The 114,267-nt window shown below is 52.9% G+C and carries 120 protein-coding genes, 2 tRNA genes and 2 pseudogenes (1 of these 124 only partly in view); 76 read left to right on the top strand and 48 right to left on the bottom strand.

The genetic code is table 11. The features are described 5' to 3' along the window. From RDY34_RS06780 to RDY34_RS06770, 3 genes are all read left to right on the top strand, one after another. On the top strand, positions 1-78 hold the final stretch of the coding sequence (locus tag RDY34_RS06780) for a zonular occludens toxin domain-containing protein (protein WP_308184505.1). It extends 978 nt beyond the left edge of the window; only the last 78 of its 1,056 coding nucleotides appear in the window; its start codon lies beyond the left edge, outside the window; it ends in the stop codon at positions 76-78. 860 nt (positions 79-938) lie between these two features. Further along, a complete protein-coding gene (locus tag RDY34_RS06775; RefSeq protein WP_002246006.1) occupies positions 939-1,904 on the top strand; it encodes an IS110 family RNA-guided transposase in 966 nt (321 codons plus the stop codon). A gap of 278 nt (positions 1,905-2,182) precedes the next feature. Further along, positions 2,183-3,064, top strand: coding sequence for a YicC/YloC family endoribonuclease (locus tag RDY34_RS06770; protein ID WP_308074824.1), 882 nt, complete (start codon positions 2,183-2,185; stop codon positions 3,062-3,064). A gap of 89 nt (positions 3,065-3,153) precedes the next feature. On the opposite strand, the gene RDY34_RS06765 is transcribed toward RDY34_RS06770, so the two are convergent. The 5 genes from RDY34_RS06765 to pgeF all read right to left on the bottom strand — a co-directional run bounded on the left by RDY34_RS06765 (position 3,154) and on the right by pgeF (position 6,595). Next, complete coding sequence (locus tag RDY34_RS06765; protein ID WP_167435443.1) at positions 3,154-3,669, bottom strand: RDD family protein; 516 nt, start codon at positions 3,667-3,669, stop codon at positions 3,154-3,156. Between the two features lie 75 nt (positions 3,670-3,744). Next, on the bottom strand, positions 3,745-4,164 hold the full coding sequence (locus RDY34_RS06760) for a hypothetical protein (RefSeq protein ID WP_118791890.1): 420 nt from the start codon (positions 4,162-4,164) through the stop codon (positions 3,745-3,747). A 120-nt stretch (positions 4,165-4,284) separates the two neighbouring features. Beyond that, positions 4,285-5,283 carry a DNA polymerase III subunit delta gene (gene holA, locus RDY34_RS06755; protein ID WP_308027863.1) on the bottom strand — a complete coding sequence of 333 codons (999 nt, stop codon included), beginning with the start codon at positions 5,281-5,283 and terminating at the stop codon, positions 4,285-4,287. A 1-nt stretch (position 5,284) separates the two neighbouring features. After that, entirely contained in the window at positions 5,285-5,764 is a 480-nt protein-coding gene (locus tag RDY34_RS06750; RefSeq protein ID WP_118791892.1) for an LPS-assembly lipoprotein LptE, read from the bottom strand. 51 nt (positions 5,765-5,815) lie between these two features. Continuing rightward, entirely contained in the window at positions 5,816-6,595 is a 780-nt protein-coding gene (gene pgeF / locus RDY34_RS06745; protein WP_308074823.1) for a peptidoglycan editing factor PgeF, read from the bottom strand. A 152-nt stretch (positions 6,596-6,747) separates the two neighbouring features. Here pgeF and RDY34_RS06740 point away from each other — a divergent pair, with 152 nt between their 5' ends. After that, the gene (locus tag RDY34_RS06740; RefSeq protein WP_304670945.1) at positions 6,748-6,960 is read left to right on the top strand and encodes a hypothetical protein; all 213 of its coding nucleotides are present in this window, start codon (positions 6,748-6,750) and stop codon (positions 6,958-6,960) included. Between the two features lie 76 nt (positions 6,961-7,036). Continuing rightward, a complete protein-coding gene (locus RDY34_RS06735; RefSeq protein ID WP_003713782.1) occupies positions 7,037-7,984 on the top strand; it encodes a bile acid:sodium symporter family protein in 948 nt (315 codons plus the stop codon). Between the two features lie 152 nt (positions 7,985-8,136). On the opposite strand, the gene rluD is transcribed toward RDY34_RS06735, so the two are convergent. Further along, positions 8,137-9,261, bottom strand: coding sequence for a 23S rRNA pseudouridine(1911/1915/1917) synthase RluD (rluD, locus tag RDY34_RS06730; RefSeq protein ID WP_308073411.1), 1,125 nt, complete (start codon positions 9,259-9,261; stop codon positions 8,137-8,139). Between rluD and RDY34_RS06725 the strand changes: the two genes are divergently transcribed. Next, entirely contained in the window at positions 9,260-10,063 is an 804-nt protein-coding gene (locus RDY34_RS06725; RefSeq protein WP_308073413.1) for an outer membrane protein assembly factor BamD, read from the top strand. The genes rluD and RDY34_RS06725 overlap by 2 nt on opposite strands. Before the next feature lie 69 nt (positions 10,064-10,132). Here the strand turns inward: RDY34_RS06725 and RDY34_RS06720 are convergent, their stop codons facing one another. From RDY34_RS06720 to RDY34_RS06700, 5 genes are all read right to left on the bottom strand, one after another. Further along, a complete protein-coding gene (locus RDY34_RS06720) occupies positions 10,133-12,352 on the bottom strand; it encodes a DNA internalization-related competence protein ComEC/Rec2 (RefSeq protein WP_308074827.1) in 2,220 nt (739 codons plus the stop codon). 330 nt (positions 12,353-12,682) lie between these two features. Then, a complete protein-coding gene (locus tag RDY34_RS06715; RefSeq protein WP_003753224.1) occupies positions 12,683-13,024 on the bottom strand; it encodes a hypothetical protein in 342 nt (113 codons plus the stop codon). Between the two features lie 92 nt (positions 13,025-13,116). Continuing rightward, complete coding sequence (gene trpB / locus RDY34_RS06710; RefSeq protein WP_003753226.1) at positions 13,117-14,319, bottom strand: tryptophan synthase subunit beta; 1,203 nt, start codon at positions 14,317-14,319, stop codon at positions 13,117-13,119. An 84-nt stretch (positions 14,320-14,403) separates the two neighbouring features. Further along, positions 14,404-15,039: a hypothetical protein gene (locus RDY34_RS06705; RefSeq protein WP_025456854.1), complete on the bottom strand. Its 636-nt coding sequence runs from the start codon at positions 15,037-15,039 to the stop codon at positions 14,404-14,406. A gap of 29 nt (positions 15,040-15,068) precedes the next feature. Further along, a complete protein-coding gene (locus RDY34_RS06700) occupies positions 15,069-15,971 on the bottom strand; it encodes a DMT family transporter (protein WP_308073414.1) in 903 nt (300 codons plus the stop codon). 238 nt (positions 15,972-16,209) lie between these two features. Between RDY34_RS06700 and rsmA the strand changes: the two genes are divergently transcribed. The 12 genes and pseudogenes from rsmA (at position 16,210) to RDY34_RS06640 (ending at position 25,286) form a co-directional block, all read left to right on the top strand. Further along, positions 16,210-16,989 carry a 16S rRNA (adenine(1518)-N(6)/adenine(1519)-N(6))-dimethyltransferase RsmA gene (gene rsmA, locus RDY34_RS06695; RefSeq protein WP_308074822.1) on the top strand — a complete coding sequence of 260 codons (780 nt, stop codon included), beginning with the start codon at positions 16,210-16,212 and terminating at the stop codon, positions 16,987-16,989. Continuing rightward, a pseudogene (locus RDY34_RS06690) lies at positions 16,964-17,209 on the top strand (GTP pyrophosphokinase); the annotation flags it as partial. The gene rsmA and the pseudogene RDY34_RS06690, both read left to right, overlap by 26 nt. Before the next feature lie 111 nt (positions 17,210-17,320). After that, the gene (locus RDY34_RS06685) at positions 17,321-17,776 is read left to right on the top strand and encodes a hypothetical protein (protein WP_308074821.1); all 456 of its coding nucleotides are present in this window, start codon (positions 17,321-17,323) and stop codon (positions 17,774-17,776) included. A gap of 41 nt (positions 17,777-17,817) precedes the next feature. Continuing rightward, positions 17,818-18,546: an amino acid ABC transporter ATP-binding protein gene (locus RDY34_RS06680; RefSeq protein ID WP_002240396.1), complete on the top strand. Its 729-nt coding sequence runs from the start codon at positions 17,818-17,820 to the stop codon at positions 18,544-18,546. Between the two features lie 72 nt (positions 18,547-18,618). Beyond that, a complete protein-coding gene (locus tag RDY34_RS06675) occupies positions 18,619-18,978 on the top strand; it encodes a hypothetical protein (RefSeq protein ID WP_003753242.1) in 360 nt (119 codons plus the stop codon). 4 nt (positions 18,979-18,982) lie between these two features. Then, positions 18,983-19,429 (top strand): protein YgfX, encoded by a 447-nt coding sequence (locus RDY34_RS06670; RefSeq protein ID WP_308074820.1) that lies wholly within the window; start codon positions 18,983-18,985, stop codon positions 19,427-19,429. A gap of 29 nt (positions 19,430-19,458) precedes the next feature. Beyond that, positions 19,459-20,733, top strand: coding sequence for a bifunctional tetrahydrofolate synthase/dihydrofolate synthase (gene folC / locus RDY34_RS06665; RefSeq protein WP_308074819.1), 1,275 nt, complete (start codon positions 19,459-19,461; stop codon positions 20,731-20,733). A gap of 12 nt (positions 20,734-20,745) precedes the next feature. Continuing rightward, positions 20,746-21,768, top strand: a complete 1,023-nt coding sequence (ftsN, locus tag RDY34_RS06660; protein WP_003753249.1) for a cell division protein FtsN — start codon at positions 20,746-20,748, stop codon at positions 21,766-21,768. Further along, positions 21,761-22,258, top strand: a complete 498-nt coding sequence (locus tag RDY34_RS06655) for a CvpA family protein (protein WP_003753251.1) — start codon at positions 21,761-21,763, stop codon at positions 22,256-22,258. The genes ftsN and RDY34_RS06655 overlap by 8 nt, the downstream gene beginning before the upstream one ends. Before the next feature lie 207 nt (positions 22,259-22,465). Next, positions 22,466-24,010, top strand: coding sequence for an amidophosphoribosyltransferase (purF, locus tag RDY34_RS06650; RefSeq protein WP_308073418.1), 1,545 nt, complete (start codon positions 22,466-22,468; stop codon positions 24,008-24,010). 99 nt (positions 24,011-24,109) lie between these two features. Beyond that, the gene (gene greB, locus RDY34_RS06645; RefSeq protein ID WP_002214159.1) at positions 24,110-24,601 is read left to right on the top strand and encodes a transcription elongation factor GreB; all 492 of its coding nucleotides are present in this window, start codon (positions 24,110-24,112) and stop codon (positions 24,599-24,601) included. A 58-nt stretch (positions 24,602-24,659) separates the two neighbouring features. Then, positions 24,660-25,286 carry a phosphoribosylanthranilate isomerase gene (locus tag RDY34_RS06640; protein ID WP_308184504.1) on the top strand — a complete coding sequence of 209 codons (627 nt, stop codon included), beginning with the start codon at positions 24,660-24,662 and terminating at the stop codon, positions 25,284-25,286. 1,707 nt (positions 25,287-26,993) lie between these two features. Here the strand turns inward: RDY34_RS06640 and RDY34_RS06635 are convergent. From RDY34_RS06635 to rnc, 6 genes are all read right to left on the bottom strand, one after another. Continuing rightward, on the bottom strand, positions 26,994-27,149 hold the full coding sequence (locus RDY34_RS06635) for a hypothetical protein (protein ID WP_308184503.1): 156 nt from the start codon (positions 27,147-27,149) through the stop codon (positions 26,994-26,996). A gap of 5 nt (positions 27,150-27,154) precedes the next feature. Beyond that, complete coding sequence (gene lbpA, locus RDY34_RS06630) at positions 27,155-29,992, bottom strand: lactoferrin/transferrin-binding protein LbpA (RefSeq protein WP_308184502.1); 2,838 nt, start codon at positions 29,990-29,992, stop codon at positions 27,155-27,157. Next, entirely contained in the window at positions 29,989-32,175 is a 2,187-nt protein-coding gene (locus tag RDY34_RS06625; RefSeq protein ID WP_308184501.1) for a transferrin-binding protein-like solute binding protein, read from the bottom strand. Before RDY34_RS06625 ends, lbpA begins: the two co-directional genes overlap by 4 nt. A gap of 133 nt (positions 32,176-32,308) precedes the next feature. Beyond that, positions 32,309-33,421, bottom strand: coding sequence for a porin (locus tag RDY34_RS06620; protein ID WP_308184500.1), 1,113 nt, complete (start codon positions 33,419-33,421; stop codon positions 32,309-32,311). Positions 33,422-33,703: 282 nt separating this feature from the next. Next, on the bottom strand, positions 33,704-34,627 hold the full coding sequence (gene era / locus RDY34_RS06615; RefSeq protein ID WP_029609263.1) for a GTPase Era: 924 nt from the start codon (positions 34,625-34,627) through the stop codon (positions 33,704-33,706). Positions 34,628-34,673: 46 nt separating this feature from the next. Continuing rightward, entirely contained in the window at positions 34,674-35,393 is a 720-nt protein-coding gene (gene rnc / locus RDY34_RS06610; protein ID WP_308184499.1) for a ribonuclease III, read from the bottom strand. A gap of 166 nt (positions 35,394-35,559) precedes the next feature. Here rnc and RDY34_RS06605 point away from each other — a divergent pair, with 166 nt between their 5' ends. From RDY34_RS06605 to nusB, 3 genes are all read left to right on the top strand, one after another. Continuing rightward, positions 35,560-35,883, top strand: a complete 324-nt coding sequence (locus RDY34_RS06605; protein WP_308184498.1) for a DUF2185 domain-containing protein — start codon at positions 35,560-35,562, stop codon at positions 35,881-35,883. Between the two features lie 46 nt (positions 35,884-35,929). Beyond that, a complete protein-coding gene (ribH, locus tag RDY34_RS06600) occupies positions 35,930-36,406 on the top strand; it encodes a 6,7-dimethyl-8-ribityllumazine synthase (RefSeq protein WP_304678144.1) in 477 nt (158 codons plus the stop codon). A gap of 77 nt (positions 36,407-36,483) precedes the next feature. Next, complete coding sequence (gene nusB, locus RDY34_RS06595; RefSeq protein ID WP_118779092.1) at positions 36,484-36,909, top strand: transcription antitermination factor NusB; 426 nt, start codon at positions 36,484-36,486, stop codon at positions 36,907-36,909. A 353-nt stretch (positions 36,910-37,262) separates the two neighbouring features. On the opposite strand, the gene pyrC is transcribed toward nusB, so the two are convergent. Genes pyrC through RDY34_RS06580 form a run of 3 tightly spaced genes read right to left on the bottom strand, consistent with a single transcriptional unit; the run spans position 37,263 to position 39,187 of the window. Further along, the gene (pyrC, locus tag RDY34_RS06590) at positions 37,263-38,297 is read right to left on the bottom strand and encodes a dihydroorotase (protein WP_308184497.1); all 1,035 of its coding nucleotides are present in this window, start codon (positions 38,295-38,297) and stop codon (positions 37,263-37,265) included. Positions 38,298-38,356: 59 nt separating this feature from the next. Then, a complete protein-coding gene (locus RDY34_RS06585; protein ID WP_308075278.1) occupies positions 38,357-38,962 on the bottom strand; it encodes an NMCC_0638 family (lipo)protein in 606 nt (201 codons plus the stop codon). After that, a complete protein-coding gene (locus RDY34_RS06580) occupies positions 38,963-39,187 on the bottom strand; it encodes a sulfurtransferase TusA family protein (protein ID WP_002219598.1) in 225 nt (74 codons plus the stop codon). Positions 39,188-39,295: 108 nt separating this feature from the next. Here RDY34_RS06580 and RDY34_RS06575 point away from each other — a divergent pair, with 108 nt between their 5' ends. Next, complete coding sequence (locus RDY34_RS06575; RefSeq protein ID WP_304666781.1) at positions 39,296-39,907, top strand: CNP1-like family protein; 612 nt, start codon at positions 39,296-39,298, stop codon at positions 39,905-39,907. A 59-nt stretch (positions 39,908-39,966) separates the two neighbouring features. Here RDY34_RS06575 and accD read toward each other — a convergent pair whose 3' ends face one another. From accD to mltG, 13 genes are all read right to left on the bottom strand, one after another. Further along, positions 39,967-40,839, bottom strand: a complete 873-nt coding sequence (accD, locus tag RDY34_RS06570) for an acetyl-CoA carboxylase, carboxyltransferase subunit beta (protein ID WP_308020549.1) — start codon at positions 40,837-40,839, stop codon at positions 39,967-39,969. A 37-nt stretch (positions 40,840-40,876) separates the two neighbouring features. Continuing rightward, a complete protein-coding gene (trpA, locus tag RDY34_RS06565) occupies positions 40,877-41,662 on the bottom strand; it encodes a tryptophan synthase subunit alpha (RefSeq protein WP_308074740.1) in 786 nt (261 codons plus the stop codon). Positions 41,663-41,970: 308 nt separating this feature from the next. Further along, positions 41,971-42,063: transfer RNA gene (locus RDY34_RS06560), tRNA-Ser, on the bottom strand. 156 nt (positions 42,064-42,219) lie between these two features. Beyond that, positions 42,220-42,735, bottom strand: a complete 516-nt coding sequence (locus tag RDY34_RS06555; RefSeq protein ID WP_308073427.1) for a 3-deoxy-manno-octulosonate cytidylyltransferase — start codon at positions 42,733-42,735, stop codon at positions 42,220-42,222. 22 nt (positions 42,736-42,757) lie between these two features. Next, a complete protein-coding gene (gene kdsB / locus RDY34_RS06550; RefSeq protein ID WP_003709663.1) occupies positions 42,758-43,519 on the bottom strand; it encodes a 3-deoxy-manno-octulosonate cytidylyltransferase in 762 nt (253 codons plus the stop codon). Continuing rightward, entirely contained in the window at positions 43,516-43,698 is a 183-nt protein-coding gene (locus tag RDY34_RS06545; protein ID WP_002221286.1) for a Trm112 family protein, read from the bottom strand. Before RDY34_RS06545 ends, kdsB begins: the two co-directional genes overlap by 4 nt. Before the next feature lie 221 nt (positions 43,699-43,919). Continuing rightward, complete coding sequence (locus tag RDY34_RS06540; protein ID WP_308073428.1) at positions 43,920-44,495, bottom strand: DUF2059 domain-containing protein; 576 nt, start codon at positions 44,493-44,495, stop codon at positions 43,920-43,922. 111 nt (positions 44,496-44,606) lie between these two features. Continuing rightward, positions 44,607-45,134: a hypothetical protein gene (locus RDY34_RS06535; RefSeq protein WP_301005466.1), complete on the bottom strand. Its 528-nt coding sequence runs from the start codon at positions 45,132-45,134 to the stop codon at positions 44,607-44,609. A 63-nt stretch (positions 45,135-45,197) separates the two neighbouring features. Further along, positions 45,198-46,229 (bottom strand): tetraacyldisaccharide 4'-kinase, encoded by a 1,032-nt coding sequence (lpxK, locus tag RDY34_RS06530; protein ID WP_308184496.1) that lies wholly within the window; start codon positions 46,227-46,229, stop codon positions 45,198-45,200. A gap of 107 nt (positions 46,230-46,336) precedes the next feature. Next, complete coding sequence (locus RDY34_RS06525) at positions 46,337-46,540, bottom strand: hypothetical protein (protein WP_228775729.1); 204 nt, start codon at positions 46,538-46,540, stop codon at positions 46,337-46,339. A gap of 81 nt (positions 46,541-46,621) precedes the next feature. Beyond that, positions 46,622-47,902 (bottom strand): malic enzyme-like NAD(P)-binding protein, encoded by a 1,281-nt coding sequence (locus RDY34_RS06520; RefSeq protein ID WP_308184495.1) that lies wholly within the window; start codon positions 47,900-47,902, stop codon positions 46,622-46,624. A gap of 221 nt (positions 47,903-48,123) precedes the next feature. Continuing rightward, on the bottom strand, positions 48,124-48,744 hold the full coding sequence (tmk, locus tag RDY34_RS06515) for a dTMP kinase (protein ID WP_304677073.1): 621 nt from the start codon (positions 48,742-48,744) through the stop codon (positions 48,124-48,126). A gap of 59 nt (positions 48,745-48,803) precedes the next feature. After that, the gene (gene mltG / locus RDY34_RS06510; RefSeq protein ID WP_308184494.1) at positions 48,804-49,799 is read right to left on the bottom strand and encodes an endolytic transglycosylase MltG; all 996 of its coding nucleotides are present in this window, start codon (positions 49,797-49,799) and stop codon (positions 48,804-48,806) included. 84 nt (positions 49,800-49,883) lie between these two features. Between mltG and ampD the strand changes: the two genes are divergently transcribed. The 10 genes from ampD to RDY34_RS06460 all read left to right on the top strand — a co-directional run bounded on the left by ampD (position 49,884) and on the right by RDY34_RS06460 (position 60,208). Next, a complete protein-coding gene (ampD, locus tag RDY34_RS06505) occupies positions 49,884-50,456 on the top strand; it encodes a 1,6-anhydro-N-acetylmuramyl-L-alanine amidase AmpD (RefSeq protein ID WP_308074744.1) in 573 nt (190 codons plus the stop codon). 193 nt (positions 50,457-50,649) lie between these two features. Beyond that, the gene (locus tag RDY34_RS06500; protein ID WP_308074745.1) at positions 50,650-51,936 is read left to right on the top strand and encodes a cell division protein ZipA C-terminal FtsZ-binding domain-containing protein; all 1,287 of its coding nucleotides are present in this window, start codon (positions 50,650-50,652) and stop codon (positions 51,934-51,936) included. A 110-nt stretch (positions 51,937-52,046) separates the two neighbouring features. Next, positions 52,047-54,530 carry an NAD-dependent DNA ligase LigA gene (gene ligA / locus RDY34_RS06495; RefSeq protein WP_308074746.1) on the top strand — a complete coding sequence of 828 codons (2,484 nt, stop codon included), beginning with the start codon at positions 52,047-52,049 and terminating at the stop codon, positions 54,528-54,530. A gap of 56 nt (positions 54,531-54,586) precedes the next feature. After that, positions 54,587-55,762 (top strand): radical SAM family heme chaperone HemW, encoded by a 1,176-nt coding sequence (hemW, locus tag RDY34_RS06490; protein ID WP_221409810.1) that lies wholly within the window; start codon positions 54,587-54,589, stop codon positions 55,760-55,762. Positions 55,763-56,252: 490 nt separating this feature from the next. Then, entirely contained in the window at positions 56,253-56,777 is a 525-nt protein-coding gene (gene nspA / locus RDY34_RS06485; protein WP_118787283.1) for an outer membrane beta-barrel protein NspA, read from the top strand. Between the two features lie 136 nt (positions 56,778-56,913). Next, the gene (locus tag RDY34_RS06480) at positions 56,914-57,303 is read left to right on the top strand and encodes a RidA family protein (protein ID WP_308075277.1); all 390 of its coding nucleotides are present in this window, start codon (positions 56,914-56,916) and stop codon (positions 57,301-57,303) included. A 76-nt stretch (positions 57,304-57,379) separates the two neighbouring features. After that, positions 57,380-58,210 carry a symmetrical bis(5'-nucleosyl)-tetraphosphatase gene (locus RDY34_RS06475; protein ID WP_308074747.1) on the top strand — a complete coding sequence of 277 codons (831 nt, stop codon included), beginning with the start codon at positions 57,380-57,382 and terminating at the stop codon, positions 58,208-58,210. Between the two features lie 14 nt (positions 58,211-58,224). Next, complete coding sequence (locus RDY34_RS06470) at positions 58,225-59,682, top strand: TrkH family potassium uptake protein (protein ID WP_308073438.1); 1,458 nt, start codon at positions 58,225-58,227, stop codon at positions 59,680-59,682. Between the two features lie 3 nt (positions 59,683-59,685). Continuing rightward, a complete protein-coding gene (locus RDY34_RS06465; protein ID WP_308073439.1) occupies positions 59,686-59,811 on the top strand; it encodes a hypothetical protein in 126 nt (41 codons plus the stop codon). After that, the gene (locus RDY34_RS06460) at positions 59,795-60,208 is read left to right on the top strand and encodes a hypothetical protein (protein ID WP_308184493.1); all 414 of its coding nucleotides are present in this window, start codon (positions 59,795-59,797) and stop codon (positions 60,206-60,208) included. Before RDY34_RS06465 ends, RDY34_RS06460 begins: the two co-directional genes overlap by 17 nt. A gap of 205 nt (positions 60,209-60,413) precedes the next feature. Here RDY34_RS06460 and RDY34_RS06455 read toward each other — a convergent pair. Then, positions 60,414-60,490, bottom strand: a tRNA-Pro gene (locus tag RDY34_RS06455). A gap of 385 nt (positions 60,491-60,875) precedes the next feature. Here RDY34_RS06455 and nudB point away from each other — a divergent pair. The 18 genes and pseudogenes from nudB to RDY34_RS06370 all read left to right on the top strand — a co-directional run bounded on the left by nudB (position 60,876) and on the right by RDY34_RS06370 (position 76,209). Then, entirely contained in the window at positions 60,876-61,328 is a 453-nt protein-coding gene (nudB, locus tag RDY34_RS06450; protein WP_003675653.1) for a dihydroneopterin triphosphate diphosphatase, read from the top strand. A gap of 129 nt (positions 61,329-61,457) precedes the next feature. Further along, positions 61,458-61,991 carry an inorganic diphosphatase gene (locus RDY34_RS06445; protein ID WP_002222820.1) on the top strand — a complete coding sequence of 178 codons (534 nt, stop codon included), beginning with the start codon at positions 61,458-61,460 and terminating at the stop codon, positions 61,989-61,991. A 112-nt stretch (positions 61,992-62,103) separates the two neighbouring features. Then, positions 62,104-62,337 (top strand): NGO_0222 family membrane protein, encoded by a 234-nt coding sequence (locus RDY34_RS06440; RefSeq protein WP_308073442.1) that lies wholly within the window; start codon positions 62,104-62,106, stop codon positions 62,335-62,337. After that, entirely contained in the window at positions 62,330-62,929 is a 600-nt protein-coding gene (gene rdgB, locus RDY34_RS06435; RefSeq protein WP_308073443.1) for an RdgB/HAM1 family non-canonical purine NTP pyrophosphatase, read from the top strand. Before RDY34_RS06440 ends, rdgB begins: the two co-directional genes overlap by 8 nt. 27 nt (positions 62,930-62,956) lie before the next feature. Next, positions 62,957-63,826 carry a UTP--glucose-1-phosphate uridylyltransferase GalU gene (gene galU, locus RDY34_RS06430; RefSeq protein WP_107818568.1) on the top strand — a complete coding sequence of 290 codons (870 nt, stop codon included), beginning with the start codon at positions 62,957-62,959 and terminating at the stop codon, positions 63,824-63,826. 18 nt (positions 63,827-63,844) lie between these two features. Next, a complete protein-coding gene (gene argH / locus RDY34_RS06425) occupies positions 63,845-65,221 on the top strand; it encodes an argininosuccinate lyase (RefSeq protein ID WP_308073445.1) in 1,377 nt (458 codons plus the stop codon). A 56-nt stretch (positions 65,222-65,277) separates the two neighbouring features. Then, the gene (locus RDY34_RS06420) at positions 65,278-65,748 is read left to right on the top strand and encodes a DMP19 family protein (protein WP_025457394.1); all 471 of its coding nucleotides are present in this window, start codon (positions 65,278-65,280) and stop codon (positions 65,746-65,748) included. Between the two features lie 251 nt (positions 65,749-65,999). Beyond that, positions 66,000-66,995: an iron ABC transporter substrate-binding protein gene (locus RDY34_RS06415; RefSeq protein ID WP_003754021.1), complete on the top strand. Its 996-nt coding sequence runs from the start codon at positions 66,000-66,002 to the stop codon at positions 66,993-66,995. Between the two features lie 64 nt (positions 66,996-67,059). Then, entirely contained in the window at positions 67,060-68,577 is a 1,518-nt protein-coding gene (locus tag RDY34_RS06410) for an ABC transporter permease (protein WP_308074748.1), read from the top strand. Positions 68,578-68,598: 21 nt separating this feature from the next. Further along, complete coding sequence (locus tag RDY34_RS06405; protein WP_003754017.1) at positions 68,599-69,663, top strand: ABC transporter ATP-binding protein; 1,065 nt, start codon at positions 68,599-68,601, stop codon at positions 69,661-69,663. A 240-nt stretch (positions 69,664-69,903) separates the two neighbouring features. Then, positions 69,904-71,406: a phosphate acetyltransferase gene (gene pta / locus RDY34_RS06400; protein WP_308074749.1), complete on the top strand. Its 1,503-nt coding sequence runs from the start codon at positions 69,904-69,906 to the stop codon at positions 71,404-71,406. 130 nt (positions 71,407-71,536) lie between these two features. Then, positions 71,537-72,175: an imidazole glycerol phosphate synthase subunit HisH gene (gene hisH / locus RDY34_RS06395; RefSeq protein ID WP_308074750.1), complete on the top strand. Its 639-nt coding sequence runs from the start codon at positions 71,537-71,539 to the stop codon at positions 72,173-72,175. A gap of 32 nt (positions 72,176-72,207) precedes the next feature. Then, entirely contained in the window at positions 72,208-72,945 is a 738-nt protein-coding gene (gene hisA / locus RDY34_RS06390) for a 1-(5-phosphoribosyl)-5-[(5-phosphoribosylamino)methylideneamino]imidazole-4-carboxamide isomerase (RefSeq protein ID WP_025457401.1), read from the top strand. Between the two features lie 12 nt (positions 72,946-72,957). After that, on the top strand, positions 72,958-73,725 hold the full coding sequence (gene hisF, locus RDY34_RS06385) for an imidazole glycerol phosphate synthase subunit HisF (protein WP_014575228.1): 768 nt from the start codon (positions 72,958-72,960) through the stop codon (positions 73,723-73,725). A 30-nt stretch (positions 73,726-73,755) separates the two neighbouring features. Next, the gene (hisI, locus tag RDY34_RS06380) at positions 73,756-74,151 is read left to right on the top strand and encodes a phosphoribosyl-AMP cyclohydrolase (RefSeq protein ID WP_002214257.1); all 396 of its coding nucleotides are present in this window, start codon (positions 73,756-73,758) and stop codon (positions 74,149-74,151) included. Between the two features lie 106 nt (positions 74,152-74,257). Next, on the top strand, positions 74,258-75,853 hold the full coding sequence (locus RDY34_RS06375; RefSeq protein WP_308074751.1) for a peptide chain release factor 3: 1,596 nt from the start codon (positions 74,258-74,260) through the stop codon (positions 75,851-75,853). Positions 75,854-75,972: 119 nt separating this feature from the next. Beyond that, positions 75,973-76,059, top strand: a pseudogene (locus tag RDY34_RS10700) (peptide chain release factor); the annotation flags it as partial. A gap of 18 nt (positions 76,060-76,077) precedes the next feature. Next, positions 76,078-76,209, top strand: coding sequence for a hypothetical protein (locus RDY34_RS06370; protein ID WP_025462082.1), 132 nt, complete (start codon positions 76,078-76,080; stop codon positions 76,207-76,209). A gap of 16 nt (positions 76,210-76,225) precedes the next feature. Here RDY34_RS06370 and RDY34_RS06365 read toward each other — a convergent pair whose 3' ends face one another. The 4 genes from RDY34_RS06365 to lolA form a co-directional block, all read right to left on the bottom strand. Next, positions 76,226-76,756 (bottom strand): gamma carbonic anhydrase family protein, encoded by a 531-nt coding sequence (locus tag RDY34_RS06365; protein ID WP_308074752.1) that lies wholly within the window; start codon positions 76,754-76,756, stop codon positions 76,226-76,228. Positions 76,757-76,796: 40 nt separating this feature from the next. Continuing rightward, positions 76,797-77,843: a glycosyltransferase gene (locus RDY34_RS06360; protein ID WP_308184492.1), complete on the bottom strand. Its 1,047-nt coding sequence runs from the start codon at positions 77,841-77,843 to the stop codon at positions 76,797-76,799. A 131-nt stretch (positions 77,844-77,974) separates the two neighbouring features. Beyond that, positions 77,975-79,114, bottom strand: coding sequence for a polyamine ABC transporter substrate-binding protein (locus RDY34_RS06355; RefSeq protein ID WP_096107862.1), 1,140 nt, complete (start codon positions 79,112-79,114; stop codon positions 77,975-77,977). 272 nt (positions 79,115-79,386) lie between these two features. Beyond that, positions 79,387-80,010, bottom strand: a complete 624-nt coding sequence (lolA, locus tag RDY34_RS06350; protein WP_002232177.1) for an outer membrane lipoprotein periplasmic chaperone LolA — start codon at positions 80,008-80,010, stop codon at positions 79,387-79,389. Positions 80,011-80,327: 317 nt separating this feature from the next. Between lolA and RDY34_RS06345 the strand changes: the two genes are divergently transcribed. Genes RDY34_RS06345 through RDY34_RS06335 form a run of 3 tightly spaced genes read left to right on the top strand, consistent with a single transcriptional unit; the run spans position 80,328 to position 82,879 of the window. Beyond that, the gene (locus tag RDY34_RS06345) at positions 80,328-81,155 is read left to right on the top strand and encodes a ferritin-like domain-containing protein (RefSeq protein WP_308074362.1); all 828 of its coding nucleotides are present in this window, start codon (positions 80,328-80,330) and stop codon (positions 81,153-81,155) included. A gap of 45 nt (positions 81,156-81,200) precedes the next feature. Continuing rightward, entirely contained in the window at positions 81,201-82,163 is a 963-nt protein-coding gene (locus RDY34_RS06340; RefSeq protein WP_308073455.1) for a cation diffusion facilitator family transporter, read from the top strand. Between the two features lie 53 nt (positions 82,164-82,216). Beyond that, positions 82,217-82,879 carry an HAD family hydrolase gene (locus RDY34_RS06335; protein ID WP_308073457.1) on the top strand — a complete coding sequence of 221 codons (663 nt, stop codon included), beginning with the start codon at positions 82,217-82,219 and terminating at the stop codon, positions 82,877-82,879. Between the two features lie 63 nt (positions 82,880-82,942). On the opposite strand, the gene ppsR is transcribed toward RDY34_RS06335, so the two are convergent. Then, positions 82,943-83,764: a posphoenolpyruvate synthetase regulatory kinase/phosphorylase PpsR gene (gene ppsR, locus RDY34_RS06330; protein ID WP_308073458.1), complete on the bottom strand. Its 822-nt coding sequence runs from the start codon at positions 83,762-83,764 to the stop codon at positions 82,943-82,945. A gap of 411 nt (positions 83,765-84,175) precedes the next feature. Here ppsR and ppsA point away from each other — a divergent pair, with 411 nt between their 5' ends. Beyond that, entirely contained in the window at positions 84,176-86,560 is a 2,385-nt protein-coding gene (gene ppsA / locus RDY34_RS06325; RefSeq protein WP_308073460.1) for a phosphoenolpyruvate synthase, read from the top strand. 219 nt (positions 86,561-86,779) lie between these two features. Continuing rightward, complete coding sequence (gene rho, locus RDY34_RS06320) at positions 86,780-88,039, top strand: transcription termination factor Rho (RefSeq protein WP_003753988.1); 1,260 nt, start codon at positions 86,780-86,782, stop codon at positions 88,037-88,039. Between the two features lie 89 nt (positions 88,040-88,128). On the opposite strand, the gene RDY34_RS06315 is transcribed toward rho, so the two are convergent. From RDY34_RS06315 to yajC, 9 genes are all read right to left on the bottom strand, one after another. Next, positions 88,129-89,424: an NAD(P)/FAD-dependent oxidoreductase gene (locus RDY34_RS06315; RefSeq protein WP_308074416.1), complete on the bottom strand. Its 1,296-nt coding sequence runs from the start codon at positions 89,422-89,424 to the stop codon at positions 88,129-88,131. A 125-nt stretch (positions 89,425-89,549) separates the two neighbouring features. Further along, complete coding sequence (locus tag RDY34_RS06310; protein ID WP_304670607.1) at positions 89,550-90,437, bottom strand: ABC transporter permease subunit; 888 nt, start codon at positions 90,435-90,437, stop codon at positions 89,550-89,552. Further along, positions 90,437-91,402, bottom strand: coding sequence for an ABC transporter permease subunit (locus RDY34_RS06305; RefSeq protein WP_304670606.1), 966 nt, complete (start codon positions 91,400-91,402; stop codon positions 90,437-90,439). The genes RDY34_RS06310 and RDY34_RS06305 overlap by 1 nt, the downstream gene beginning before the upstream one ends. Positions 91,403-91,417: 15 nt before the next feature. Then, complete coding sequence (locus tag RDY34_RS06300) at positions 91,418-92,542, bottom strand: ABC transporter ATP-binding protein (RefSeq protein WP_304670605.1); 1,125 nt, start codon at positions 92,540-92,542, stop codon at positions 91,418-91,420. 276 nt (positions 92,543-92,818) lie between these two features. Further along, the gene (gene rpsO / locus RDY34_RS06295; RefSeq protein ID WP_002217790.1) at positions 92,819-93,088 is read right to left on the bottom strand and encodes a 30S ribosomal protein S15; all 270 of its coding nucleotides are present in this window, start codon (positions 93,086-93,088) and stop codon (positions 92,819-92,821) included. Positions 93,089-93,166: 78 nt separating this feature from the next. Then, on the bottom strand, positions 93,167-93,301 hold the full coding sequence (locus tag RDY34_RS06290) for a hypothetical protein (protein WP_003753973.1): 135 nt from the start codon (positions 93,299-93,301) through the stop codon (positions 93,167-93,169). Next, positions 93,291-94,226, bottom strand: a complete 936-nt coding sequence (gene secF / locus RDY34_RS06285) for a protein translocase subunit SecF (RefSeq protein WP_003753972.1) — start codon at positions 94,224-94,226, stop codon at positions 93,291-93,293. Before secF ends, RDY34_RS06290 begins: the two co-directional genes overlap by 11 nt. 3 nt (positions 94,227-94,229) lie before the next feature. Beyond that, complete coding sequence (gene secD / locus RDY34_RS06280; protein WP_308073468.1) at positions 94,230-96,083, bottom strand: protein translocase subunit SecD; 1,854 nt, start codon at positions 96,081-96,083, stop codon at positions 94,230-94,232. A 75-nt stretch (positions 96,084-96,158) separates the two neighbouring features. Then, the gene (gene yajC, locus RDY34_RS06275; protein ID WP_003753968.1) at positions 96,159-96,425 is read right to left on the bottom strand and encodes a preprotein translocase subunit YajC; all 267 of its coding nucleotides are present in this window, start codon (positions 96,423-96,425) and stop codon (positions 96,159-96,161) included. A gap of 129 nt (positions 96,426-96,554) precedes the next feature. Between yajC and RDY34_RS06270 the strand changes: the two genes are divergently transcribed. The 21 genes from RDY34_RS06270 to RDY34_RS06170 all read left to right on the top strand — a co-directional run bounded on the left by RDY34_RS06270 (position 96,555) and on the right by RDY34_RS06170 (position 114,075). Beyond that, positions 96,555-97,673, top strand: coding sequence for a histone deacetylase family protein (locus tag RDY34_RS06270; RefSeq protein WP_025456897.1), 1,119 nt, complete (start codon positions 96,555-96,557; stop codon positions 97,671-97,673). A 204-nt stretch (positions 97,674-97,877) separates the two neighbouring features. Further along, positions 97,878-98,942, top strand: coding sequence for a 2,3-butanediol dehydrogenase (locus RDY34_RS06265; RefSeq protein WP_025456896.1), 1,065 nt, complete (start codon positions 97,878-97,880; stop codon positions 98,940-98,942). 140 nt (positions 98,943-99,082) lie between these two features. Next, positions 99,083-99,406 (top strand): phosphoribosyl-ATP diphosphatase, encoded by a 324-nt coding sequence (locus RDY34_RS06260; protein WP_003753958.1) that lies wholly within the window; start codon positions 99,083-99,085, stop codon positions 99,404-99,406. A gap of 71 nt (positions 99,407-99,477) precedes the next feature. Beyond that, positions 99,478-99,801: a histidine triad nucleotide-binding protein gene (locus tag RDY34_RS06255; RefSeq protein ID WP_003753957.1), complete on the top strand. Its 324-nt coding sequence runs from the start codon at positions 99,478-99,480 to the stop codon at positions 99,799-99,801. A 46-nt stretch (positions 99,802-99,847) separates the two neighbouring features. Beyond that, positions 99,848-100,051, top strand: coding sequence for a Sec-independent protein translocase subunit TatA (tatA, locus tag RDY34_RS06250; RefSeq protein WP_003753955.1), 204 nt, complete (start codon positions 99,848-99,850; stop codon positions 100,049-100,051). Between the two features lie 3 nt (positions 100,052-100,054). Further along, on the top strand, positions 100,055-100,741 hold the full coding sequence (gene tatB, locus RDY34_RS06245; protein ID WP_301818630.1) for a Sec-independent protein translocase protein TatB: 687 nt from the start codon (positions 100,055-100,057) through the stop codon (positions 100,739-100,741). A gap of 14 nt (positions 100,742-100,755) precedes the next feature. After that, positions 100,756-101,526 carry a twin-arginine translocase subunit TatC gene (gene tatC, locus RDY34_RS06240; RefSeq protein ID WP_308074363.1) on the top strand — a complete coding sequence of 257 codons (771 nt, stop codon included), beginning with the start codon at positions 100,756-100,758 and terminating at the stop codon, positions 101,524-101,526. A 52-nt stretch (positions 101,527-101,578) separates the two neighbouring features. After that, positions 101,579-102,184: a Maf family nucleotide pyrophosphatase gene (locus tag RDY34_RS06235; protein ID WP_025457905.1), complete on the top strand. Its 606-nt coding sequence runs from the start codon at positions 101,579-101,581 to the stop codon at positions 102,182-102,184. Between the two features lie 15 nt (positions 102,185-102,199). Then, the gene (locus RDY34_RS06230) at positions 102,200-102,553 is read left to right on the top strand and encodes a DUF2069 domain-containing protein (RefSeq protein WP_308074364.1); all 354 of its coding nucleotides are present in this window, start codon (positions 102,200-102,202) and stop codon (positions 102,551-102,553) included. Continuing rightward, complete coding sequence (locus RDY34_RS06225; protein ID WP_308074365.1) at positions 102,543-104,357, top strand: Wzy polymerase domain-containing protein; 1,815 nt, start codon at positions 102,543-102,545, stop codon at positions 104,355-104,357. Before RDY34_RS06230 ends, RDY34_RS06225 begins: the two co-directional genes overlap by 11 nt. A gap of 189 nt (positions 104,358-104,546) precedes the next feature. Beyond that, complete coding sequence (misR, locus tag RDY34_RS06220) at positions 104,547-105,224, top strand: two-component system response regulator MisR (protein WP_061699231.1); 678 nt, start codon at positions 104,547-104,549, stop codon at positions 105,222-105,224. 13 nt (positions 105,225-105,237) lie between these two features. After that, positions 105,238-106,644, top strand: coding sequence for a two-component system sensor histidine kinase MisS (gene misS, locus RDY34_RS06215; protein WP_196428403.1), 1,407 nt, complete (start codon positions 105,238-105,240; stop codon positions 106,642-106,644). Between the two features lie 117 nt (positions 106,645-106,761). Continuing rightward, complete coding sequence (locus RDY34_RS06210) at positions 106,762-109,188, top strand: bifunctional acetate--CoA ligase family protein/GNAT family N-acetyltransferase (RefSeq protein WP_308074366.1); 2,427 nt, start codon at positions 106,762-106,764, stop codon at positions 109,186-109,188. Between the two features lie 44 nt (positions 109,189-109,232). Further along, the gene (rpsP, locus tag RDY34_RS06205; protein WP_096107917.1) at positions 109,233-109,478 is read left to right on the top strand and encodes a 30S ribosomal protein S16; all 246 of its coding nucleotides are present in this window, start codon (positions 109,233-109,235) and stop codon (positions 109,476-109,478) included. A gap of 15 nt (positions 109,479-109,493) precedes the next feature. Next, positions 109,494-110,003, top strand: coding sequence for a ribosome maturation factor RimM (rimM, locus tag RDY34_RS06200; protein WP_308073474.1), 510 nt, complete (start codon positions 109,494-109,496; stop codon positions 110,001-110,003). After that, a complete protein-coding gene (gene trmD / locus RDY34_RS06195) occupies positions 110,003-110,752 on the top strand; it encodes a tRNA (guanosine(37)-N1)-methyltransferase TrmD (protein WP_308073475.1) in 750 nt (249 codons plus the stop codon). Before rimM ends, trmD begins: the two co-directional genes overlap by 1 nt. Before the next feature lie 15 nt (positions 110,753-110,767). Continuing rightward, entirely contained in the window at positions 110,768-111,133 is a 366-nt protein-coding gene (rplS, locus tag RDY34_RS06190) for a 50S ribosomal protein L19 (RefSeq protein ID WP_002217809.1), read from the top strand. A gap of 18 nt (positions 111,134-111,151) precedes the next feature. Then, the gene (locus tag RDY34_RS06185; RefSeq protein WP_154101519.1) at positions 111,152-111,457 is read left to right on the top strand and encodes a hypothetical protein; all 306 of its coding nucleotides are present in this window, start codon (positions 111,152-111,154) and stop codon (positions 111,455-111,457) included. Next, positions 111,454-112,179, top strand: a complete 726-nt coding sequence (locus tag RDY34_RS06180) for a metal ABC transporter ATP-binding protein (RefSeq protein ID WP_308073478.1) — start codon at positions 111,454-111,456, stop codon at positions 112,177-112,179. The genes RDY34_RS06185 and RDY34_RS06180 overlap by 4 nt, the downstream gene beginning before the upstream one ends. A 23-nt stretch (positions 112,180-112,202) precedes the next feature. Then, a complete protein-coding gene (locus RDY34_RS06175; protein ID WP_308073479.1) occupies positions 112,203-113,078 on the top strand; it encodes a metal ABC transporter permease in 876 nt (291 codons plus the stop codon). 76 nt (positions 113,079-113,154) lie between these two features. Further along, a complete protein-coding gene (locus RDY34_RS06170) occupies positions 113,155-114,075 on the top strand; it encodes a metal ABC transporter solute-binding protein, Zn/Mn family (RefSeq protein ID WP_308073480.1) in 921 nt (306 codons plus the stop codon). Positions 114,076-114,267: the final 192 nt, after the last annotated feature.

Genomic DNA, 114,267 nt, shown 5'->3' with positions numbered 1-114,267 from the left:
AACGGCCTACCCTTTAATCCATACAAAGAACAGGACAACAGCGCAAACAACGCGCAAAAAGCCCCTACAACGTACTAAGCGGGCGCGAAGTTCGAGCCGCAAAGCGGCGCGGTTGTCGGCGCAGCGAATTAAGAAAGGCCGCTGCATGGCGGCCTTCTAATCGTGGGTTATTGACTAAACAGCATGAACACGGCTAGAATAAACCGCGTATCTACCGATACAGTCAAATGCAGTTTTCCGAGGCTAACGGTAATTCGCATTTTAAAATTTCCTGTAAAGTTTAAAACTTGGCAGGAATGCAAAAATCCCCTAGTTCGCGCTCGGGGATTTTGCTTATCCCCACCGCTCTACAAATTGTCATATCATCAAATCTAAGTCATATCAATCTACCTTTCCGCGCTTGCCGCGCCTGTTTGAGTTTCAGAAACCTTTCCCAGCCCTTCAGGACGGAGGAGCTAGGGCGGGGGAAAATATCTAGCGGAATTGTTTTTTTTTACTGCTTTCAGTCCGGTTTTCGCTGAGGTATGGGGGTGCGTTTGACAGAGAACGGCCGATAAAAAGGTGCAAGGGGGAAGTTTTGTAAAGATTTGGAGTGCTTTTTTCCAAATCTTTATGAATACCCCCTTTCACCTTTTTATCGGTTGTTCTCCAATCGCACACAAACCCCATGCCTGCGAAAACCGGACTGAAAGCAGTAAAAAAACACAATGCAGCGGGTCGCAACAGCAATTTTTAAATAAACCAGCAAATACAAAAAATTAATTCATACGATTCTGATATACTTCAAACGTCTTGGAATAGCTAACCGACGACAAAGCCGCCGAACCTGATTACTTCCTAATCGCAAGATTGAAAGAAAGATAAGGACGGCGGTTTTCTTATGTTTGAAATTGAGAAACATCAAAGGCATTAAAGCCTGAATCGTAAGGAAAATTAACATGAGAAACGCAGTAGGATTAGACATATCCGCAAAAACATTTGATGTCGTTACCATAATCAACGGCGAAACCGATTACAGAAAATTCAGCAACGATGAACAAGGCTGCAAAAACCTGAAAGAATGGATATCGGCAAAAAGAGAAAAAGACATATACGTATGCATGGAAGCAACAGGAAACTACTACGAACAGGCCGCAGACTGCTTGGCCGAAGAATACCACGTATCAGTAATAAACCCGCTAAAAATCAAAGCCTATGCACAAAAGCGATTCAGCAGAGTCAAAAACGACAAACAAGACGCAAAACTAATCGCAGAGTTTTGCCAAACAGCATTAATAGAAGAGCTGCCAAAGAGAGAAAAACCGACTGAACAGCAATACAGCTTGAAAAGACTGCTATCACTTCAAAGCCAACTTTTAGAACAACAGACATCGCAAAAAAATAGAATCAAAGCAGCAAAAGATTCATTTGTACAGAAAATACATGAAAAACAGCTAAAAGAACTTGAAAACCATCTAAATGCAGTAAAAAAGAAAATCGACCAAACAATCAAATCAGACAAAAAAATGAAAGAGCTGACAAAACGGTTAGAGACAATACCGTCAGTAGGCAAAACAACAGCCATATCGCTAATGAGCTACCTTATTAACAGCACATTCGAAAACGCAAAGCAGTTTACAGCCTATGCCGGATTAAATCCGCATCAAAACATATCAGGGACAAGCGTCAACAAAAAAAGCAAAATGACCAAATACGGAAACCGAAGAATACGCGGATCCCTGTTCATGGCCGCATTAGTCGCATTCAAAAACAACTACTTTCCAGCATTCACAAACAGGCTGAAAAAAGCCAAAAAGCCCAAAATGCTGATCATCGGCGCATTGATGAGAAAAATTTTAGTCGTTGCATTTAATCTTTATAAAACAGAAACCGACTTCGATAAAACACGTTATCAGACGGCTTAGCTAACCGAACTGATAAAAACAGCAAAAGCGGATTGTAAAAAATCCGCTTGGATTTTTGTATTCCGAAAAAATGTAAAACTAAATAGCCAATAAAAACAACAAGATAATAAATTTACAATTTATTTTGTTTGAATAATAAAGAAACATCTTTCTTGCAGCGACAAGAGCCCATGGTGCCCATATAGCGCGCCAAATCTTTAATTTTTCACATCCTGAAGTACTTAGTCCCATACAGATGTGATATATTGATTATATTTTAACGGACTTCGGAGGAGAAAATGAGCAAAACCATCCACATCCACAGTATGACCGGATTTGCCAATACGGCAGAAGAATGCGGCAGCAAACGCATCAATCTCGACCTGCGTGCGGTCAACCACCGTTTTCTAGATATTCAAATCAGGATGCCGGATGATTTGCGCCATTTAGAAAGCGGCATCCGCGAGCAGATTTCATCCCATCTGGCACGCGGCAAAGTCGAATGCAAAATCCAAATTCAAGATACGGAAAACAGAAACCAATCTTTGGAACTAAATCACGACTTGGTCGGACAACTTGCAGAAATCAACCAAACCCTCCGTAAACATCATGACCTGGCAAAATTGGGGGTTGCCGATATTTTACGTTTTCCAGGCGTATTGGCAAGCCAAAGGGAAAATACGGAAGAATTGGCAAAAAGCATTACCGAACTGACCGAAAAAGCGTTAAAAGACTTCACTGCCGCACGCAAGCGGGAAGGTAAGAAATTAGGCGAACACCTGCTGCAACGCCTCGAGTCTATGGAAGAAATCATCGGGGCATTGAGCGAAATCTTCCCCGCCCTGGTGGAAGCGCATAAAGAAAAAATCCGCACCCGCCTTGCCGAAGCCGTCGGCAGCATCGACAACGACAGGTTGCAACAAGAATTTGCCCTGTTTGTCCAAAAATCCGATGTCGATGAAGAATTCAGCCGCCTGCGTACGCATATCGGCGAAGTACGCCGCATCGTTACCGAACACAAAGGCAGCAGCGGAAAACGCTTGGATTTCCTGATGCAGGAATTAAACCGTGAGGCCAACACCTTGGGCAGCAAATCTATTGCTGCCGAATGCACCCAAGCCTCGGTCGAGCTAAAAGTCCTGATCGAACAGATGCGCGAACAGGTGCAGAATATCGAATAGCCCTGCCTTTTTCTCCAAACATGACAATGCCGTCTGAAACTTTTTTCAGACGGCATTCTTTATCGGCTGAAACCTCTGTTGCAAGCAATTCAAGATTGTTCTTTCACATCCACCAACCTCGTTCCTGCAAGAAAATCATACAGAAACTGCCGATCGGGATTCAGCAGGGCGAACCCCCACGGCAAAATCAGCCAAACCAATGCCGCGCCGGCCGCGCCCTTGGGCGGAATGCCGAGGAAGTGGCGTAATCCGGCATAGGCCAGCATAGGGATGAATACGATAAATATGCATGCCCAAATAAAGCGCAGGCGCAGCAAGTGTAGAGACGGCTGCATACCGTTAACATCGCACAAGCCGATTTTCCATGTCCTCATCGCCAAGGTCTGTCCCTGCCCGTGCCAGTTGGCACGGAAATACACCCACCACGAACCCATTATCAGGATACTGGTTACCAAGGCGGAAAGCAGGGTAGAAACAGGATTGAGGAAAATGGCGGCAATGCCGGCAATCAATGCCGCCAGACAGGTTGCCGCACCTGCCAGCAGCATTTCGTACAGTATGGCGGCAAAGCGGCGTTTGAGCGGGGCGGTTTTCAGTGTCATCATCTTTTCAGTCGGAATATGCCGTCTGAAACGCCAACAGGCTTCAGACGGCATTTGTGCAAAGATGCCTTGCGGCGGTTAACGGTGCGGACGCTTCTGGCCGCGCGACTGTTTTGCCGCCATTTGATTGATTTCCTGACGGGTCGGACGTTTTTTGAACATGGCGTGCGCCTCGTCCACCGAACATTTTTGCGACAGGCAGATCAGGGTAATCGCATCTTTCTGGTGTTGTCCGCCGCTGTGGTACATACGGCGCAGGTTGGCCTCATTGACTTTGCCTTTTTCCGGATCGATGTCGAATTTTTTCAGGCGTTCGATAAACTGGCGTTGCTGTCGGCGGGATGTCCAAACAAAGCCGCCCGCAGCGGCGGCGACGATGACGGCGGCAATCAGGATGGCGAGCGGCCAGGAATCGACAATCAATACGATAATGAGGCTTAAAACGGCGGTGGTCAGTAAAATCAGGCCGCCCAAGCGCAGTTTGGTCTTATTGTCCATAGGGTTGATGTTCCTTTATTGAGGTGGTCGTGCCGTCTGAAATGTTTTCGGACGGATTGGTGAATACTTTTCAGGATTAACGGTATTTTACAGTATTTTCGGATTTTGGGGATTACCGCTTTATTCCGCCAGCGACACGACAAGCCGTTTGAATACCGTCCATGCGTCGCCGTCTTTCGCGCCTTTGATGATTCGGTCGATTTGGGCGCAGGTTTTGAGCGCGTCAAGCAGGCGGACGACGGAAATCCGCTTGACCGCAAGCGGCGCGAGCGTCTGCTTGTCGCCCCAAAGTCTGAGACTGTTGCGTACGGATTGGACACTCTGCCCCTGTTTCAGGGCAGCGGCAAGCCGAATCAGCGTCCGCACGTCTTCGGCAACCGCCCACAGAAGCAGTACCGGTTCTTCGCCTTCCTCCTGCAATCCGTCCAACAACCTGCATACGCGCAGGACATCGCCCTTCATCCACGCGCCTGCCAGTTGGAACGCGTCGAAGCGGGCGACGTTGGCAACGGCGGTTTGCGCCTCATCGATATTGACGGTATGCCCTTTCGGATACAGCAGCGCGAGCTTGTCGATTTCCTGACGTGCCGCCAACAGATTGCCTTCCACGCGCTCGGCAAACAGTGCCAATGCGTCTGCCTCGATAGCCAAACCGATTTTGTCCAGCCGTCCGCGTATCCATTGGGGCAAAGCCGCCGCACCGACCAGCTTGGCTTCCCACACTTCCCCCTTTGCCGCCAATGCGGCAAACCATTTGGACTGGAGCTGGGTTTTCTCCAGTTTGGGCAGCAAAACCAGCGTTACCGTATCTTCCGGCAGTCGGGTGGCAAAGTCCTGCAACGCCTCGCCGCCGTTTTTGCCGGGTTTTCCGTTGGGGATATGCAGTTCCAACAGCTTCAAATCGGCAAACAGACCCGCACTGCCTGCGGTTTGCAGCAGTTCGTTCCAATCGAAAGACGCGTCGGCGGTATAGGACTCGCGGTTGAGATAACCCTGCTTCTTCGCTGCCGCCCTCAATGCGTCCAATGCCTCGATACGCAACAGTTCTTCCTCGCCGTGGATGACGTACAGAGGTTTCAAAGGCGCGTCCGTGTCGATGCGTCCGATATGTGCCGCCACGTCATTCCGCCTTCAGAAAGGTCAGGCGGCGGACAATCTGTTCGGCAACATCCTGCCGCATTTCCGCCCACAGGGTTTCTTCTTCTTCCTGTTTGCCCAAAATTTCGTTGTCGGCATAAGCAAGGACGCGGCGGACGGACACGGTCATCGGTTTGCCGACCGGCTCGCCGCGTTTCAATACCTGCGCTTCAACCGTCAAGATTAAAAGATATTCGTTGATGACTGCCGCACGGGTAACGGTATAGGTTTCCTTGTTTTGGGAAACGCTGTCTATACGCAGGGTCATCTGCGCGCCGGCAGCATCGTCTACCCTGCCCGAAGCCTGATACAGCGCGGTTTCCAAAGGGAACTGCAATGCCTGTCCGCCTTCGATGTGCCAGCTCCGGTAGGTCAGCGGCGGAGAAATGCCGTCTGCACCTTTCAGGTGGAAACCGCACGCGCCCAGCATCAGCACTGCGGCAGTAAGAAACAGTTTGTTCATGGCTTGCCTTTCTCAAAAGCACAAAGTCGGTAGATTATATCAGCGGCGTGTTCAGACGGCATTGCCGTCCAGCCAAATCAGGCTCGCCATACGCCCTGTCGCTCCGTCGCGGCGGTAGGAAAAGAAAGTATCCCGTTCCAAAACCGTACAATGCGTGCCGCCGTACACGCCGCCCACGCCTTCGCGCTTCAGAATCAGGCGGGCGAGCGCGTAAAAGTCGGCAAGGAATTTGCCGCCGCCTATGCCTTCAAATGCGGCGGCGGCTTCGGGCATGGGCGTGCAGAACGCATCAAACACATCCTGCCCGACTTCAAACGCATCCGCACTGATGGCGGGGCCGAGATACGCCATGATTTCGACAGGCGGAACCTTCATCGCGGCAATGGTGTTTTGCAATACGCCGCCCGCCAAACCGCGCCAGCCTGCGTGTGCGGCGGCAACCGCCGTACCCGCCCTGTCGCAAAATAGAACAGGCAGACAATCTGCGGTCATCACGGCACAGACGGCTTTACCCGTGTCGTCCACGGAAGCGTCCGCATCGGGTGTACCGCCCAACGCTTCGGCAGCATTGACGACAATGGTGCTGTGGATTTGATTGAGGTAGGCAACGGGCAATCCGACCTGCTGTTGCACGATTTCGCGGTTGCGGCGCACGGCTTCGGGATTGTCGCCGACGTGCGTACCGAGGTTCAAACTCTGATACGCACCTTGGCTCACGCCGCCGTTGCGCGTGGTAATCAGAGTTTTCACATTGGCGGGCGCAGGCCAATCAGCAATCAGGAAATCTTTGTCCTGCGGGACGAGGTTTAGGGTTTCTGTGATGGTTTTCATTGGATATTGGAATAGGTGTGTGGCGGAAAGGGTTGATTAACTGCCTTCGGGGCAAATGGATGCTTGTTTTTTCGTCATTCCCGCACAGGCGGGAATTCGGAGATTCGGGATTGTTTTCAAACGTTCGGGTTCGGATTCTTGCCGGTGCAGGAATGATGCCCTTATATACTTTCTCCGAGCTTTATATGTTTCAACAGGGGATGGCACATCAAGCACCGCACTGCGTGTTGCCCGAACGAGACTACCCTCCGATTAGATTCTATCGCCATAAACAGACGGGTTTCAACCGGATGCAGTCCGTTTCCGACACCTCTCGGGCGATGCCGTCTGAAAACCAATCTCCACTTTCAGACGGCATTGTTTAGGCACGGTCATTTTGCAAATTAAGGTTAAGGCGTGTATGCTTGCCTTCCCTTAAAAACAAACACGCAACGCATTATTATGAATATCCTCAGCAAAATCAGCAGCTTTATCGGAAAAACATTTTCCCTCTGGGCCGCGCTCTTTGCCGCCGCCGCTTTTTTCGCGCCCGACACCTTCAAATGGGCGGGGCCTTATATTCCTTGGCTGTTGGGCATTATTATGTTCGGTATGGGTTTGACGCTCAAACCTTCCGACTTCGATATTTTGTTTAAACATCCCAAAGCCGTCATCATCGGCGTAATCGCACAATTCGCCATTATGCCGGCAACCGCCTGGCTGCTGTCCAAACTGTTGAACCTGCCTGCCGAAATCGCGGTCGGCGTGATTTTGGTCGGCTGCTGCCCGGGCGGTACGGCTTCCAATGTGATGACCTATCTGGCGCGCGGCAATGTGGCTTTGTCGGTTGCCGTTACGTCTGTTTCCACCCTGATTTCCCCATTGCTGACTCCTGCCATCTTCCTGATGCTTGCCGGTGAAATGCTGGAAATCCAAGCGGCCGGTATGTTGATGTCCATCGTCAAAATGGTTTTGCTCCCCATTGTTTTGGGTTTGATTGTCCATAAGGTTTTGGGCAATAAAACCGAAAAGCTGACCGATGCGCTGCCGCTGGTTTCCGTTGCCGCCATCGTGCTGATTATCGGCGCGGTTGTCGGGGCAAGCAAAGGCAAGATTATGGAAAGCGGCCTGCTGATTTTTGCGGTTGTCGTACTCCACAACGGCATCGGCTACCTGCTCGGCTTCTTTGCCGCCAAATGGACCGGCCTGCCTTATGATGCACAAAAAACGCTGGCCATCGAAGTCGGTATGCAAAACTCGGGTCTGGCCGCCGCGCTTGCCGCCGCACACTTTGCCGCCGCGCCGGTCGTTGCCGTTCCGGGCGCATTGTTCAGCGTGTGGCACAATATCTCCGGCTCGCTGCTGGCAACTTATTGGGCGGCAAAAGCCGGTAAACATAAAAAACCCTAAACGCCTTTCATCATAATGCCGTCTGAACGGGGCAAACGAAACCGGCGGTTTCTGCCCGACCCCTTCAGACGGCCTTTGTTTGAAATCGGCAAGGACGATTACTCGGCTGCTCCGATTCGGCTGCCTGCGTTCGCCCCGCCTTTCAAGCCGCCTCACTCCCTTACATAAACCACTTCGACATCATAGTCGTCTTCGTTCCAATCATCGTCGTCATCCGCGCCGAATTTGTCCTGCCATTCCTCTTCATTGCTCAAAGACGAATCCAAACCGACTTCAAGACGGAGAACGGACAACAAATGATATATGTCGTCCGGAATCGGTGCCTCAAACGAAACGGTTTCGCCGCTTTCCGGATGAGTGAAACTTAAGCGGTAGGCGTGCAATGCCTGACGCGCGCCCAGACTTTTAACGGCTTCTTTCACCGTGTCGCCGCACGGGTGGCGCAGGTTGCCGTACACGGGATCGCCGGCAAGCGGATGGTTGGCCTCGCGCATATGCACGCGGATTTGGTGCGTCCTGCCTGTTTCGAGCGAGCATTCGATATAGCTGTGGGCAAGATAGCGTTCCAACACTTTGACGTGGGTAACGGCTGGTTTGCCGCCGAATTTGACGACTGCCATTTTCAGGCGGTTGTGCGGATCGCGTCCGATTTGGGTTTCGATTTTACCGTCAAAGGGGACGATGCCGTTGGCGACGGCACGGTAGATGCGTTTGACCGTGCGTTCCTGAAGCTGCCGCACAAGGGAATTTTGCGCCGGCAGGGTTTTGGCAACCACCATCAGCCCGCTGGTTTCCTTGTCGAGGCGGTGGACGATGCCCGCGCGCGGAATTTGGGACAGCTCGGGGCAATGCGCCAACAGACCGTTGAGCAGCGTCCCCGTCCAGTTGCCCGCCGCCGGATGCACCACCAGTCCGGCCGGTTTGTTGACGACGATGACGGTATCGTCTTCGTAAACAATATCCAAATCCATAGGCTCCGGCATGAATGCCAGATTCTCCTCACTCGGGCGGACGGTTACACGGATTTGCTCACCGCCTATCATTTTGTCTTTGGGTTGCGAAGGTTTATCGTTTACAATAACCGCGCCTTCTCTAATCCATGATGTCAACCGGCTGCGCGAATAGTCTGGCAGAAGTTTTGCCAATACCGCATCCAACCGCCCGCCGGCAAGCTCGAGCGGAACAGTCAGACAAATACAGTTTTCGGTTTCCGGGGCTGACACAAAGTCTGAATCATCGCTATAATCGGATTCATTATCAAAGGAAGTATTCTGCATGAAAAAATTTCTTTTAACGGTTTCATTAGGTTTGGCACTGAGTGCCTGTGCCACCAAAGGTACGGTAGATAAAGATGCCCAGATTACCCAAGACTGGAGTGTGGAAAAACTCTATGCCGAAGCCCAGGACGAGCTGAACAGCAGCAATTATACGCGAGCTGTCAAATTATACGAAATCTTGGAATCGCGCTTCCCTACCAGCCGCCACGCCCAGCAATCCCAACTGGATACGGCATACGCCTACTATAAAGATGATGAGAAGGATAAGGCGCTGGCCGCCATTGACCGCTTCCGCCGACTTCACCCTCAACACCCGAATATGGATTACGCGCTGTATCTGCGCGGTTTGGTACTGTTCAACGAAGACCAGTCCTTCTTGAACAAACTGGCCTCGCAAGACTGGTCCGACCGCGACCCGAAAGCCAACCGCGAAGCGTACCAGGCGTTTGCGGAACTCGTCCAACGCTTCCCCGACAGCAAATACGCCGCCGATGCGTCCGCGCGTATGATCAAACTGGTCGATGCCTTGGGCGGCAATGAAATGGCGGTTGCCCGTTATTATATGAAACGCGGCGCATACATCGCCGCCGCCAACCGTGCCCAAAAAATCATCGGCAGCTACCAGAATACGCGCTATGTCGAAGAATCGCTCGCCATCTTGGAACTCGCCTACCAAAAACTCGGCAAACCGCAGCTTGCCGCCGACACACGCCGCGTGTTGGAAACCAATTTCCCGAAAAGCCCGTTTTTGACACACACTTGGCAGCCCGACGATATGCCCTGGTGGCGTTACTGGCACTAAGCCCATCTTCGTAATGCCGTCTGAAGCCCTTTCAGACGGCATTTTCCGTTCCGGCGCAAGCCTTTTCGTTCACTCAAACGGTTTTTTCTGCCAATAGAATTTATACCCTCTCAAACGTTGAGCCTTCACGCCGCCGCGTCCCAAGCCGAATTGCAGCGCGCCCGACAAATCGGTACGCAGCAGTTTGATGCCGTGTGCGCGGACACGGTTTTGCACCGCTTGGGTCGGATGTTTGTAGGCGTTGGCATAACCGCTTGAAGCAACGGCATATTCGGGCGAGACAGCATTGAGGAACACGCCCGACGAGGACGTATTGCTGCCGTGATGCCCCAACACCAAAACCTGGCTGTACAGGTTTGAGCCGTATTTTTTAACCAACTCCGCCTCGCCTTTCGTATCCAAATCGCCGGTTACCAGCAAAGCCGCACCGCCAGCCACAACACGCAAAACACAACTTTTCCCATTATCATCGATGTTTTTGCGTTCAGACGGCCTCAAAAACTCGAAATCTACGCCGTCCCATTGCCAACGCTGTTCCGCACAATGCCGCGCCACCTCATAAAATTCCGGCTGTCCGGCATAAATCCCGCCGTTCGGTATCTTGCCGACTGCCTGAAAACCGCCGTCGTGGTCGCTGTCGTGATGCGACAGAACCAGCTTGTCCAAACGGCGGACACCCGCCGCATTCAGGCTCGGCACAATCCCCGTCTGTGCCGCCGATGCAGTTCCGGTGTCAAACAAAAGATGATGATTTGCCGTCTGAACCGACACCGACAAGCCCTGCCCCGCATCCCAAACCGTAACCGCAGCCTCATTTTCCGGCACGCCGGGCGGACGGTAAAACACAAACCCTGCCAACAGCAACACCGCCCACGGACGCAAACCCAAGCCGCGCGGCAACAGCAACAGCAAAGCGGCACACACCGCCAACACCAACAGCGGCAAAGGTGCGGAAGCAACGGCAAACTCGGGCGACACATCGGCAAGCCACACCAAAAACCGCAAAGTGTATTCCGCCAAAAACGCCCCCAACTGTTGCAAAGGCGCAAACGGCACGACCGAACCCAGCAACGCCAGCGGCGTCAATACCCAAGAAAACCACGGAATCGCCACCGCATTGACCAAAGGGCTGACCAAAGGCAGCGAGGCAAATAGATAACCGAGCAAAACCAGCGACAACACCGAAGCCGCCCACTGCCCGCGCAAAGCGGTTTGCTGTTTCCCCTCGTGCAAACGCCCTGCACACGCCCATATCAGGGCCGCCACCAAACCGAAAGACAGCCAAGTCCCCACTCCCAAGACCGCCAAAGGGTCGAACAGCAGCACCGCCGCCAACGCCTGCCACCACGTCGCCCACGCCGACAATCTTCCCCTGCGCCACGCCCACGCAAACGCCGCCAACATCAAAACACTGCGCTGCGTCGGCACGGAAAAACCGGCAAGCAGCGCGTAAAACAGCGCGCCTGCACACCCCGCCGCCAAAACCCACACGCGCGGCCGGGCGGGAAGGCGCGGGGAACAGGCAAGCAGCCGCTTCGCCAGCCACGCAAACAGCACCGCCACCATCGTAACGTGCAAACCCGAAATACTGACCAGATGCGTCAGTCCCAACGGCCGGAACGCCTGCCACAATTCGGGGCGCAATGCCGACTGTTCGCCCACGCTCAACGCGCGCATCAGCCCGATGCCGTCTGAAAGCCCGCCGTCCGCATCCGCCTGCCGCCAATTTCGGCTGATGCGGCTGCGCCAAACCGCAATCCCCCAACCGCTTCCGTCATGCAGCAAAACCCTGTCCGCACCGACCGTCCCCGCGCCGCCTATCCCGTTGGATAATGCCCACGCCTCACGGTTCAAACCGCGCAGGTTCAACTCCCCGACGACGGGGTGCACACGTGCCGTTATCCGCCATCTGCTCCCGACCGCCCATTCGCGCCGTTTGTAGTCCGACAGCAGCAAATCGAACGTCCGACCACCGCTGTCCACAGCCTTTGCAGCAAACTGCACGCGCCGCCCGTCCGACCTCGGCATATCCGCCACTTCCACCATCAACGGCACGCCTGAAACCGCCTCCGACCGCCATTGCGAAGACAGTGCCGCTTCCGTTCTGAATACGCTGTAAGCCGCACCCGCCAACACGCACAGCATCAGACCGGCAAACGCAAACCGCCTTGCAAACACAGCAAAAACCGCAAAAGCCGCCAGCCAAAACAGCCAATGCGGCACGGACGGCAGCGCGAACGAAGCCGCCGCGCCGACGACCCAACACGGCAAAAACCAACGACGGAACACGTCTCCCCACCCCAGATATTTCAAAAATAAACGGATAATAAAGCAAATCCGAAAAATCGTCATAGTCGAGGACGCAGTCCCATACTACCTCGCCCTTGCTGTCTAGAGCTTGTATGGGCGTACCCAGATAGTCCTGCACGATGGTGTAGCTGTCCTCCTCGGCAAGCTTTGCCACAGGGGTGTAGCTACCACCGTCATACACCCACGTTCCGAGGTTTTGCACTAGCTCTGCTTGTCAAAAGATACTCCGCCTAACTTATTAACAACTCGGCGTGGGGCGTTTTCTTTTTCATATTCCCATTCGTGTAAAAGAACGTTGCCGTCCCAATATTATTGATTTTTCTTTTTCCAATTTTCATAGCGAATTTGTAAATTTTCTCGCCATTCTTCACTTGGACATTTATCTATAAGTTTTTGATATTCTTCCTCTGATGCACTTAAAATACAAGTTTCAAAAAGATGCAATAACCCCCAATGCATATCATAGAAAAAACCATCTGGAAAAAGAGATACTAATACCTCTGCTTCTTCAAGTGTAATAGGTTTTTCTATACTTGATATAAGCTCATCATATTGTTCTATCAATTCATCTATTTTTTCATCATTGTCATCTGCATCCGATTCTGTTGGCATTCTACCAATTGCTTTCAACTTCAAAATTTGTTCTCTCATTATTTACAAGCTTCTTTAATTTTACAAGGAAAGTTCGTAAAAATACCGTCTGAACTCAGGCTTCAGACGGCATTTTTATCAGACGGACGAGATTACAGTTTAATACCTTTGAGCTTCGCCACGGTATTGATGTCTTTGTCGCCACGACCGGAGAGGTTGACCAGAATCACCTGGTCTTTACCCATTTTCGGCGCGTTTTTCACCACCCAAGCAACGGCATGGCTGGATTCCAGCGCAGGAATAATGCCCTCGAAGCGGCAGAGCAAATCAAAGGCTTCAAGTGCTTCATCATCTTTGGCAGCGGTGTATTCGACGCGCTTGATGTCGTGCAGGTGGCTGTGTTCCGGACCGATGCCGGGGTAATCCAAGCCTGCGGAAACAGAGTGCGTCCCCAAAACCTGGCCGTTTTCGTCCTGCATCAGATAGCTGCGGAAGCCGTGTAATACGCCGATAGGGGCTTTGCTGGTAATCGGTGCGGCGTGGTCAGGGGTATCCACACCCAAACCGCCTGCTTCTACGCCGACCAAACGTACGTTTTCTTCTTCAATATAGGGATAGAACAAACCGATGGCGTTGGAGCCGCCGCCCACGCAGGCAACGGCAACGTCGGGCTGTCTGCCGATGGCTTCCTGCATCTGCGCTTTAGCTTCGTTGCCGATAACGCATTGGAAATCGCGCACCATTTCGGGATACGGCACGGGACCAGCGGCGGTACCGATGATGTAGAACGTGTCGTCCACGCGAGCGACCCATTCGCGCATCGCTTCGTTCATCGCGTCTTTCAGCGTGCGGCTACCGCTTTCTACACCGACCACGTTTGCGCCCAACAATTTCATGCGGAACACGTTGGGCATTTGGCGTTGGATGTCGTCCGCACCCATATACACGTCGCAAGTCATACCGAAGCGTGCAGCGACGGTGGCGGAGGCCACGCCGTGCTGACCCGCGCCGGTTTCCGCGATGACGCGTTTTTTGCCCATGCGGCGGGCGAGCAATGCCTGACCGATGGTGTTGTTGACTTTGTGCGCGCCGGTGTGATTCAAATCTTCACGCTTCAGCCAGATTTGTGCGCCGCCCAGATGCTCGGACAATCGCGCGGCATGGTAAACGGGGCTGGGTCTGCCGACGTAGTGTTTCAAATCATGGCGGAACGCTTCCCAAAATGAAGGATCTTCTTTCGCTGCTTTATAGGCTTCTGCCAATTCTTGCAAAGCCGGAATCAGGGTTTCGGAAACATACAGGCCGCCGTGTTCGCCGAAAAAGCCCTTCTCGTCGGGCGCATGGTAGTTTTTCATCGGATTTCTTCCTTGTGCTTCAAATTTTCAGACGGCCTCTCCATTTTCTGCAAACATGCCGTCTGAACGGAAAATTGTCGGCAATTATAACTGTTTTTCACACAAACCCGCCATTTCGAAAAACGCCCGATACGCCGCCGCCTTTTTCGCCAAACTCAAAGGATAAGCGCGCGAAGTCGAAGGCAGGCGGGTCAGAGTCAAATCCCGTCCGGCAAACGGAAACGGCACGGTTTCGCCCGTTTTCGGCATTTTGATGCCGTCGCCCTGAATATCGAGCAGGATTTCCGTCGCCTTGCCGCCTGTCGTACAAATATGGCGGCACTCGGGCATCTGCGCCAACACTGCCGCCAAATCGACGGTTTCAACTACCTTTAAAAACTTGTCGGACGCATTGCCGTGCTGACGTACCGCCTTCAACACGGTCGGGCAGGACGCAATCCCCCGTTCGTGCAAAAACGTTTTGATTTTCTCCGCGTCAAACGCTTTTTCAGAGTGCGCAGCCTCCCCGTGGGACGGCACTTTGAAATAATCCGCATCGCCGAAAAACACCAGCCCGTAAACGCGCCACATATCGTTTTGGAAATTCGGATAATGAAACTGCATCGCACGTTTGTCTTCCTTGGGCGGAAACGTCCCCATCATCATGACCGATGCCCCGTTCGGCAAAACGGGATCGAACGGATAACTTTCAATTTCCAACCCGACCGCATTATTTTCCATTTTCACCCCATATACCCGGCCGCCCGGCTTCAGGCGGCATTTTGTCCCAAATGTATCAAAATCATGCCGCCGGCTGCCGCCGCACAACCCGCCGCCAAAGAAATATGCAGCGGCTCCCCCAAAAACCAGACCGAACACAACATACCGAAAATCGGTACCAATGTTACATAAACAGACGCACCGCCCGCCCCCAATACTTTCACGCCTTCAAAATACCACGCATACGCCAAAACAGTCGCACCGACCGCCAACCACAGCAATGCAAGCCAGCCGCGCCCATCCATGACCGCTACCGCCCCAAGCGGCAAACCTTCCGCAAACCATGCCACGGCGGACAACATCAGCGCACCGGACATCGACGTAACCGCGGCAACCGTCAGCGCATCAATCCCGCGCAAAACCTTGCGCCCTATCAACGTATAAGCTGACCAGCAAACCACACATCCGAAAATCAGCCATTCCCCGGGCTTCAACCCGTCCGCCAGCACCGCTGCCGGATTACCCTGCGTAACCGCAGTTACCGCGCCGCCGACGGTCAGCAACATACCCGTCAGGATTTTCATATTCAAATATTCCCCGAACAACCATACCGCCAACAGCAGCGTCAACACCGGGTTCACGCTCATGACGACCGCGGCTTTGCCGGCAGGCATCTGCTGCAGGCCCAACATGAAGAATACGGCATACCCGCACACGCCGAACAAAGCGGCAACCGCCAAACCCAGCCATTGCCGCGACGACAAAACCGACAAAGCCGCAAACCTGCTGCGCGCAAACAACCAACCCGACAACAAAACCGAAGCCAGCAGAAACCTGACCGCCCCGCCCGTCAACGGCGGCAGAGACTGCCCCAATATCCTGCCCATAGGCCAAGACGCACCCCATAATACCGCCATACCCAAGAGCTTCACATGAATCAGATAAGTCCTCATACAGTACCCAACCGTAAAAATACCAAACCAACAGATAAGACCGAACAAAACAGCATTATCAAGCCCCGCCGTTTTCGGTTACAATGTCCACATCAAACCGATATTGTAAACATATTCACATTTAAATGCCGAACAAGATGTCCATACGGCTTGCCGGATTCCCCCGAAACAGAAGGGACACCTTCCCAAAAATCCGGCCCGTATCCTCAAAACCGGTTGCACCGGTCAAGGAAACCCGATGAAAGAACACAAAGCCCGCAAGCGTTTCGGGCAGAACTTTTTACAAGACACGCGGATCATCAGCGATATTGTCAACGCCGTGCACCCGCAGGCGGATGATATCGTGATTGAAATCGGCCCGGGTTTGGCGGCGATTACCGAACCTTTGGCAAAAAAACTGAACCGCCTGCACGTTATCGAAATCGACCGCGACATCGTATGCCGTCTGAAAACGCTGCCGTTTGCGGATAAACTGGTAATTCACGAAGGCGACGTGTTGCAGTTTGATTTCAACAGTATCGCAGGCAAAAAGAAAATCGTCGGCAACCTGCCGTACAACATTTCCACGCCGCTTTTGTTCAAGCTGGCGGAGGTGGCGGACGATGTCGTCGATATGCACTTTATGCTGCAAAAAGAAGTGGTTGAGCGTATGGTTGCCGCGCCGAAAAGCAACGACTACGGGCGTTTGGGCGTGATGCTGCAATATTTTTTCGATATGGAGCTGCTGATTGACGTACCGCCCGAATCGTTCGATCCTGCACCGAAAGTGGATTCAGCAGTGGTGCGCATGATTCCGGTGAAACACCGCATCGGCAAAGCGGACGATTTCGAGCATTTCGCCAAACTTGTGAAACTCGCCTTCCACCAACGTCGCAAAACCATACGCAACAATCTGAAAGAGCTTGCAGGCGACGATGATTTGCAGGCAGTCGGCATCAATCCGCAAGACCGCGCCGAACATATCGCGCCAGAGAAATACGTGGCGTTGAGCAATTATTTGGCAGGCAAGGCCGTCTGAAACAGTTGTCGGAATTTTGAAAAAACTTGACGGCTGGAAAACAGAATACGGCTTGAAAAACTGGTATTTGCGCGATGTCGGCGGCTATATCGGCATACACATTTATTTTAAAAACAGCAGCAATTTCTACTATCCGTGGGAATTGCAGGTTTGGGATGAAAAAGATGCCAAAGCCAATATTGAAAACCATATGGCGTACAAACGGAATTTTGTGCGTTGAATTACCGGCAAGCCGCATTGAAACCGTTTATAACTGTTTAATAAGAGAATAAACCATAAAATACACAACCGTATTCCTGACTTTTCCTTTAACCGCCCGAGTGAACAAACCATGAAATACACAGCCGCACTCCTGACTTTTCTTTTAACTGCCTGCATGAACCCGAACGATGCGTTTTTCCAAAACCGGCGTTATCAAATGCTAGAGGCACAATTGAACGGTTCAAATGCCATTTTCCATTACGGTTATTCCCAAAATCCCGATCATGATTTATTGGTCGACCAAGTCCGCGTGCCGGACGCGTACAGGGCTTCATTTGAGCGGGATTGGATAGCGAAGGAGCAAGGCTACCGCAAAAACGACTGCGTACTGGAAAAAGCGGAAAGCGGGGGTGTGACGTACTACACCTGCGATGCAGAAAAAGGATTCAACGGCACACGTTTCATCATCTATGTCGTGAATATAAAAAACGACAAAGGCTACGTCAAAGTTTACCGGAGCATGAATAAGCCGAATCAGGAAGAGTTAACCAAATTGGTTGCCGATTTGAATAAGTTTTACCCTTAATCAGTCAGACGGATTCAGACTGCCTGAAAAGAATGGACACTATGATCAAATTCAAAAACGTACACAAACATTTCAAAGACCTGCACGTCATCAACGGCGTGAACTTAGAAATCAAAAAAGGCGAAGTGGTCGTCGTCTGTGGGCCTTCGGGCAGCGGCAAATCCACACTCATCCGCACCGTCAACCAGCTTGAAAGCATCGAAAGCGGCGAGATTTGGGTGGACGGTGTCAACGTTGCCGACCCCAAAACCGATTTGAACAAAATCCGCGAAGAAGTCGGCTTCGTATTCCAAGGCTTCAACCTCTACCCCCACCTGACCGTATTGGAAAACATCACCCTCGCACCGATGAAGGTTAAAGGTCAAAATGCGGAACAGGCGGAGAAAAAAGCGATGGAACTTTTGGAACGCGTCGGACTGGCGCACAAAAAAGACGCTTTTCCGTCCCAACTTTCCGGCGGCCAGCAGCAGCGCGTGGCGATTGCGCGCGGACTCGCGATGGAACCGCGCGTGATGCTGTTTGACGAGCCGACTTCCGCGCTCGACCCCGAAATGGTCGGCGAAGTGTTGAAAGTGATGAAAGACTTGGCGGAAAGCGGTATGACGATGATGTGCGTAACCCACGAAATGGGATTTGCCCGCGAAGTTGCCGACCGGGTACTTTTTGTCGATAAAGGGCAAATCCTCGAAGACGAAACGCCCGAAGCGTTTTTTACCAACCCAAAACACGAACGCGCCAAGCAGTTCCTGCAGCAGGTCATGACCCACTGATGCTATGCCGTCTGAAAACCGAACGTTCAGACGGCATAGCCCGACACCGCAAGATGATTGAGAAAGAAAACCATGTATTTTGTTGACCGCACCGCCGTCGTCCTCAAGCCGACCGCGCGCTTTTTGGAATGGCTCAAAAGCACCGACGAAAATATGCCCGACCTAACCATAGAGCAGCTTCGTGCCAACTGTTCCGTCTTCCTCGTTCCGCAGTTCGACGAACCGGAAGCCGTCGTTTCCTACTTCGACGAACGCTACCGCCAGATTTTTGAAGCGGAGCTGGCAGGTTGGGACATCGATAAAGACAAATGGCCGCAAGACATGAGCCTGAAAGCGTTTTGGGAATTTTTCGATACCGAAATCCACGATATGGTGTTGGACATGGAAGAAGCGGATTTGAACATCACGCCCGTGTTCGACAATATGATGTAACGCCATGCGCGCCTTTCAGACGGCATTAAAACCGTCCCGCATCCTGAACATCCTGACTGTATCGCTCCACGCCGCTTCCCTTGCCGTCTGCCTGACTTGGTTTTACGGCCGAATGATGTGGTTCGGTTTTGCGGCTTTGGTGGCAAGTTACGCATACTCGCTCAGGATAACGAACCTGAAACACCGCCATGCCGTAACCTCCGTCATTATCGACCGCGACGGACAAGCGGAAATCGTATCCGGCAAAGAAAAAACAGCAAAGGCGGCAACACTTGCGGGCAGCAGTATGGTTACGCCTTATGCCTTATTCTTACAATGGGACACCGGCGGCAAAACCGTCAGCCAATGCATCATGCCCGACATGACGGACAAAGAATCCTACCGGCGACTGAAAGTCTGGGTGCTTTGGCGGCAGCCGAAAAAAACCGCCGAAACCGATACATCAGACTGATTTCAGACGGCATTTAAAACGGAACACACATGAAAACATTACAAGACTGGCTCTCGCATTTGGAAACCGCCCACAGCGGCGGCTTAATCGACATGGGCTTGGAACGCACGAGCGAAGTGAAAAAGCGCATGAACCTGACACCGCAATGCCCCGTCGTCGTTGTCGCGGGAACAAACGGTAAAGGTTCGGTCTGTGCCTACCTGACACAGATTTACAAACAGGCAGGCTTCAAAGTCGGTACGCTGACCAGCCCGCATTTATTGCGTTACAACGAACGCATCGCCGTCAACGCCGAACCCGTTTCGGACGATACAATCACCGCTTCCTTCGAACGCATCGAAACCGCGCGCGGTGAAATATCACTAACTTATTTTGAATTCAATGCCTTGGCGGCTGTCGACATCTTCATGCGCGAACAGGTTGACGTGATGATATTGGAAGTCGGCTTGGGCGGACGCTTGGACGCGGTCAACGTGTTCGACTGCGATTGCGCGGTAGTTACCAGCGTGGATTTGGACCATCAGGCGTTTTTGGGCGATACGGTCGAGCAGGTCGGCTTTGAAAAAGCAGGCGTGTTCCGCAGCGGCAAACCCGCCATCTGCGGTCAAAACCCCGCACCCGAATCGTTGCTTTCACACGCCGAATCCATAGGCGCGAAACTGCTGATGGTGCAGCGCGATTTCGAGTTTCACGCGATGGAAAACATCCAATGGAACTACCGCTTCCGGCCGCAGCATTCAGACGGTCCCGCACGCAACCGCAATGCCCTGCCTTTCCCCGCATTGCGCGGCGCATACCAACTTTCCAATGCCGCCTGCGCGCTGACCGTGTTGGAATGTTTGAACGACAAATTGCCGGTGGACATCGGCGCCATCAAGCGCGGTTTGTTGCTGGTTGAAAACCCCGGCCGCTTCCAAGTCCTGCCCGGCCGTCCGCTGACCGTGTTGGATGTCGGACACAATCCCCACGCCGCCCGCGCCCTGCGCCGCAGCCTGATGAATCTGGCGTTTGCGCAAAAGCGCACCGCCGTGTTCAGTATGCTGTCCGACAAAGACATAGACGGCGTGTTGGAAATTGTCAAAGACCAGTTTGACGAATGGTATATCGCACCTTTGGACGTGCCGCGCGGAATGACGCTCGATAGCCTGCAAGACAAACTGCACGAACACGGCATCGAAAACATACAGACATTCGCCGCCGTCCGCGAAGCCTACCGGGCGGCAGCCTCAAAAGCGGGCGAAAACGACAGAATCGTCGTATTCGGCTCATTTCATACCGTTGCCGACGTGATGTCGGTACTGTAAAAGGAAACTTCTATGTCCGAAAACAAACAAAACGAAGTCCTGACCGGTTACGAACAGCTCAAACGGCGCAACCGCCGCCGCCTCGTAACGGCAAGCTGCCTGGTTGCCGCCTCCTGCATCCTGCTGGCAGCCGCGCTCAGTTCCGGTCCTGCCGAAAATGATCCTGCCGAACAGACTGCCGGCGAAACAAGCAGCGTAGAAAACAAAGCGGCAGGTGCGGCACAAACCCCTGCCTTGAAATCCGCCGCCGACAAACCGCAGGACTTGGCAGGCGAAGACAAGCCTTCTGCCGCCAACAGCGAAATCAGCGAGCCTGAAAACGTAGGCGCGCCGCTGGTGCTGATTAACGACCGCCTCGAAGACAGCAACATCAAAGGTTTGGAAGCATCCGAGAAACCGCAGCAGGCAGAAACTGCCCAAACCGCACCGAAGCAGGCAAAACAACGCGCTGCCGAAAAAGTGCCGGCAACTGCCGACAGTACAGATACGGTAGCGGTTGAAAAACCGAAACGCACTGCCGAAACAAAACCGCAAAAAGCGGAACGCACTGCCGAAGCCAAGCCCAAAGCCAAAGAAACCAAAACCGCCGAAAAAGTTGCCGACAAACCGAAAACTGCCGCCGAAAAAACCAAACCGGATACGGCAAAATCCGACAGCGCGGTAAAAGAAGCGAAAAAAGCCGACAAGGCTGAAGGCAAAAAAACAGCCGAAAAAGACCATTCGGACGGCAAAAAACACGAAATGGCACAAAAAACCGACAAAGCGGACAAGACCAAAACCGCCGAAAAAGAAAAATCCGAAAAATCCGGCAAAAAAGCCGCCATTCAGGCAGGTTATGCCGAAAAAGAACGCGCCTTGAGCCTCCAGCGCAAAATGAAGGCGGCGGGTATCGATTCGACCATTACCGAAATCATGACCGACAACGGCAAGGTTTACCGCGTCAAATCAAGCAACTATAAAAACGCGAGAGATGCCGAACGCGATTTGAACAAATTGCGCGTACACGGTATCGCCGGTCAGGTAACGAATGAATAACCTCCCCGTTGCCGACATACTCATCTTCGCCATCATCGCCGCCTGCATCGTCATTTCCACGATGCGCGGCGTGATTGCGGAGGCAGGTTCGATGGCGGCATGGGTGGTTTCCTTCTTTTTCGCCAAACTCTTTGCCGTCTCCTTCGCCGACCTCGCCTTTGCCTCGTTCCAACCCCGCCTGTTTGCATTGGCTCTGTCGTTCATTTCCCTGTTCGTCATTGCCTGTCTGATCCAGAAAATGCTCCGTTCGCTGCTGACCGGCGCAGTTTCGGCGGTCGGTTTGGGCTTTGCCAACCGCATTTTGGGCGGCGTATTCGGTGCATTGAAAGGAGTTTTGATTGTTACCCTGCTGATCATGCTTGCTTCAAAAACCGACCTGCCCGATACCGAAGAATGGCGGCAATCTTACACACTGCCGTTTTTCGTATCGCTTTCCGAAGCCGTGTTGAACCATAGCGACGGCACGGCGGAAACTCCGGAAGACGATTGATTGCCCTGCTGGCGTTTCAGACGGCATCCTCTTTTATGCCGTCTGAAATGTTTTTTCCTTTCCTCAGCCATATCACAGATTAAATCTTATCCTCCATAAACCCACCTATCTGTCCTTCACTCAAATATTGTCAACAATTCAGGCAAAAAACCGCCGTTTGCTTTATAATTCCGTTTTACCCTTAAACCTCGAATCGGAGAAGACGATATGTGCGGCGTATTAGGTTTGGTCAGTCATGAACCCGTGAACCAGCTTCTGTACGACGGCTTGCAGATGTTGCAGCACAGGGGACAGGATGCGGCGGGCATTGTAACGGCGGAAGGCGGCACCTTCCATATGCACAAAGGCAAAGGCATGGTGCGCGAAGTGTTCCGTACACGCAATATGCGCGATTTGGTCGGCAACGCCGGTATCGCCCACGTCCGTTATCCTACTGCGGGCAACGCGGGCAGCAGCGCGGAGGCACAGCCTTTCTACGTCAGCTCGCCTTTCGGCATCGTTTTGGCGCACAACGGCAACCTCACCAACACTGCCGAACTGTATGAAAACGTGTGCAACAAACACCTGCGCCACGTCAACACCAGCTCCGATTCCGAAGTTTTGCTCAACGTATTCGCGCACGAATTGCGCCGCGAAGTCTCTAAAAACGCCGACCCGCACCGGCTCAATGCCGACAATATTTTCAACGCCGTTGCCGAAGTCCACCGCCTGGTGCGCGGCGCATACGGCGTGGTTGCCATGATTGCGGGCTACGGTATGCTTGCCTTCCGCGACCCTTACGGCATCCGCCCGCTGGTATTGGGTTCGCAAACCGACAACGAAGGCAGGAAATCCTATGCCGTCGCCTCCGAATCCGTCGCCTTCAACGCGCTTGCCTACGATTTGGAACGCGACATCCGGCCGGGCGAAGCGGTATTTGTCGGCTTTGACGGCACAATCATCGCCCGACAATGCAGCGATAAGGCCAAACTCAGCCCCTGCCTTTTTGAATATGTTTATTTTGCCCGCCCCGACTCCGTAATCGACGGCGTATCGGTTTACCAATCGCGCTTGGATATGGGCGTGTCCTTGGCGGAAAAAATCAAACGCGAGCTGCCCGTGGACGACATCGATGTCGTGATGCCCATTCCCGACACCAGCCGCCCCAGCGCGATGGAACTTGCCGTCCACCTCGACAAACCCTACCGCGAGGGCTTGATTAAAAACCGCTATATCGGACGCACCTTTATTATGCCCGGCCAGGCGACGCGCAAAAAATCCGTGCGCCAAAAACTCAGCCCGATGGAAACCGAGTTTGCAGGCAAAAGCGTGTTGCTGGTGGACGACTCCATCGTGCGCGGGACGACCAGCCGCGAAATCGTCGAAATGGTACGCGCGGCTGGCGCGCGCAAAGTCTATATCGCCTCCGCCGCGCCCGAAGTGCGCTATCCCAACGTATACGGCATCGATATGCCTACGCGCGAAGAGTTGATTGCCAATGGGCGCAGCGCGGCGGAAATCGCCGCCGAAATCGGCGCAGACGGCATCGTGTTCCAAAATTTGAGCGATTTGGAAGCCGTCGTCAAAGCACTCAACCCGAAAATCGAATCCTTCGATTCGTCCTGTTTCAACGGCATTTATCAGACCGGCGACATCGATGATGCCTACCTCGACCGCCTGTCTGCCGAGAAATCCGGCTGCGGCGGCCTGAAAATCCACCCGAGTAGGATGGAACACAGCATCAGCATCAGCGATGCGGGCGACGAAGAATAAGGCTTCCCAAACCGCGATGCCGTCTGAAATCCGAACGCCGGGTTTTCAGACGGCATTTCCCATATCGGCATCACATTTCCCGTTTCATCCGCACACAATATGAGTACCGAAACCAAAAACTACATTACGCCCGCCGGATGGCAGGCATTGAAAGACGAGCTTTATCAACTGGTCAACAAAGAACGCCCCGAAATCGTCCAAATCGTCAATTGGGCGGCAGGCAACGGCGACCGCAGCGAAAACGGCGACTATCTTTACGGCAAACGCCGTATGCGCGAAATCGACCGCCGCATCCGTTTCCTGACCAAGCGTTTGGAGTCCGCCGTCGTCGTCGATCCCGAATTGCGCGAAGCGACCGACCAAGTATTTTTCGGCGCGACGGTCGGTCTGTTGCGCGGCGACGGACGCGAGCAAACCGTCAAAATCGTCGGCATCGATGAAATCGATACCGCGCAAAACAAAATTTCTTGGATTTCGCCGCTGGCTCGTTGTCTGATTAAAGCACGCGAAGGCGACGAAGTGGTTTTAAACACGCCGGAAGGCCGTGAGGAAATTGAAATCCTTTCTGTCGAATACATCAAAATCGACTGATCGGGAATGCCGTCTGAAACGGCACAAACGCGCCGTTTCCCAAATAAAGGAATACCGAATGAGGAAAATCCGCACCAAAATCTGCGGCATCACCACACCGGAAGACGCAGCAGCCGCCGCAGCGGCAGGTGCAGATGCCGTCGGGCTGGTCTTTTTCCAAGGCAGCAGCCGGGTCGTCGATATTGCCCGCGCCAAAAAAATCACCGCCGCACTGCCGCCGTTTGTCAGCATTGTCGCCCTTTTCGTCAACGAAAGCGCGCAAAACATCCGCCGCATCCTTGCCGAAGTGCCGATACACATCATCCAATTCCACGGCGACGAAGACGACGCATTCTGCCGTCAGTTCGACCGCCCCTATATTAAAGCCATTCGTGTTCAGACGGCATCAGACATCCGAAACGCCACCCACCGCTTCCCCGACGCTCAGGCACTGCTGTTCGATGCCTACCATTCTTCGGAATACGGCGGCACCGGACACTGCTTCAACTGGACGCTGCTGGCGGAATATTCGGGCAAACCGTGGGTGCTTGCCGGCGGGCTAACCCCTGAAAACGTCGGCGAAGCCATCCGCATCACCGGAGCTGAATCTGTCGACGTATCCGGCGGCGTAGAAGCGTCTAAAGGCAAAAAAGACCCCGCCAAAGTTGCCGCCTTTATCGCAACCGCCAACCACCTATCCCGTTAAAGCAACAAAAATTGCCGCCGGAATGACTTATAGTGGATTAACAAAAACCAGTACGGCGTTGCCTCGCCTTAGCTCAAAGAGAACGATTCTCTAAGGTGCTGAAGCACCAAGTGAATCGGTTCCGTACTATTTGTACTGTCTGCGGCTTCGTCGCCTTATCCTGATTTTTGTTAATCCACTATAATCTAAAAAATTTATGCTATTAAATCAGTAATTTCTGATGAATTTTGAAAACTTAATCCCGTCATTCCCGCGCAAGCGGGAATCCGGTTCGTTCGGTTTCGCTTGTTTTAAGTTTCGGGTAACTTCCACTTCGTCATTCCCGCGCAGGCGGGAATCCGGTTCATTCGGTTTCGCTTGTTTTAAGTTTCGGGTAACTTCCACTTCGTCATTCCCGCGCAGACGGGAATCCAGTGCGTTGAGCTTCAGCTATTTAGAATAAATTTTGAAACTCTAATCGCGTCATTCCCACGAAAGTGGGAATCCAGTTTTTTGAGTTTCAGTCATTCCCGATAAATTGCCTTAGCATTGAATGTCTAGATTCCCGCCTTCGCGGGAATGACGAATCCATCCATACGGAAACCTGCATCCCGTCATTCCCACGAAAGTGGGAATCCAGTTTTTTGAGTTTCAGTCATTTCCGATAAATTGCCTTAGCATTGAATGTCTAGATTCCCGCCTGCGCGGGAATGACGAATCCATCCATACGGAAACCTGCATCCCGTCATTCCCACGAAAGTGGGAATCCAGTTTTTTGAGTTTCAGTCATTTCCGATAAATTGCCTTAGCATTGAATGTCTAGATTCCCGCCTGCGCGGGAATGACGAATCCATCCGTACGGAAACCTGCACCACGTCATTCCCACGAAAGTGGGAATCCAGTTTCTTGAGTTTCAGTCATTTCCGATAAATTGCCTTAGCATTGAATGTCTAGATTCCCGCCTGCGCGGGAATGACGAATCCATCCATACGGAAACCTGCATCCCGTCATTCCCACGAAAGTGGGAATCCAGTTTTTTGAGTTTCAGTCATTTCCGATAAATTGCCTTAGCATTGAATGTCTAGATTCCCGCCTGCGCGGGAATGACGGCGGAGCGGTTTCTGTTTTTTCCGGTAAATACCCACAAGCTAAAATCCTGTTATTTTCACAAAAACAGAAAACCAAAACAGCAACCTGAAATTCGTCATTCCCGCGAAAGTGGGAATCCAGTTTTTTGAGTTTCAGTCATTCCCGATAAATTGCCTTAGCATTGAATGTCTAGATTCCCGCCTGCGCGGGAATGACGGCGGAGCGGTTTCTGTTTTTTCCGGTAAATACCCACAAGCTAAAATCCCGTTATTTTCACAAAAACAGAAAACCAAAACAGCAACCTGAAATTCTTCATTCCCGCGCAAGCGGGAATCCGGTTCGTTCGGTCTCGCTTGTTTTAAGTTTCGGGTAACTTCCACTTCGTCATTCCCGCGCAGGCGGGAATCCAGTGCGTTGAGTTTCAGCTATTTAGAATAAATTTTGAAACTCTAATCGCGTCATTCCCACGAAAGTGGGAATCTAGTTTTTTGAGTTTCAGTCATTCCCGAGAAATTGCCTTAGCATTGAATGTCTGGATTCCCGCCTTCGCGGGAATGACGAATCCATCCATACGGAAACCTGCACCACGTCATTCCCACGAAAGTGGGAATCCAGGACGCAAAATCTCAAGAAACCGTTTTACCTGATAAGTTTCCGCACCGACAGACCTAGATTCCCGCCTGCGCGGGAATGACGGCGGAAATCTTGTTTATATTGAATCAAAAAAACCTGCACCTTAATCAGTTGGCGGTTTAGTCCGACTTTTGGGGTGCAGATCAAGCTTTCAGACGGCATTTCCTTTAAAACTTCATTTCGAGCGCGAGGCTGAAGTTCCTGCCCGGTGCGGCATACCTTCCATAGTTGCTGTCTTCGCTGCGTCGGTTTGCCGTGCTTTCCGCAGTCTGGCGCAAGGATTCCCAAGTAACGTAGCGGTAGTTGCCGATATTGTAGATAGCCGCCCTCAAGGTCAGCCGTTTTTTCAGATTCAGATAAGCGGAAACATCTGCTGTTTTCCAAGAAGACGTAACCCTTCCTGCCGAATATCGTTTTTGATCGCCTGCCAGATAAGCAAGCTCATCAGGGTTTTTCCCTTTGGAATAGGTCAGCATAATGTTTGCGCCCCATTTCCCCTCGGGCTGGTCGTATCCGAACCCCAAAATATAACGCGACGGCTGTACCGCATCCAAAGCATAGCTGCGGAGGGACAAGTCCGGCCGGTTGGATACCGATTTCGGTTTGATGCGGTTGTACGCCAATGTGGTGTACAAACCTTCGGGCAGTTTGCCGTACACGCCGTTCCAGTCGATTTTTCCCAATATATTAATGCCTTGGAGCGACATATTTTGGGCATTGTAATAATCGCGTATATCAATCTCTGTCAATCGTCCTGTTGAATCCGGCAATTTGGTTTTTTGATCGGCAACGGCAATCATATCGGTATAGCGGTTGCGGAAGCTGCTGATTTCCAAAAAGCCGAAATCGCCCTTCCACTGCAAACCGATTTCGCGGTTGGCTGCCTTTTCCGATTTCAGGGCGGGACGCTGCCAGCCTTTCGGATAATCGTGATAAATGTCTATACCGAAAAGCTCTTGGAATGAAGGCGTTCTGAAGCCGCTGGAGGCACGGTAAGACACGGAAAAATGCCGGTTCGGTTTGAACACGATGCCGCTGTTCCACGAACGGTCAACATACCGCCCGCTGCGGACGAGTTCTTCCGACGTGGTAAAGTTTTGCCGGTCGTACCTGCCGCCCAAGCTGAAATCGAAATATTTGCCGATTGAAAAACGGTCGTTCAAAGAAATGTGGATATTGCTGCCGTTGATTTTTCTTGGCACGCATTTGCGGGAACGCAGGGTTTCGATGTAGCCGCAGACCGACCCTTCGACGACTTCGGGCTTACCCAAACGGTACTTATCTTGATTCTTTTCATCGAATCCCGTGGATTCCGAAATCCTTGCCGCATTGTGGGAAAGCTGTTCGGGGCGGGAAATCGCGTTGGAAGCATCGTAACCGAAGCCCAAAGTCAGATGGTGTTTCGTCCATTTATTTTTCAGCGATTTCTCAAACGAGGCATTCAAAACATTGTGCTGTTCGCGGTAGTGGAAACGGTCGCTGCTGTCGTAGGAATACGGTTTGTCTGCCGACGCGCGGCAGGATTTGTCCACGGCAGGATACACGGCGCAATTCAGCTTCAGCGTGTTGTTGTCGGTTGCCACGCCCTGTTTGTCAAACGACAACACCGCCTTATCCGCCCAGTTGTCAGAATACGCTTCGTTTTCATAACGGTACAGCAAACCCATACGGCGGCGGCGGTGATGTTCGTCAATAAATTTGGTGCGGGAATATTTCAAACCTATGCCCTTGACCCATTTTTCTTTGTTTTTGTCCCACTCTTCTATATTCGGCACAAAATACAAGCCGTCGCGGAAATCGTTGCCGTCGTACACCCCGCTCTTGTCGCTAAACTTTTTCGCCTCGTCCGTACTGTAATACTGTTTTTCCGTCATATCGCGGATGTCGTAACGCTGTTTGGTATCCTCAAACACACCGCCGACATAATGCCTGCCGCCGAAGCGGTAGCCCAGCTTGGCAAGCCAAGAGCCGCTGCGGTAATCCATCGGATCGGGCAATATCCTGCCGCCGCCCGTGTAAGCTTGGGCGGACAGGTTTTCGTGGCGCGCCTGCGCCTCCCGCACCATCGCTTCTTCTTCAGCACTTAAAGGCTGATTTTGTTCAATACGTTCTTTTACCCAGCGGTTGAGCTGGTTGTTCAAATATTTCCCATAGCCCGCCAATTTTGCCACGGGCTTGGATTCACTCTCGCCCTCTACTGAGAAAAATTGCCCTGTTTTATCTTTGCTTTGAATATCGTGTGTCTGGCGGAACGCGTCCAAACGGTTTATGCCGTATGCCACCCCGTCCGCAATATCGCCGTGCGGGCGCGTTTCCCGCCCTTGACGTTCGGTTCGGATTAACAGCCCTTCCCAACCGTCTTTACTGAAACCCGCGCCGAGCGACTTCATAAATTGGCGGTTTTTACTGCCGTAGGCAGTTTTTGCCTGTATTCCCCAACTTTTGCCGTCTGAAATCAGGTCTGCCGCTTCTTTGGTGCGGAAGGCGACCGCGCCGCCGAGTGCGCCGCTGCCGTGATCGGACGAACCGGCACCTTTGTCGATTTCCACCGTGCTGATGTTTTCATATTCGATTTCGTTGATTGCACCGCTGCCGCCGCGTCCGCCGTATCCACTCAACGATCCCTGCACGGTAAACGCCTGTATTTGGGCAACACCGTCAACCGAAACCGCCACACGGTTTTTATCCACGCCGCGTATCGAGTAGCCGCCGCTCGCGCCGTTGCCCTGTTCGACAACCGCCACGCCCGGATCGTAGCGCGTCAGGTCGCGGATACCGAGTACCTGTTCTTTGTTCAACGTTTCCGACGTTTTGACGATTTTGCCCAAACCGGTCGCCTCTTTCGATCGCCGTCCCACTTTGGCGGCACGGACGGTAATCTCCTTCAATGATTGACTTTGCGCCGCATCAGATGCCGCCGTTTCGGGGTTTGCCGCATATGATGGGAAAGCGGCTGCAATGGCCAAGGCGGTCAGGGTAAGCTGAAAACCGTGTTTCTTATTCATTTTTCCACCTCCTGCATATCTTTCTTCGCACCGAATACCACGCCGAATTGGGGTTTAACTTCAGGTTTTAACTGTTCGCCAACATCAGCTTCAGCTTCATTTTCAGTATCTTCAGTTATGTCAAGAGATTTCCCATCATTATTGAAAATAGTACCGCCCAATTCCGCCGCCTGCGGGCCGTAAAAGCCGCCTGTTACAAGAAGATTGTCGGCTTTGAAACTTTGAGGGTTGGTCGAACCATTTCCCGAAAGATTGATGCCGTTATCCCGAGTGCGCGCTGTCGCGTGGAAACCGTTGCCATCAATCACACCTTTTTCAATATAGAAAGCAGGTTCTACACCGTTTTTCTCCGTCAGCGTTCCGGAAATCGATTTCCCGCTGAAATCAACGGTAAATTTTGCATTTGCCGCTTTTTTATCCGCCTGATTGTCCCATTGAATGGGTTTGCTGATACGCGCTTCCCAAGTGCCGGTATAATGCGCCGTTCCGGTTTTTGGAATGTCGGCTTCTGCCGTGCGGATACCTTTCAGGAAAAGGTCGATGTCCCTGCCTTTAGGTGCTTCAGGGACGGGCAGGATGCCGTCTGAACCGCTGCCGCCTTCTTCCGGCGATTCTTCTTCGGGTTCTTCAGCTTCTTCACCTTCGTCTTCTTCGCCGCCTTCGTCTTCTACGGCTTCGTCTTCTGCGGCTTCGTCTTCCGCACCTCCTTCTTCATCGCCGATTTCGTCTTCGCCTTCTTCGCCGTTATCAACGCCTGTATCCTCTTCATCCTCCCCTTTATCTTCCGCCTTTGGTTTACTTGCCGGACGTTCGGTTTTTATCCGTCCGAGTTTCACATACGTCAGAAAATCGCAACAAGCACGGACGGTCATTTTCCTGCCGTCGGCAAGATCGATGATTTGTTCTTGGTTTACCAAAGGAATTTCACGCCCTTCGACAAGGAGTTTGTCGGGATGACCCAAATCGGGCATAGTGGAAACCGCAAACTGGCGGGCATTTTTATCAGTCGCCTCGTCAACGGAAATTTTTAGAGAATCCAAGATCTTGGTGTGTTTTTCAGACGGCAGGGCAGGATTTGTGCCTGATGCGTCTGTTTTTTGTTTGCCTGCAAATACGCCGAATACGCTGTTATCGTTGCTGATAAACCGTCCGGCAAGCTCTTCCCCCTTATCGCCGAAAAAACCGCCCTCAAGCCGCTGATCGGCATTAGCATGGAAAAACAAATGCTCCTTATTGGCATGGTTTGTCGCTAAATCAGGATTGACACTGGCACTGCCGGTAAAGCGGTTGCCGTCCAATGTTGCGGTAATGTTGTAAATGGTCAGCGGTTTTTTAGGTTCATTTGGATTATTTTTATTTTGCACATACTGATTTTTAATTAATTGACCCGTCAAAGTTTTCTTATCGAAATCAACCGTATATTCGGCAGGATGCCTTTCTCGGTCATCGGCAGTCGCAGCATAAGAAGTCGCTCCGACATTTTGACCGTAATAAGTGAGATAACCCAAATCTTCGCTAGGATCTCCTGCTTTTCCTGTTCGATGACGTATGGCATCGGTCATATATTGCCAGTTGCCGGAATATTGCACCGTTCCCGCGCTCGGTAAAGATTGGGAAGGATGTTCTCCGGAATAATATACAAAACCATCGTAGCCAAAACGATTAGAAAACTGCTTGTGATTTGAAGTCCACTCAATTTCATCTTTTCCGTTTTTAGTATATACATAACCGGCATCCACAAATTTATAACCATATTTTTTATTTTCCTTTTCCGATGTGATAATGTTTACCGTAGGATTTCGTTGATGAATTTGATCTTCAAGCTGCTGACGTTGATCTTTTTTGGAACCGTATAAAAACAGAACATCACCTTCTTTAAACGACAGCTTCTCTTCTGCTTGTTTGCTATTTGGAAAATCATTGCCATCCTTATCAGAAGTTGCGATATTCCGCCTCAACAACCGCATTGCCGCACCGACGGCGGGCCGGTTGACCGGCGTGGTTTCTATAGAAGGTTTGGCAGGAGGCGGAGTAGGAACGTCCGCAGAATCGGACGGTTTGGAATCTGACGGGGTTTGCGCGGTCGGCGTTGGTTTGGCAACAGGCTGCACGCCGAAATTGCCGCCACAGGCTGCCAGCATCAACGGCAGCAAGGCAATGCTGAAATAATTCAGTTTACGCATCTCTACTTCACTTATAAGTTGATAATAAGTGTCATTATACTTATATATGGATATAATATAAATTATTTTTTATTAAAAAATGCCGTCTGAAACCAAGTTCAGACGGCATTTAAAGCAATAATTTCAGAAGAAATCAAAATTTGTGAATCATACCCAGAGTTGCGGCAGTCCGTTCGACCTTACCTTTTTGATTGTCAGCAAAGCGTGTATTTCCGCCGACACGCAAATGGGCAACTTGCGCGCGCAAACCGGTGCGTTTGCTGAAATTGTAATCACCGCCCACGACAATCTGGTCAAACTTGTCGACATAAGTCGCACCCGTGCCCACACCTTTTGCCGCCCAGCCATGTGCATAAGAAACGCGCGGAACAACGTTACCCATTTTGTAACCTAAAGTTACCGCAGCATCGACCACTTTTACGGCTTCATTCTTTTCCGTATCCTTAGTGATGTCCGTACCTTTATAGGTATTGAACCCATCCGTAAAATAGCTCAAGTATTTATTGGCGGTTTCAAATCCCTTGGCATACTGCACACCCGCTCCGACAAACAGATTGTTGCCGTTGTAATAGCTTTCAACCTTGGCAATCTGAGCCGGTTTGGATGCTCCGTTTTGACTGTACGCGCCCTTATAGTGTCCGTAAGCGACATTGGTCGTAAAACCGGCATTTGAATAGCTCGCTCCGACGGTATAACGCTCTTTAGACGGTTTTTCATGTTTGTATTTGTCTTCGGCATCAAAATTATCGCGCGGCGAATAGCTGGCCGTTACCTTGAAACCGCTAAACGACGGGCTGTCGTAACGGACGGCGACCTTGCGCTCGCCGGTACGGGTAAATATCCCCAAACCTACCGCATTGTTTTTATACAGCCATGTGTCGATGGTATCCATCTCATTCAACACACTGCTTAAATGTCCGGCACGAAACTTACCGAATCCGCCCTCCAAACCGATAAACGAATCACGGGTGGCAAATTTCTGACTCTCCCCGCTGATGGCGGTTTTCTGTTCGATCTGCCAAACAGCCTTCAAGCCGTCGCCGAGATTCTCGCTGCCCTTAAAGCCGATACGTGAACCGTTGTCGTGAATCGATACGGAAGTCGCACTTTTTTCCGTGCCTTGCGTACCTTTAATCTTGACCTGCCCTGCCGTAATACCGCTTTTAACCTGACCATACAGCGTTACGTCGGCAACGGCAGCCACAGGCAAGGCAGCCAAACAAACTGCCAATACTGATTTTTTCATATTGTTACTCCTCTTCAATAAATTAAATTATGCCAATAGCCTGTTCATGCTAACTGGCTTTTGATGGTTATGCAACTCTAAAAGACTTAAAATCTCGCAGAATATTCTTGTAAAATCGGATATAACCCGACAGAAAGACCGCCAAATGACAACATACGGGCAAACCGCCGCCGAAACATCTCCATCAAACAAAATGCCGTCTGAAACACGTTCAGACGGCATTTTTGCATCGATCCCGACAGGATTTGAAGCCGTAGGGGAATCAGATTGTCCTTTAAGGGTTTACAAACCCAGCTCGCGCAGGAAGCGGATGTCGTCCGCCCAACCGGATTTGACTTTGACCCAGACTTTCAAAAACACTTTGGTATCAAACAGTTTTTCCATATCCAACCGCGCTTCGGTGGAAATTTTCTTCAAACGCTCCCCGCCTTTGCCGATTAAAATCGCCTTTTGGCTTTCCTTATCGACCAAAACCGCGATATAGATGCGGTTCAAACCGTCTTCCTCTTCAAACTGCTCCACTTCGACGTTCATCGCATAAGGCAATTCCTCGCCCAAATAGCGGAAGAGTTTTTCACGCACGATTTCCATCGCCAAAAAACGCGCCGATTTGTCCGTAACCATGTCTTCGGGATACATCGGCACGCTTTCGGGCAGATACGGCTTAATCAGCTCCAACAGGTTGGCAATCCGCAATCCGTGTTTCGCACTGACCGCCTCCGCCGCCGCAAATTCAAATTCGGCGCGCACTTGGGCAACAAACGCCTCCAGCGCGTAACGGTCTTTCGCCTTGTCCTTATCGATTTTGTTGACCACCAAAACCACAGGCGTGTGCTTGGGCAGTTGTTTCAACACGACGCGGTCGGCATCGGTAAAGCGCATCGCCTCCACGACGAAAACCACCACATCCACGCCTCCGAGTGCCTCGGTAACATTTTGATTCAGCCTGTCGTTGAGCGCGTTGCGGTGGTCGGTTTGAAAACCAGGCGTATCGACAAACACAAACTGCGCGGTATCGTCGGTATAAATCCCCGTTACGCGGTTGCGCGTCGTCTGCGCCTTTTTGCTGGTGATGCTGATTTTCTGACCGATCAGATGATTCATCAGCGTTGATTTGCCCACGTTCGGACGGCCGACAATCGCCACGAAGCCGCAACGGTATCCGTCGGCGGCGCGTTCCCCTGCAAGGAAGGTTTCAATATCCATATTCGCTTTCATATCCATATTTCAGACGGCATATTCACGCGCCGCCTCATTTCTTTTTCTTCTTCAGCGGCAGCTTCTCTTCCAGCCATTTCAAAGCCTCTTTCGCCGCCTCCTGTTCCGCCGCCTTGCGGCTCGTCCCTTTGGCACGGCACACGAAACCCAGTTCGCCCAAATCGCAGGAAACCACAAACATACTGTCGTTGGCATGGCCGATTTGCTCTTCGATACGGTATTTCGGCAAAGCAAAGCGGCGCGCCTGCAACGCCTCCTGCAAAGCAGTTTTGCCGTCTTTTGCCTGATTTTGGAAATCGGCACGCCGGACGCGATCGGCAAACAAATGGCGCACCACCTTTTCCGCCGTGTTGAAATCGGCATCGAAGCTGACGGCGGCAAACATCGCCTCCATCGCGTCCGCCAGTATCGAAGGCCGTCTGAAGCCGCCGCTTTTCAACTCGCCCGCCCCCAAGTACAGGCCGTCGCCGACATTCATTTCCGCCGCCATTTCCGCCAGCACGCCCTCATTGACCAGACTTGCCCTCAACCGCGACAACTCGCCCTCGGTCAACTTCGGAAACGCATCAAACAGCATCCGCGCCACCGTATAATTCAAAATCGAATCGCCGACAAACTCAAACCGCTCGTTGTGCTTCGCATGATGGCTCCTGTGCGTCAAAGCCTGCCGCAAAAGCGAAATATCGCGGAACGAGTAGCCCAGTTTCTTCTGTATCGCCGCGTGTGCCTGCTGTTTCAAAACATCGTCTTTCATTACCGTCTTCCGCAAAAAACAGCCCGAATGCGTTTCCATACTCCAAAAATACAGAAACACCTTAAGGCTGCAAACGGCGCACATTGTACCACCAAACCGCCGCCGTCTGCCGACAACGCAAGAATCGTGGTAAAATCCGTAAGTTTTCTCCCAACGTATTCCCGCAATGAACGCATTTGCACAAGCACTTTCCTCGGCACTCGACCGCTGCATCGCCACCAACACCATCGCCAAACAAAACCAGCCCGTCGGCTTCCTCTACCGCGAAGCCCCCGTTTTTGAAAACGACAGCGGCTGGCGTTTCTTCAGCGGCGACGAGACCGACGAATACACCGACGACCCCGACAACTTCAGCATCGTCAGCCTCGCCGACATCACCAAAACCAACCCCGAAACCGCCGCACTGCTTTCCCAACCCGAAGGCAGCGCATGGGAGCTTGCCGAAGACGGCACATTCCAAACCGTTGCCGACTGGCAACCTAAGGACTGACCCTTCAGACGGCATTCCGAAACCTCCGAATACCAAAGGACACCCAATGAACACCATCGCCCCCAACCTCGACGGCAAACACCTCCGCATCGGCATCGTACAGGCACGTTTCACCAACGAAATCGGCAGCGAAATGCTCAAAGTCTGCTGCCGCACCCTCCAAGAATTGGGCGTGGCAGACGAAAACATTACCGTCGCCACCGTACCCGGCGCACTTGAAATCCCCATCGCGCTGATGAACTTTGCCTCTTCCGAAAAATTTGACGCACTGATTGCCATCGGCGTCGTCATCCGTGGCGAAACCTACCATTTCGAGCTGGTTTCCAACGAATCCGGAGCAGGCGTCAGCCGCGTCACACTCGACTACAACATCCCGATTGCCAATGCCGTCCTGACCACGGAAAACGACGCACAGGCAATCGAACGGATTGAAGAAAAAGCCTCGGATGCCGCCAAAGTCGCCGTAGAATGCGCCAACCTCGTCAACCTGCTGCTCGAAGAACAGTTTGAAGACGAAGAATAACAAACAGGGCGTACACCAATACGCCCTTTCCGTTTCAGACGGCATACCGTGCCGCCCAACCGTTTCAAGGAAAAATCATGAAAACAGCCCGCCGCCGTTCCCGCGAGCTTGCCGTACAAGCCGTTTACCAATCCCTTATCAACCGAACCGCCGCACCCGAGATTGCTAAAAACATCCGCGAAATGCCCGACTTTGCCAAGGCAGACGAAGAATTGTTCAACAAACTTTTCTTCGGCACGCAAACCAATGCGGCAGAGTACATCCAAAAAATCCGCCCGCTGCTCGACAGGGACGAAAAAGACCTCAACCCCATCGAACGCGCCGTCCTGCTGACCGCCTGCCACGAGCTTTCCGCCATGCCCGAAACGCCCTACCCCGTCATTATCAACGAAGCCATCGAAGTTACCAAAACCTTCGGCGGTACGGACGGGCACAAATTTGTCAACGGCATCCTCGACAAACTCGCTGCCCAAATCCGCCCCGACGAGCCCAAACGCCGTTGATGCATCACAAATTTAAAGAAAGTTCTATGTCCTTATTTCTGCTTTCTTTGTTTCGTCATTCCCACGCAGGTGGGAATTTGGTTTTTTGAATTTTGGGTATTTCAAATAAATTCTGAAACTTCAATCTCGTCATTCCCGCGCAGGCGGGAATCCGGTTTTTTGAGTTTCTGCCATTTTTGATAAATTCTGGTCGCATCGAATTTCCGGATTCCTGCCTTCGTGGGAATGGCGAAATTTGAAAATTGTGGGAATTTATCGGAAATAACCGAAAAAACGCCGTTGACGTATCAAGCAGTCAGCAACACAAATGCCGTCTGAAAAACCTTTCAGACGGCATTTTGTTTCCAGCCCCATCAATACTGTACAGTCCAGCCGATTTCGCCGCCCGCGCGCATCGGGACAAGTTCGCCGTCGCCGTAAGGAACGCTTGCGGGGACGGTTTGGCTTTGTTTGACAAGGGTAATCGTGTCGGTGTTTTCGGGAATGCCGTAGAACCTTGCGCCGTTTTTCGAGGCAAAGGCTTCGAGTTTGTCCAACGCGCCTGCTTTTTCAAATACTTCGGCGTAAAGCTCGATGGCGGTCATCGCGCTGAACATACCGGCGCAGCCGCAGGCATTTTCTTTGGCGGATTTGGCGTGCGGCGCGGAATCTGTGCCGAGGAAGAATTTGTGCGCCTTCTCGCCGGTAACGGCGGCGACCAATGCCTGACGGTGGGTTTCGCGTTTGAGTACGGGCAGGCAGAAATGATGGGGGCGCACGCCGCCGACCAAGAGATCGTTGCGGTTGAGCAAGAGGTGTTGCGGGGTAACGGTGGCGGCTACGTTGTCGCCCGCTTCCAAAACAAGGCGGGCGGCTTCGGCGGTGGTGATGTGTTCGAACACGACTTTAAGATTCGGCACTCGCGCCAAAACGGGTTTCATCACGCGCTCGATAAAGGCGGCTTCGCGATCGAAAATATCGATTTCGGGGTCGGTTACTTCGCCGTGAACGAGGAACAGGATGTCCTGTTTTGCCATTTCTTCCAAAACGGGGATGAGTTTGAACAGGTCGGTTACGCCGGAATCGGAATTGGTCGTCGCGCCGGCGGGATAGAGTTTGAAAGCGACGATGCCGGCGGCTTTGGCTTCACGTACAAGTTCGGGCGTTGCTTGGTCGGTCAGGTAAAGCGTCATCAGCGGCTCAAACGCGCTGCCTTCGGGCAACGCCGCCATAATGCGCGCTTTGTAGGCAAGCGCGTCGGCAACGCTGACGATGGGAGGTTTAAGGTTGGGCATGATGACGGCGCGCCCCATTTGGCGGGCGGTATAAGGCACAACGGCTTTGAGCGCGTCGCCGTCGCGCAGGTGCAGGTGCATATCGTCGGGTCGGATAATGGTCAGGGTTTGCATGGTTTTCCTTTGTTTTATTTGAATGTTCAGACGGCATGCCGACTTTATGCCGTCTGAAGTTAGGGAAGAATTAGGGATTTCCCATTATGGGAACGGTGCGTTAGGTTCAAAACTGCCTGTACGGGTAAATCCGGGGAATCGGCGGTTTGTGCGGTCAATACGGTTTCTTCGGAGCTACCCGATTCCCGCCAGGCATAGCTGATTTGCCTGGTTTCAAACGGTGTCTGCACCGACTGTTCTGCCCTTAATTCCAAATTTTTATTTTGCGGCGGATGTCGGACAAGCCCTGAGAAACGTTCCAAAAGTGCGGCAGCGTCAGCATATTTGGCTTTAACGCTGCAACTGTTGTCACTCAGGCTCAGATAATAGACACCGCCATCCTGTTCAAGCATCCACAATGCCCGTGCATCGGGCTCTGCAACCTCTGGTCCCATGTGTAACGTTTCATCCTTGCCCACAAGGGTAAAACGACCGGCATCGGCAAACTTGGAAACCGGTTCAAAACCGCCCTGCGTCGATACGCAGGCATTCCGGAACAAATCGACGGCAATGCGCGCAAAGCTTTGTCGATCCTCGTCGGAAGGTTGATTTTTGGCACTGCATGCAGCAAAAATAAAAGTTACAAACAACATAATCGGGCGGATTATCCGCATTTCAGACGGCATTTATTTGTGCTTGACGACCAGCGTGAACACGCCGTCCTGCTCCGAAGCATCCAGCAGCACATGACCGGTTTGGCGGCAGAACGCCTCAAAATCCCCGGGCGCGCCGCCGTCGGTTGCCAGAACGGTCAACACGTCGCCCTGCTGCATTTGCGCCAAAGCCTTTTTCGCCCGCAAAATCGGCAGGGGACATTTCAATCCGGTTACGTCTAAAGTTTCGCTGTTCATCGTTTGTACCGTTTAAAAAATGGGAATCGGGGGGAGATTATACCCCAGTTGCTTGCAGCCCCCTTTGCCAACCCATAAAATAACGCCGTTTTCAATTTGGAGAAACTTATGCGCCGCACCGCCCTCCTGCTGCTCGCACTCGCCGCCGGCACGTCCCTCGCTGCCGGCTTCAGCCAAAAAGACACGCCGATCAACACCCGCTACCGCGAAACGCCCGAAGAAGCCGCCGCCCGCGAATTTAAAGAACATACCGCCAAACTGCCGCCGCTGCCCGATACGCACTCGGACGGCTGGTTCGACATTTATGTGGATGAAAATTACGGCAAACAGCCGAAAATCCTGCTCGACAGCCTGCAAATTATGCCCGCACCCGACGGCAGCATCCGCTACATTCTCAATATCCGCTCCGACAAAGGCTACGACAACCTGACTGCCGAAGGCATATTCTGCGCCCGCTCATCCATCCGTTTCGGCAACGACAAACTTTCCTCCTACAAAGTATTCGGATACGGCGATACGGTCAACCGCCGTTGGATACAGCCCCGAAACGCCGAATGGAAACCGATAGGCGGTACATTAAGCCGCAACGATGCACTGCGCACCGTCCTGTATCAGGCATTCTGCGAGGGCGGCGTACCCGCCGACACACAAGGTTTGGTACAACGCCTAAAAGAACGTGCCGGACGCTATGCCCCGTCGATGAAGCCGCACGACAAATAACCAGACACAAAAATGCCGTCTGAAACATTGGTTTCAGACGGCATTCGCATTATCAGGCATCATGCGGCGGCAACTTTGTCCTGACGGAGCAACAACGTAATCAAACTGCTGATTCGCTGCTTCATCTCACGCCGGTCGACAATCTGGTCGATTGCGCCTTTTTCCAGTAAAAACTCGGCACGCTGGAAGCCTTCCGGCAAGGTTTCCCGTACAGTCTGTTCAATAACGCGCGGTCCCGCAAAACCGATTAGGGCATTGGGTTCAGCCAATACGACATCGCCCAAGAAAGCAAAGCTGGCGGATACGCCGCCCATGGTCGGATCGGTCAATACCGATATAAACGGCAGGCGTTTTTCCGTCAATAAGTGCAGCGCGGCACTGGTTTTCGTCATCTGCATCAATGAGTTCACACCCTCCTGCATACGCGCGCCGCCGGAAGCCGCCACGCAGACAAACGGACAATTATCGGCAACCGCACGGCGGACGCCCTGTACGAAACGCTCGCCCACAACCGAACCCATCGAACCGCCGATAAAGCGGAATTCAAACGCGGCAACGACGACGGGCAAACCGTTCATCTTGCCTTTCATCACCACCAAAGCATCATCTTCCCCTGTCAGCTTGCGTGCCGCCCCCAAACGGTCGGGATATTTTTTACTGTCTTTAAATTTCAAAGGATCGGTCGGTTTGACATTACCCGCAACTTCCTCCCTGCCTTCCTCATCCAAAAGCAGGTTCAAACGCTGGCGCGCCGATAACGGATTGTGGTGATTGCATTTCGGACAAACCTGATTGTTCTGCTGCAACTCGGTAGAATAAACAGTTGCCGAACAAGACGGGCATTTGTGCCATAGACCCTCGGGAACATTGGAAGAACCGTCTTTTCCGCGATTCTTGATTTTGGGTGGCAGGATTTTATCTAACCAGCTCATGGACAACTCCTAAAATATTCAGGATGAGGAACCGCCGTCAGCGCACGGCATCCTTCAACTCTTTTATCAAAGCACCGACGGCGGCAGCCTCGTTGCCTGTATTGTTTTCGATTTCTTTCACAATCCGGCTGCCAACAATAACTGCGTCGGCAACCCGACCGATTTTGCGTGCACTTTCCGCATTGCTGATACCGAAACCGACACCGATGGGAATATCAATATACTGACGCAAATACTCTATTCTACTCGAAACTTCATCCGTATCCAAACTTGCCGCACCCGTTACCCCTTTGAGCGATACATAATAGACGAAACCACCTGCAAATTGTGCAATGGTCTTAATACGCCGTTCAGTCGTTGTAGGTGCAATCAGGAAAATACAGTCAACCCCGTTATCCTTCAGCTCGCGATAGAGCGGATCGATGGTTTCGACAGGGGAATCCACCGTCAACACCCCGTCCACACCCGCCTTTGCGGCCTCTTGTGCAAACTCCCGATAACCCATCTTATGTATGGGATTCAAATACCCCATCAAAACAACCGGCGTTTGAGTATCGGTTTCACGAAACCTTCTGACAACATCCAAGACATCGCGCAGAGAAACACCGTTTGCCAACGCCCGTTCCGCCGCACGCTGAATAACCGGCCCGTCCGCCATCGGATCGGAAAACGGTACGCCCAACTCTAAAATATCCGCACCGTTTGCAACCATACTGTGCATTATTGCCAAAGTCACCCCAATATCCGGGTCTCCAACCGTAATATAAGGAATCAATGCCTTTTCACCGTTTAAAGCGGCAAAAGCCTGCCGGATTCTGCTCATTTGTCTCTTCCATCCTATCGGCAAATATGCCGTAAAACACAATCGGTAAATTTTTCCCAGTATAGCATTTGCGGTACGGATAAGCGAATACGGAAAATGAAAACCGGGAAAGATTATGCCGTGCAGTTTTTTGTTTCTCAAAATTCCCCGCTCTTCCGAAACCTGCCCTTCAGGTCAGTCAAATCGGATTTTGCACGGGCGGGCACATTGCAAATCCAGGCGGCGCACGGCAGGCAACACCGCGTATCGGCACTTCCGCAACAAGGCGCGTAAAAAAAGACGCTGTAAAACACAGCGTCTTCTCATCTTGGCGGAGTAAGAGGGATTCGAACCCTCGATGCAGGTTGACCCCACATGCTTCCTTAGCAGGGAAGTGCCTTCAGCCTCTCAGCCATTACTCCTAAGGAAGCTGTAACTATAATCAACTTTCCCGATACCGTCAAGGAAAAACAGAAAGCAAATATTAATCTTTTGAAATAAAATAAGATTTACCCTGATTATACCCAATCAGGCACTTCTTTTCTTCCTGAATGGAAATATTCCTGACCGCCACATCCTTAAGCAAAATGCTTTTGTGCATCCTGTTTGATTTCCTGAAACCACGCGTCTTCAGGAAAACGTGCAAGTGCCGCATCCAATGTTGACAGCAGGTTTTGCGACAGGGCTTTGGTCAGGTATTCCTCCTCGTTGGCTTCTGCCGCTTTGTCGGGCTGTTGTGCCAAACCGTCGGCACGGGCTTTGTGTCCGTGTGCCAAATAGTTGAGGGCGGTAATTTTCTGCGCCCAAAGCTGCGGTATATCGGGATTGTCTTCAATCATGACGGAAAGGATGGATACGGCGGTCGCCAGCCTGCCGCCGTTCATTCTAAGGTCGAGGGAACGGTTGGGCGGCAGGGTGCTGAGTATTTCTGCCATTCTGAACCAAAATTCGCCGCTAGCTTCGTCGGGTGCGTTCAATTTGAGCATTTCATAGTGAACCTCCTGATCGTCGTTTTGCACGAGACCCCATACTTCGGCAAGGATTTTTTGTTCTTCCCGGCTCAAGTGTTGCCACTTTTCAATATGTTGCTGCATATCTTTTCCCTTTGAACCTGTTTTATACGGTCTGAAATACAGCGCGAACCCTGTCCAAATCTTCCTGCGTATCTACGCCGGCGGCGGGGGCTTCTTTGGCGGTTTCGACGGCGATGGGATAACCGTGCCACAGGACGCGCAGCTGTTCCAGCGATTCGATGGTTTCCAGCGGCGAAACGCTCATTTCGGCGTAGCGTTGCAGAAAACCGGCGCGGTAGGCGTAGATGCCGATATGGCGCAGGACGGCGGTTTCAGACGGCATTTCGCGTTTTCCTGCACGCATTGCATCGCGCGGATAGGGAATCGGGGCGCGGCTGAAGTAGATGGCGTTGCGGTTTTTGTCGAGGACGACTTTGACGACGTTGGGATTCATAAACTCGTCAAAATCGTGCAATTCGTGCGCCGCGGTCGCCATTTGCACGTTGTTTTCCACCAAGACTTCGGCGGTGCGGTCGATGAGTTCGGGTGCAATCAGCGGCTCGTCGCCCTGTACGTTGACAACCACCAGATGCTGCGGCAGCTTCAGCGCGGCGGCGGCTTCGGCAAGGCGCGTCGTGCCGCTTTCGTGCCGGTTTGAAGTCATAACGACTTCGACTCCGTGCGCCTGACAGGCCGTCTGAATATCAGGATGGTCGGTGGCGACGACGACGCGCGCGGCTTTACTTTTTGCCGCCTGTTCGGCAACGCGCACGACCATCGGTTTGCCGTGGATGTCCGCCAAGGCTTTTCCGGGCAGGCGCGATGAATCCAACCGTGCCGGAATCAATACGACAAATTCGGTCATGCTTTGAGTTCCTCTTCGCTCAACGCTCGTGCTTCGTTTTCCAGCATATAGGGGATGCCGTCTTTAATCGGATACGCCAGCTTGGCTTGACGGCTCCACAACTCTTGTTTGTCCTGATGATATTCCAGCCTGCCTTTGGTAACGGGACAAACGAGGATGTCTAAGAATTTTTTTTCCATAGGGTCTCTTTCGAGTTTATAGTGGATTAACAAAAATCAGGACAAGGCGACGAAGCCGCAGACAGTACAGATAGTACGGAACCGATTCACTTGGTGCTTCAGCACCTTAGAGAATCGTTCTCTTTGAGCTAAGGCGAGGCAACGCCGTACTGGTTTTTGTTAATCCACTATAATAGTTTAATCAATCGGATGCCCTCTGCAATATTTCAGGCGGCTATTATTTATTTCTGATGCCTTTTCCCAAGCTGTCCGGCTTGTTTACAGCCCGCATCGGGATTTTTACCGCCGCAGATGATGCGTCGCAACTCTTCCGTAAACTCGGGCAGATGATGTCGCGCGATTTTCCCTGACAATGCAGTCCAAGATACCGCTATTTCACTCATCGATTTCTTGATTAAGCGCGGATTTTTGGCAACGACGGACTGACCGACAGGCGAACCGTAAAAGGCAATCATGCCGTCAATTTCTTCTTGCGTATATATCTCACGGGCATTCTTCAATAAAGTATTGCGGACAGCCTGTTTCACTTCGGGCGTAATCAAATCTTTCAAAACATTCTCACGATAGCGGTTAAAGGCTTTTGCCGCCTGATCTTTTTTCTCTTTCGACATTTCGGCAAGGGCTTTGTCCGCATACGGTTTAAATCCGGCATTAAAGCCCTCAATCATATTTTTTTCTATATCTCGGTCAAAATTCTGCGTATCCAGCCAACGCTCCAGCGACGCGTCGCTGGGCGGGGCGGCAAAAGCATTGGTGCATACGAATGCGGCGGCAAGCAGTAAGGTTTTCAGTTTCATCAAAGACTCCTCCGGACTGGAAATTTCGTTTTTAAAACATCAATCACCGCGTGACACAAGACAACGCCTGATGCGCGGTCGAGTGTGGGCATATTTTCCACAATCAAACCATTATTTCTGCAACTCAATCAATTGGATACCGCATTGATGGGTTGACGGTGCAGGAACGGCTTCATAATCCTTGCCTGCTTCGGGTTTAAACGTCAAAGTACCGGCATCACAGCTGAGATACCGTTTATAAACTGTGTTTCCCTGTGCATTTTTCATGACATGGGCGGGCGCGTTAATCGTATTTTTCAAAGCAATTTCCACATTTGCCGGAACGATAAACTCTTTGAAAAATGCGTTTGAACCGATATTGTTGAATTGTGAAGGATTTTTACTGAATTCAGATTCAGGCATACCGATGCTTTCATTCCCTTTCAGATGGAAAAGGGATGCCATGCTCTGTCCCATACCGCCGCCTACGACGACTTTTTCCGCTTTGCCTTTGGGATCGATGGTTAAAACAGTGGGTCTGCCGTTTTGTCCGTACAGGCGGATGCGCGCATCGCTCGACGGATTATATGGCTTGTTTGCCGATGACAATTCGGTGCTGACACACGCCGAAACAGACAAGGCAACAGCACATAACATCATTATTTCTTTCATTTTTTTCTCCAAAAATCAAAATAAGGGTACTCAGGATAAAACACTTAGCTTTCAGACGGCATCTTGTTTTTTTTTCAAACGTGCCAACACAAACGCCGCCAAATCAGGTTCGATTATCGCACAAACCGGCAGCACCCAAACATTATCGGTGCAAATGCCGTCTGAAAATTTGACCGCATCTTTTTCAGTTACCAGCACCACATCGGCAGGCGGCAAATCCCGATTGGAAATATTGGCATGGTCGGGCAGAGCAACCGTTTGGTCAAGGCGGATGCCCATGTGTATCAGAGTATCGAAGAAACGCTGCGGTCTGGCGATACCGGCAACCGCTGCGACGCGCTTCCCTGACAATGTCGAAATATCCAGTTTTTCAGACGGACGGTTCAAACGGTAAACCGCACCCACCTCAATACGGCTGCCGAACAAATGTTCAGACGGCATAAAACCATCCGCCGCCCTGCCGCCGACCACCACCGCATCCACGCTTTCCAATCTCGACAAAGGTTCACGCAAATTGCCGTTGGGCAGCAAGTCCAAATCCGTACGCCCCGTATCCGCCGCCGGAAACACCACGATTTCCACATCCCGCTGCAGGGCGTAATGCTGCAAACCGTCGTCCGCCACAATCAGTCCGATGTCGGGATGCGCCGCCAGCAACGCCCTGCCTGCCTCCGCACGGCTGCTGCCCACAGCCGTCGGCGCACCGGTTTTGCGGAACAGCAGCAAAGGCTCATCGCCCGCATCTTCCGCTCGGCTCTCGGCATTCAATACATGAACTGCCTTGCTCTTGCGCCCGTAGCCTCGGCTGATGATGCCGACCTTGACGCCCTTTTCCTGCAAACCCGACACCAGCGCGGCAACAATCGGCGTTTTCCCCGTCCCACCCGCGTGAATATTGCCGACCACGACCACAGGCACGGACAGCTTTTCGCTTTGCCGTTTTCCCGATAAAAAATCCGCCCGCCGTTTTGCCGCAATTTTGGCAAACAGCCCGGAGAGCGGCTTAAGCAGAAAAGACAAAACCGGATAAGGTTTTTGCCAATGCCGTTCGATAACGGTATGAAATTTGAAACAATTCGGCATATTCGATACAAATCCTCGAAGCAAAATCAGCCCGGGGCATTAATCATGCGTACCCGATACAGACCCACCTATAAACAACGCGAAGACCAAACCGATAAGCGAACCAATCAGGTAAATAAGCAACTGCGCTTTACAGAAATTGGCGCGGTTCGGGTTGCCTCTGCCGAACACCCAAACAAAAATTGACCAAAGGAAGCATGAAAACAATCATCGTCAACACCCACTGCCCTGTCGTCATGACGGGAGGCGGTTTGTTTTGAAGTCTCGGGCATATCGCCAATATGATAACGGACAGGTTTCATCTCTTTCATTTTCCAGTATCTTTCATTTATCAATCTGACAGCAAAATGCCGCCTGAAAACAGTTCAGACGGCATTTTAACCGCAAACGGCTTACAGCTTCCATCCGCCCAGCTTGGCGGCGTAGGCTTCCAAGTCTGCAATCGGACGGGTTGCCACGCCGCTTTCCATCGCCGCTTTGGCGGCAGCCGTAGCGACGCGCGGCAGCAGGCGGGAATCGAACGGGGTCGGAATCAGGTATTCCGCGCCGAATTCGAATTTCTTACCGTAAGCGGCAACCACTTCTTCAGTTACCTCTTCCATCGCCAAATCCGCCAAAGCATACACGCAGGCGCGTTTCATTTCTTCGTTGATGGTGGTCGCGCCGACATCCAACGCGCCGCGGAAGATGAACGGGAAGCACAATACATTGTTGACTTGGTTCGGGAAGTCGGAGCGGCCGGTGCCGATAACCACGTCCGAACGGGTTTCTTTTGCCAGCGGCGGCAGGATTTCCGGATTCGGGTTGGCCATAGCGAACACGATGGGTTTTTCGTTCATCGTATTCAACATTTCAGGCGTCAGCAGGTTCGCGCCGGAGAGTCCCAAGAAGATGTCTTTGCCTTTAACCGCATCGGCCAATACGCGCTGGCCGTTGTCTTCAATGGCGTAGAACTGTTTGGACTCATCCATGCGGTCTTTGTCTTCGCGGGTTTGGTAAATCACGCCTTTGGAGTCGCAAACGGTTACGTTTTCGCGTTTCAAGCCCAAATCCAGCAGTTGGTTCAGGCAGGCAATCGCGGCCGCACCTGCGCCGGAACACACCAAGGTCGCTTCTTCGATTTTGCGGCCGGTAAAACGCAGGGCGTTCAATACGGCGGCGGCGGTGATGATGGCGGTACCGTGCTGGTCGTCGTGGAATACGGGGATTTTGCAGCGTTTGCGTAATTCGCGTTCGATGTAGAAACACTCGGGCGCTTTGATGTCTTCGAGGTTGATGCCGCCGAAAGTCGGCTCTAAAGCGGCGATGATGTCCACCAGTTTTTGCGGGTCTTTTTCGTCGATTTCGATGTCGAACACATCCACACCGGCAAATTTTTTGAACAATACGCCTTTGCCTTCCATCACGGGTTTGCCCGCCAGCGCGCCGATGTCGCCCAAGCCCAAAACGGCCGTACCGTTGGAAATAACGGCGACCAAGTTGCCTTTGGCGGTGTATTTGTAGGCAGTTTGCGGATCGGCATGGATTTCCATACAAGGAGCGGCTACGCCAGGAGAGTACGCCAACGCCAAATCTTTAGAAGTGGCCAGAGATTTGGTTGGGGTAACGGAGATTTTGCCCGGCACGGGGAATTCGTGGAACTGCAGGGCGGCTTCTTTCAATGAGTTTTCCATGTGTCAATCCTGTTGCGAGAAAAAGATTTGAATCGAACTGTCCGAAACACTTTCGAGACATTGGGTTACGGGCGGTTCGTTAATATTGCCGACGCATCCTGCCTTGTAACTGAACGTAATTCTATCATGCCGAAAGTTTGGCGCATACCGCCATTTTCACCTGCGGCACTGCCGTTTGATTTTCGGTGCGGGCGGATGCGCTTGTTTCAATATTTGCCGCATCAACAGCCGAAATGTCTGTCCAACACTTTTTCTATGGTATTTCTGACTTCATCCAAGCTGCGGTTACTGTCGATAACGGCGTAACGTTCCGGACAGGCGGCGGCACGGTTCAGATAAACGCTGCGCACACGCATGAAGAAATCCGCCTGCTCCTGCTCGAAACGGTCTTTCTCGCGCGACTGTCCGATACGTGCCATCGATACTTCCAGCGGCACATCCAACAGCAGGGTCAAATCGGGGCGCAAACCGCCCTGCACCCAATGTTCCAATATTTCAATGTCTTCAGACGGCATCCCCCGCCCGCCGCCCTGATAGGCGAAGGTCGCATCGGTAAAACGATCGGACACGACATGGATGCCGTCTGAAAGCGCGGGCAATATCACGTCTTCAATATGCTGCATTCTGGCGGCGAACATCATCAGTGTTTCCGCACGCAAACCGGCTTTGGTTTCAGGGTTGAGCAGGATTTCGCGCAAAGCCTCACCGACCGGCGTTCCGCCCGGCTCGCGCGTGAACAGCACGGGCAGCCCCCTCCGTTCAAACCATGCTTTGATGACGGCAAGGTTGGTGGATTTTCCGGCTCCGTCTATGCCGTCCAAAGTGATGAATTGAGGCTTCATATTGGTTTTCCCAACAAGGGTATGCCGTCTGAAAACACAAACTTTTCAGACGGCATGGTTTATTTTTTCAAAATATATTTGCGGACGGCGGCGTTGTGTTCGGTCAAATCATGGCTGAACTGGCTCAAGCCCGTGCCGTCCATTTTGGACACGAAATACAGGTATTTTTCGCCGGACGGATGGGCGGCGGCATCAAGCGCCGCCTTGCCGGGCAGCGCAATCGGGGTTGGCGGCAGACCGCCGCGCGTGTAGGTGTTGTACGGCGTGTCGCGGCGCAGGTCGGCTTTACGGATTTTGCCCTTGTATGCCGCACCCATGCCGTAAATCACGGATGGGTCGGTTTGCAGGCGCATACCGATTTTCAGGCGGTTGACGAAGACGGAAGCGACATGGTCGCGGTCGGCTTCATGCCCTGTTTCCTTTTCGACCAGGCTCGCCATAATCAGCATTTCATAAGGGTTTTTATAAGGCAGCCCGTCCTGCCTGCTTTCCCATGCCTCATTCAGGCGGCGTTGCATCGCCTTGTAGGCGGTTTGGTAAATCCGCAAATCGCTGCCGCCCGCATCGATTTCGTAGCTGTCGGGGAAAAACTGCCCTTCAGGATTGCCGCTGAAGGCATCGGGGGCAACTTCCGCCATCAGTTTTTCATTGCTCCACCCTTTGGTGTCGTGTCCGATGTCGGGCGTTGCGTCGATGACTTTCCTCATATGCGAAAAACGCGACCCTTCAATAATCTGTACAGTAACCAAATCCGGCCTGCCGCCGCGCATTTTCTGCAAAATATCCCAAGCCGACACTTCCGAAGGAAGCCTGTACGTCCCCGTATGCAGCCTGTTGTGCACACCCAAGGCATAGGCTGCCGCCATCAATACGTGCCTGCTGTACACGATGCGGTCTTCGGCAAGCTTCCTGCCGACCGACGAAATACCCTGGTTTTTGGCAATCTTGATTCGGTATGCCCTGCCGTTGTCTTTAGGGACAAAAAGCAGCGCGGCGAAAACGGCTGCCGCCGCGATTAAAAAAACGGCAGACCATTTCAACAATTTTTTCAACATGGTAGGATTCCCAGCATTCGGAATACATCTTAAAATTTCGGCGACAGTATAACCCAAATTACCCCATAAGACAGGAAGGACATCATGGACAATCACGCCGAAGCACACTGGCAAAACGGCTGGCTTCAAAGCATACGCCATACCCCGTCGCCCAATTTCAGCCCGAGGGAAACGGGGGAAACGGTTTCCCTGATCGTGTTGCACAATATCTCGCTGCCGCCATTCGAATATGGTACGGATGCGGTGGAAAAGCTGTTTGCCAACCGCCTAGACCCGAACGACCACCCGTTTTTCGGATTGATACACACTTTGCGCGTATCCAGCCATTTCTTAATCAAACGCAACGGAGAAACGGTACAGTTCGTTTCCTGCAATAATATGGCATACCATGCCGGCGTATCTTCATTCGGCGGCAGGGAAAAATGTAACGCTTTTTCTATCGGCATCGAAATGGAAGGCTGCGATTTCGAACCCTTTACCGAAGCGCAATACCGTTCGCTCGAAGCCTTGTTGGACGCAATCTGCCGCCGCTACCCCATCACGGCGGTAACGGGGCACCAAGACATCGCGCCCGGACGCAAAACCGACCCCGGCCATTTTTTCGACTGGCAGCGGATACGGGGGAAAGGGTTTCCCATAGACAGAAATGCCGTCTGAAAACCACAGATTTCAGACGGCATTTCGGAAAATTTCCGCTTATTTCGACACACTGCTGTCAGACCCTGCAATTTTCGTTATAATTCAAACGTTATAACCGGTCGTTCCGTCAGACTGCCGGAAACGCAAGCCCGATTTAACCGCAGTACCCGCACTTTGCGCATCCTGCATCCCGAAATTTAAAGTGATTGCCATGATTTACATCGTACTGTTCCTCGCCGCCGTCCTCGCCGTTGTCGCCTACAATATGTATCAGGAAAACCAATACCGCAAAAAAGTGCGCGACCAGTTCGGACACTCCGACAAAGATGCCCTACTCAACAGCAAAACCAGCCATGTCCGCGACGGCAAACCGTCCGGCGGGTCAGTCATGATGCCGAAACCCCAACCGGCGGTCAAAAAAACGGCAAAACCCCAAGACCCCGCCATGCGCAACCTGCAAGAGCAGGATGCCGTCTACATCGCCAAGCAGAAACAGGCAAAAGCCTCCCCGTTCAAAACCGAAATCGAAACCGTCTTGGAAGAAAGCGGCATTATCGGCAACTCCGCCCACACCGTTTCCGAACCCCAAACCGGACATTCCGCACCGAAACCTGACGACGCGCCGGCAAAACCCGTTCCCGTTCCGCAAACGCCGGCAAAACCGCTGATTACGCTCCAAGAATTGTCAAAAGTCGAACTGCCGTGGTTTGACGTGCGCTTCGATTTCATCTCCTATATCGCGCTGACCGAAGCCAAAGAACTGCACGCACTGCCGCGCCTTTCCAACCGCTGCCGCTACCAGATTGTCGGCTGCACCATGGACGACCATTTCCAGATTGCCGAACCCATCCCGGGCATCCGCTATCAGGCATTTATCGTGGGTATTCAGGCAGTCAGCCGCAACGGACTTGCCTCGCAGGAAGAACTCTCCGCATTCAACCGCCAGGTGGACGCATTCGCACAAAGCATGGGCGGTCAGACGCTGCACACCGACCTTGCCGCCTTTATCGAAGTGGCTTCCGCACTGGACGCATTCTGCGCGCGCGTCGACCAGACCATCGCCATCCATTTGGTTTCCCCGACCAGCATCAGCGGCGTAGAACTGCGTTCCGCCGTAACGGGCGTGGGTTTCGTCTTGGAAGACGACGGCGCGTTCCACTATACCGACACGTCGGGTTCGACCATGTTCTCCATCTGCACGCTCAACAACGAGCCGTTTACCAATGCCCTTTTGGACAACCAATCCTACAAAGGCTTCAGTATGCTGCTCGATATCCCACACTCTCCGGCAGGCGAAAAAACTTTTGACGACCTCTTTATGGATTTGGCAGTCCGACTGTCCGGCCAACTGAACCTCAATTTAGTTAACGACAAAATGGAAGAAGTTTCGACCCAATGGCTCAAAGACGTACGCACTTATGTATTGGCACGTCAGTCCGAGATGCTCAAAGTCGGTATCGAACCAGGCGGCAAAACCGCATTGCGCCTGTTTTCATAACTCCGCAAACACAAGGGCGGATACATCGGCAACGGTGTATCCGCCTTTTGTTTTCCTGTAAAATCCGACCATTTCCAACACGTTTTACCGTTCAGACGGCATCTTTAAAAATGTCGTCTGAAAACCTATCCGCCATGAACCCGACCGCACAACACATCCGCCGCCTCACCGACCTGCTCAACCGCTACGCCTACGAATACTACACCCTCGATGCACCCAGCGTACCCGATGCCGAATACGACAAATTATTCCGCGAACTCGAAGCGTTGGAGTTAAACCATCCCGAACTCAAACTGCCCGACAGTCCGACCCAGCGCGTCGGCGGCGAGCCTTTGGCGGGATTTGCCGAAGTGCGCCACGAAGTGCCGATGCTGTCACTGACCAACGCCTTCTCCCCGCAAGATGAAAACGGCGTGTTCGACCACGCCGAAATGTATGCTTTTGATGAACGTGTGCGTAACGGTTTAAACGGCGAACAACCGGAATATGTAATCGAACCCAAATTCGACGGCCTCGCCATCAGCCTGCTCTACCGCGACGGCGTATTGGTGCAGGCGGCAACACGCGGCGACGGTACAACCGGCGAAGACGTAACCCGAAACGTCAAAACCGTATCCAACATCCCCCTGCGGCTGCACGGCGAAAATACGCCCGAACTCATCGAAGTGCGCGGCGAAGTGCTGATGCTCAAAGCCGATTTCGCCGCCCTCAATAAAAGACAAGCCGAAAACGGGCAAAAACCCTTTGCCAATCCGCGCAACGCCGCTGCCGGCAGTCTGCGCCAACTCGATTCTCGCATTACCGCGCAACGCAAACTGCACTTTTTCCCCTACTCCGTCGCCCGTCAGCAAGGCGGTTTCGTCGCGGAAGCACACATCCAAGAACTCGCCTATTTCCAAGAGCTCGGCTTCAGCCTGCCCGACGGCAATTTCGGCTGTTTCAAAAATATCGATGAAGTATTGGCGTTTTATGAACAAATGCAGCAAAAACGCCCCGAACTGCCCTACGAAATCGACGGTATGGTGGTCAAAGTCAACAGCCTGGCGCAACAGCACGAACTCGGCTTCATCTCCCGCGCGCCGCGCTGGGCGGTTGCCCACAAGTTCCCTGCCGAAGAAGCATTAACCATTGTCGAAGCCATCGATGTGCAAATCGGGCGCACCGGCGCGGTAACGCCGGTTGCCCGCCTGCAACCCGTATTCGTCGGCGGCGTCACCGTTACCAACGCCACCCTGCACAATCAGGACGAAGTGTCCCGAAAAGACGTGCGCGTCGGCGATACTATCGTCGTGCGCCGCGCCGGAGACGTGATTCCCGAAGTCGTGCGCGTGATTTTCGAACGCCGTCCGATGCGGGAAACCGCCGTTGCCGTTTCAGACGGCATCGGGCATCGGCAGGACGATTTGTTTGCCGAAACACCGTCCGCCGGGCAAACCCGATCCGTTCCGCTCCACAAGCCCTACCGCCTGCCGACCCGCTGCCCCATCTGCCGCAGCGAAATCGAACGCGAAGAAGGCGAAGCCGTCGCCCGATGCAGCGGCGGCATGCTTTGTCAGGCGCAACGCGCGCAAGGCTTAATCCACTTCGCCTCGCGTAAAGCGATGGACATCGACGGCTTGGGTGAAAAACAAATCGAACAGCTGGTCGCCCAAGACCTCGTCCGCCATTTCGCCGACCTCTACCGCCTCGACATCCCGACCCTGCAAAAAATGAAGGAAGCGGCGGACAAAACCGTTGCCGAATCGGATCAAATGCCGTCTGAAGTCAGTTCGGACGGCGCGTCGGGCAAACATAAAAAACCACCGGTCAAGTGGGCGGAAAACATCCTCACAGGCATAGAATCCGGCAAAACACCCGAACTCGCCCGCTTCCTGTTCGCGCTCGGCATCCGCCACGTCGGCGAACGCACCGCCAAAACACTGGCGCAGGCATTCGGCTCGCTGGAACACGTCCGCCGCGCACCCGAACCCATCCTCGCCTGCCTGCCCGACATCGGCACGGTAGTGGCGCATTCCATCACCCACTTCTTCGCCCAAGCCGAACAGCAGGCGATGATAGACGAACTGCTTGCCGCAGGCGTTGCCCCGCAAGCCCAAGCCGTCAGTCTGCCCGTCGCACAATATGCCGAACCGCAACGCTGGATCGCCCGCCTGCCCGGCTTCAAAATCAGCGAAAACAAAGCCCAAGCCTTATGGGAACTCGCCGGGCAAAGCATAAAAGGTCTGCAAAACGACAAAGCCCTCCCTGCCGACTGGCAGGCGTGGCACAGCGAAACACAAAACGCCGTCCTGCTTGAAAACCTGAAAACCTTCTTCGCGCAAATGCCGTCTGAAGACGAGGCGGCTCAAGGTTCAGACGGCATCAATAAAGCCGTAGCAGGCAAAACCTTCGTGTTAACCGGCACCCTGCCCACGCTCAAACGCGACCAAGCCCAAGCATTAATCGAAGCCGCAGGCGGCAAAGTTTCCGGCAGCGTGTCCAAAAAAACCGACTACGTCGTCGCAGGCGAAGCCGCGGGCAGCAAGCTGGAAAAAGCCAATGCCTTGGGCGTTTCCGTCCTCAGCGAAGCCGAACTGCTTACCCTGCTCGGCTGAACCTATGCCGTCTGAACCGCCTTCAGACGGCATTGTCCACTTTTCCGAACCGCACCATGCACACCATTTCCTTTCCAAACCGCACCCGGCTCACCGCCCTACCGCCCCTGTCGCTTTACATCCACATCCCGTGGTGCATCAAAAAATGCCCGTATTGCGACTTCAATTCTCACAGTCTGAAAAACGGATTGCCCGAAGCCGCCTATATCGACGCGCTGCTGACCGATTTGCAGCTCGAATTGCCCAATATTTGGGGCAGGCCGGTGGAAACGGTATTTTTCGGCGGCGGTACGCCCAGCCTGTTTCAGGCAGAATCGATTGACCGTTTGTTGAGCGGCGTGCGTTCGCTGTTGCGCTTGCAGCCGGAAGCGGAAATTACGTTGGAAGCCAATCCGGGTACATTTGAAATCGAGAAATTTCAAGGATTTAAAGACGCAGGCATCACGCGGCTTTCTATCGGTGTACAGAGTTTCAACGACGATATGCTCTCAAGGCTGGGGCGCGTCCACAACGGCAAGGAAGCCTTAACCGCCATAGCTACTGCCCTGAAATTATTTGATAAAGTCAATATCGACTTGATGTACGCCCTGCCGAACCAAACCGTTCGGACGGCATTGGATGACGTACAAACCGCCATCGCCACGGGTGCGACCCACATCAGCGCGTATCACCTGACGATGGAACCGAACACGCCGTTCGGACACACGCCGCCCAAAGGTTTGCCGCAAGACGAAGCCGCCCTCGACATCGAAGACGCGGTACACGGCGCATTGGAAAACGCCGGCTTTATCCATTACGAAACATCGGCTTTTGCGAAACCCGCCATGCGGTGCCGCCACAATTTGAACTACTGGCAGTTCGGCGATTATTTGGGCATAGGCGCGGGCGCGCACGGCAAAATTTCCTACCCCGACCGCATCGAGCGCACCGTCCGCCGCCGCCATCCCAACGACTACCTCGCCCTGATGCAAAACCGGCCGGGTGAAGCCGTCGAACGCAAAACCGTCGCCGCCGAAGATTTGCCTTTCGAGTTTATGATGAACGCCCTGCGCCTGACCGACGGCGTACCCGCCGCGATGTTGCAGGAGCGCACGGGCGTACCGAGTGCCAAAATCATGGCGCAAATCGAAACGGCAAGGCAAAAAGGTTTATTGGAAACCAACCCCGCCGTATTCCGCCCGACCGAACGTGGACGATTGTTTTTAAACGATTTATTGCAGTGTTTTTTATAAGCGCAAGCAAATACAAGGATGCCGAAACGGCAAATTCCAACAACGGACATTCTCAAAAATGACGCGCGGCAACGGCGGCGGCGACAAGGACGGAACCGGCAGGCGGCGGATACCGGCGGTTTTCGGTACGGGGGCGTGCCGAAGATGCGGGGCTTATCCTTGCCGCCGTGGAAAAAGCCGGCGGCAGCCGCCTCCCCCGCCGGGCGTTTCAGACGGCATCGCCGCGCACAAAAAACCGTATGCCTGCACGCGCGCAAATTCCGTCATCCACGCCGTCCCTCCTTTTCCCAAACCGTTTGCAAGTTCCGTCCATCCGCTGCGTGATGCCGCTCCGTTTAAAGGCAGGGCACGGAACAATGCCCGGTATGCCGTCCCGCATCTTGGGGCATTGAAAATATTACGATGCAAAAAGAAAATTTCAGTATAATACGGCAGGATTCTTTAACGGATTCTTAACCATTTTTCTCCCTGACCATAAAGGAACCAAGATATGAAAAAAGCACTTGCCGCACTGATTGCCCTCGCCCTCCCGGCCGCCGCACTGGCGGAAGGCGCATCCGGCTTTTACGTCCAAGCCGATGCCGCACACGCAAAAGCCTCAAGCTCTTTAGGTTCTGCCAAAGGCTTCAGCCCGCGCATCTCCGCAGGCTACCGCATCAACGACCTCCGCTTCGCCGTCGATTACACGCGCTACAAAAACTATAAAGCCCCATCCACCGATTTCAAACTTTACAGCATCGGCGCGTCCGCCATTTACGACTTCGACACCCAATCGCCCGTCAAACCGTATCTCGGCGCGCGCTTGAGCCTCAACCGCGCCTCCGTCGACTTGAACGGCAGCGACAGCTTCAGCCAAATCTCCACCGGTCTCGGCGTATTGGCGGGCGTAAGCTATGCCGTTACCCCCAATGTCGATTTGGATGCCGGCTACCGCTACAACTACATCGGCAAAGTCAACAACGTCAAAAACGTCCGTACCGGCGAACTGTCCGCCGGCGTACGCGTCAAATTCTGATATACGCGTTATTCCGCAAACCGCCGAGCCTTTCGGCGGTTTTGTTTTCCGCCGCCGCAACTACACAAGCCGGCGGTTTTGTACGATAATCCCGAATGCTGCGGCTTCTGCCGCCCTATTTTTTGAGGAATCCGAAATGTCCAAAACCATCATCCACACCGACAAAGCCCCCGCCGCCATCGGCGCGTACAGCCAAGCCGTGCGCGCGGGCGACACCGTTTACATGAGCGGTCAGATTCCCCTTGATCCCGCCACGATGACCGTCGTCGGCAACGGCGATTTCCGCGCCGAAGCCCGCCGGGTCTTTCAAAACCTGCAAGCCGTCGCCGAAGCGGCAGACGGCTCGCTGGACGACATCGTCAAACTCAACGCCTACCTGATCGACTTGGGCAACTTCGCCGTCTTCAACGAAGTGATGGCGGAATTTATCGCCGAGCCGTTTCCCGCCCGCGCCGCCGTCGGCGTTGCCTCGCTGCCCAAAGGCGTGCAGGTCGAAGCCGAAGCCGTCCTCGTTTTGAACGCATAATTCCACGTTCGGACGGCATAAGATTTCCGACCGTGCCGTCTGAACCGCAACACTTTCCCACTTCACAACATCTGCAATGGCACATTACGCAATCGGCGACATCCAAGGCTGTTTCGACGAACTGGCCGCGCTGCTCGGCAAAATCGGCTTCAACCACGGCACGGATACCCTCTGGCTGACGGGCGACATCGTCAACCGCGGCCCGAAATCCCTCGAAGCGCTGCAATTCTGCATCCGGCACGAAAACAGTGTGCAAATCGTCCTCGGCAACCACGACCTGCACCTGCTCGCCGTCGGCTGCGGCGAAAGCGCGCCCAAACGCAGCGACACAATCGAACCCATACTCAAACACCCCGACGGCAGAAAAATGCTCGACTGGCTGCGCGCGCAACCGCTTTTGATACGCGAGGGCAGCCGCGTGATGGTACACGCCGGCATCCTGCCGCAATGGCGCATCGCCAAAGCCGAATCGCTCGCTAGAGAAGCCGAAGCCGAACTGCGCGGCAAAAAATACGTCAAATTCTTCTCCAAAATGTACGGCAACAAACCGTCCGCGTGGGACGAAGGTTTGGAAGGCTATGCCCGCCTGCGCTTCATCGTCAACGCCTTCACGCGGATGCGCGCCCTGACCTTTAAAAACGAACTGGATTTCGACTACAAATCCACAGTGAAAAAAATGCCGCTTTACCTGCGCCCGTGGTTCAAAGCCCCCGACCGGCAAAACCTCGACCACACCATCATCTTCGGACACTGGTCCTCGCTGGGCTACACGAATGCCGACAACGTCATCTCGCTGGACACCGGCGCACTGTGGGGCGGGCAACTGACCGCCGTCAACCTCGAAACGGAAGAAATTACCCAAGTCCAAGCCGCCAACGGCATAGACTGGAAAAGTTTCGCAAAATAACGGACCGCCCCACTATGCACAAAATCCTGCCCATCGCCCACGTCCTCTCCCGACTGGGTATGCTGTTTTCCTTTATCCTGCTGATACCCGCCGCCCTCTCCTACGCCTTTTCGGACGGCGCGTACACCGCCTTCGCCACCACCGCGACCGTTACCCTTTCCGGCTCGTGCATCGTCCGGCTCGCCACCCTCCGATTCAGGCGCGAACTGCGCCCGCGCGACGGCTTCACCCTCGTCCTGATGCTGTGGCTGGCGTTTGCCGCTATGGCGGCGATGCCGATGTACCTGTATTTCCCGAATATGGGCTTTACCGACGCATTTTTTGAATCGATGTCGGGACTGACCACCACCGGCGCGACCGTCATCCCCCACGTCGACGGACTCGCCCCCTCCGTCAACTTTTGGCGGCATATGCTCAACTGGCTGGGCGGGATGGGCATCATCGTCCTTGCCGTCGCCATCCTGCCTATGCTCGGCGTAGGCGGCACGCAGTTATTCAAAGCCGAAATCCCCGGCATTGACAAAGAAAGCAAAATGTCGCCGCGCATTTCCCAAGTGGCGAAAAAACTCTGGTTCGGCTACACCCTGATCACCATCCTCGCGACAGCCTGCCTGCATTTTGCCGGGATGGGCTGGTTCGATGCCGTCTGTCACGCGATGGCGACCCTCTCGCTGGGCGGATTTTCCACCCACGATGCCAGCATAGCTTATTACAACTCCCCCCTCATCGAAGCAGTCATTATCGTTTTCACTATTTTCGGCGGCATCAATTTTGCCAGCCATTTCGCCGCCCTCAACAGCCGCAGCCTCAAAACCTATTGGAAAGACGAAGAATGCCGGACAATGCTGCTGCTGCTCTCCGGCAGCATCCTTGCCGCCGCCCTGTACCTGTGGCACACCGGCCATTACGCCGGCTTCATCGAATCCCTGCGCTACACCGCCTTCAACTTCGTCTCCATCGGATTGGCAAACGGGCTGGCCAACACCGACTTCGCACAATGGCCGCTCCTGATTTCCCTGTGGATGTTTTTCCTCGCCAACATCCTCGCCAGCTCCGGCTCGACCGGCGGCGGCATCAAAACCATACGCGCCCTCGTCCTGTTCAAATTCAGCCTGCGCGAAATGATGGTGCTGCTGCACCCCAAAGCCGTCCGCACCGTCAAAATCAGCGGCAAGGCCATACCCGACCGCCTCGCGCTGACCGTTATGTCCTTCATCTTCATCTACTTTATGACCGTCGTCCTCTTCAGCTTCCTGCTGATGGCGAGCGGTATGGAATTTACCACCGCCTTTACCGCCGTCATCGCCTGCATTACCAATTCCGGCCCCGGCCTGGGCGAAGTCGGGCCCGCCGGCAATTACGCCGGTTTGGACGTAATACAGAAATGGATTTGCGTTACCGCCATGCTCTTAGGCAGGCTGGAAATCTTCACCGTCTTCATCCTCTTCACCCCCGCCTACTGGAAGAAATAAAAAATGCCGTCTGAAAACTTTTCAGACGGCATTTCAAGAAAATTTGTACATGTAGAAACAGGTGGTATGTTGAAATGGGATATTTGGATTTGGAATGGAAGAAGTAAGAGATATGAGAAAATTAGATGACAAAGAAAAAGCAATGTATATTGCGAAAAAATTTCAAAAAAGAATGTTAATTCCTAAGATTTTTTTTATTTCCGTAGCCTGTATATCTAGTGCGGCAACCCTCCAAGAAATTGTTACAAACAATAATTTCTTAAAGAAAGATATTTTTTTTATTATATTTACTATATATTGGGTTGTTGGATTATTTTTTTGTATTATTTATATTCCGATTGCCGGCATATGTCCATATTGCCATTCTTTTCAAAAATTTAATGGCAAATCATTTGAGATTGATGCCAATAATTTAACTTATTCAAGAGGAATTTCTCCATTTAATAAAGATTATTGCACCGAGTGTAAAGCACCACTATCACCTAATGCCGTGGAGTATATGTATTCCAAAATAGCTGATGAGTAAGTATAACAGGCGTAGCCTGTGCAATCAGCAAACCATAGCCCATATGAAATCTAAACTCAACAAGTAGCATGTATGCGGAACGCACGCATGCGATTCTCAAAGTTTGAGCTAAGAGGTTGTCTTAAACAATAAATACGGTTTCAAACGACCTTTCTTTATACAGACAAAAAAGCAGCCGTTTCAAAAACGGCTGCCTTATATTTTTTGGTCGGAGTGAAAGGATTCGAACCTTCGACCCCTTGCACCCCATGCAAGTGCGCTACCAGACTGCGCCACACTCCGACTCGATAAGTTTCGAATTATAATTTTAGCCGGGCCCTTTGGCAAGCCTTAAGATGATACCGTTTCCTATCTTTTTGACACAGTAGGGATATTTATCGGAATCGGAACAAATGTTCAGACGGCATTTATGGCAGGTGTCGCAGGCTGCTATAATCGCTTCATCATACGTATCAAAACGGAACAGACGGATATTTCTCATAATCCGTCCCAACGTCGGGCATTTGACGATTCGCCCGAAACCATAAAGATACGGAAAATACAACTGTGTAAATATATTGGGAAACCTGCACCGATAAAGGTACCGACCGGTTTCAGCAACGGTATAACCTAATCTTCGACGGAAACAACAAGCCCGAATCTCCAATAAAACCGCCAAAGGACATTGATGGCAAAACCGCTCAAATATCCCGTCTCCGCACTGGTCGTACTCCATGACGGGGACGGCAGTATCCTCCTCATCGAACGCACGCATCCGAAAGGATTTTGGCAGTCTGTAACCGGCAGCCTCGAACCTGGGGAAACCGTTGCCCAAACAGCAAGGCGCGAAGTTTGGGAAGAAACCGGCATCCTGCTGGCGGAAGGACAGCTTCAAGACTGGCACGACAGCACGGTTTACGAAATCTACCACCACTGGCGGCACCGCTATCCAAAAGGCGTGTTTGAAAACCGCGAACACCTCTTCTCTGCCGAAATCCCGCGTGATACGCCCATCGCCCTGCAACCCGAAGAACACGTCTCCTACGGTTGGTTCGATATGGAAGAAGCGGCGGAAAAAGTATTTTCCCCGTCCAACAGGCGCGCGATTTTGGAATTAGGCAGACGCTTGGGCAGGCTTTGAAAAATGCCGTCTGAAAAATGCCGTCTGAAAATATCCGGAACCCTTTTCAGACGGCATGGCGGCGTTTCCATCAAACTTTTTGTTTGCTATACTCCTGCCGTTCAAATCCTCAGAAACAAAGGAAACCAAATGGCAGACTTCAACCAAATTCTGACCCCGGGCGACGTGGATGGCGGCATCATCAACGTTGTCAACGAAATCCCCGCCGGCAGCAACCACAAAATCGAGTGGAACCGCAAACTCGCCGCATTCCAACTCGACCGCGTCGAACCCGCCATCTTCGCCAAACCGACCAACTACGGCTTTATTCCCCAAACATTAGACGAAGACGGCGACGAATTGGACGTGCTGCTCGTTACCGAACAACCTTTGGCAACCGGCGTATTCTTGGAAGCGCGCGTTATCGGCGTGATGAAATTCGTTGACGACGGCGAAGTAGACGACAAAATCGTCTGCGTCCCTGCCGACGACCGCAACAACGGCAACGCCTACAAAACTTTGTCCGATTTGCCGCAACAGCTCATCAAACAAATCGAGTTCCACTTCAACCACTACAAAGACCTGAAAAAAGCGGGTACGACCAAAGTCGAATCCTGGGGCGATGTGGAAGAAGCAAAAAAAGTCATCAAAGAATCCATCGAACGCTGGAACAAACAGGCATAACATCCGCCTTCCCATGCCGTCTGAAGGCCTCTTCAGACGGCATTTTTCCAGCCTCTAGGGAATGCCGTCCTAATCGGCTATAATCCGAACATACCGTTTCCGACCGAACGCCATGAACCGCCGAAAAATCTATCTGTTGTCTGTTGCCCTGTTCACACTGGCATTTATGCTGCTCGTCCTCTTGGGTGCTTATCTGCTGACCACCGGCAGCAAAGCCTTCGCCGTCGCGTCCTTCCTTTTCGCATTCGGCGCACTGTTCGGGCAAATCGGCGCACTCGCCCTCTACCTGCGGCACAAATCCCTACACGCCGACCCATCCACACCACAAAGGAACCGCTATGTCTGAAAAACCGGAAAAAATCGTTTTGGCAAGCGGCAATGCCGGCAAGCTCAAAGAATTCGGCAACCTATTCGAACCATACGGCATTACCGTATTGCCGCAATCCGAATTCGGCATACCCGAATGCCCCGAACCCTATTCCACCTTTGTCGAAAACGCGCTGGCAAAAGCCCGGCACGCCGCCGGACACAGCGGACTGCCCGCACTCGCCGACGACAGCGGCATCTGTGCCGCCGCCCTAAACGGCGCGCCGGGCATCCATTCCGCACGCTACGCCGGCGACAACCCCAAATCCGATACCGCCAACAACCTGAAACTTGCCGCCGAACTTGCCGGCAAAGCCGACAAAAGTTGTTCTTATGTCTGCGTATTGGTTTTTGTCCGCCATCAAGACGACCCGCGCCCAATTATCGCCGAGGGCGTATGGCACGGGCAGTGGAACGACACGCCGCTCGGGCAAAACGGTTTCGGTTACGACCCGTATTTTTATCTGCCCGAACACGGCAAAACCGCCGCCGAATTGGATTCGGAGGTCAAAAACCGCGAAAGCCACCGCGCGCAGGCACTCGCCGATTTAATCCGCAAACTCGCCCTTTAAACATCAAAACAATACAAAGGAAAAAGAATGAAACCGATAAAAAAAGCCGTCTTCCCCGTCGCAGGGATGGGAACCCGCTTCCTACCCGCCACCAAGGCCAGCCCGAAAGAAATGCTGCCCATCGTCGACAAGCCGCTGATCCAATACGCCGTAGAAGAAGCCGTGGAAGCCGGCTGCACGGAAATGGTGTTTGTTACCGGACGCAACAAACGCAGCATCGAAGACCATTTCGACAAGGCATACGAACTCGAAACCGAGTTGGAAATGCGCCATAAAGACAAACTTCTGGAACACGTCCGCAACATCCTGCCGCCGAACATTACCTGCCTCTACATCCGCCAGGCGGAAGCACTGGGCTTGGGACACGCCGTCTTGTGCGCCCGCGCCGCCATCGGAGACGAACCCTTTGCCGTGATTTTGGCTGACGACTTAATCGATGCCCCAAAAGGCGCGCTCAAACAAATGGTCGAAGTGTACGGGCGCAGCGGCAACAGCATTTTGGGCGTAGAAACCGTCGAACCGTCGCAAACCGGCTCATACGGCATCGTCGAAACCGAACAGCTCAAACAGTTCCAACGCATTACCGGCATTGTCGAAAAACCCAAGCCCGAAGACGCGCCCTCCAACCTTGCCGTTGTTGGGCGCTACATCCTCACCCCGCGCATTTTCGACTTACTGACCGGACTGCCGCGCGGCGCGGGCAACGAAATCCAGCTTACAGACGGCATCGCCAAGCTGCTCGATCACGAATTTGTCCTGGCGCACCCCTTTGAAGGCACGCGCTACGACTGCGGCAGCAAACTGGGCTACCTCGAAGCCACCGTCGCCTACGGCCTGAAACACCCCGAAACTGGCGAACCCTTCCGCCGCCTTTTGGAAAAATACCGCACCGAATAACCCCATCAAGGAATCCTTATGCACGACAAAACCTGGTCCGGACGCTTCAACGAACCCGTTTCCGAACTCGTCAAACAATACACCGCCTCCATCGGTTTCGACCGACGGCTTGCCGAATGGGACATTCAAGGCTCGCTGGCACACGCGCAAATGCTGAAAGAAACCGGCGTGTTGGACGAAGGCGATTTGGCGGACATCCGCCGGGGTATGGCGGAAATCCTCGAAGAAATCCGCAGCGGCAAAATCGAATGGTCGCCCGATTTGGAAGATGTCCATATGAACATCGAACGCCGCCTGACCGACAAAATCGGCGACGCGGGCAAACGCCTGCACACCGGCCGCAGCCGCAACGACCAAGTCGCCACCGACATCCGCCTTTGGCTGCGCGATCAAATTACCGTCATCCAAAGCCTGATTCAAAGCCTTCAGACGGCATTGCTGGATTTGGCGGAACAAAACGCCGAAACCGTTATGCCCGGCTTTACCCACCTGCAAGTTGCCCAGCCCGTCAGCTTCGGACACCATATGCTCGCCTACGTCGAAATGCTCGGACGCGATAACGAACGGATGGCGGACTGCCGCCGCCGCGTCAACCGTATGCCGCTCGGCGCAGCCGCCCTTGCCGGGACGACCTACCCGATTCGGCGCGAAATCACCGCCGAACTGCTGGGTTTCGAACAAATCTGCCAAAACTCACTCGATGCCGTATCCGACCGCGATTTCGCCGTCGAGTTCACCGCCGCCGCCTCGCTGGTTATGGTTCACCTGAGCCGCTTGTCTGAAGAATTGATTTTGTGGATGAGTCCGCGTTTCGGCTTTATCGACATCGCCGACCGCTTCTGTACAGGTTCGTCTATCATGCCGCAGAAGAAAAATCCCGATGTGCCCGAACTTGTGCGCGGCAAATCCGGACGCGTTATCGGGCACCTTATCGGCCTGATTACCCTGATGAAATCCCAGCCCTTGGCGTACAACAAAGACAATCAGGAAGACAAAGAACCGCTGTTTGACACTGCCGACACACTCATCGACACCCTGCGGATTTACGCCGACATGATGCGCGGCGTAACCGTCAAACCCGACAATATGCGCGCCGCCGTGATGCAGGGCTTCGCCACTGCCACCGATTTGGCAGATTACTTGGTCAAAAAAGGTATGCCCTTCCGTGACAGTCATGAAGTCGTTGCCCAAGCCGTGCGCCATGCCGATGAAGCTGGCGTTGATTTGAGCGAATTGTCGCTTGAAGTCCTGCAAGGTTTCAGCGATTTGATTGCCGACGATGTTTACAGCGTGCTGACCCCCGAAGGCAGCTTAAACGCGCGCAACCACTTGGGCGGCACCGCGCCGGAACAAGTCCGTTTCCAAGTCAAACGCTGGCGTGAAGTGTTGGCTTAACCCCCGATGCCGTCTGAAGAAATGTTCAGACGGCATTTTTAAAAGGCAAGAACACGATGACCGATACGGATACCCAAGCCGACCGCTTCGAGCAGATGATGTGGCAGGCGGTGGACAAACTTTTTGAACAGCATGACGGCAAACTCGAAAGCATGGACGGACGGGAACAGGAGCTGGTTTTGATTTGGCGGGCGGAAGCCGACATCGGCAACGGCGGCATACTGCAATTTGTCTGCAACTGGGGTTTTCCCGCCGCCGAAAAGACTTGTTCCGTTCTGAAAAAAATCGGCGCGGTACACAGCGCAATGCTGATCCATCGGGCGGCAGACACATTGGACAAAGAAATCCGCCACCTCCAATCGGAAGGTAAAAACCTGAAAGAAATGTGGGATATAACAAAACATCTCGACAACAAAACCGCCTCACTGCTGAACAGTCTGGATGAACAATATTGGCAAGACCCCGACAAACTGTATCTGCTGGGATGGCAATACTATTCCGGCAACCCTGTTCAGACGGCGTTTTAAAGGGAGATGTTCTCAAGCATTCCGACAAATCAAAATGCCGCCTTTACCCACATTCCGACACGCATTACTCGCCGCTTCCGCCTTACGGGCGCGATGCACGGAAAAAATACAAGTCATAACAAACCATAACCGGATCGGACAACAACAAATTTAAAAAAATAATTATTTGCATTTATAAAAAAGAAGGAATACACTACACCCCGTTATGTCTTAACAAGATATACACCCTCATTCATTAGGAGAAAATCGATATGAAAACATCTATCCGATACGCACTGCTTGCCGCAGCCCTGACCGCCGCCGCCCCCGCGTTGGCAGACATTACCGTGTACAACGGCCAACACAAAGAAGCCACGCAGGCACTTGCCGATGCCTTTACCCAAGCCACCGGCATCAAAGTAAAAATTAACAGCGGCAAAAGCGACCAGCTTGCCGGCCAAATCAAAGAAGAAGGCAGCCGAAGCCCCGCCGACGTATTCTATTCCGAACAAATCCCCCCGCTGGTTACGCTTTCCGCAGCCAATCTCTTAGAAACCCTCCCCGCAAAAACGATTAACGACACACGCCGCAAAGGCGTGCCGGTTGCCGCCAAAAAAGACTGGGTAGCATTGAGCGGCCGTTCGCGCGTCGTCGTTTACGACACCCGCAAACTGTCTGAAAAAGATTTGGAAAAATCCGTCCTGAATTACGCCACGCCGAAATGGAAAGACCGTATCGGTTATGTGCCGACTTCAGGCGCGTTCTTGGAACAGGTTGTCGCCATCGTCAAACTGAAAGGCGAAGCAGCCGCCCTGAAATGGCTCAAAGGCTTAAAAGAAAACGGCAAACTGTATGCTAAAAACACTGTCGCGCTCCAAGCCGTCGAAAACGGCGAAGTGCCGGCCGCCCTCATCAACAACTACTACTGGTATGCGTTTGCCAAAGAAAAAGGCGTGAACAACATCCATTCCCGCCTGAACTTCGTCCGCCACAAAGACCCCGGCGCACTCGTTACCTATTCCGGCGCGGCTGTGCTGAAATCTTCCCCGAACAAAGCCGAAGCACAAAAATTCGTCGCCTTCCTCGCAGGCAAACAAGGACAGCAGGTCTTGACTTCCGTCCGCGCAGAATATCCGCTGCACGCCGGCGTGTCTTCCCCGTTCAATATGGAACCTTATGCCAAATTGGAAGCACCTGAAGTATCTGCAACCACCATTGCCGACAAAGAAAATGCCACCCGCCTCCTCGAACAGGCAGGTTTGAAATAAACTTTTTCCGTTCAAACGGTCGGACAACCCTGCTGTCCGACCGTTTTCTATCCGAATCCGATTTATGTCCCGCAACAAAATACCCTCATGGCTGACCGCCCTCATCCTGCTTATCGCCTTGCCGCTGACCCTTCCTTTCCTTTATGTCGCCATGCGTTCGTGGCAGGTTGGTGCAACACGCGCCTACGAACTGCTGTTCCGCCCACGCATGTTTGATTTGCTGGGAAACACCCTGATGCTGATGTTCGGCGTTACCCTGATTTCTATCGTTTTGGGCATTACCTGCGCCGTCCTGTTCCAACGTTACCGCTTTTTCGGCAAAACCTTTTTTCAGACGGCAATTACTCTGCCCTTATGCATACCTGCATTTGTCAGCTGCTTTACATGGATCAGCCTGACTTTCCGCGTGGAGGGATTTTGGGGAACCGTTATGATTATGAGCCTGTCGTCTTTTCCCCTCGCCTACCTACCGGTCGAGGCGGCCCTCAAACGCATCAGCCTGTCGTTTGAAGAAGTCAGCCTTTCCTTGGGTAAAAGCCGCCTGCAAACTTTCTTTTCCGCCATACTTCCCCAACTCAAACCTGCCATCGGCAGCAGCATCCTGCTGATTGCGTTGCACATGCTGATTGAATTCGGTGCAGTATCGATACTCAACTATCCGACCTTTACCACCGCCATTTTCCAAGAATACGAAATGTCGTTCGACAATAACACCGCCGCGCTGCTGTCCGCCGTTTTAATGGCAGTGTGCGGCATCGTCGTATTTGGAGAAAGCATTTTCCGTGGAAAAACCAAGCTCTATCACAGCGGTAAAGGCGTTGCCCGCCCCTACCCAGTCAAAACGATGAAGCTGCCTGCGCAAATCTGCACAGTATTTTTTCTTGGCTCGCTGCTGGTTTTAAGCATCGTCATCCCATTCGGCATCCTTATCCGCTGGATGATGGTCGGCTCGTCCGGCACATTTGAACTCGTATCCGTATTCGATGCATTTGCCCGATCGATGGGCGTATCCGCCGCCGGCGCATTATTGACCATATTGTGTGCACTGCCGCTCGTTTGGGCATCCGTACGCTACCGCAACCTGATAACCGTATGGATAGACAGGCTGCCCTTCCTGCTGCACGCCGTACCCGGCCTGGTGATCGCCTTGTCGCTGATTTATTTCAGCATCAACTATGCACCATCCGTTTACCAAACCTTTATCGTCGTCGTCCTTGCCTATTTCATGCTTTACCTGCCGATGGCGCAAACCACCCTGAGGACTTCCTTGGAACAATTCCCCAAAGGCATGGAACAGGTCGGCGCAACATTGGGGCGCGGACACTTCTTTATTTTCAGGACGTTGGTGCTGCCGTCCATCCTGCCCGGCATTACCGCCGCATTCGCACTCGTCTTCCTCAACCTGATGAAAGAGCTGACCGCCACCCTGCTGCTGACCGCAGATGATGTCCACACGCTCTCCACCGCCGTTTGGGAATACACGTCAGACGCACAATATGCCGCCGCCACCCCGTATGCCCTTATGCTGGTACTGTTTTCAGGCCTGCCCGTATTCCTACTGAAAAAATACGCCTTCAAATAACACTGCTGCGAAAGACCGACTATGACCGCGCCCGCACTCCAAATCCGCCAACTGACCAAAAACTTCCAGAACCATGCCGTTCTGCAAAATATCTCGCTCACACTCGGCAAAGGGGAAATCCTCTTCGTCATCGGTGCATCAGGTTGCGGCAAAACCACGCTGCTGCGCTGCCTTGCCGGTTTTGAACAGCCCGATTCCGGAGAAATCTCGCTTTACGGAAGAACAATCTATTCAGAAAATACCAACCTTCCCGTCCGCGAACGCCGTTTGGGTTACGTCGTACAAGAAGGCGTACTGTTCCCCCACCTGACCGTTTACCGCAACATCGCCTACGGACTGGGCAACGGCAAAGGCAAGACGGCGCAGGAGCGGCAACGCATCGAAGCCATGATGGCTCTGACCGGCATTTCCGAACTCTCAAACCGTCATCCGCACGAACTTTCAGGCGGACAGCAACAACGTGTCGCCCTCGCCCGCGCCCTCGCCCCCGATCCCGAACTCATCCTGCTGGACGAACCCTTCAGCGCACTGGACGAACAGTTACGCCGCCAGATTCGCGAAGACATGATTGCCGCCCTGCGCGCCAACGGCAAATCTGCCGTTTTCGTCAGCCACGACCGGGAAGAAGCCCTGCAATACGCCGACCGGATTGCCGTCATGAAACAGGGGCGCATTCTCCAAACTGCAGCCCCCCACGAACTGTACCGACAACCTGCCGACCTTGAAACAGCCCTGTTTATCGGCGAAGGTATCTCCCTGCCCGCCACACTCAACGCCGACGGTACGGCAGACTCCGAATTAGGCAGGCTCCCCGTCGGAAACACCTTACCCGCAGGCACGCGCGGCACACTGCTCATCCGTCCGGAACAATTCAGCTTCAACTGCCCGAACACCCATGCTGCCGAATTATCCGCCACCATCCTCAACGCCATACCCAAAGCACGCCACATCCAAATCCGCCTGAAAATCGAGCAAACCATCCTGACGCTTAACACCCCCTACGCACCCGATTTTTCAGACGGCACACAGACACGCATCTACTTGAATTCAGAAGCACTGTTTTTCCCGGAACAACCTGCCCCGTAAGTTTGGAAACACCATGCCGTCTGAAAGGCGTGCCAATGTCTGGCGATATTCATCTTGTTGAAAACATAATTTATTTGTTAATATAGAAACACGCGGCAGCGTAAGACCGACTGCCGCCCAAAAACAGAAAATACCTGTTTCCGCAAACCGGACGGGAAATAGCCTATCCCGACATTTCCCCTCAAATCACAACACTTCCAACATACATGCCGCACACCGCAGCATACGAAAGGATATATCATGGCAAAAGTACTCATCGTACCCGTATCTGCCGGACTTGACACATCCGCCGCCGCCCGATCATTTGCAAAAGCCTTGAACGCACAAATTTTCCAAGCCTTTGACGCACAAGCAGAAGCCCTGTTGGCGCAAGGCAAAAGCGACGACTGGTTTGACGCGACGGTCGGTAAAGTTGCCGCACTCGATGCCGACAACCTCATTATCGAAGGCATCGCACCCGATGCCGACAAAATCTACCTTGCAGGCAAAAACGTCGAACTGGCGCTCTCTTTGGATGCCGCCGCCGTATTTGCCGTCCGTTCCGACAACGCCGATGCAGACGAACTGGCACACCGGCTGAACCTTGCCAAACAGTTCTTTGCCACTGCGCCGGGCGTATTGGAAGGTTTTATTGTCGACGGCGCGGCAGCCTCCGTTGCCGAAGCGGCTGCCGAAAAAACCGGTTTGACGTTCTTCGGCTCAAGCAGCGCGCTGAAAGACGTATCCGTATTGGCAAACCGACAAACCAAACGCCTTTCGCCCGCCCAATTCCGCTACAACCTGATTGACTTCGCACGCAAAGCCGACAAACGCATCGTCCTGCCGGAAGGTGCCGAGCCGCGTACCGTCCAAGCCGCCGCCATCTGTCACGAAAAAGGCATTGCCCGCTGCGTCCTGCTTGCCAAACGCGAAGAAGTTGAAGCCGTTGCCAAAGAACGCGGCATCAACCTGCCGGACTCTTTGGAAATCGTCGATCCCGCCTCATTGGTCGAACAATACGTCGAGCCGATGTGCGAACTGCGCAAATCCAAAGGCCTGACACCCGAAGACGCGCGCAAACAACTGCAAGACACCGTGGTACTCGGTACGATGATGATGGCGCAAAACGATGTGGACGGCTTGGTATCCGGCGCGGTTCACACCACCGCCAACACCATCCGCCCCGCTTTGCAACTGATTAAAACCGCACCGGGTGCAAGCCTCGTATCCAGCGTATTCTTTATGCTGCTGCCGAATCAGGTTCTGGTGTTCGGCGACTGCGCGGTTAATCCGAACCCGACTGCGCAACAGCTTGCCGACATCGCCATCCAGTCTGCCGATTCCGCAAAAGCCTTCGGCATCGACCCGAAAGTGGCCATGATTTCCTACTCTACGGTCAACTCCGGTAGCGGTCCCGATGTCGATACCGTCATCGAAGCAACCAAACTTGCCCAGGAAAAACGCCCCGACCTCACCATCGACGGCCCGCTGCAATATGATGCGGCAACCGTACCGGGCGTGGGCAAATCGAAAGCCCCGGGCAGCCCGGTCGCAGGACAGGCAACCGTTTTGGTCTTCCCCGACCTGAACACCGGCAACTGCACCTATAAAGCCGTCCAACGCAGTGCCAACGTCTTAAGCGTCGGCCCGCTGCTGCAAGGCCTGCGCAAACCGGTCAACGACCTGTCGCGCGGCGCGCTGGTGGAAGACATCGTGTTCACCATTGCCCTGACTGCCGTTCAGGCAAAACAAATGGAAGGCTGACAAACGGCTTTCCGGGTTTGAACCCTATGCCGTCTGAAGACAGATTCCCGTTTTCAGACGGCATTTTTATCAGCCCGGCACATTTGTTTGTTAAAATCGCAGCCATATTGCAAAAAAAGAGGAGGAAGCCATGCAAACCGCCATTATCGATTACGGTATGGGCAACCTGCATTCCGTATTGAAATCCGTCCGGACGGCGGGGCAGCTTGCCGGAAAAAATACCGAAATCTTTTTAAGCGGCGACCCCGACCGCGTGTCCCGCGCCGACAAAGTCATTTTTCCCGGTCAGGGCGCGATGCCCGACTGTATGGCGGCACTGACGCGCGGCGGCTTGGACGAGGCAGTAAAAGATGCCTTAAAAAACAAACCCTTTTTCGGAATTTGCGTCGGCGCGCAACTTTTATTCGACCACAGCGAAGAAGGAAACACCGACGGCTTGGGCTGGTTCGGCGGCAAAGTCAGACGCTTTGAGCGCGACCTCCTCGACCCGCAGGGATGCCGTCTGAAAGTCCCGCATATGGGCTGGAACACCGTGCGCCAAACCCAAAACCACCCGCTGTTTAAAGATATTCCCCAAGACACGCGTTTTTACTTCGTCCACAGCTACTATTTCGCCCCCGAAAATCCCGAAACCATATTGGGCGAAAGCGACTACCCGTCCCCGTTTGCCTGCATCGTCGGCAAAGACAACGTATTCGCCACGCAATTTCACACCGAAAAAAGCCACGATGCCGGGCTGGCGATGTTGAAAAACTTTTTAAACTGGTAAGCCGGATACGGCCCCGCACAAGGAGAAAAATTATGCTGCTGATACCCGCCATCGATTTGAAAGAAGGACGCTGCGTCCGCCTGAAACAAGGACTGATGGAAGAGGCGACCGTCTTTTCCGATTCGCCCGCCGAAACCGCGCTGCACTGGTTCGAACAAGGCGCGCGCCGCCTGCATCTGGTAGATTTGAACGGCGCGTTTGCCGGCGTTCCGCAAAACCTGCCCGCCATCAAAGACATCCTCTCCGCCGTCGCCAAAGACATCCCCGTACAGCTCGGCGGCGGCATACGCGATTTGAAAACCATCGGACAATATTTGGATTTGGGCTTAAACGACGTGATTATCGGCACGACGGCAGTCAAAAACCCCGACTTCGTGCGCGAGGCGTGCAAAGCCTTCCCCGGCAGGATTATCGTCGGGCTGGATGCCAAAGACGGTATGGCCGCCATCGACGGCTGGGCAACCGTAACCGGGCATCATGTAATTGATTTGGCAAAACGCTTTGAAGACGACGGTGTCAACAGCATCATCTACACCGACATCGGGCGCGACGGTATGATGAGCGGCGTGAACATCGACGCGACGGTCAAACTCGCCCAAGCCGTCCGCATTCCCGTCATCGCCTCCGGCGGACTGACCGGTTTGGACGACATCCGCGCCCTGTGTGCCGCCGAAAAACGTGGCGTAGCAGGCGCGATTACCGGCCGCGCGATTTACGAGGGCAGCATCGATTTTGCCCAAGCGCAGCAACTGGCAGATTCCCTCGACTAAAGGCATCCGATTATGGCACTGGCAAAACGCATCATCCCCTGTCTCGACGTAAAAGACGGACGCGTCGTCAAAGGCGTGAACTTCATCGGTTTGCGCGACGCGGGCGACCCCGTCGAAGCCGCCAAACGCTACAACGGCGAAGGCGCGGACGAATTGACCTTCCTCGACATCACCGCCTCATCCGACAACCGCGACACCATCCTGCACATCATCGAAGAGGTTGCCGGACAAGTCTTCATCCCGCTGACCGTCGGCGGCGGCGTACGCACCGTTGCCGACATCCGCCGCCTGCTCAATGCCGGCGCGGACAAAGTCAGCATCAACACCGCCGCCGTTACCCGTCCCGATTTAATTAACGAAGCCGCCGGATTTTTCGGTTCGCAAGCCATCGTCGCCGCCGTCGATGCCAAAGCCGCCAACCCCGAAAACACACGCTGGGAAATCTTTACCCACGGCGGGCGCAATCCGACCGGTTTGGATGCGGTGGAATGGGCGGTCGAAATGCAAAAACGCGGCGCGGGCGAAATCCTGCTCACCGGTATGGACAGGGACGGTACGAAACAGGGTTTCAACCTGCCGCTGACCCGCGCCGTTGCCGAAGCCGTCGACATTCCCGTCATCGCCTCCGGCGGGGTCGGCAATGTCCGGCACCTGATTGAAGGCATAACCGAAGGCAAAGCCGATGCCGTACTTGCCGCCGGCATTTTCCATTTCGGGGAAATCGCCATCCGCGAAGCCAAACGCGCTATGCGCGAAGCCGGCATCGAAGTGCGCCTCTGACCGCCCCGACTATGCCGTCTGAAAGGAAATATGGATAAAAACCTGCTTGAAGCCGTCAAATTTGACGAAAAAGGTTTGGTTTGCGCCATCGCCCAAGATGCCGAAACCAAACGTGTTTTAATGGTGGCGTGGATGAACGCCGAAGCCCTGCAAAAAACCGTCGAAACCGGCTTTGCCCACTATTACAGCCGTTCGCGCCAAAAACAATGGATGAAGGGCGAAGAGTCGGGACACACGCAAAAAGTCCGCGAACTGCGCCTCGACTGCGACGGCGACGCCATTGTGATGCTCATCGCCCAAAACGGCGGCATCGCCTGCCACACCGGGCGAGAAAGCTGCTTTTACAAAGTCTGGCGCGGCAGCGCGTGGGAAACCGCCGATGCCGTCCTGAAAGACGAAAAAGAGATTTACGGCAGCACGCACTGACCGCCTCCAACATTGAATTATCAGGCATTTTTTTGTACAATTTCGCCGTCTCAAACACTGTCCGGGCCGTCTGAAAAGCGGCCTGAACCTTTTTGCAAAGAAAACCATGTCCCAAGAAATCCTCGACCAAGTGCGCCGCCGCCGCACGTTTGCCATCATCTCCCACCCTGACGCAGGTAAAACCACGTTGACTGAAAAACTCTTGCTGTTTTCAGGTGCGATTCAAAGCGCGGGTACGGTAAAAGGCAAGAAAACCGGCAAATTCGCCACCTCCGACTGGATGGACATCGAGAAGCAGCGCGGCATTTCCGTGGCATCAAGCGTGATGCAGTTCGACTATAAAGACCACACCGTCAACCTCTTGGACACGCCGGGACACCAAGACTTCTCCGAAGACACCTACCGCGTTTTGACCGCCGTCGATAGTGCCTTGATGGTCATCGACGCGGCAAAAGGCGTGGAAGCACAAACCATCAAGCTCTTAAACGTCTGCCGCCTGCGCGATACGCCGATTGTTACGTTTATGAACAAATACGACCGCGAAGTGCGCGATTCTCTGGAATTGCTGGACGAAGTGGAAAACATCCTGCAAATCCGCTGCGCGCCCGTCACCTGGCCAATCGGCATGGGCAAAAACTTCAAAGGCGTGTACCACATCCTGAACGATGAAATCTATCTCTTTGAAGCGGGCGGCGAACGTCTGCCGCACGAGTTCGACATCATCAAAGGGATCGACAATCCCGAACTGGAACAACGCTTTCCGCTGGAAATCCAGCAGCTGCGCGACGAAATCGAATTGGTGCAGGCGGCTTCCAACGAGTTCAATCTCGACGAATTTCTCGCCGGCGAACTCACGCCCGTGTTCTTCGGTTCGGCGATTAACAACTTCGGTATTCAGGAAATCCTCAATTCATTGATTAACTGGGCGCCTGCGCCGAAACCGCGCGACGCGACCGTGCGCATGGTCGAGCCAGACGAGCCGAAATTTTCCGGATTTATCTTTAAAATCCAAGCCAATATGGACCCGAAACACCGCGACCGTATCGCCTTCTTACGCGTCTGCTCCGGCAAATTCGAGCGCGGCATGAAGATGAAACACCTGCGTATCAACCGCGAAATCGCCGCCTCCAGCGTGGTTACATTCATGTCGCACGACCGCGAGCTGGTGGAAGAAGCCTACGCAGGCGACATCATCGGCATCCCGAACCACGGCAACATCCAAATCGGCGACAGCTTCTCCGAAGGCGAACAACTGGCGTTTACCGGCATCCCCTTCTTCGCGCCCGAACTGTTCCGCAGCGTACGCATCAAAAACCCGCTGAAAATCAAACAACTGCAAAAAGGCTTGCAACAGCTCGGCGAAGAAGGCGCGGTGCAGGTGTTCAAACCGATGAGCGGCGCGGATTTGATTTTGGGCGCGGTCGGCGTGTTGCAGTTTGAAGTCGTAACCTCGCGCCTCGCCAACGAATACGGCGTGGAAGCCGTGTTCGACAGCGCATCCATCTGGTCGGCGCGCTGGGTATCGTGCGACGACAAGAAAAAACTGGCGGAATTTGAAAAAGCCAATGCAGGCAACCTCGCCATCGACGCGGGCGGCAACCTCGCCTACCTCGCCCCCAACCGCGTGAATTTGGGACTCACGCAAGAACGCTGGCCGGACATCGTGTTCCACGAAACACGCGAACATTCGGTCAAACTGTAAAAAGCAATCGGCGATAAAATGCCGTCTGAACCCGAAAAAAGGCTTTCAGACGGCATTTTTGCCTGCAACTCAAATGCACCGATCAAAATCAAGACGCATCGGATACCGTTATCGGGCATCCCGTCCGCATGAATTTAGGGCTGACGCAAGAACGCTGGCCGGACATCGTGTTCCACGAAACGCGCGAACATTCGGTCAAACTTTAAAAAACAATCGGCAATAAAATGCCGTCTAAACCCGAAAAAAGGGCTTCAGACGGCATTTTTGCCTGCAACTCAAACGCAGACGGTCAAAATCAAGGCGCATCGGATACCGTTATCGGGCATCTCGTCCGCGTGAATTTGGGGCTGACGTAGGAACGCCGATGTGATTTCACATCCCGTACTGTTTCGACAGCTTCACATAATGCGCGGCGGAATATTTCAAAAAGGCTTTTTCCTCATCGGTCAGCACGCGCACCTGTTTGACCGGCGAACCGACATAAAGATAGCCGCCCTCCAAACGTTTGCGCGGAGGCACGAGGCTGCCCGCGCCGATCATCACTTCGTCCTCAATCACAGCATCGTCCAAAACGGTGCTGCCCATACCGACCAAGACGCGGTTGCCGATTCGGCAGCCGTGCAGCATCACTTTGTGCCCCACGGTAACGTCTTCGCCGATAACCAGCGGCGATCCTTCGGGTTTGGCGGCGGTTTTGTGGGAAACGTGCAGGACGCTGCCGTCCTGTATATTGCTGCGCGCGCCGACGGTGATGCTGTTCACATCGCCGCGCAACACGGCGCACGGCCACACGGAAACATCTTCGGCAAGCGACACTTCGCCGATGACGACGCAGGCTTCGTCTATCATACAGGTTTCGTGGATTTCGGGCGTGCGGTTTTGGAAAGTTCGGATTGCGTTCATTTTTCCTCCTTCGGTAAGATGTATATTGTTAAAGGATTTATTAAACATTCCCCCTGATTGCTTTTAAAATCCTGCCTGTAATATCGACTCCGAATAATGTGATTATCGGGAATATCAGCTTATATATCAACTTATTAGACTTTAACAGCATAAACCTTAAATGATACGCCCTTCTTTTTATACCAGCATCGCACTCTATATTTTTACTCGTCATTATGAAAAGCAAAACGAGATATTCGTAGGAAAGAAAAGAATAAAGATAACTTGATATATCCCTATTAAATTCCATTTCCGCATTTTTCTCCAAAATATATAATAATGACTTTATACTTTTTTCCGAAACAGTTCCCGTAATAGAATCTTTTCTTCCCTGCCGATAATAGTAATAACAACCGTCCAAATAAGAAAAAGTTGTTGCAGCATTAAATAATCTCATTGACCATTCGATATCTTCAGAATAAATTCCCTTTTCAAAAAACAGTTTTTCTTTAATAATCAATTCTCTTTTTATAATCTTATTCCACGCCGAACCCGGAAATTTTCTAAATCGGCATAATCCTTTCAAAACTTCGACTTTGGATTGATTGAGTATTTTTTCAGGCTGATAATCTTCGCCAAAATATGAAACACTTCCCTTATCATATTTAACTGCATTTAAAAAAACCACATCCGGCATATCAATATCATCTTTACTAAGAAAATCCAGCAAGACCTGACAATTAATAAAATCATCCGAATCAATAAAGACTATATATTTTCCGTTTGAATTTTTTATTCCGGTATTTCTCGCCTCCGACAATCCTTGGTTATCCTGATATATATATTTGATATTTGGTATCCGGTGTTTGTTGTTTGTTGTTTGTTGTTTGTTGTTTGTTGTTTGTTGTTTGTTGTTTGTTGTTTGTTGTTTGTTGTTTGATATTTTATCTATATATTCATAACATATATCTTCACTTCCGTCTTTTGACCCGTCATTCACAAGGATAAGTTCGACATTTTCATTACTTAATATAGGTTCTATGGAATTTAGACACTCTTCCAAATAACTCTCGACATTATAAATAGGAACAACGATACTTAAATCCATATCTTTCTCATTTTACTAAATAATTTTAATCTTAACCCAATCATAACCGGCAGGCGGGGAAACGCCCCCTGTTTGATAACGGACGCGCCGTTTCCTGCCGCCCGAAAGGTTTCAGACGGCAGGGATTCCGGTTATTTGCCCGCTTTGAGACCTTGCCACAGCTTCACGCCCAGTTTGGCGGATTCTGCGGATTTGGGCGATACGATGAAACTTTTTTCCATCAGTTCTTTGTTCGGGAAAATCGATGGATCGTTTGTGTATTTAGCTTCCATCAAATCACGCGCGGGACGGCTGGCGGGCGCGTAGGTAACGAAGCTGCCGTTTTTCGCCGCCACCTCGGGCCGGAGCGTGTAGTCGATATAGCGGTGGGCGTTGGCAACGTTTTGCGCGTCACGCGGAATCATAAAAGAATCCACCCACACGCCCACGCCGGTTTTCGGGGTCAATACTTTGATTTCCACGCCGTTTGCGGCTTCTTCGGCACGGGTTTTGGCAATGTTCAAATCGCCGCCGTAACCGATGGCGGCACACAGGTTGCCCGCCGCCATATCGTCGATATAGCCGGAAGAGCTGAAGCGTTTCACGTCGCCCCGGACGGCTTTCATCATATCGACGGCGGCTTTGATGTCTTCGGGATTCTCACTGTTGGGGTCTTTGCCCAAATAGTGCAACGCCAAGGGAATCTGTTCGATTGCGCTGTCGAAATAGCTGATGCCGCAGGATTTGAGTTTGGCGGTGTATTCGGGTTTGAACACCAAATCCCATTCGTTTTCGGGCAGCTTGTCCGTACCCAATGCCTTTTGCACCTGCCGCGTGTTGATTGCCAAGGTGTTGATGCCCCAGAAATAGGGGACGGCGTATTCGTTGCCCGGATCGACGGCTTCCATCATTTTCAGCAAATCTTTATCGATGTTGCCGTAATGGGGAATTTGCGCCTTGTCGATTTTCTGATACGCGCCCGCTTTGATTTGCCGGCCGACGTTGGCGATGGACGGCGCGGTCAGGTCGTAGCCGGATTTGCCGGTCAGGACTTTTGCCTCCAGTGTTTCGTTGCTGTCGTAATAATCGGAACGCGTCTTGATGCCGGTTTCTTTTTCAAAGGCGGCGACGGTTTCGGGATCGACATAATCCGACCAGTTATAGATATTGAGTTTGCCCGATTGTCCGGCTTCGGGCTTGGCGGAGGGGGTTTGGGCGGCGGTATCGCTTCCGCCGCCGCACGCAGTCAAGGCGAGGCTCAGGATTGCCGCCGCCACCAGTGTTTTTTTCATGGTTTTCGACCTTTCGTTCAAAAATAAAAAACATTGCAGGGACGGCCGGGCCGCCTGCATCGGAAGCTGTGGGGGCGGCCGGTCGGCTTTCTTGGCCCTTGGTGCAGCAAGGTTTGCATTAAACGGCAAAAACAGCCGGGGCGCAACCGTTAATTTTCACGGGTTTGCCGTTCCGGTGCCCGATCGGGCGGTAATGCGGGACATTGTTCCGCCTGCGTAAAAATGCCGTCTGAAGCCTCGGCGGCTTTCAGACGGCATCGGGGCGGACGGCATCAGTTGCTCAACACGTCCACGCCTTTGGGCGGGGTAAACTTGAACGCGCCGCGCGAGAGTTGGGGATTGGTATTCAAACCGCCGAAACTGATGGAGGTTTGGTTGCCGAAGCTGTCTTTCAACTGCATGGCGGCGAGGTTGCCGCCTTTGAAGCCGATGCGGATGTATTGGTAGCCGGCGTTGTTGCGTTTGGGCGTTGCCAGCACATAATCGATGCCGTTGGACGAACCGTCCTCTTTCAGCGTGTAGCTGCTTTCGAGGGCGGTTTTGTTCGACAGGATGGCGGCGGGGCTGCCGCCTATGGCCTGGTCTTGGGACGACTTGGTCACTTGTGCCAAATCAACATCGTAGAGCCAAACGGTTTGACCGTCGCCGACAATAGTCTGTTTGTAGGGCGAAGTGTATTCCCATTTGAAGAGGCCCGGGCGCAGGATTTTGAACGTGCCGTGCGCGGTTTGGGTTTTCTTTTTGCTTTGGACGGTTTGGGTGAAGCTGCCGCTGATACCGTCGGCATCGTTGTTGAATTGCTTGAGCGCGTCCACCGCGCCCGCCTGTGCGGAAGCGACGGCGACGGTCAGGGAGCAAACGGCGAGGAATTGGAACAGGTTGTGCGGTTTCATCATTATTTTTCCTTGTTGGAAGGGATGTGGCGCCCAGTATCGATGTTACAAAATAACAATGCAAGCCGCTTATGGGCGGTTTACATTTTGCAAACAGTGTTTTCCAAGGGCTAATTTTTTGAAGATTCGGAATTTTTTCCTGCGGAAAAGACAATCGGGTTTCACAATTCTTTAATGTATGCCGACTGTTCAAACTGTGGTATTTCATGGTTTTTGACGCGCAACGCCAACGCGCAACGCCAAATTGTAAAGATTATATTCCTTATATTGTTTTTTTTAAACGCTATAATATTTGTTTTCCGAAAAACGGCGGACTTGGAATGAAACCTGATATTTATGCCTTGCTCGAACTTGCCCTGCTTTCAGACGACCCTGATGAAAAAGGACGGCTGACGGATGAAGCGTTTGCCGCCGTTCAGAACATGGACGGGGCTGAGGCAGACGCCGCGCCGCTGGACTTCCGCCACGCGGGACGGCCGTCTAAGCCTGTTTTGGTCGCGCCGTCGCAACTGACGCCGCGCAAGATGAACACGACCGAAGGTTATGCGGCGATGCTGCACGCGATTGCACATATTGAGTTCAACGCCATCAATCTGGCTTTGGACGCGGCATACCGTTTCCGCACGCTGCCGTTTCAGTTTTTACGCGACTGGGTGCGGGTGGCGAAGGAAGAGGTGTACCATTTCCGCCTGATGCGCGAACGGCTGCGCGCTTTCGGCTTCGATTACGGCGACTTCGAGGCGCACAACCATTTGTGGGATATGGCGTACAAAACCGCCTACGACCCGCTGTTGCGTATGGCGTTGGTACCGCGCGTGTTGGAGGCGCGCGGGCTGGACGTTACGCCGGGGATACGCGCGAAGGTGGAGCAGCGCGGCGATTCGGCAACCTGCGGCGTGTTGGACATCATTTACCGCGACGAAGTGGGCCATGTCGCTATCGGCAACCATTGGTATCAACACCTCTGCCGCGAACGCGGTTTGGAACCTGTCGCCCTGTTCCGCAGTCTGATTGCCCGTTACGATATGTTTATCTTCCGCGGCTATGTGAACATCGAAGCGCGCGAAAAAGCCGGCTTCAGCCGCTTCGAGCTGGATATGTTGGAAGATTTCGAGCAGGGTTTGAAACAAGGCAAAAAGGTCGTCTGAAAACCCCGAATCCGGATTTTCAGACGACCTCTGTTGAGGAACGTTATGTCGACTCACCATCACGAACACCATCATCACGCACACGCCCACACGCATACTGCCAACAAAAAAGTATTGCGCGTGTCGTTCATCATCATCGCCGCCTTTATGCTGCTGGAGGCGGTCGGCGGCTGGCTGACCCACTCGCTCGCGCTGCTTTCCGACGCAGGGCATATGTTCAGCGACGCATTTTCCTTGGGCGTGGCATTGTGGGCGTTCAAACTCGGCGAAAAAGAAACCACGCTGCAAAAGACCTTCGGCTACAAACGTTTCGAAATCCTCACCGCTATGTTCAACGGCTTGTCGCTGGTGGTCATCGCCGTGCTGATTTTCTACGAAGCCGTCAAACGCCTGCTTTATCCGCCCGAAATCGCCACGCTGGGGATGCTCGTCATCAGCGTCGTCGGGCTGCTGGTCAACATCGGCGTGGCGGTTTATATGCTGAAAAACAGCGACACAGAAGCCAACGTCAACATGCGCGGCGCGTATCTGCACGTTTTAAGCGACCTTCTCGGCTCAATCGGCGCGATTGCCGCCGCCGTACTCATGATGGCGTTCGGCTGGAAATGGGCGGATCCGCTCGCCAGCGTGTTCGTTGCCGCGCTGGTCGGACGCAGCGGCTGGAGCCTGCTCAAACAAACGCTGCACATCCTGATGGAAGGCGCACCGGAAAACATCCACACCGACGACCTGCTCGCCGTCATCCGCAACACCGACGGCGTCAAATCCGTCCACGACTTACACGTCTGGACGATTACCAGCAATATCAACGTCCTATCCTGCCACATCGTCGTGGACGGCAGCATGACCGTTGCCGAATCCGAACAAATCGCCTACCGCATCGAACACGAGTTGTCCCACAAAAACATCGGACACTGCACCATCCAAATCGAAAGCGAACACCACCCGCACAAAAACGAGATTTTGTGTTCGCCCTATGCAGAAGCACATCACAGCCACAGCCATTAAACCAACAAGGCCGTCTGAAAACCTTTCAGACGGCCTCCACCAAAGGAAAACACATGATACAAGCCGTATTGTTCGACCTCGACGGCACGCTCGCCGACACCGCCCTAGACCTCGGCGGCGCACTCAACACCCTGCTCGCCCGCCACGGACTGCCAGCAAAAAGCATGGACGAAATCCGCACCCAAGCCAGCCACGGCGCGGCAGGACTGATCAAACTCGGCGCAGGCATCACCCCCGACCACACCGACTATGCCCGATGGCGCACCGAATACCTTGACGAATACGACAGCCGCTACGCCCAAGACACCGAGCTCTTTGACGGCGTAAACGAACTCATCGCCGAACTCGGAAAACGCGGCATCAAATGGGGCATCATCACCAACAAACCCATGCGCTTCACCGACAAACTCGTCCCCAAACTCGGCTTCATCACCCCACCCGCCGTCGTCGTCAGCGGCGACACCTGCGGCGAACCCAAGCCCAGCGTCAAACCCATGCTGTATGCGTGCGGACAAATCCACGCCGACCCGCAACACACACTCTACATCGGCGATGCCGAACGCGACATCCAAGCAGGCCGCAACTCCGGTATGACGACCGTCCTCGCCGAATGGGGCTACATCTCAGATGAAGACGATACCGACTCATGGCAACCCGACTACCGCATCGCCACACCGATCGAACTAATCGGCTGCCTTAACAAAAAACAGGTATAAAAATGCCGTCTGAAAACCTTTCAGACGGCATTTCCCACATTTCGGTACAACCTCGACACCACATCAGAACCTACGCTTCAACTTGCACGCCTGAAGGATGTGCACAGCAAGCTCTTCCACCGATTTATCCGTCGTATTCGCAAACGGAATCCCATGCCGTCTGAACATACTCTGCGCGTCCGCCACCTCGCTGCGGCATGTATCGATTTTGGCATAAGTTGAATTCGGGCGGCGTTCTTGGCGGATGGCCTGCAGGCGTTCGGGCTGAATGGTGAGGCCGAACAACTTGTCTTTGTAAGGTTTGACCATACGCGGCAAATCACTGGATTCCAAATCATCGGGAATCAACGGATAGTTGGCTGCCCGAATGCCGTATTGCAACGCCAAATACAGGCAGGTCGGCGTTTTGCCCGAACGCGATACACCCATCAAGATTACATCCGCTTCCTGAAGGTTCTTATCGCTGACCCCGTCGTCGTGGTTCAATGAGAAATTCACCGCCTCCATACGCGCATCATAACGCTTCGTATTACCGATACTGTGATGCCCCTGTTCGGCGGCAACCGCCTCGGTATTGAGTTCCTTTTCCAAAAGCCCGAGGAAGGTTTCAAAAAAATTGATGTGGAAAGCGTCTGCCTGTTTGATGATTTCACGGATTTCGTCATCAACCACACTGACAAACGCAATAGGACGCTGACCGTTTTCCTGCCGGCTCCGATTGACCTTCTCCACCACTGCGCGCGCCTTTTCCGGCGTATCGACAAACGGGTGCGTATGGCGTTTGAACGACAGATTGCCAAACTGGTTCAGCAAAGCCTCGCCGATATTCTCGGCAGTCAGACCGGTACGGTCGGAAATGTAAAACACATGGCGCGGACTGCTCATCTTCCATCCTTAAAACACAGGTTTAAAACCCCATCATAACAGCAGCGGCAGACACAAGGAAAGCACCCGCAGCACACCTACCTCGGATTACACCCAAACAGGCACAATATAATTTTAAAATAAAATTATCTAGATAAAGTATTTTTTGGCAGAAAATTTTAAAAAATGAACAAAAAAATCAAACAGAAAAAACATTAACCTATTTAAACCATCTGTTTTACAAAGAAAATACCCAAAAAAAGAAACGTACCGGCTGCAAGTTTCAAACCGCTACACACGCCGAAACCGCAATTTTTCAGACGGCATCATGATTTTAAAACGGATAAAACACATGACAGCAGAGGAACGAATCGCTTAAAATAAGCACGCGGATTTGTTTCTTTTTTAACATATTTTGGATTGGACACACAAATGGCCGACAACTACGTAATCTGGTTTGAAAACCTGCGTATGACAGATGTTGAACGCGTGGGCGGTAAAAACGCCTCGCTGGGTGAAATGATTAGTCAGCTGACCGAAAAAGGCGTTCGCGTCCCCGGCGGCTTTGCCACCACGGCCGATGCCTACCGCGCATTCCTCGCACACAACGGTCTGAGCGAACGCATTTCCGTCGCACTGGCAAAATTGGATGTCGAAGACGTTGCCGAACTGGCACGCGTCGGCAAAGAAATCCGCCAATGGATTTTGGACACGCCCTTCCCCGAACAGCTCGATGCCGAAATCGAAGCGGCATGGAACAAAATGGTTGCCGATGCCGGCGGCGCGGACATTTCCGTTGCCGTACGCTCTTCCGCAACCGCCGAAGACCTGCCGGACGCATCATTTGCCGGACAACAGGAAACCTTCTTGAACATCAACGGCTTGGAAAACGTTAAAGAAGCGATGCGCCATGTATTCGCCTCCCTGTACAACGACCGCGCCATTTCCTACCGCGTCCACAAAGGCTTCGAACACGACATCGTCGCCCTTTCCGCCGGCGTTCAACGCATGGTGCGTTCCGACAGTGGCGCATCAGGTGTGATGTTCACCCTCGACACCGAATCCGGCTACGATCAAGTCGTCTTTGTTACCTCCTCTTACGGTCTGGGCGAAAACGTCGTACAAGGCGCGGTCAACCCGGACGAATTTTATGTGTTCAAACCTACGCTCAAAGCGGGCAAGCCCGCCATCCTGCGTAAAACCATGGGTTCGAAACACATCAAAATGATTTTTACCGACAAAGCCGAAGCCGGCAAATCGGTAACCAACGTCGATGTCCCCGAAGAAGACCGCAACCGCTTCTCCATTACCGACGAAGAAATCACCGAGTTGGCACATTACGCGCTGACCATCGAAAAACACTACGGCCGCCCGATGGATATCGAATGGGGACGCGACGGCTTAGACGGCAAACTCTACATCCTGCAAGCCCGTCCCGAAACCGTAAAATCCCAGGAAGAAGGCAGCCGCAACCTGCGCCGCTTCGCCATCAACGGCGATAAAACCGTATTATGCGAAGGCCGTGCCATCGGTCAAAAAGTTGGACAGGGTAAAGTACGTCTGATTAAAGATGCTTCCGAGATGGATTCCGTCGAAGCCGGCGACGTACTCGTTACCGACATGACCGATCCGGATTGGGAACCCGTGATGAAACGTGCTTCCGCCATCGTTACCAACCGCGGCGGCCGCACCTGCCACGCGGCGATTATCGCGCGCGAACTGGGCATTCCTGCCGTTGTCGGCTGCGGCAATGCAACCGAATTGCTGAAAAACGGTCAAGAAGTTACCGTATCCTGTGCCGAAGGCGATACCGGCTTCATCTACTCCGGCCTGCTGGACGTACAGATTACCGATGTTGCCTTAGACAATATGCCCAAAGCACCGGTTAAAGTCATGATGAACGTCGGCAATCCCGAACTCGCATTCAGCTTCGCCAACCTGCCCAGCGAAGGCATCGGCTTGGCGCGTATGGAATTTATCATCAACCGCCAAATCGGCATCCACCCGAAAGCCTTGTTGGAATTTGACAAACAAGATGACGAATTGAAAGCGGAAATTACCCGCCGCATCGCCGGCTATGCATCCCCTGTCGACTTCTACGTCGATAAAATCGCAGAAGGCGTGGCGACATTGGCCGCATCGGTTTATCCGCGTAAAACCATCGTCCGTATGTCCGACTTCAAATCCAACGAATACGCCAACCTGGTCGGCGGCAGCATCTACGAACCGCATGAAGAAAACCCGATGTTGGGCTTCCGTGGTGCGGCGCGTTATGTCGCCGAGAGCTTCAAAGACTGTTTCGCCTTGGAATGCAAAGCATTAAAACGCGTCCGCGATGAAATGGGCTTGACCAACGTTGAAATCATGATTCCGTTCGTCCGCACCTTGGGCGAAGCCGAAGCCGTTGTCAAAGCCCTGAAAGAAAACGGTTTGGAACGCGGCAAAAACGGTCTGCGCCTGATCATGATGTGCGAGCTGCCGAGCAACGCGGTATTGGCGGAACAATTCCTGCAATACTTCGACGGCTTCTCCATCGGCTCGAACGACATGACCCAACTGACCCTCGGTCTCGACCGCGACAGCGGCTTGGTGTCCGAATCGTTTGACGAACGCAACCCTGCCGTCAAAGTGATGCTGCACCTTGCCATCTCCGCCTGCCGCAAGCAGAACAAATATGTCGGCATCTGCGGTCAAGGTCCGTCCGACCATCCGGACTTTGCCAAATGGCTGGTTGAGGAAGGTATCGAAAGCATTTCCCTGAACCCGGATACCGTCATCGAAACTTGGCTGTATTTGGCGAATGAATTGAACAAATAATCAATGCCCATACCCCCGAGCCTGAAAAGCGCGGGGGTATTTTTTTCCAAGCAGCTCCGTTCAGACGGCATTTCCTGCCGATGCCCCGTCCGCGATAATATTTGACACCCACGCGCCGACTGCCTACAATTCCCCCTTCTCCGAGCAACCGGCAACGGTCAGCTTCTTCTTTCAGACGGCATCTGCCTGTCTTTTTCCTCTTCAAAATACATCATTATTATGCACGTCTCCGAATTACAAACCCTGCACATTTCCAAACTCTTAGAATTGGCGGAAGAACACGGCATCGAAAACGCCAACCGATTCCGCAAACAAGACCTCGTATTTGCCATCGTCCGCCAGATGATGAAAAAAGGCGAGGGTTTCACCTGCTCCGGCACGCTTGAAATCCTGCCCGACGGTTTCGGCTTCCTCCGCAGCGCGGACACCTCCTATCTTGCCGGACCCGACGACATCTATGTCTCGCCCACCCAAATCCGCCGCTTCAACCTGCATACGGGCGACACCATCGAAGGAAGCGTCCGCGTCCCCAAAGACAACGAACGCTATTTTGCCCTAGTCAGGCTTGATACCATCAACGGCGACCACCCGGAAGTATGCCGCCATAAAATCCTGTTTGAAAACCTGACCCCGCTGTTTCCGACCGAACAGTTGAAGCTGGAACGCGACTTAAAGTCCGAAGAAAACCTTACCGGACGCGCCATCGACCTGATTTCGCCCATCGGTAAAGGTCAGCGCGCTCTCTTGGTTGCCCCGCCCAAAAGCGGTAAAACCGTGATGCTGCAAAATATTGCCCATGCCATTACCGCAAACTATCCTGAAGTCGAGCTCATCGTCCTCTTGATTGACGAGCGTCCCGAAGAAGTTACCGAAATGAGCCGCTCCGTCCGTGGCGAAGTAGTTTCCTCCACCTTTGACGAGCCGGCTCAACGCCACGTCCAAGTTGCCGAAATGGTGCTTGAAAAAGCCAAGCGTATGGTGGAACACAAAAAAGACGTGGTCATCCTACTGGATTCGATTACCCGCCTTGCCCGCGCCTACAATACCGTCGTCCCCACCTCGGGCAAAATCCTGACCGGCGGTGTCGATGCCAACGCGCTGCACCGCCCCAAACGTTTCTTCGGTGCGGCGCGCAACGTGGAAGAAGGCGGTTCGCTGACCATCATCGCCACAGCATTGGTTGAAACCGGCAGCCGTATGGACGATGTGATTTACGAAGAATTCAAAGGCACCGGCAATATGGAATTGCACCTTGACCGCCGTATGGCGGAAAAACGTCTCTTCCCCGCCATCAACATCAACAAATCCGGCACGCGCCGCGAAGAGCTGCTTGTGCCGAACGACCAGTTACAACGTATGTGGCTCTTACGCAAATTCCTGCACCCGATGGACGAAATCGAGGCAGCCGAATTTTTAATCGGAAAAATCAAAGCCTCTAAAAACAATGATGATTTCTTTGAACTGATGCGCGGAAAATAAACACACCGTACGGCATTCAAAAAATGCCGTCTGAAACTTGGAAAGCAGGCTTCAGACGGCATTTTTATGCATTTGCCGTTCCCTAATACTCAACGGCTGTCTTTCCACTGATAATATTTCGAGCCGAGGAAAGAACCGAGTTTGCGCAAAAACGGTTGCAGGATAATATTCGGCTGGCGCAACTGCTCAAACGGCTTCAGACGGCATTCGTCCCCTAAAATTGCTTCGGCAACCGCCAGACCTGCAATGCCTGTTATCGCCATCCCGTGTCCGGAATAACCTTGTGCATAAAAAACATTTGCGGCCAAACGTCCGAAATGCGGGACAAGGTTGGCGGTAATGTCGCACTCCCCGCCCCACGAATATTCGATTCTAACATCGGCAAGCTGCGGAAAAACTTTAAGCATGTCTTGGCGGACAAGCTCGGTCATACGCGCAGGATCGTCGATAAATTCATGGTCTTTACCGCCGAAAAGCAACCTGCCGTCCGCACTGAGGCGGTAATAGTCCAAAATATGGCGGTTGTCGCATACTGCCATATTGTTACGGATAAGCCCTTTTGCGCGTGCACCCAAGGGTTCGGTGGCAATAATAAAGGTGCTAACGGCAATCGCCTTGCGTTCCAAAGGCTGGAATATCGGGTTCAAACCGGCATAAGTATTGACGGCGTACACCAGATTTTTGCATTCGACGCTGCCTTCGGGCGTGTAAACCAGCCAACTGTTTTGATGCGGCTCGATGCGCGTCATCGGGGACTGCTCGAAAATCTGCGCGCCGGCTTCGGCAGCGGCGCGGGCGATGCCCAAAGTGTAATTGAGCGGATGAAGGTGTCCGGACAAGGGATCGAACTGTGCGCCTTGGTACATATCGCTGTCGAGTTGCTGCTTCAGTTCAGTGTTATCCCAAAGTTGATAATGAGTTGCACCGTAATATTTTTGGGCGTGCTCATGCCATTGTTGCAATTCTTCCCAATGTTGCGGACGAACGGCAACCGTGGCATAACCGCGTTGCCAATCGCAATCGATGGCATGTTTGCGGACGCGTTCGTCCACCAGTTCGACCGCCTGCAAAGACTGTTGCCAAAACCATTGCGCCTGCTCCAAACCGACCTGTTTTTCAATTTCCTCCATACCGCAGGCGTAGTCGCTGATAACCTGACCGCCGCTCCTGCCGGACGCGCCGAAGCCGATACGAGCGGCTTCCAACACAACCGTTTCATGTCCCTGCTCCGCCAAGGGTAGTGCAGTGCACAAACCACTCAAACCGCCACCGATGATACAGGTATCGATTTTCAGACGGCATTGAAGTTTCGGATAAACAGTATGAGGATTAACCGAACTAAAATAATAAGAAGGCAGATATTCTTGAAAATCAGGACGAATCATTATGTTTACTTTATCAGGTGTATTTTCAGACGGCATGATATGGTTTGCCGTACCATGCCGTCTGAACGGGAAATTACTTTAAGAAAACAGGCTGACCTGATAATGCGGTCAGCCTGCCCTGTCGGTCAATGCGCTTTCTCAGCAGCCAGTTTTTCCTGGCGGTAGGCTTCTGCCGCTTCTCGGTCACGCCTAGTCGCCTGCCTCATCATCCAATAATTGACGATGATGACCAATGTTCCGATGATGCCGATCAGGATGGTTGCCAAAACGTTCATCTGCGGATCGAGACCCAACTTGATCTTGGAGAAAATCACCTGCGGCAATGTAGAAGAACCAGGACCGGAGAGGAATGAGGTAATCACCAAGTCGTCCAGCGACAGGGTAATGCCGAGCAGGAAGCCGGAGGCAATCGCAGGCGCAATCAGCGGCAGGGTAATCACGAAAAAGATTTTCAGCGGACGCGCGCCCAAATCCATTGCGGCTTCTTCGAGCGACTGGTCAAGCTCGACCAGCCGCGAACGGATGACAACGGTAATGTATGCCATGCAAAGCGTGGTATGTCCTAAGAAAATAGTGAAAAAGCCTCGATCAAAATAAAGCGATTGCAGCAATTCGCTACCTTGCAGAAACATCTGCACCTGAATAATCAGGAGCAGCATAGACAGACCGGTAATCACGTCGGGCATCACCATAGGTGCGGAAATCATACCGGCAAACAAGGTACTGCCGCGGAAACGTTTGATACGCGCCATCGCATAGCCCGCCAGCGTACCCAAAACCACGGCGGCAAGCGAAGACACGACGGCAATACGCAGCGATAACCAAGCAGCTTCCAAGATGGTGTCGTTTTCCAGCAATGCGCCGTACCACTTGGTCGAAAAGCCGCCCCAAACGGTAACGAGCTTGGATTCGTTAAACGAATAGACAACCAAAACGACCAGCGGGATATACAGAAACGCCAGCGACAGTGCCAACATCAGTTTCAGGAACCAAGATAATCGGGATTTTTGCATTATTTGGCTCCTTCTTCCAATTCGCGGTTTTCATAATGCTGGAACAGCGCAATCGGCACGACCAGCAGCGCAACCATCACGACGGCGACGGCGGAAGCCAGCGGCCAGTTGTTTTGATCGAAGAATGCCTGCCACAAGACTTTACCGATCATCAAGTTTTCAGAACCGCCGACCAGCTCGGGAATCACGAATTCACCGACTGCTGGAACGAAAACCAGCATCGAACCTGCAATAATGCCGGTTTTCGACAAAGGCAGGGTAATCATCAAGAACGACTTGACCGGTCCCGCACCCAAATCGGAAGCTGCTTCGAGCAGGCGGCTGTCCAGTTTCACCAGCTGCGTGTAAAGCGGCAGAATCATAAACGGCAGATAGGCGTAAACCATCACCAAATTGAGCGAAAAGGCATTGTAGAACAAATCCAAAGGCTCGCTGATAATACCCATTTTAATCAACATATTGTTGACGATGCCGTTATGTCCGAGCAGACCCATCCACGCATAGACGCGCAACAGGAAAGATGTCCAAAAGGGCAGCATAATGGCAAGCAGCAAACCATTACGGACAGAAGGATTGGCACGAGAAATCGCATAGGCGGTCGGATAACCGACCAACAGGCAAATCACTGTCGTCATCAATGCGGTTTTGATTGAAGACCAGTAGGTCATCAGATAGATATTGCTGTTTTCACCGTCGCCGAAGGGGTTCAGGGTATTCCAGAAATTTTGGAAAATATCGGCATAGTTTTGATAACTGATGGCGATATTCAGACGACCTAAATCTTCATCGATGCTGGTCAACGGCGTAAACGGCGGAATGGCGATTTCTTGTTCGGCAAAGCTAATTTTCAGCACGATGGCGAACGGAATCAGAAACAGCACCAAAAGCCAAATATACGGCACGGCAATCACCGCACGCTGACCCGGGCGGCGGAACAGTTTGTTTTTCAGTTTTTTAAGGTTCATCTCACTCCCCTTAAATCAACGGAACAACGGAGTCGGTTGGTTTTCCGGCCAGCTGATATACACGGTTTCTTCCCAAGTCGGCGGCGTGATGTTGCGCACATACCAGTAAGGTGCAGGAACTTGGCTTTTGATGACACGGCCGTTGGCGAGTTTGATATGGTATATGGCGAAGCTGCCCAAATAGGCAATTTCTTTTACCGTACCTTTCGCCCAGTTATAATCGCCCAAATGATCAGGTTTTTCTTTATATAAATCAATATCCTCTGGTCGAATGCTAACCCAAAGGTCCTGCTCGCTCGGGCCGCCCAAACCATGATCGATACGGACGTGGTTTTCCAAACCTTCGCATTCGATGACGGCATAATCCGCATGATCTTCAATCACCACACCGTCAAAAATATTGGTTTCGCCGATAAACTCGGCAGTAAAGCGGCTGTTGGGATAGTCATACACATCGCTGGGTGTACCGACCTGTTGCAACTGACCGTCGGACATAATGGCGATGCGGGTCGCCATCGTCATCGCCTCTTCTTGGTCGTGCGTAACCATAATACAGGTTACGCCGACTTGTTCCAGCGTATTGACCAACTCAAGCTGGGTTTGTTGGCGCAATTTTTTGTCCAACGCGCCGAGGGGTTCGTCCAACAACAGGATTTTCGGGCGTTTTGCCAAACTGCGCGCCAATGCGATACGCTGCTGCTGACCACCGGACAATTGGTGCGGCTTACGCTTGGCGTATTTGGTCATCTGAACCAGACGCAGCATTTCTTCCACGCGCGCGGCGATTTCGTCCTTAGGCATTTTGTCCTGCTTCAATCCGAAGGCAATGTTCTGCTCCACCGTCATATGCGGAAAAAGCGCGTAACTTTGGAACATCATATTGATGGGGCGGTCATAGGGTGCAAGTTTGGTAATATCCTGACCATCAAGGATAATTTTTCCCTGATTGGGACTTTCCATACCCGCCAGCATACGCAGCAGCGTGGATTTACCGCTGCCGGAGCTGCCCAAAAGGGCAAAGATTTCGTGTTGATAAATGTCCAAGTCGATGTTATCGACAGCGTAATTGTCACCAAACTTTTTCACCAAACCTTGGATTTTGAGATAAGGTTTGGCTGAAGACGCAGTGGTTGCGGTCATAATGGCAATACTCCAATAAAAAGACGAGTACCGGCAAAACGGATTTTCGAATGGGTGATAAAAAGCTGTTTGATTGCTGGCGGGAGTCGCAACGTCTGATGCCGTCTGAAACTCTTGTGAAGCGCACGGGCAGCATGAAATGGAACAGGATTCCAAAGAACTTTGTATTATATTAGTTTATGCGGTTTTCGGGCAATAAATATGGATTTGAACTTGTCGGAAAGCAACAGAAAAGAAAACACCGCCCATTTTTCTGGGCGGTGTCGGAAAGCGCAATTATTTACGCAGACCCAAGCGGGTAATCAACGCACGATAAGTATCGGGTTGGGTACGGCGCAAGTAGGCCAACAAACGGCGGCGTTGGCTAACCATTTTCAGCAGACCACGACGACTGTGGTGGTCTTTGGGGTTGGCTTTGAAGTGGGGGGTCAGGTCGTTGATGCGGAAAGTCAACAGGGCGACTTGCACTTCAGAAGAGCCGGTATCACCTTCTTTGCGTTGGAAATCTTTAACGATTTGTGCTTTTTGTTCTACGGTCAGTGCCATAATGAAAACTCCAAAAATATAAGAATCCCCATAGGGATTCAGACAAGTTTGCCAAGCCTGAAGACAACGGCAAACTCCCTATTCCTGAAACAGGAACGGCGCATTATCACACAATTTTTGCTGTTCTGCACGATATTTTGCGATGTCGGCGAAATGCCGTCTGAAAACGGAGACATCTTCCGGTTTCAGACGGCATTTGACATCAGACCACAATTTCTTCCTTCTGTTTCGCTTCCTTGGCGATATTGTCGCGGCTCAAACCGAACATCAGCAAGAGCGGGCTAGCAACCAATACGGAAGAATAAATGCCGAACACGATGCCGATGGTCAACGCCATAGAAAAGCCGTGCAAGGCCGCACCGCCGAACACCAGCATAGAAACAACCATCGCCTCGGTCGAACCGTGGGTAATGATGGTGCGGCTCATCGTTGCGGTAATCGCGTTGTCGATGACTTCCGGCACGGTATGTCCGCGCATCGCCGGCTTGCGGAAGTTTTCACGGATACGGTCGAAGACGACGACGGATTCGTTCACAGAATAGCCCAATACGGCAAGAATACCCGCCAAGACGGTCAGCGAAAATTCCCATTGGAAGAAGGCAAAGCAGCCGAGAATAATCACGATGTCGTGCATATTGGCGATAATGGCAGATACGGCAAAACGCCACTCAAAACGCATCGACAGGTAAATAATGATGCCGATAACGACAAAACCTAAAGCCATCAATCCATTACTTACCAATTCCTCACCGACTTGCGGGCCGATAAATTCGACTTGGCGCAAAGTAACATCGGGACTGTCTTTTTTCAGCAAATCTATAACCTGATTGGACAACTGTGCGGAAGTAACACCTTCTTTGTTCGGCAGGCGGATCATAATGTGTTTGTTCGTACCCAATGCCTGAACCTGTACATCACCCATTTTCAGCGTATCGAGGCGTTCGCGCATCTTATTGACATCCGCACCCTGCTGATATTGGACTTCCATTACCGTACCACCGGTAAATTCGACAGAGAAATTCAGACCTTTGGTCACCAAGAAGAACACGGCAGCGATAAACGTAACCAACGAAATGAAGGTTGTCAGTTTGCCGTAGCTCATAAACGGAATATCGCGTTTGATTTTAAAGAGTTCCATAGCTTACTCCTTACCTGCCGCAGTTTCGGCTTCAGGTTTCCATACCGCACCGATGGAAATGTTCTGCAATTTGCGTCTGCGTCCGTACCACAAATTGACCAACGCACGGAATACGACGACAGACGAATACATCGAAGTCAGAATACCCAAGCAGTGTACGACCGCAAAACCGCGTACCGGACCGGAACCGAATACCAAAAGCGCGATACCGGCAATCAGCGAAGTCAGGTTCGAATCGACAATGGTCGCCCATGCGTGTTGGAAACCGAGATTGATTGCCTGCTGCGGCGGCACACCGGCACGCAGTTCCTCTCGGATACGTTCGTTAATCAAGACGTTGGAGTCGATTGCCATACCTAAAGTCAACGCCAGCGCGGCAATACCCGGTAACGTCAACGTTGCCTGCATGGCAGACAAAATACCGATTAGAAACAGTATGTTGGTACTCAATGCAATGGTAGAAAAGAAACCCATCAGACGATAGTAAACCACCATGAATGCAGCAACGATGGCAAAACCCCATAAAGTCGAATGGAAGCCTTTTTCGATGTTCTCCTTACCCAAAGACGGACCGATGGTACGTTCTTCGACAATCTGCATCGGTGCGGCAAGAGAACCGGCACGCAACAGCAAAGACGTATCGTTGGCTTCGGCTGTCGTCATGCTTCCGGAAATTTCCACGCGTCCGCCGGTAATGGCAGTACGGATAACCGGCGCGGTTACAACCTCGGATTTTCCTTGGTCGATCAAAACCATCGCCATGCGTTTGCCGACATTTGCGGCAGTCAGTTCGCCAAAAATGCTGCCACCCGCGCTGTCCAAGCTCAGACTGACGGCAGGTGCGCCCATTTGGTCGAAACTCGGTTGCGCATCGTTGATGTTGTCGCCCGTCAGCTCGACCTGTTTGCTGATTAGCAGAGTTTCGGGACGATCTCCGCCGCTTGAAAGCAACTCATAACCGCTCGGCACGTTGCCTTCCAATGCCTCGCGCAACTTGGCAGGATCGTCCTCCACCATGCGGACTTCCAAAGTCGCGGTACGGCCGATGATGTCTTTTGCCTTGGCAGTGTCTTGCACACCGGGAAGCTGCACGACGATGCGGTCGGCACCGGACTGCTGGATGACGGGTTCGGCCACGCCCAACTCGTTCACACGGTTGTGCAGGGTAGTGATGTTCTGTTTGACCGCATCGGAACGTACTTTATTCACCGCCTCTTCCGAAAGCGTCAAGACGATATTGCTGCCGTCTGAATTCAGCGTTGCTTCAGGAAACAGCCTGCGCAACTGCGGCAGTGCCTTTTGCACATCACCTGCATCCTGCAAAGGGATGGTCAAACTGTTTTCAGTCTGGCGTACCGTACCGCTGCGGATTTTTTCGCGGCGCAGTTCGCGGCGGATGTCGCCCGAATAACGTTCAAATGTTTTCTGCATCGCCGCTTTCATATCGACCTGCATGGTGAAATGCACGCCGCCGCGCAGGTCCAAACCCAAAAACATCGGATTGGCTTTGATTTTCGCCATCCATTCGGGGCTGTCCGCCAACAGGTTGAGCGCGGTAATATACCCTTCGCCCAAAGTGTTTTCGATGATGTCGCGTGCTTTCAATTGCGTTTCAGTGTCTTTGAAACGCACTTTCAACGAATTGTCGACGACAAACATCCCATCTGTCTGAATACCTGCCTGTTTCAGTGCGGCATCTACTTTAGACTGGGTTTGATCATTGATAACAATAGCTTGTCGGTTGGTCGATACCTGTACAGCAGGCGTTTCACCAAAAAGGTTGGGCAGCGAATAAACAGCCGCAACCACAATCGTAAACGCAATCAGCAGGTATTTCCATAAAGGATAACGGTTCATGATAAACCTTTGCTTTATTTATAAAGGCAAACAGCCGCACTCGGAAAATGAGGCGGCTTTCCTAAAAAAACGGGATTATTCGGCTTTTGCGGCAATCGCGTTGCGCTCAACTTCCACTTCAATTTTCGCACCTTGGCCGATATCGACAGTATAGAATTGCTCGCCTACTTTGGTTACACGTCCTTTAAAACCGGCAGCCAAAACAACTTTGTCGCCGATCTTCAAAGCAGCCAGCATCGCTTGGTGTGCTTTGAATTTCTTTTGTTGGGGGCGCATGATCAGGAAGTAGAACACCACCATAATCAACACCAAAGGAGCAAATTGTGCAACAGCTTGATTCATAATTTATCCGTTCTTTCTAATATGGTTGAAAATCGAGCGGGGTATATAATAGCATAAGACCGTAAACAATATATCGGGTTTGCTGCCCATACCCAACCGTATGCCGTCTGCAACCCCTTTCCCGAACCCATGCCGCTAACCCGCCTGTTCCTGAAACTCTACGCCCTGCTGCGCCTTTTTTTGGGCAAAAACGCCCAGACCGCCTGGCTTTTCCACCCCGCCTGCACCGGACACGAACCCGGAGTAAACCATCCCGATTCGCCCGACCGCATCCTCTGCATCGAGCAGGCATTGCGCCGCGCCGGTATTTGGCAGCACCTCCAAACCGTAGAGGCGGAAGAAATCAGCGATACGCGCCTTGCACTTGTCCACTCGAGCAAATATCTGAACCGTTTGGAATCTTGCCTGCCCCAAAAAGGCAAGATTTTCCGCCTGGATGACGACACTGCAATCAGCACAGGCTCGCTGTCTGCCGCACGCTTTGCCGCCGGTTCGGCAGTTCAGGCAGTCGACATGGTCATGAACCGCAAAGCATGGCATGCCTTTTGCGCCGCCCGCCCGCCCGGACACCATGCAGGCAGCGGCAAAGCCGGCGGATTCTGCCTGCTGAACAACGTTGCCGCCGGCGTCATGCATGCCATTGCCGAATACCGCCTGAAACGCATTGCCGTCATCGATTTCGATGTCCACTACGGCGACGGTACGGCAGAAATATTCAAAGACGATCCGCGCATCCTGTTTTTCAACCTGTTTGAAACCGACCTTTTCCCCTTCCCCGAAAACAACGATATGCCCGACGGCGGCAATATGGTGCACCTGCCCTTGCCGCCGGGAACGGGCAGCCGCGCATTCCGCGAAGCCGTCCGCAGACAGTGGCTGCCCCGGCTTGCCGCATTCAAACCCGAACTGGTGCTGCTGTCGGCAGGATTCGACGCACACCGTCTGGACGAATCGGGCAGGCTCAACCTGCACGAGGCGGATTTTGCCTGGCTGACACACAAAATCATTCAGACGGCATCCAGCTGCTCCGGCAAAATCGTATCCGTACTCGAAGGCGGCTACACCCTTGAACCTCTGGCACAATCTGCTGCCGAGCATATCCGCGTGCTGGCAGGGCTGTGCAAATCCGATGCCGCAACCGCCTATCAGAAAACACTGTATCCAACAAAAAAACGGTTTGCCAAACCGAAAACCGGACAGGTGCGCCAACCTACCCAATCCGACCGTTACGATATAAATGCCGTCTGAAGCCGATTCGGTTTTCAGACGGCATCATTATTTGACCTGACGCAAACAGAAAGCCTTCCGCGTGCTTAAACACATCTCTTGTAGTAAAATAACATCTAAACAGATTCAACCGGAAACGGTCAGGCTTCTTCACGCCATTCCCATTTCAACCGCCGTCCGACATTTTTCAGACGGCATTCCTACTTGAAAACAAGGAGCGTTACAATGAAAGCAGCACGTTTTTACGATAAAGGCGATATCCGCATCGAAGACATCCCCGAACCGACCGTCGCCCCCGGCACCGTCGGCATCAATGTCGCGTGGTGCGGCATCTGCGGCACCGACCTGCACGAATTTATGGAAGGCCCGATTTTCATCCCGCCCTGCGGTCATCCGCACCCGATTTCCGGCGAGTCCGCTCCCGTAACGATGGGACACGAGTTCTCCGGCGTGGTCTATGCCGTCGGCGAAGGCGTGGACGACATCAAAGTCGGTCAACACGTCGTTGTCGAGCCTTACATCGTACACGACGACGTACCGACCGGCCCGGGCAGCAACTACCACCTCTCCAAAGACATGAACTTTATCGGCTTGGGCGGCTGCGGCGGCGGTCTGTCCGAAAAAATCGCCGTCAAACGCCGTTGGGTGCATCCGATTTCCGACAAAATCCCGTTGGATCAAGCCGCTTTGATCGAACCGCTGTCTGTCGGACACCACGCCTATGTACGCAGCGGCGCGAAAGAAGGCGATGTCGCATTGGTCGGCGGTGCAGGCCCGATCGGTTTGCTGTTGGCTGCCGTGCTGAAAGCCAAAGGCATCAAAGTCATCATCACCGAGTTGAGTAAAGCACGCAAAGACAAAGCGCGCGAATCCGGCGTTGCCGACTACATCCTCGACCCGTCCGAAGTCGATGTTGTCGAAGAGGTGAAAAAACTGACCAACGGCGAAGGCGTGGACGTGGCATTCGAATGTACCAGCGTGAACAAAGTGTTGGATACTTTGGTCGAAGCCTGCAAACCTGCCGCCAACTTGGTTATCGTATCCATCTGGAGTCACCCCGCCACCGTCAACGTCCACAGCGTCGTGATGAAAGAGCTGGACGTGCGCGGCACCATCGCCTACTGCAACGACCACGCCGAAACCATCAAACTGGTCGAAGAAGGCAAAATCAACCTCGAGCCTTTCATCACCCAGCGCATCAAGCTGGACGAACTGGTTTCCGAAGGCTTCGAGCGTCTGATCCACAACAACGAATCCGCCGTTAAAATTATTGTGAATCCAAACCTGTAAGCAAATTACATTTGCAACAGCACAAATGCCGTCTGAAACGCTCAGACGGCATTTTCCAACGAAACGCAACAGGCGTATTGCCCGAGAGCAGCCGTTTAGCCTATCATTCCGAACGAACAGAAACAAACAGAAGGAAAATCATGGGAGATTCCGTACTATCCGCCATCCAACAAACCATTATACAGCGCAAATCTGCCGATCCGTCCGAATCTTACGTCGCACAGCTCCTGCATAAGGGCGAAGACAAAATCCTAAAAAAAGTGATTGAAGAGACGGGCGAAGTGTTGATGGCATCCAAAGACAAAGACCCGTCCCACCTGGTTTACGAAGTTGCTGACTTATGGTTTCACACCATGATTCTTCTGACACACCACGACCTGAAGGCGGAAGACGTACTGGACGAACTTGCGCGCCGTCAAGGTTTGTCGGGCTTGGCCGAAAAAGCCGCTCGCACAGAATCTTGAATTTATATTACAATCCGCACTTTCCCACATTCAATCCGTCTGACCGCTTTTCAGACGGCATCGGAGCCGTTATGGACAACTGTATTTTCTGCAAAATCGCTGCCAAAGAGATTCCGGCGCAAACCGTCTATGAAGACGGGGAGATGGTTTGTTTCAAAGACATCAACCCCGCCGCTCCGGTTCATCTGCTGCTGATTCCCAAAGTCCATTTCGATTCGTTGGCACACGCCGCTCCCGAACATCAGCCCCTTTTGGGAAAAATGATGCTGAAAGTTCCCGAAATCGCCAAAGCGGCAGGACTGGCAGACGGCTTCAAAACCCTTATCAATACTGGCAAAGGCGGCGGACAAGAGGTCTTCCACCTGCATATACACATCATGGGCACACCCGTATAAACCGTTATTTCACAATCAACCCCTAATACTTACTTAAGGATACATCATGGGCAGTTTTTCTCTTACGCACTGGATTATCGTACTGATTATCGTCGTTTTGATATTCGGCACCAAAAAACTGCGCAACGTCGGCAAAGACCTCGGCGGCGCAGTTCATGACTTCAAACAGGGGCTGAACGAAGGCACCGATGGCAAAGATGCCGGAAAAGACGACGTAATCGAACATAAAAAAGACGAAGACAAAGCATAACTTATGTTTGATTTCGGTTTGGGCGAGCTGATTTTGGTCGGCATTATCGCCCTGATTGTCCTCGGCCCCGAACGCCTGCCCGAGGCCGCCCGCACCGCCGGACGGCTCATCGGCAGATTGCAACGCTTTGTCGGCAGCGTCAAACAAGAGTTTGACACGCAAATCGAACTGGAAGAACTGCGCAAGGCAAAGCAGGAATTCGAAGCTGCCGCTGCTCAGGTTCGAGACAGCCTCAAAGAAACCGATACGGATATGCAGAACAGTCTGCACGACATTTCTGACGGTCTGAAACCTTGGGACAAACTGCCCGAACAGCGCACGCCTGCCGATTTCGGTGTCGATGAAGGCGGCACCCCCCTTCCTGATGCGGCAAACACCCTATCAGACGGCATTTCCGACGTTATGCCGTCTGAACGTTCCGATACTTCCGCCGAAACCCTTGGGGACGACAGGCAAACCGGCAGTACAGCCGAACCCGCGGAAACCGACAAAGACCGCGCATGGCGGGAATACCTGACTGCTTCTGCCGCCGCACCCGTCGTACAGACCGTCGAAGTCAGCTATATCGATACTGCTGTTGAAACGCCTGTTCCGCACACCACTTCCCTGCGCAAACAGGCAATAAGCCGCAAACGCGATTTTCGTCCGAAACACCGCGCCAAACCGAAATTGCGCGTCCGTAAATCATAAAGAGGGCAAATCCGGTGTCCGAAACACAAAACGAACAAACCGTCCAACCGCTTGTCGAACACCTCATCGAGCTGCGCCGCCGCCTGATGTGGACGGTTGTCGGCATCTTAGTCTGCTTTTTCGGCCTAATGCCGTTTGCCCAACAACTCTATACTTTTATCGCCGACCCGCTGATGGCAAACCTGCCAAAAGACACCAGCATGATTGCCACCGACGTCATCGCACCATTTTTCGTGCCGGTCAAAGTTACCCTGATGGCGGCATTTTTAATTTCGCTGCCGCATACGCTCTACCAAATCTGGGCATTTGTCGCCCCCGCACTCTATCAAAACGAAAAACGCCTGATTACCCCGCTTGTCCTCTCAAGCGTCAGCCTGTTTTTCATCGGCATGGCGTTTGCCTACTTTCTGGTTTTCCCCGTCATTTTCAAATTCCTTGCCGGCGTTACCCCTGTCGGGGTCAATATGGCGACCGACATCGACAAATACCTCTCCTTCATCTTGGGGATGTTTGTCGCATTCGGCACAACGTTTGAAGTCCCCATTGTCGTTATTCTGCTGACTAAAATAGGTGTGGTAACAACCGAACAGCTCAAACACGCCCGCCCCTATGTCATTGTCGGTGCGTTTGTCATTGCCGCAGTCATCACACCGCCCGACGTCATCTCACAAACCCTGCTTGCCATTCCGCTGATTCTCTTATACGAAGCAGGTATTTGGTTCGGACGCTTCTTCACTCCACGTTCAGAACAGGATGGCGACATACGGCCGCCTGCAAAAACCTGACACTATGCCGTCTGAAACCCCGCCTCATACCGCCACAGATTAAGGAATACCTTTGAATACCCTCTATTTAGGTTCAAACAGCCCACGCAGAATGGAAATCCTGACGCAGTTGGGCTATCGGGTCGTCAAGCTGCCTGCCGACATCGACGAAACGGTCAGACAGAACGAAGACCCTGCCCGTTACGTTCAAAGGATGGCAGAAGAAAAAAACCGAACCGCCCTGACCCTCTTTTGCGAAACCAACGGCACAATGCCCGATTTCCCCCTGATTACCGCCGACACCTGCGTCGTTTCAGACGGCATTATATTAGGCAAACCCCGCTCCCAAGCCGAAGCGGTCAAATTCCTAAAACTGCTGTCGGGCACCAGGCATACCGTCCTGACTGCCGTCTATATCCACTATCGCGGCAATGCGAAAAACTGCCTCCAAACCAACCACGTCGCCTTCAAGCCCCTGAGTTCGGAAGAAATTTCCGCCTATGTACAAAGCGGCGAACCTATGGATAAAGCCGGTGCCTACGCCGTGCAAGGCATAGGCGGTATCTTTATCCAATCTATCGAAGGCAGCTTCAGCGGCATTATGGGGCTGCCTGTTTATGAAACCGTTTCGATGTTGCAGGATTTGGGATACCGTACCCCACCCCTCATCCGAGCCTAACCAGTAAAGACCGCCGTGAACAGACAAACCGCTTACCTCCTTGCCTCTTTCAGCCTGATCGCACTGATAATCCTGTCCCTTTCCTGGGAACTGTGGATTGCACCGTTGCGCCCGGGCGGCTCGTGGCTCGCGCTCAAAGCCCTCCCCCTCTGTCTGCCGCTTTCAGGCATCTTGAAAAAGAACATCTACACCTACCAATACAGCTCCATGCTGGTTCTGATTTACTTTGCCGAAGCCGTCATGCGCCTGTTCGACGCCTATCCGGCAGAACAGATTTGCGCCGCACTTTCCGCAGTATTCAGCATCATCTTCTTCATATCCTGCCTGTCGTTCGTCAAACAATACAAGGAAACAAACAATGCCCGCTGAAACGCCCGTATCCGGCATCCGCCCCGCCGCCAAACTGCCGATTTACCTATTGCCCTGTTTCCTTTGGATAGGCATCGTCCCCTTTACCTTCGCACTCCGTCTGGAACCGTCGCCCGACTTTTACCACGATGCCGCCGCCGCAGCCGGCCTGATTGTCCTGTTGTTCTTCACGGCAGGAAAAAAGCTGTTTGATGTCAAAATCCCACCTATCAGCTTCCTTCTGTTTGCAATGGCGGCGTTTTGGTATCTTCAGGCACGCCTGATGAACCTGATCTACCCCGGAATGAACGACATCGTCTCTTGGATTTTCATCTTACTCGCCGTCGGCGCGTGGGCCTGCCGGAGCTTGGTCGCACACTACGGACAAGAACGCATCGTGACCCTGTTTGCCTGGTCGCTGCTTATCGGCTCCCTGCTTCAATCCTGCATCGTCGTCATCCAGTTTGCCGGCTGGGAAGACACCCCTCTGTTTCAAAACATCATCGTTTACAGCGGGCAAGGCGTAATCGGACACATCGGACAGCGCAACAACCTCGGACACTATCTGATGTGGGGCATACTCGCCGCCGCCTACCTCAACGGACAACGAAAAATCCCGCCCGCCTTGGGCGCAATCTGCCTGATTATGCAGACCGCCGTTTTAGGTTTGGTCAACTCGCGCACCATCTTGACCTACATAGCCGCCATCGCCCTCATCCTTCCCTTCTGGTATTTCCGTTCGGACAAATCCAACAGGCGGACGATGCTCAACATAGCCGCAGCCGTATTCCTTACCGCGCTGTTCCAATTTTCCATGAACACCATTCTGGAAACCTTTACCGGCATCCGCTACGAAACTGCCGTCGAACGCGTCGCCAACGGCGGTTTCACAGACCTGCCGCGCCAAATCGAATGGCGCAAAGCCCTTGCCGCCTTCCAATCCGCCCCGATATTCGGGCACGGCTGGAACAGTTTTGCCCAACAAACCTTCCTCATCAATGCCGAACAGCACAACATACACGACAACCTCCTCAGCAACTTGTTCACCCATTCCCACAACATCGTCCTCCAACTCCTTGCAGAGATGGGAATCAGCGGCACGCTTCTGGTTGCCGCAACCCTGCTGACGGGCATTGCCGGGCTGCTGAAACGCCCTCTGACCCCCGCATCGCTTTTCCTGATCTGCACGCTTGCCGTCAGTATGTGCCACAGTATGCTCGAATATCCTTTGTGGTATGTCTATTTCCTCATCCCCTTCGGACTGATGCTCTTCCTGTCCCCCGCAGAGGCTTCAGACGGCATCGCCTTCAAAAAAGCCGCCAATCTCGGCATACTAACCGCCTCCGCCGCCATATTCGCAGGATTGCTGCACTTGGACTGGACATACACCCGGCTGGTTAACTCCTTTTCCCCCGCCACTGACAACAGTGCCAAAACCCTCAACCGGAAAATCAACGAACTGCGCTATATTTCTGCAAACAGTCCGATGCTGTCCTTTTATGCCGACTTCTCCCTCGTAAACTTCGCCCTGCCGGAATACCCCGAAACCCAGACTTGGGCGGAAGAAGCAACCCTCAAAGCACTAAAATACCGCCCCTACTCCGCCACCTACCGCATCGCCCTCTACCTGATGCGGCAAGGCAAAGTTGCAGAAGCAAAACAATGGATGCGGGCGACACAGTCCTATTACCCCTACCTGATGCCCCGATACGCCGACGAAATCCGCAAACTGCCCGTATGGGCGCCGCTGCTGCCCGAACTGCTCAAAGACTGCAAAGCCTTCGCCGCCGCGCCCGGTCATCCGGAAGCAAAACCCTGCAAATGACCCGCGCCGGCGGATGCGTATGCCGTCTGAAATATAAAGACCCTTGCAAAGCATTGCAAAAAACAGCAAACACGCAGAAAAATACGCTATCAAAAAACATTGCAGCCGTGTTAAGATAAACCGTTAAACACTCGTTTCATGCCCGTCCCAAACCCGGCGGGCGCATACCACCACGGAAAAGGAAACACCATGAGCCGCGTATTACTCGTAGATGACGATGCCCTGCTGACCGAACTGCTGACCGAATACCTGAGCGCCGAAGGTCTGAACGTCCACAGCGTTCCCGACGGGGAAGCAGGCGTACAGGAAATCCTGAGCGGGCAATACGATGTAGTCGTATTGGATTCCATGATGCCCAAAATGAACGGCTTGGATGTCTTGAAAAACGTACGCGCCCAAAGCACCGTCCCCATCATCATGCTGACCGCCAAAGGCGACGATATCGACCGAATCATCGGCTTGGAAATGGGTGCGGACGACTATGTCCCCAAACCCTGCACACCACGCGAACTCTTGGCACGCATCAATGCCATCCTCCGCCGCGCACAACACAGCGGCGAACAGAACAACGCACCCAACAGCATCTCCGTCAGCGATGTCGTCCTGTACCCCGCCAAACGCCAGGCATCCGTCAAAGACACTCCGCTCGAACTGACCAGCACCGAATTCAACCTGCTCGAAGTCCTGATGCGCCATGCCGGACAGGTGGTCAGCAAAGAAACCCTGTCCGTCGAAGCACTCGACCGCAAGCTGGCAAAATTCGACCGCAGTATCGACGTACACATCTCCAGCATCCGCCACAAGTTGGGCGATGCCTCCCTGATTCAAACCGTACGCGGCTTGGGCTACCTGTTTGTCAAAAACTGAAGTAAACAGATAAATGAAACTGTTCCAACGCATTTTCGCCACATTTTGCGCGGTTATCGTCTGCGCAATCTTTGTGGCGAGTTTTTCTTTTTGGCTGGTGCAGAACACCCTTGCCGAAAACCAGTTCAACCAACGCCGCACCATCGAAACCACATTGATGGGCAGCATTATTTCCGCATTCAAGACACGGGGCGACAACGGCGCGCGCGAAATCCTGACCGAATGGAAAGACAGCCCCGTATCATCCGCCGTTTACGTCATACAGGGCGACGAGAAAAAAGACATCTTAAACCGCTATATCGACAATTACACCATAGAACGCGCCCGGCTGTTTGCCGCCGGACACCCCCATTCCAACCTTGTCCGCATCGAATACGACCGTTTCGGCGAAGAATACCTGTTCTTCATTAAAGGCTGGGACAACCGCCAGGCACAACGCCTGCCCAGCCCGCTGTTTATCCCGGGCCTGCCGCTTGCCCCGATTTGGCACGAATTCATCATCCTCTCCTTCATCATCATCGTCGGACTGCTGATGGCATATATCCTTGCCGGCAACATTGCCAAACCCATCAGAATCTTAGGCAACGGCATGGACAGGGTGGCAAACGGAGAACTTGAAACCCGCATCTCCCAACAGGTCGACGACCGCGACGACGAATTGTCCCATCTTGCCATCCAATTCGACAAAATGGCGGAAAAACTCGAAAAACTCGTTGCCAAAGAACGCCACCTGCTCCACCACGTTTCCCACGAAATGCGCTCCCCGCTTGCCCGTATGCAGGCAATTGTCGGATTAATTCAGGCACAACCCCAAAAACAGGAACAATACCTAAAACGACTCGAAGGCGAGTTGACCCGCATGGATACGTTGGTCGGCGAACTCTTAACCTTGTCCCGCCTCGAAACCTCCAATATGGCTTTGGAAAAAGAAAAACTGAAACTCCTACCCTTCCTAAGCAACCTTGTAGAAGACAATCAAAGCATTGCCCAGAAAAACGGACAAACGGTTACCCTGTCTGCCGACGGGAAAATTCCCGAAAACGCCACCCTATATGCCAATGAAAGTTACCTGTACCGCGCCTTCGACAACGTTATCCGCAACGCTGTCAATTACAGCCCAGAAGGCAGCACCATCCTGATCAACATCGGACAAGACCACAAACACTGGATTATCGACGTTACCGACAACGGACCGGGTGTAGACGAAATGCAGCTTCCCCACATATTTACCGCCTTCTACCGTGCCGACTCCAGTGCCAACAAGCCCGGAACGGGACTGGGGCTTGCATTGACCCAACATATTATTGAACAGCACTGCGGAAAAATCATCGCCGAAAACATCAAACCAAACGGGCTGCGGATGCGCTTCATCCTACCCAAGAAAAAAATCGGTTCCAAAACAGAAAAAAGTGCGAACTGACCATAATGCCGTCTGAACCCACTTCAGACGGCATTGCACAAACAGTTACCCCAAAACAAACACACAGTGAGTGCATCTCCAACAATCACGCACATACCGTCCGCAAAGGAATATATCATGCCGACACAAACCGATCCCGGCTACTTCTTCATGCCCAACCACATCATCCTGATAGGCGCGAGCGAACAACCGTACAGCCTAGGCGAACGTGTACTCAGCAACCTGCTGAGTACGCCCTTTCAAGGAAAAATCACCCCCGTAAACCCGCGCCACCACACCATAGCCGGACTGCCCGCCTACACCAGCCTCAACAAAATCCCCGGCAGTGCCGACCTGATTATTGCCGTTACCCTACCCGACAGTTACGACACCCTCTTCAAAACCTGCCGCAAAAAGCAGCTCCGACACATCATCCTCATACAGGACTGGGACAGCCTGTCTGCCGCAGAACTGCACACCGCCGAAACTGCCATACGCAAACACCACGGAGACCATATCAACATTACCGCCTGCACCACAGCAGGCATTCAGATTCCTTCGCTCGGACTCAACATCAGCACCCATGACGAATACGCCGCAGGCTATACCGCCATACTGACCGGAGATGCCGCCGTCAGCCGCCAAATCGATACCGTCCTCAAAAAACTCCATCAAGGCATATCCCGCCACATCAGCCTGAACTACGGCATCAGCCCCATCACTTCCTCAGACTGGCTCAACCGCTTCGGACACAGCCTGCACACCAAAACCGCCGTCCTACACCACAACCCTGAAGAGGATCAGCGCAAACTGTTCAGCGCAATCCGCCAATTTACCCGCCATACGCCGCTGATTCTCCACATCACCTGCCGCACGACAGAAACCGACCGTGCCGTACTGCACTGCCTCGCCCGACACTGCAACTTCCTCATCAGTTTCAACGACGACGACCTCGAAGCCGCACTGCGCGCCCAACTGTCCGACCTTCCACCCCTGTCCCGACTCGACATCCTGTCCGACACGCCTGCCGAATGGCTGAACGCGCACGCGCCAAAAAACCTCGCCCTCCACTTTCCCAACCTTCCCCACCACATCCGCAACGGACACCTGACCGGCACACCCACACCCTCAATCTGCCACGACATCGCCTCACGTCAGCTTGCCCGCCCCGACACCCAAGCCGTCCTAACCATCCTCAGTCCCTCCGGACACGAGGATTACAAAAAAACAGCACGCGCCCTTATCCGACTGTCCGAACAGACCGCCAAACCCCTGCTCGTCAGCAGCCCCTTTTCAGACGGCATAACACATTTCGACACCCCCACTCAGGCAATCCGCACCCTTTCCTACCGCAACACCGCCGCCGCCCTGAAACAGGCACAGCTCGACATTGCACCGCCGCAACCGTGCCGTCTGAAAACACCGCAATCCCAAAACATCAAAAAAGCCCTTGCAGCGGCAAACCCCTCCCTGCTCGCCGAAGCCCTGCACCTCCCCCCCTACCGGCACACTACCCATAACGCCGTCCAATTCCAATTCGGCAGCCACCCCCTCTATGGCGACATCCTGACCGCACGCTGCAACGGACAAACCACTGCCGTACTCCCGCCGTTTACCACGCTCGACAGCCGCCACCTTGCCTACTTTGCCGAACTCGACGGCACACAAACCCTCGACCAGTTCCTGCACACACTGACCGTCATTCCCGAATACCGCCAACACATTCTCGGCATCACCCTCAACCTAAACGGCGGACAATACAGCAGCGATTTCCTCTTAAAGACACCCGAAACACACGACACGCCCAAACGCAAGAACACAGGCAAAGCCGCCCAAACCCTCGAACATGCCGCCGCAAAAATGCAGAGTGCCGCCGCATACCTAAAACACAAAAACCCGACAGCCGCCGAATTTCTCCGCCACACAAGCGAAGCCGCCGCAGAACTGCTCGGCAGCAAAACCGAAACCGGAGCAGCCGTACCCAACGTACTTACCCCCTATCCCGCAGCACACCCCAAAACACTGTCCCTAAAAAACAACACGACCGTTACCATTACCCCCCTTTTGCCCGAAGACGCAGAAGCAAAACAGCAGTTCGTCCGCAGCCTCGGCCCCGAAGCACGGTACACACGCTTCATGACCCACACCAACGAACTGCCCGCAGCCACGTTGGCACGCCTGTGCAACCCCGATTACCACTGTGAAGCCGCATGGACGGCAAGGGATGCCGACAGCAACATCGTCGCCGTTGTCCGCCACAGCCGCCTGAACCGCAACGAATGCGAATTTGGTATCACACTGGCGGAACATATGCGCGGCAGCGGACTGGCACAGAAAATGATGAACCTCGCCATCCATACCGCAACACAACAAGGCTACCGGACTATGAGTGCCGACATTCTCAAAACCAATACTCCCATGATCAAACTTGCTGAAAAATCAGGATTTACCCTCAAGGAATCGGACACCGAAAAAAACCTGTACCGCGCATATCTGAACCTTGCGGCAGACAAAACAACAGAAAAAACAAATAAAAACTTGCGCACCAACCACAAAATACCCTAAAATTAGCAGTTTCCATATATCCGATTTTCTCAAAAGGACTCAAAATGGTAGTTATCCGTTTGGCACGCGGCGGCTCAAAACACCGCCCTTTCTACAACGTCATCGTTACTGACTCACGCAACCGCCGCGACGGCCGCTTCATTGAACGCGTAGGCTTCTACAACCCCGTAGCCAACGAAAAACAAGAACGCGTACGCCTCAACGCAGACCGCCTGAACCACTGGATTGCACAAGGTGCGCAGGTTAGCGACTCTGTTGCAAAACTGATTAAAGAACAAAAAGCCGCATAACCCTCATTTTCCGCCATGACAGACACTCAAAACCGGGTAGCCATGGGCTACATCAAAGGTGTATTCGGCATAAAAGGCTGGCTAAAAATTGCTGCCAATACCGAGTATTCCGACAGCCTTTTGGATTACCCCGAGTGGCAATTGGTCAAGGACGGCAAAACCGTCAGCGTTACCCTTGAAGCTGGAAAAGTTGTCAACGGTGAGCTCCAAGTCAAATTTGAAGGCATAAACGACCGCGACTTGGCATTCTCATTGCGCGGTTACACCATCGAAATCCCCCGTGAAGCATTCGCACCGACGGAAGAAGGAGAATACTACTGGGCCGACTTGGTGGGCATGACCGTTACCAATAAAGACAATACCATCCTGGGGAAAGTCAGCAACCTGATGGAAACAGGTGCAAACGACGTATTAGTGGTTAATGGAAAATATGGGCAGATTCTGATTCCGTTCGTTTCCCAATATATCGAAACCGTCGATACCGGCAGCAAGACTATTACTGCCGACTGGGGTTTGGACTACTGATGCTTATCCAGGCAGTTACCATTTTCCCCGAAATGTTCGACAGCATTACCCACTACGGCGTAACGGGACGCGCGAACAGACAGGGAATCTGGCAGTTTGAAGCAGTCAATCCCCGAAAGTTTGCCGACAACAGATTGGGCTATATCGACGACCGCCCGTTCGGCGGCGGTCCGGGAATGATTATGATGGCTCCGCCACTTCATGCGGCGATAGAACACGCCAAAGCACAATCTTCCCAAACCGCAAAAGTCATTTACCTCAGCCCCCAAGGAAAACCGCTGACACACCCAAAAGCGGCAGAACTGGCAGAACTTCCGCATCTGATTCTGCTGTGCGGACGCTATGAGGGAATAGACGAAAGACTGCTGCAAAGCAGCGTCGATGAAGAAATCAGCATCGGAGACTTCGTTGTTTCCGGCGGAGAGCTTCCCGCCATGATGCTGATGGATGCAGTATTGAGGCTCGTACCCGGCGTATTGGGCGATATGCAGTCTGCCGAACAGGATTCGTTCTCAAACGGCATTTTGGACTGCCCCCACTACACCAAACCCTTAGAATTTCAAGGCATGGCTGTTCCGGAAGTATTGCGTTCCGGCAATCATGGCTTGATAGCGGAATGGCGGTTGGAACAATCGCTTCGCCGCACCCTGGAGCGCAGACCCGACTTATTGGAAAAGCGCAGTTTAATCCCAAAGGAATCCCGCCTCTTAGAAACCATCCGGCAAGAGCAACGGGAAATCCAATCATAATTTAGGAAAAAAACAATGAACCTGATTCAACAGCTCGAGCAAGAAGAAATTGCCCGCCTGAACAAAGAAATCCCCGAATTCGCACCGGGCGACACCGTAGTCGTATCCGTACGCGTCGTGGAGGGTACGCGCAGCCGTCTGCAAGCCTACGAAGGCGTGGTTATTGCCCGTCGCAACCGTGGTCTGAACAGCAACTTCATCGTCCGTAAAATTTCCAGCGGCGAAGGTGTGGAACGTACTTTCCAACTGTACTCTCCGACCGTCGAAAAAATCGAAGTCAAACGCCGTGGCGACGTACGCCGTGCCAAACTGTACTACCTGCGCGGCCTGACCGGTAAAGCTGCACGCATCAAAGAAAAACTGCCTGCACGCAAAGGTTGATTCAAACCGTTTTCCCCAATGCCGTCTGAACCTTCAGACGGCATTTCTTATTGCCGCAACATCCGCAACGGAACAGCACCAAGAAGCACACCCCTTCCGGCACATCCCGAATCCCCGTCCGAACCGAACAAAATTTACAGACCAAACGTTATACAGTATCATATCAGCCATATAACGATAAACGCTTTACCGCCTTCCCTTTCAAAACCGCAAATCATCATGACACCTTCCCTTTTACTATCAGGATTGACCTTCCGCCTCATCCTTGCCCTGATTGCCGTATCCCTTTTATGGGGCGTTTACTTTTGGGCAGTATCCGCATGAGCATCATTGTCGAAAACCTGACCGTCAGCTACCGCCGCCGTCCTGCCGTACACCATGTGGATATTACCTTTGAAGAAGGCAGCATGTGGGCGGTTTTCGGTCCCAACGGCGCAGGGAAATCCACCTTTCTCAAATCCTTGATGGGATTGCAGCCTATCGATACAGGCAGCATCCGGCTGGACGGATTGAGCCGCCAAGACATTGCCTACCTTCCCCAGCAGTCCGACATCGACCGCTCCCAACCTATGACCGTTTTCGACTTGGCGGCAATGGGGCTGTGGTATGAAATCGGTTTTTTCAAAGGGATAAATACCGCTCAAAAACAACGCGTTCACGAAGCCTTGGAGCGTGTAGGAATGCGGCAGTTTGCCCGCCGCCAAATCGCCCACCTCTCAAACGGACAATTCCAGCGTGTCCTTTTTGCCCGAATGCTGGTTCAAAACGCCAAATTCCTACTTCTGGACGAACCTTTCAACGCTGTTGATGCACGGACAACCTACGAGCTTCTCGACGTGTTGCAAAAATGCCATTGCGGCGGACACGCTATCATTGCCGTACTGCACGATTACGAACAAGTCCGTGCCTACTTTCCCAATACCCTGCTGCTTGCCCGCGAAAAAATTGCGGCAGGCGCAACCGAGACCATTCTGACAGAACCCTACCTCGCTCAAGCCAACGCCAAAATGCAGCAACAGGAAAGCCCCGACTGGTGCGCGTCATAAATGCCGTCTGAAACCGAAAAACCATGAACCTCTACGACCTGCTCCTTGCCCCCTTTGCAGAATTCGACTTTATGCGCTACGCCCTCGCATCCGTCTTCTGCCTGTCCCTCAGTGCCGCACCCGTCGGCGTATTCCTCGTCATGCGCCGTATGAGCCTGATAGGCGACGCATTGAGCCACGCCGTCCTACCCGGTGCCGCCGTCGGCTACATGTTTGCCGGCTTGAGCCTGCCCGCCATGGGTTTGGGCGGCGTAGCCGCAGGCATGCTGATGGCACTGCTTGCCGGACTCGTCAGCCGCTTCACCACCCTGAAAGAAGATGCCAACTTTGCCGCCTTTTATCTCAGCAGCCTCGCCATAGGCGTAGTCCTCGTCAGCAAAAACGGGAGCAGCGTCGATTTGCTCCACCTCCTTTTCGGCTCTGTACTTGCCGTCGACATTCCTGCCCTGCAACTCATCGCCGCCGTCTCCAGCCTCACGCTCATTACCCTTGCCATCATCTACCGCCCGCTCGTACTCGAAAGCATCGACCCCCTGTTTCTCAAATCCGTCGGCGGCAAAGGCGGGCTTTGGCACGTCCTCTTTCTCGTCCTGGTCGTCATGAACCTCGTATCCGGCTTTCAAGCCCTCGGCACACTCATGTCCGTCGGACTCATGATGCTGCCAGCCATTACCGCCCGCCTATGGGCGAAGCACATGGGCGCACTCATCCTCCTATCCGTTCTGACAGCCCTGCTGTGCGGCTTGAGCGGACTGCTCATTTCCTACCACATCGAAATTCCCTCCGGTCCCGCCATCATCCTCTGTTGCAGCGTCCTTTATCTCTTTTCCGTCATACTCGGCAAAGAAGGCGGCATTCTGACCAAATGGCTCAAAAACCACCGCCACCACACCACCTGACCTCGCAAGCCGCTTGAACAAACAGGCGGCTTGTTTTACCATAACAGATGTTACGTTATATCACAGGAGAACAGTTATGAAACACCCCAAACTCACCCTAATCGCCGCATTACTGACCACTGCCGCAACTGCCGCACCCCTGCCGGTTGTAACCAGTTTCAGCATTTTAGGCGACGTAGCCAAACAAATCGGCGGAGAGCGCGTATCCATACAAAACTTGGTCGGAGCCAACCAAGACACGCACGCCTATCATATGACCAGCGGCGACATTAAAAAAATCCGCAGTGCAAAACTTGTCCTGATTAACGGTTTAGGTCTCGAAGCTGCCGATGTACAACGTGCCGTCAAACAAAGCAAAGTATCCTATGCCGAAGCAACCAAAGGCATCCAACCCCTCAAAGCCGAAGAAGAAGGCGGACACCATCACGACCACGATCATGACCATGACCACGAAGGACACCACCACGACCACGGCGAATTCGACCCCCACGTCTGGAACGACCCCGTCCTTATGTCCGCCTATGCCCAAAACGTCGCCGAAGCCCTGATAAAGGCCGACCCCGAAGGCAAAGTTTATTATCAACAACGCTTGGGCAACTACCAAATGCAGCTCAAAAAACTGCACAGCGACGCACAAGCCGCATTTAACGCCGTCCCTGCCGCCAAACGCAAAGTCCTGACCGGGCACGATGCCTTTTCCTATATGGGCAAACGTTACCATATCGAATTCATCGCCCCGCAAGGCGTGAGCAGCGAAGCCGAGCCTTCAGCCAAACAAGTCGCCGCCATCATCCGACAAATCAAACGCGAAGGCATCAAAGCCGTCTTTACCGAAAATATCAAAGACACCCGTATGGTTGACCGCATCGCCAAAGAAACCGGTGTCAACGTCAGCGGCAAACTGTATTCCGACGCACTCGGCAACGCACCCGCAGACACCTACATCGGAATGTACCGCCACAACATCAAGGCAATGAGCGAAGCGATGAAAAAATAAACCCTAAACACACAATGCCGTCTGAAACCTTTTTCAGACGGCATTCTCATACCCGTGCACAAAAGGCAGCCCCACAACGCACAAATATATAGCGGATTAACAAAAACCGGTACGGCGTTGCCCCGCCTTGTCCTGATTTTTGTTAACCCACTATACAACGACCAATATAAACCATTGAAAAAAAAAAAAAAA

Origin of the sequence: Neisseria polysaccharea, assembly GCF_963392925.1 — a bacterium.
In the GTDB taxonomy this organism is placed as follows: domain Bacteria; phylum Pseudomonadota; class Gammaproteobacteria; order Burkholderiales; family Neisseriaceae; genus Neisseria; species Neisseria polysaccharea.
This window is presented reverse-complemented; position numbering and strand designations above follow the sequence as displayed.

Excerpts from the sequence above, each read along its gene's own strand:
- hisF (WP_014575228.1), top strand. The coding sequence starts at position 72,958 with ATGGCACTGGCAAAACGCATCATCCCCTGTCTCGACGTAAAAGACGGA.
- RDY34_RS06315 (WP_308074416.1), bottom strand. The coding sequence starts at position 89,424 with ATGATTCGTCCTGATTTTCAAGAATATCTGCCTTCTTATTATTTTAGT.
- RDY34_RS06705 (WP_025456854.1), bottom strand. The coding sequence starts at position 15,039 with ATGGAAAATAATGCGGTCGGGTTGGAAATTGAAAGTTATCCGTTCGAT.
- RDY34_RS06375 (WP_308074751.1), top strand. The coding sequence starts at position 74,258 with ATGTCCCAAGAAATCCTCGACCAAGTGCGCCGCCGCCGCACGTTTGCC.
- RDY34_RS06580 (WP_002219598.1), bottom strand. The coding sequence starts at position 39,187 with ATGAACAGCGAAACTTTAGACGTAACCGGATTGAAATGTCCCCTGCCG.
- RDY34_RS06680 (WP_002240396.1), top strand. The coding sequence starts at position 17,818 with ATGATCAAATTCAAAAACGTACACAAACATTTCAAAGACCTGCACGTC.
- tatA (WP_003753955.1), top strand. The coding sequence starts at position 99,848 with ATGGGCAGTTTTTCTCTTACGCACTGGATTATCGTACTGATTATCGTC.
- RDY34_RS06770 (WP_308074824.1), top strand. The coding sequence starts at position 2,183 with ATGAGCAAAACCATCCACATCCACAGTATGACCGGATTTGCCAATACG.
- RDY34_RS06180 (WP_308073478.1), top strand. The coding sequence starts at position 111,454 with ATGAGCATCATTGTCGAAAACCTGACCGTCAGCTACCGCCGCCGTCCT.
- RDY34_RS06255 (WP_003753957.1), top strand. The coding sequence starts at position 99,478 with ATGGACAACTGTATTTTCTGCAAAATCGCTGCCAAAGAGATTCCGGCG.
- RDY34_RS06765 (WP_167435443.1), bottom strand. The coding sequence starts at position 3,669 with ATGATGACACTGAAAACCGCCCCGCTCAAACGCCGCTTTGCCGCCATA.
- era (WP_029609263.1), bottom strand. The coding sequence starts at position 34,627 with ATGGATATTGAAACCTTCCTTGCAGGGGAACGCGCCGCCGACGGATAC.
- argH (WP_308073445.1), top strand. The coding sequence starts at position 63,845 with ATGCACGACAAAACCTGGTCCGGACGCTTCAACGAACCCGTTTCCGAA.
- yajC (WP_003753968.1), bottom strand. The coding sequence starts at position 96,425 with ATGAATCAAGCTGTTGCACAATTTGCTCCTTTGGTGTTGATTATGGTG.
- secF (WP_003753972.1), bottom strand. The coding sequence starts at position 94,226 with ATGGAACTCTTTAAAATCAAACGCGATATTCCGTTTATGAGCTACGGC.
- RDY34_RS06545 (WP_002221286.1), bottom strand. The coding sequence starts at position 43,698 with ATGGAAAAAAAATTCTTAGACATCCTCGTTTGTCCCGTTACCAAAGGC.
- kdsB (WP_003709663.1), bottom strand. The coding sequence starts at position 43,519 with ATGACCGAATTTGTCGTATTGATTCCGGCACGGTTGGATTCATCGCGC.
- RDY34_RS06735 (WP_003713782.1), top strand. The coding sequence starts at position 7,037 with ATGAATATCCTCAGCAAAATCAGCAGCTTTATCGGAAAAACATTTTCC.
- secD (WP_308073468.1), bottom strand. The coding sequence starts at position 96,083 with ATGAACCGTTATCCTTTATGGAAATACCTGCTGATTGCGTTTACGATT.
- RDY34_RS06585 (WP_308075278.1), bottom strand. The coding sequence starts at position 38,962 with ATGCCGTCTGAAATGCGGATAATCCGCCCGATTATGTTGTTTGTAACT.
- RDY34_RS06685 (WP_308074821.1), top strand. The coding sequence starts at position 17,321 with ATGAAATACACAGCCGCACTCCTGACTTTTCTTTTAACTGCCTGCATG.
- RDY34_RS06470 (WP_308073438.1), top strand. The coding sequence starts at position 58,225 with ATGCACAAAATCCTGCCCATCGCCCACGTCCTCTCCCGACTGGGTATG.
- RDY34_RS06675 (WP_003753242.1), top strand. The coding sequence starts at position 18,619 with ATGTATTTTGTTGACCGCACCGCCGTCGTCCTCAAGCCGACCGCGCGC.
- tmk (WP_304677073.1), bottom strand. The coding sequence starts at position 48,744 with ATGAAGCCTCAATTCATCACTTTGGACGGCATAGACGGAGCCGGAAAA.
- lpxK (WP_308184496.1), bottom strand. The coding sequence starts at position 46,229 with ATGCCGAATTGTTTCAAATTTCATACCGTTATCGAACGGCATTGGCAA.
- RDY34_RS06625 (WP_308184501.1), bottom strand. The coding sequence starts at position 32,175 with ATGCGTAAACTGAATTATTTCAGCATTGCCTTGCTGCCGTTGATGCTG.
- RDY34_RS06655 (WP_003753251.1), top strand. The coding sequence starts at position 21,761 with ATGAATAACCTCCCCGTTGCCGACATACTCATCTTCGCCATCATCGCC.
- ppsA (WP_308073460.1), top strand. The coding sequence starts at position 84,176 with ATGGCCGACAACTACGTAATCTGGTTTGAAAACCTGCGTATGACAGAT.
- rpsO (WP_002217790.1), bottom strand. The coding sequence starts at position 93,088 with ATGGCACTGACCGTAGAACAAAAAGCACAAATCGTTAAAGATTTCCAA.
- RDY34_RS06270 (WP_025456897.1), top strand. The coding sequence starts at position 96,555 with ATGCCGCTAACCCGCCTGTTCCTGAAACTCTACGCCCTGCTGCGCCTT.
- tatB (WP_301818630.1), top strand. The coding sequence starts at position 100,055 with ATGTTTGATTTCGGTTTGGGCGAGCTGATTTTGGTCGGCATTATCGCC.
- RDY34_RS06305 (WP_304670606.1), bottom strand. The coding sequence starts at position 91,402 with ATGAACCTTAAAAAACTGAAAAACAAACTGTTCCGCCGCCCGGGTCAG.
- hisA (WP_025457401.1), top strand. The coding sequence starts at position 72,208 with ATGCTGCTGATACCCGCCATCGATTTGAAAGAAGGACGCTGCGTCCGC.
- RDY34_RS06175 (WP_308073479.1), top strand. The coding sequence starts at position 112,203 with ATGAACCTCTACGACCTGCTCCTTGCCCCCTTTGCAGAATTCGACTTT.
- pyrC (WP_308184497.1), bottom strand. The coding sequence starts at position 38,297 with ATGCAAACCCTGACCATTATCCGACCCGACGATATGCACCTGCACCTG.
- trpB (WP_003753226.1), bottom strand. The coding sequence starts at position 14,319 with ATGAAAAACTACCATGCGCCCGACGAGAAGGGCTTTTTCGGCGAACAC.
- RDY34_RS06445 (WP_002222820.1), top strand. The coding sequence starts at position 61,458 with ATGGCAGACTTCAACCAAATTCTGACCCCGGGCGACGTGGATGGCGGC.
- lolA (WP_002232177.1), bottom strand. The coding sequence starts at position 80,010 with ATGATGAAACCGCACAACCTGTTCCAATTCCTCGCCGTTTGCTCCCTG.
- RDY34_RS06210 (WP_308074366.1), top strand. The coding sequence starts at position 106,762 with ATGCCGACACAAACCGATCCCGGCTACTTCTTCATGCCCAACCACATC.
- misS (WP_196428403.1), top strand. The coding sequence starts at position 105,238 with ATGAAACTGTTCCAACGCATTTTCGCCACATTTTGCGCGGTTATCGTC.
- RDY34_RS06300 (WP_304670605.1), bottom strand. The coding sequence starts at position 92,542 with ATGACCGCAACCACTGCGTCTTCAGCCAAACCTTATCTCAAAATCCAA.
- ampD (WP_308074744.1), top strand. The coding sequence starts at position 49,884 with ATGGACAATCACGCCGAAGCACACTGGCAAAACGGCTGGCTTCAAAGC.
- hisI (WP_002214257.1), top strand. The coding sequence starts at position 73,756 with ATGGATAAAAACCTGCTTGAAGCCGTCAAATTTGACGAAAAAGGTTTG.
- RDY34_RS06365 (WP_308074752.1), bottom strand. The coding sequence starts at position 76,756 with ATGAACGCAATCCGAACTTTCCAAAACCGCACGCCCGAAATCCACGAA.
- RDY34_RS06405 (WP_003754017.1), top strand. The coding sequence starts at position 68,599 with ATGACCGCGCCCGCACTCCAAATCCGCCAACTGACCAAAAACTTCCAG.
- RDY34_RS06355 (WP_096107862.1), bottom strand. The coding sequence starts at position 79,114 with ATGAAAAAAACACTGGTGGCGGCGGCAATCCTGAGCCTCGCCTTGACT.
- RDY34_RS06480 (WP_308075277.1), top strand. The coding sequence starts at position 56,914 with ATGTCCAAAACCATCATCCACACCGACAAAGCCCCCGCCGCCATCGGC.
- RDY34_RS06185 (WP_154101519.1), top strand. The coding sequence starts at position 111,152 with ATGCCGTCTGAACCTTCAGACGGCATTTCTTATTGCCGCAACATCCGC.
- galU (WP_107818568.1), top strand. The coding sequence starts at position 62,957 with ATGAAACCGATAAAAAAAGCCGTCTTCCCCGTCGCAGGGATGGGAACC.
- RDY34_RS06725 (WP_308073413.1), top strand. The coding sequence starts at position 9,260 with ATGAAAAAATTTCTTTTAACGGTTTCATTAGGTTTGGCACTGAGTGCC.
- pgeF (WP_308074823.1), bottom strand. The coding sequence starts at position 6,595 with ATGAAAACCATCACAGAAACCCTAAACCTCGTCCCGCAGGACAAAGAT.
- RDY34_RS06310 (WP_304670607.1), bottom strand. The coding sequence starts at position 90,437 with ATGCAAAAATCCCGATTATCTTGGTTCCTGAAACTGATGTTGGCACTG.
- RDY34_RS06265 (WP_025456896.1), top strand. The coding sequence starts at position 97,878 with ATGAAAGCAGCACGTTTTTACGATAAAGGCGATATCCGCATCGAAGAC.
- ppsR (WP_308073458.1), bottom strand. The coding sequence starts at position 83,764 with ATGAGCAGTCCGCGCCATGTGTTTTACATTTCCGACCGTACCGGTCTG.
- RDY34_RS06520 (WP_308184495.1), bottom strand. The coding sequence starts at position 47,902 with ATGGAAAACTCATTGAAAGAAGCCGCCCTGCAGTTCCACGAATTCCCC.
- RDY34_RS06335 (WP_308073457.1), top strand. The coding sequence starts at position 82,217 with ATGATACAAGCCGTATTGTTCGACCTCGACGGCACGCTCGCCGACACC.
- greB (WP_002214159.1), top strand. The coding sequence starts at position 24,110 with ATGAGTACCGAAACCAAAAACTACATTACGCCCGCCGGATGGCAGGCA.
- rsmA (WP_308074822.1), top strand. The coding sequence starts at position 16,210 with ATGAAAGAACACAAAGCCCGCAAGCGTTTCGGGCAGAACTTTTTACAA.
- RDY34_RS06620 (WP_308184500.1), bottom strand. The coding sequence starts at position 33,421 with ATGAAAAAATCAGTATTGGCAGTTTGTTTGGCTGCCTTGCCTGTGGCT.
- purF (WP_308073418.1), top strand. The coding sequence starts at position 22,466 with ATGTGCGGCGTATTAGGTTTGGTCAGTCATGAACCCGTGAACCAGCTT.
- nusB (WP_118779092.1), top strand. The coding sequence starts at position 36,484 with ATGAAAACAGCCCGCCGCCGTTCCCGCGAGCTTGCCGTACAAGCCGTT.
- nudB (WP_003675653.1), top strand. The coding sequence starts at position 60,876 with ATGGCAAAACCGCTCAAATATCCCGTCTCCGCACTGGTCGTACTCCAT.
- ribH (WP_304678144.1), top strand. The coding sequence starts at position 35,930 with ATGAACACCATCGCCCCCAACCTCGACGGCAAACACCTCCGCATCGGC.
- hemW (WP_221409810.1), top strand. The coding sequence starts at position 54,587 with ATGCACACCATTTCCTTTCCAAACCGCACCCGGCTCACCGCCCTACCG.
- RDY34_RS06500 (WP_308074745.1), top strand. The coding sequence starts at position 50,650 with ATGATTTACATCGTACTGTTCCTCGCCGCCGTCCTCGCCGTTGTCGCC.
- RDY34_RS06415 (WP_003754021.1), top strand. The coding sequence starts at position 66,000 with ATGAAAACATCTATCCGATACGCACTGCTTGCCGCAGCCCTGACCGCC.
- misR (WP_061699231.1), top strand. The coding sequence starts at position 104,547 with ATGAGCCGCGTATTACTCGTAGATGACGATGCCCTGCTGACCGAACTG.
- rimM (WP_308073474.1), top strand. The coding sequence starts at position 109,494 with ATGACAGACACTCAAAACCGGGTAGCCATGGGCTACATCAAAGGTGTA.
- RDY34_RS06465 (WP_308073439.1), top strand. The coding sequence starts at position 59,686 with ATGCCGTCTGAAAACTTTTCAGACGGCATTTCAAGAAAATTTGTACAT.
- rnc (WP_308184499.1), bottom strand. The coding sequence starts at position 35,393 with ATGAAAGACGATGTTTTGAAACAGCAGGCACACGCGGCGATACAGAAG.
- RDY34_RS06640 (WP_308184504.1), top strand. The coding sequence starts at position 24,660 with ATGAGGAAAATCCGCACCAAAATCTGCGGCATCACCACACCGGAAGAC.
- rdgB (WP_308073443.1), top strand. The coding sequence starts at position 62,330 with ATGTCTGAAAAACCGGAAAAAATCGTTTTGGCAAGCGGCAATGCCGGC.
- RDY34_RS06540 (WP_308073428.1), bottom strand. The coding sequence starts at position 44,495 with ATGAAACTGAAAACCTTACTGCTTGCCGCCGCATTCGTATGCACCAAT.
- RDY34_RS06340 (WP_308073455.1), top strand. The coding sequence starts at position 81,201 with ATGTCGACTCACCATCACGAACACCATCATCACGCACACGCCCACACG.
- RDY34_RS06605 (WP_308184498.1), top strand. The coding sequence starts at position 35,560 with ATGAACGCATTTGCACAAGCACTTTCCTCGGCACTCGACCGCTGCATC.
- hisH (WP_308074750.1), top strand. The coding sequence starts at position 71,537 with ATGCAAACCGCCATTATCGATTACGGTATGGGCAACCTGCATTCCGTA.
- RDY34_RS06775 (WP_002246006.1), top strand. The coding sequence starts at position 939 with ATGAGAAACGCAGTAGGATTAGACATATCCGCAAAAACATTTGATGTC.
- trpA (WP_308074740.1), bottom strand. The coding sequence starts at position 41,662 with ATGAGCAGAATCCGGCAGGCTTTTGCCGCTTTAAACGGTGAAAAGGCA.
- rpsP (WP_096107917.1), top strand. The coding sequence starts at position 109,233 with ATGGTAGTTATCCGTTTGGCACGCGGCGGCTCAAAACACCGCCCTTTC.
- rluD (WP_308073411.1), bottom strand. The coding sequence starts at position 9,261 with ATGCAGAATACTTCCTTTGATAATGAATCCGATTATAGCGATGATTCA.
- RDY34_RS06760 (WP_118791890.1), bottom strand. The coding sequence starts at position 4,164 with ATGGACAATAAGACCAAACTGCGCTTGGGCGGCCTGATTTTACTGACC.
- RDY34_RS06440 (WP_308073442.1), top strand. The coding sequence starts at position 62,104 with ATGAACCGCCGAAAAATCTATCTGTTGTCTGTTGCCCTGTTCACACTG.
- trmD (WP_308073475.1), top strand. The coding sequence starts at position 110,003 with ATGCTTATCCAGGCAGTTACCATTTTCCCCGAAATGTTCGACAGCATT.
- RDY34_RS06555 (WP_308073427.1), bottom strand. The coding sequence starts at position 42,735 with ATGCAGCAACATATTGAAAAGTGGCAACACTTGAGCCGGGAAGAACAA.
- lbpA (WP_308184502.1), bottom strand. The coding sequence starts at position 29,992 with ATGAATAAGAAACACGGTTTTCAGCTTACCCTGACCGCCTTGGCCATT.
- nspA (WP_118787283.1), top strand. The coding sequence starts at position 56,253 with ATGAAAAAAGCACTTGCCGCACTGATTGCCCTCGCCCTCCCGGCCGCC.
- RDY34_RS06525 (WP_228775729.1), bottom strand. The coding sequence starts at position 46,540 with ATGAAAGAGATGAAACCTGTCCGTTATCATATTGGCGATATGCCCGAG.
- RDY34_RS06170 (WP_308073480.1), top strand. The coding sequence starts at position 113,155 with ATGAAACACCCCAAACTCACCCTAATCGCCGCATTACTGACCACTGCC.
- folC (WP_308074819.1), top strand. The coding sequence starts at position 19,459 with ATGAAAACATTACAAGACTGGCTCTCGCATTTGGAAACCGCCCACAGC.
- RDY34_RS06635 (WP_308184503.1), bottom strand. The coding sequence starts at position 27,149 with ATGCCGTCTGAAAGCTTGATCTGCACCCCAAAAGTCGGACTAAACCGC.
- RDY34_RS06410 (WP_308074748.1), top strand. The coding sequence starts at position 67,060 with ATGTCCCGCAACAAAATACCCTCATGGCTGACCGCCCTCATCCTGCTT.
- RDY34_RS06700 (WP_308073414.1), bottom strand. The coding sequence starts at position 15,971 with ATGAGGACTTATCTGATTCATGTGAAGCTCTTGGGTATGGCGGTATTA.
- RDY34_RS06750 (WP_118791892.1), bottom strand. The coding sequence starts at position 5,764 with ATGAACAAACTGTTTCTTACTGCCGCAGTGCTGATGCTGGGCGCGTGC.
- RDY34_RS06740 (WP_304670945.1), top strand. The coding sequence starts at position 6,748 with ATGATGCCCTTATATACTTTCTCCGAGCTTTATATGTTTCAACAGGGG.
- RDY34_RS06535 (WP_301005466.1), bottom strand. The coding sequence starts at position 45,134 with ATGATGTTATGTGCTGTTGCCTTGTCTGTTTCGGCGTGTGTCAGCACC.
- accD (WP_308020549.1), bottom strand. The coding sequence starts at position 40,839 with ATGAGCTGGTTAGATAAAATCCTGCCACCCAAAATCAAGAATCGCGGA.
- RDY34_RS06670 (WP_308074820.1), top strand. The coding sequence starts at position 18,983 with ATGCGCGCCTTTCAGACGGCATTAAAACCGTCCCGCATCCTGAACATC.
- RDY34_RS06460 (WP_308184493.1), top strand. The coding sequence starts at position 59,795 with ATGAGAAAATTAGATGACAAAGAAAAAGCAATGTATATTGCGAAAAAA.
- RDY34_RS06420 (WP_025457394.1), top strand. The coding sequence starts at position 65,278 with ATGACCGATACGGATACCCAAGCCGACCGCTTCGAGCAGATGATGTGG.
- RDY34_RS06260 (WP_003753958.1), top strand. The coding sequence starts at position 99,083 with ATGGGAGATTCCGTACTATCCGCCATCCAACAAACCATTATACAGCGC.
- RDY34_RS06345 (WP_308074362.1), top strand. The coding sequence starts at position 80,328 with ATGAAACCTGATATTTATGCCTTGCTCGAACTTGCCCTGCTTTCAGAC.
- RDY34_RS06370 (WP_025462082.1), top strand. The coding sequence starts at position 76,078 with ATGCCGTCTAAACCCGAAAAAAGGGCTTCAGACGGCATTTTTGCCTGC.
- RDY34_RS06360 (WP_308184492.1), bottom strand. The coding sequence starts at position 77,843 with ATGGATTTAAGTATCGTTGTTCCTATTTATAATGTCGAGAGTTATTTG.
- rho (WP_003753988.1), top strand. The coding sequence starts at position 86,780 with ATGCACGTCTCCGAATTACAAACCCTGCACATTTCCAAACTCTTAGAA.
- pta (WP_308074749.1), top strand. The coding sequence starts at position 69,904 with ATGGCAAAAGTACTCATCGTACCCGTATCTGCCGGACTTGACACATCC.
- mltG (WP_308184494.1), bottom strand. The coding sequence starts at position 49,799 with ATGTTGAAAAAATTGTTGAAATGGTCTGCCGTTTTTTTAATCGCGGCG.
- ligA (WP_308074746.1), top strand. The coding sequence starts at position 52,047 with ATGTCGTCTGAAAACCTATCCGCCATGAACCCGACCGCACAACACATC.
- RDY34_RS06715 (WP_003753224.1), bottom strand. The coding sequence starts at position 13,024 with ATGAGAGAACAAATTTTGAAGTTGAAAGCAATTGGTAGAATGCCAACA.
- ftsN (WP_003753249.1), top strand. The coding sequence starts at position 20,746 with ATGTCCGAAAACAAACAAAACGAAGTCCTGACCGGTTACGAACAGCTC.
- RDY34_RS06475 (WP_308074747.1), top strand. The coding sequence starts at position 57,380 with ATGGCACATTACGCAATCGGCGACATCCAAGGCTGTTTCGACGAACTG.
- rplS (WP_002217809.1), top strand. The coding sequence starts at position 110,768 with ATGAACCTGATTCAACAGCTCGAGCAAGAAGAAATTGCCCGCCTGAAC.
- RDY34_RS06575 (WP_304666781.1), top strand. The coding sequence starts at position 39,296 with ATGCGCCGCACCGCCCTCCTGCTGCTCGCACTCGCCGCCGGCACGTCC.
- RDY34_RS06225 (WP_308074365.1), top strand. The coding sequence starts at position 102,543 with ATGCCCGCTGAAACGCCCGTATCCGGCATCCGCCCCGCCGCCAAACTG.